We start from the raw sequence: 114138 nt of genomic DNA, 5'->3' as shown, positions 1-114138 counted from the left end.
TTCGCGCCGGTGCGGGACCTGGGCCTGGTGGCGATCTGGGACGACGGCGACGGCAGCCACAGCGAGCCGCACGCGCCGCAGCCGCACGCCCGTGACGTCCTGCTGCTGCGCGCCGCGCACGACCGGTGCGGCTTCCTGCTGGGCTCGCTGAGCTGCACGGTCGAGGCGGCGCAGCTGGTCGAGTCCGGGTGGGCGGCGCCGCTGGTCGCCGGGCGGGAGCAGGTACGGGCCGCGGCGCCGCGGGTGCGCACGGTCGGGGACGAGCAGCTCGCCCGCGACGAGGCCGCGCGGGCGGCGCGGCTGCCGTCGCTGGCCTGGGAGGCGGTCCGGGACGGGCTGCGTACGGGGCCGGTCCTGGTGCAGGTGCCGCGGCGCGGGTACGTGCCCCGGCTGGCCTGTGAGCGGTGCCGGACGCCCGCGCGCTGCCGGCACTGCGCGGGGCCGCTGGAGGCGCCCGAGCAGCAGGAGCTGCGGTGCGGGTGGTGCGGGCGCGGTGCCCCGGACTGGCACTGCGTGGAGTGCGGGTCGGTGCGGCTGCGGGCCCAGGTGGTGGGCGCGCGGCGCACGGCGGAGGAGTTGGGGCGGGTGTTCCCCTCGGTGCCGGTACGGACCTCGGGGCGGGACCACGTTCTGGACACCGTCCCGGGGCGACCGGCGCTCGTGGTCTCCACCCCGGGCGCGGAGCCGGTCGCCGAGGGCGGCTACGCGGCGGCGCTGCTCCTCGACGGCTGGGCGATGCTGAACCGGCCCGATCTGCGGGCCGGGGAGGAGGCGCTGCGGCGCTGGATCGACGCGGCCTCGCTGGTGCGGGGGCAGGGGGAGGGCGGCACGGTCGTCGTCGTCGCCGAGCCCACGCTGCGGCCGGTGCAGGCGCTGGTGCGGTGGGATCCCGTGGGGCACGCGCAGCGGGAGCTCGCGGAGCGGGCGGAGCTGGGGTTTCCGCCGGTGTCGCGGATGGCGGCGGTGGCGGGGCCGGTGGACGCGGTCCTGGGCTTCCTGGCGTCCGCGCCGCTGCCCCCGGACGCGGAGATCCTGGGCCCGGTCCCGCTGCCGGTCGTCCGCCCGGGCGGCCCGACGCGGCCCGGGGACCCGCCGGCGGGCGAGTCCTGGGAGCGCGCCCTGGTCCGCGTACCGCCGGGTTCCGGTGCGGCGCTGGCCGCCGCCCTGAAGCAGGCCCAGGCGTCCCGCTCCACGCGGGGGCCGGTGCCGCCGATCCGCGTACGGGTCGACCCGCCGGACATCGGCTGAAGGTTTGCCCCTCCGCATCCCGCTCCCGCAGAGAGCCGCCCCTCCCCTGACCCGGGAGGGGCGGCTTCTCCGGCTGCGTCAGCCGTTGCGGGGGCCCGGGAAGGCCGGGGGGCGGGGGTCGTCGCGGAGGGGCTGCGGGGGCATGGTGCGGGCCGCGGGGACGGCCGGGGCGGGTGCCTGAAGGGTGCGGGTGGCCGTCTCGTCGGGGGCGGTCTGCTGGGGGGAGCGGCGGGCGCCGTAGCGGCGGTGGACCGCCTGCTTCGTCACCCCGAGCGCCGAGCCCACCGCGTCCCACGAGAAGCCCAGCGAACGATCGAAGTCCACCGCCGCGGTCACCAGGGTCTCGACGCTGTCGCGGAGTTCCTGCGCGAGGCGGACGGTCGGTGCGGGGGCGCGTCCGTACACGACGAAGCCCGTCGACGGACCGGAGCGACGCGGGCGGTACACATTGCCCAACTGGGCCGTGAGCGTGCGCAGTGCGTCCACCTGCCGCCGGACCCGCTCGATGTCCCGCACCAGCAGGTGCAGACTTGCCCGGGCTTGGGCGTCGTGGGTTGCGTGGTCGGCCATGTGAAAGCCTCTCGAACCGGCGTGTGAAGGGGAGCGGGCCGCAGCGTTGCGACGGCGGCCCGAATCGGGTCAATCTCTCTTGACCAACGCGCCACCCGGGCTTGGGTCACGCTGCAGGGGCGTACACGCATATGCACAAGCCGCGCACACCGCGGCACGCCCCCTCGCGTCGCCGCCTAGACTGGTGCGCTGCCCTCCCCCAAGCTCTCGGCCGCGCTCGAGCAGGGAGGTACCCCATCGCCCCGAGACGAGGTCAAACCGAGTGAAGCTGGTCTTCGCAGGCACCCCCGAGGTCGCCGTCCCCGCCCTGGACGCCCTGCTCGCCTCCGGCCGGCACGAGGTGGCCGCCGTCGTCACCCGCCCCGACGCCCCCGCGGGCCGCGGCCGGCGGCTCGTCGCCAGCCCCGTGGCCCAGCGCGCCGAGGAGGCCGGCATCGAGGTGCTGAAGCCGGAGCGCCCCCGTGACGAGGCGTTCCTGGAGCGGCTGCGCGAGATCGCGCCCGACTGCTGCCCGGTCGTCGCCTACGGCGCCCTGCTGCCCCGCGTCGCCCTCGACATCCCCGCCCACGGGTGGGTCAACCTGCACTTCTCGCTGCTGCCCGCATGGCGCGGCGCCGCGCCCGTGCAGCACTCCCTGATGGCGGGGGACCAGGTGACCGGCGCGTCGACCTTCCTGATCGAGGAGGGCCTCGACTCGGGCCCGGTGTACGGCGTGATCACCGAGGACGTCCGGCCCACCGACACCAGCGGCGACCTGCTCACCCGCCTCGCCTTCGCCGGTGCCGGCCTGCTCGCCGCCACCATGGACGGCATCGAGGACGGCACCCTGAAGGCCGTTCCCCAGCCGCCCGAGGGCATCACCCTCGCCCCGAAGATCCAGGTCGAGGACGCCCACGTCGACTGGACCGCCCCCGCCCTGCGCGTCGACCGCGTGGTCCGCGGCTGCACCCCGGCCCCCGGCGCCTGGACCGTCTTCCGCGGCGAGCGGCTCAAGCTGATCCAGGCCGCGCTCGTACAGGACCGCACCGACCTCGCCCCCGGCGAGCTCTCCGCCGGCAAGAACAACGTGTACGTCGGCACCGGCTCCCACGCCGTCGAGCTGCTCTGGGTCCAGCCGCAGGGCAAGAAGCCCATGCGCGCCGCCGACTGGGCCCGCGGCGTCCGCATCGCGCCCGGCGAGACCGTCGGCGCCTGACGGCTGAGGGGCGGCCGTGGGCGGCCGGGCCGTCGCGCCGACGTAGGCTGAGGGGGAAACCCCTCTTCCTTTCCTACGCGGAGCACCTTTGAGCGAGCAGGCCCGTCGCCGTCCCCACAAGCCCTACCGCCGGCCCAAGAAGGACCCGGTCCGGATCCTCGCCTTCGACGCGCTGAGGGCGGTGGACGAGCGCGACGCCTACGCCAACCTCGTCCTGCCGCCGCTGCTGAAGAAGGCCCGGGAGAAGGAGGGCCCGGAACAGTTCGACGCGCGCGACGCCGCGCTCGCCACCGAGCTGGTGTACGGCACGCTGCGCCGCCAGGGCACGTACGACGCGATCATCTCGGCCTGCATCGACCGGCCGCTGCGCGAGGTCGACCCGCCGGTCCTCGACGTGCTCGCGCTCGGCGCGCACCAGCTGCTCGGCACCCGGATCCCCTCGCACGCCGCCGTGTCCGCCAGCGTCGAGCTCGCGCGTGTGGTGCTCGGCGACGGGCGGGCCAAGTTCGTCAACGCCGTGCTGCGCCGCATCGCCCAGCACGACCTGGCCGGCTGGATCGAGCAGGTCGCCCCGCCGTACGACGAGGACGCCGAGGACCACCTCGCCGTCGTCCACTCGCACCCCCGCTGGGTCGTCTCGGCGCTCTGGGACGCGCTCGGCGGCGGCCGCGCCGGCATCGAGGACCTGCTGGAGGCCGACAACGAGCGGCCCGAGGTCACCCTCGTCGCCCGCCCGGGCCGTTCCACCACCGCCGAGCTCGCCGACGCCGCCGAGACCCTGCCGGGCCGCTGGTCCCCGTACGCGGTCCGGCTCACCGAGGGCGGCGAGCCCGGCGCCCTCGCGGCCGTCGCGGACGGCCGGGCCGGCGTCCAGGACGAGGGCAGCCAGCTCGTCGCGATCGCGCTCGCCGACGCGCCCCTCGACGGCCCCGACGAGCGCTGGCTCGACGGCTGCGCCGGGCCCGGCGGCAAGGCCGCCCTGCTCGGCGCGCTGGCCGCGCAGCGCGGCGCGGCACTGCTCGCCTCCGAGAAGCAGCCGCACCGTGCCCGGCTCGTCGAGCGGGCCCTGGCCGGCAACCCGGGCCCGTACCAGGTCATCGCCGCCGACGGCACGCGCCCGCCGTGGCAGCCCGGCTCCTTCGACCGGGTCCTGATGGACGTCCCCTGCTCCGGCCTGGGCGCCCTGCGCCGCCGCCCGGAGGCCCGCTGGCGGCGCCGCCCCGAGGACCTGGACGGCTTCGCGACGCTGCAGCGCGGCCTGCTGACCGAGGCGCTGAAGGCCGTACGGGTCGGCGGCGTCGTCGGGTACGCGACCTGCTCCCCGCATCTCGCCGAGACCCGGGTCGTCGTGGACGACGTCCTGAAGCGGACCGGCGGGGCCGAGCTGATCGACGCCCGCCCGCTGATGCCCGGAGTGCCCGCGCTCGGCGACGGCCCGGACGTCCAGCTCTGGCCGCACCTGCACGGCACCGACGCGATGTACCTGGCGCTGATCCGCCGTACGGCCTGAGCGGAAATCACTTTCCGCCCGGCATTTGTTTCGTCGGGATTGGGGTGGTCTAGACCGGTCCGGGCCACCCCGGTTTCGTCCCGAACCCCGTTCGAAACCGCTTCGCGGCAAAGAACCGTCCAAGAGCATGGCAGGCTTGGCTCATGGCGCAGATCAACCCCAGCATTCTGTCCGCGGACTTCGCGCGTCTCGCCGAGGAGGCGAAGGCGGTCGACGGCGCCGACTGGCTGCACGTCGACGTGATGGACAACCACTTCGTGCCCAACCTCACCCTGGGCGTGCCCGTGGTCGAGTCGCTGAGCCGGGCGACGCAGACCCCCCTCGACTGCCACCTCATGATCGAGGACCCGGACCGCTGGGCCCCGCAGTACGTGGAGGCCGGCGCGGGTTCGGTCACCTTCCACGTGGAGGCCGCGGCCGCGCCCGTACGCCTCGCGCGGGAGATCCGGGCCAAGGGCGCGCGGGCGTCCATGGCGCTGAAGCCGGCCACGCCCATCGAGCCCTACGAGGACCTGCTCCCCGAGCTCGACATGCTGCTGATCATGACCGTGGAGCCCGGCTTCGGCGGCCAGGCGTTCCTCGACATCATGCTGCCGAAGATCCGCCGCACCCGTGAGCTGATCTCCAAGCACGGCCTGGAGTTGTGGCTGCAGGTCGACGGCGGCGTCGCGGAGTCGACGATCGAGCGCTGCGCCGAGGCCGGTGCGGACGTCTTCGTCGCCGGCTCGGCGGTCTACGGGGCGCAGGATCCGGCCGAGGCGGTCCGGGCCCTGCGGGCCAAGGCGGAGTCCGCGACGGCCTCCGTCGCGTGGGCGTGTGGCCACTGAGCCTCGGGCAGATGAACGGGGCCCGACGGGCGACCGACAGGTCTGATCGGGGCCCGCGGGATCTGACAGGATGGACGGACAGTCCACAGTGTGAACAGCGGCGGCGGCTGTCAGGGCAGCGGCCGGCCGACAGTTTGTGAACAGCGGTACGTGAACAGCAGTGAGGAGATCGCGGTGGCGGGTATGTCGGCGGGACGATCAGCCCTGCGGATGGGACCCGCGGAGCTGGTGCAGGCGGCTGCCATGGCGCGCCGCTTCTACCTGGAGGGCAAGTCCAAGATCCAGATCGCGGAGGAGTTCGGCGTCAGCCGCTTCAAGGTCGCCCGCGTACTGGAGACGGCGCTGGAGCGGGATCTCGTACGCATCGAGATCCGCGTCCCCGCCGAACTGGACGCCGAACGCTCCGACGCGCTCCGCGCCCGGTACGGGCTGCGGCACGCGGTCGTCGTCGAGTCTCCGGCGGAGGGCGTGGACGAGTCGCCCGACCCGGAGAACCTCGGCGAGGTCGCGGCCGATCTGCTCGGCGAGCTCGTGAACGAGGGCGACGTCCTGGGCCTGGCCTGGGGTCGCTCGACCATCCACATGGCGGCGGCGCTCGACCGCCTGCCGCCCTGCACCGTCGTGCAGCTCACGGGCGTGTACGACGCCGGGACCGCCGAGCGCGGCTCCGTCGAGGCGGTCCGCCGCGCCGCGCAGGTCTCCGGCGGCGAGGCGCACCCGATCTACGCGCCGATGCTGCTGCCGGACCCCGCCACGGCGGCAGCGCTGCGCAACCAGACCGGGATCGCACGGGCCTTCGAGTACTTCGACAAGGTCACCGTCGCCTGCGTCTCCATCGGCTCCTGGGAGCCGGGCATCTCCACCGTCCACGACATGCTCACGGACGAGGAGCGGGCCCACTACGCCTCTCTGGGCGTCGCGGCCGAGATGTCCGCGCACCTCTTCGACGCCGAGGGCCGCCGCGTCGGCCGCGACCTGGGCGAGCGCTGCATCACCGTCGAGGCGGACCGGCTGCGCCGGATCCCCGAGGTCGTGGCGATCGCCGGCGGCCAGCGCAAGGCGGCGGCGATCGGCGCGGTGCTCCGCTCGGGCCTGGTGACCAGCCTGGTCACCGACCGCTCGGCGGCCGACTACCTGCTGTCCGAGTTCGTGCCCGGCCCGCGCCCGGCGCTCGACCGCGCGGACCCGGACGGCTCCTGACGTCCGGGGCCCGTCCGGGTCTGTTCGGGGTCCGTTCGAGCCTGTCGCGCCCCTTGCCGTCACTCCGTCCGTAGGCGACCCTTGGAGGATCCGACAAGCCGTTCCGGCGAGTCCTGGACGTTGCACCCGCACCGGTCTCATGGGCCTGCGTGGGACAATGAACTACGTGCTTTTTCCCCTGGCTGAAATGCCTAGGGGCCGATCCGATCGACTGGGATGTTCAGCACGTGCGTTTCCTCAATGACGTCAAGCCGCCGTACGACCTGACGTACGACGATGTGTTCATGGTGCCGAGCCGTTCGGCCGTGGGTTCCCGCCAGGCCGTCGACCTCTCGTCGCCCGACGGCAGCGGGACGACGATCCCGCTGGTCGTGGCCAACATGACCGCCATCGCCGGCCGCCGCATGGCCGAGACGGTCGCCCGGCGCGGCGGACTCGTCGTGATCCCCCAGGACATCCCGATCGAGGTCGTCACCGAGGTCATCTCCTGGGTCAAGGGCCGCGACCTGGTCCTGGACACCCCCATCGTCCTCGAGCCGCACCAGACCGTCGCCGACGCGCTCGCGCTGCTGCCCAAGCGGGCCCACGAGGCCGGCGTCGTCGTGGACGCAGACCGCCGCCCCGTCGGCGTCGTCACCGACGCGGACCTGTCCGGCGTGGACCGCTTCACCCAGCTGTCCGAGGTCATGTCCAAGGACCTGCTGCTCCTCGACGCCACCATCGAGCCGCGCGAGGCCTTCAACGTCCTCGACGGCGCCAACCGCCGCTACGCCCCGGCCGTGGACGCCGACGGCCGCCTGGCCGGCATCCTCACCCGCAAGGGCGCGCTGCGCGCCACCCTGTACACCCCGGCCACCGACGCGGACGGCAGGCTGCGCATCGCCGCCGCCGTCGGCATCAACGGCGACGTCGAGGGCAAGGCCAAGCAGCTGCTCGACGCCGGTGTGGACACGCTCGTCATCGACACCGCGCACGGCCACCAGGAGTCGATGGTCAGCGCCATCCGGACCGTCCGGGCGCTCGACCCGCACGTCCCGATCGTCGCCGGCAACATCGTCGCCGCCGAGGGCGTCAGGGACCTCGTCGAGGCGGGCGCGGACATCATCAAGGTCGGCGTCGGCCCCGGCGCCATGTGCACCACCCGCATGATGACCGGCGTCGGCCGGCCGCAGTTCTCCGCCGTCATGGAGTGCGCCGCCGAGGCGCGGAAGTACGGCAAGCACGTCTGGGCCGACGGTGGCGTCCGGCACCCGCGCGACGTCGCCATGGCGCTCGCCGCCGGCGCGTCCAACGTGATGATCGGCTCCTGGTTCGCCGGGACGTACGAGTCCCCGGGCGACCTGCAGCACGACGCCCAGGGCCGCGCGTACAAGGAGTCCTTCGGCATGGCCTCCGCCCGCGCCGTGAAGAACCGCACCAGCGACGAGTCCTCCTACGACCGGGCCCGCAAGGCGCTGTTCGAGGAGGGCATCTCCACCTCGCGCATGTTCCTCGACCCGCAGCGTCCGGGCGTCGAGGACCTGATCGACTCGATCATCGCGGGCGTCCGCTCCTCCTGCACCTACGCGGGCGCGAACAACCTCGCCGAGTTCGAGGACAAGGCCGTCGTCGGCATCCAGTCCGCCGCCGGCTACGCCGAGGGCAAGCCGCTGCACGCCAGCTGGAGCTAGTCCGCGCCGAGGCGCGTTCCGCGGGCCCCCGGGAGATCCCTCCCGGGGGCCCGCGGCGTTCCCGCGAACCCCGAGTCCCGCAGCGCCCCGGCCACCGCCCGCGCGATGCGGGCGTGCCCGCGGTCGTTCGGGTGGAGGCCGTCGGCGAGGTCCTGAGCGCCCAGGACGTCGCGGCCGGGCAACAGGGCCAGCCGGTCGTCCCCGGCCGCCACACGGTCGCGTACGGCCTCCTCCATGGCCGTCCGCAGCTCCGCCAGGGTCGCGCCCAGCGCGTTGCGGGTCGCCTCTGCCTCCGGGCGCAGCACGGGCGAGAGGAGCAGCAGCGGCGTACGGGGCCGGCCGGCCCGTACGACGGCCAGGAAGGCTCGCGTGGTCTCGTACAGCAGCGGGGCGGAGTGCGGGGTCCGGCCCCAGCAGTTGGTGCCGAAGGCCAGCGTCAGCAGCTCCGCGGGCAGAGCCGCCAGCTGCTCGGCGGTCGGCAGCTCGCCGCGCGCCGCCCCCGCGTACCCCAGGTTCACCGCGTCCAGGCCCAGCGCCCGCCCCGCGACCGCCGGCCAGGAGTGCGCCGGGCGGGTGGACAACCAGCCCTCCGTGATCGAGTCGCCGTGCACCACCCAGCGCGGCCGGGCCGGCGCCGGTGCGACCGCGCCGCCGACCGCCCGCAGCCGCAGCAGCCGCGGCGCCGCCCACTCCGGCGGATGGACCGTGAACGGGCCTGGGCGGGGCGGGAGTTCGAGGACGACCACGGCGTTCTTCGCCGGCCGGGCGAAGGTCTCGCCGACCAGTCGCCCGCCCTCCCACAGCGCGAAGCAGTGCGCCAGCTCCTTGAGTGCGTCCGCCCGCCCGGGGACCCGCGCCCGGTAGTGCACGGCCACCGCCCGGGTGCCCGGCGCGGCCGTGAACTCCAGCCGTACGCCGATCGGCAGCGCCGCCCGCTGCGCCGCGTCCCACGGCAGCCGGTCCAGGTCCGCCGGGTCCGCGCGCAGCGCCCGGCCCCGCTCGTCGAACCACGCCGTGCCCCGCAGAAAGGGCCCCGCGTCCTGCCAGGTGCCGTCCTTACCGTCCCGCTCCATGGCGGTGCAGAGTGCGTCATCGCCCATGAGAAGTCCATGCCCGTGAAGACGGGTCTGCGACCCCTCGGGCGGAGGGCGCCGAAACGCCCCGATGTGTCGATTCGTGCACCGGGGCGCAATGTTTCCCCGTCTGCCTCGCAAGTGCGCAATGATCATCTGTGGCTGCGCAACAACCCTGCATTACAAGTGCAAGCTCTGAGCGTTTAGGCTCATGCCTCGTACCAGGAGTGGCGTCGACCGCCTGCTCGGCGGTTCCCCCTCCCGTGGGCTGCGTTCGCGCGCCCGCCCACCGCCGCCGGTCGTCGCGCCTCCCGACAGGCAGCGATAAGGAGCCTCCCGCAGTGCTGGACCACGGCGCAGCCCCCACGGTCGACGAATCGACCGCCAGAAAGACCTCCGGGCTCTCCGCCCTGACCCGGCGCAAGCCGGTAGAACGCCTGGTCGCCGAGGGTGGCCAGGGTGAGGGCGGCTCGCTCCGCCGCTCGCTCTCCATGTGGCAGCTCACGATGATCAGCATCGGCGCCACGCTCGGCACCGGCATCTTCGTCGTCCTCGGCGACGCGGTCCCCAAGGCCGGCCCCGCGGTCACCCTGGCCTTCGTCATCGCCGGCCTCACCGCGCTCTTCTCGGCCCTGTCGTACGCGGAGCTGGCCGGCACCATCCCGGTGGCCGGCTCCTCCTACTCGTATGCGTACGCAACCATGGGCGAACTCGTCGCCTGGGTCTGCGGCTGGTGCCTGGTCCTCGAGTACGGCGTCTCCGTGGCCGCGGTGGCGGTCGGCTGGGGCGAGTACCTCAACGAGCTGCTCGACGGCACGATCGGCGTCACCATCCCGGCGCTGCTCTCCTCGGCGCCCGGCGAGGGCGGCATCATCAACCTGCCCGGTCTGATCGTCGTGCTCCTCGCGATGGTCTTCCTGCTCGGCGGCGCCCGCGAGTCCGCGCTGGTCAACACCATCATGGTGTTCGTGAAGATCGCCGCCCTGGTGCTGTTCTGCGCCATCGGCTTCATGGGCTTCAAGTCCGGCAACTACGCCGACTTCATGCCGCTCGGCATGGCGGGCGTCAGCGCCGCCGGCGCCAGCCTCTTCTTCTCGTACATCGGTTTCGACGCCGCCTCCACCGCCGGTGAGGAGGCGAAGAACCCGAAGCGCGACCTGCCGCGCGCGATCATGCTCTCGCTGCTGATCGTCACCGTGCTCTACGTGGCCGTCGCGGCCGTCGCCGTCGGCGCCTGGAACTGGAAGAAGTTCGAGGGCTCCGAGGCCTCCCTCGCCGCGATCATGAACGACGTCAGCGGCCAGACCTTCTGGGGCACCCTGCTCGCCCTCGGCGCCGTGATCTCCATCGCCAGCGTCGTGCTGACCGTGCTCTACGGCCAGACCCGCGTGCTGTTCGCCATGTCCCGCGACGGCCTCGTCCCCAAGGTCTTCGCTAAGGTCAACCCCAAGACCGGCACCCCGCGCGTGAACACGGTCATCGTCTCGCTGTTCTGCGGCGCGCTCGCCTCCGTCATCCCGCTGGGCAAGCTCGTCGACGCCACCAGCATCGGCACCCTGTTCGCCTTCGGCCTGGTCAACATCGCGGTGATCGTGCTCCGCTACACCCGCCCCGACATGGAGCGCACCTTCAAGGTGCCGCTCGGCTGGCTGTTCCCGGTGCTGGGCTTCCTGTTCTGCGCGTACAACATGTTCAGCCTGGACACCGTCACCTGGGTGGTCTTCGGTTGCTGGATGGCCGCCGGACTCGTGTTCTACTTCCTGTACGGCATGCGCCGCTCCCGACTGGCCACCGAGGCCGTGGCCACCGACGCAGAGAAGTGATCCACCCGTAGTGCGACTCAACGACCTCGACGAACGCATCGTCCACGCCCTCGCGGAGGACGCCCGCCGCTCGTACGCCGACATCGGCTCGCTCGTCGGCCTGTCCGCCCCCGCCGTGAAGCGGCGCGTGGACCGGCTTCGGGCCGAGGGCGCCATCACCGGCTTCACCGTCCGGGTGGACCCGGCGGCGCTGGGCTGGGAGACCGAGGGCTTCGTCGAGATCTACTGTCGCCACAACACCTCGCCGGAGGACATCCGGCGAGGGCTGGAGCGGTACCCCGAGGTGGTGTCCGCGTCGACCGTCACCGGCGACGCGGACGCCGTCGTCCAGGTCTTCGCCTCGGACATGCGGCACTTCGAGCGGGTCCTGGAGCGGATCGCGGGCGAGCCGTTCGTGGAGCGCACCAAGTCCGTCCTGGTGCTCTCGCCGCTGCTGCGGCGCTTCTCCTCGGGCTCGCCCGCGTAGCCGCCCCCTCGCACGTCAGGGACCGCCCACCCCCGTGGGGCGGTCCCTGCGCTCATTCGGTCGGGAACACCGGCTGCCAGGGCAGCACCCGGAAGTCGCCCGTCCCGGCCTTCACCTTCTCGAAGGGGGCGGAGCTCACGCACTTCGGCAGCTTCGCCTCGGTGTCCCGGCCGACCCAGCTGTAGCCGAGCCGGTCGTGCTTCCCGAGGTCGTGGATGGTGACCCCGACGCGCTTGCCGCGGAAGACGTCCAGGTCCGTCTCCGTGACCACGCCCGTCACCATGGCGACCTTGCCGCCGGTGAGCAGGCAGTCCACCTTCGCCACCGCGTAGCCGCCCCCGCCGTCCTTGTAGTGGCTGAAGCGGAAGGTGCCTGTCGCGGCCTCCGGATCCATGTTGTCCTTCGCCGCCAGATGCGCGTCGAAGCTGAACGTGATGTCGTCACCGGCCGGCCGGAACACCTTCGCGGTGCCGGTCAGCGCCGCCGCCTCCCGTGCCACCACCGGCCGTCCGTCCTTGCCCGGCCCGGCGAGGTCCGGCACGGCGACGGCGGAGCCGCCCGCCCCCACGGTCAGCAGCACCGCGACGGCCACGGCGGCGAGCTTCGTACGGCGGTTCATCTCTCGGTCCTTTCGGCAGGTCAACCGGACGACCACCACTCTTCCGCGCCCCTCGCAGCCGGGCGTCGGGCCGCAGGAGGGTTCCCGCCTCCGCCGCGCGGCGGGGGAGCCCTCCGCCCCAGGGCGGAGGAGGCGCGCAACGAATCGCCGCAGACCCCCGGAACCGCGCAACGGTTCCGCCGTCGGTCCGCAACGCTCCCGCCTTGTCCCGGCCGGAGCCCGAACCGTACCGTTTTGACGTCTCCCCGCCACCCGCTCGTCACCCCGCCGAGGACCGCCCATGCACGCGCTGCGCACCGCTCTGCTGCAGAGCTCCGGCGTGCCCGGCGACGTCCCCGCGAACCTCGCGCTCCTCGACGAGGCCGCCGGCCGCGCCGCCGCCGCGGGCGCCGGGCTGCTGATCACCCCCGAGCTCTTCCTCACCGGCTATGCCGTCGGCGACGACCTCGCCCGGCTCGCGGAGCCCGCCGACGGCCCGGCCTCCCGGGCGGTCGCCGGGCTCGCCGCCCGGCACGGCCTGGCGATCGTGCACGGCTACCCCGAGCGGGCCGGCGAGCGCCTGTACAACGCCGTCCGGCTCTCCGGCCCCGAAGGCGCCGCGCTCGCGGACTACCGCAAGACCCACCTCTACGGCGCCTACGAGCGGCAGTGGTTCACGCCCGGCGAGGAGCCCGTCGTCCAGGCGGAGCTGGACGGTCTCACCGTCGGCCTCATGGTCTGCTACGACGTCGAGTTCCCGGAGAACGTCCGGGCGCACGCGCTCGCCGGGACCGACCTCCTGGCGGTGCCGACCGCGCAGACGGTCCCGTACGCGCTCATCGCCGAGTCCGTGATCCCGGTGCGGGCCTTCGAGAACCAGCTGTACGTGGCCTACGTGAACCGGACCGGCCACGAGGGCCCGTTCGACTTCGCCGGACTCTCCTGCCTGGCCGGCCCCGACGGCACGGCCCGCGCCCGGGCCGGCTGCGGCGAGGAGCTGCTGCTCGGTGACGTCGATCCCGAGCGGCTGGCCGCCTCCCGGGCCGCCAACCCGTATCTGCGCGACCGCCGCCCCGGCCTCTACACCGCGCTCACCACCTGAGCGCCCCCAGCCTTCCCAGCCTCCTCCCTCTCTCCGCTCGTCCCGCAAGGAGTCCGACCCCATGACGTCCACGGTGCCCACCGCCGTCCAGCACACCGACGCTCAGCCGCCGATCACCATGTTCGGTCCGGACTTCCCCTACGCGTACGACGACTTCCTGGCCCACCCGGCCGGTCTGGGCCAGATACCGGCGACCGAGCACGGCACCGAGGTCGCGGTCATCGGCGGCGGCCTGTCCGGCATCGTCGCCGCGTACGAGCTGATGAAGATGGGCCTCAGGCCCGTCGTCTACGAGGCCGACCAGATCGGCGGCCGGCTGCGCACCGTCGGCTTCGAGGGACCGGAGACCGAGGGTCTGACCGCGGAGATGGGCGCGATGCGCTTCCCGCCGTCCTCCACCGCCCTGCAGCACTACATCGACCTGGTCGGCCTGACGACCACGCCCTTCCCGAACCCGCTGGCCGAGGCCACCCCCTCGACCGTCGTCGACCTCAAGGGCGAGTCGCACTACGCCGAGACCGTCGACGACCTGCCGCAGGTCTACCGCGACGTCGCCGCGGCCTGGAACAAGTGCCTCGACGAGGGCGCCGACTTCTCCGACATGAACCGCGCCATGCGCGAGCGCGACGTCCCGCGGATCCGCGAGATCTGGGCGAAGCTCGTCGAGAAGCTCGACAACCAGACGTTCTACGGCTTCCTCTGCGACTCCGAGGCGTTCAAGTCCTTCCGGCACCGCGAGATCTTCGGCCAGGTCGGCTTCGGCACCGGCGGCTGGGACACCGACTTCCCGAACTCCATCCTGGAGATCCTGCGCGTCGTCTACACCGAGGCCGACGACCACCACCGCGGCATCGTCGGCGGCTCGCAGCAGCTGCCGCTGCGCCTGTGGGAGCGCGAGCCGCAGAAGATCGTCCACTGGGCGCCGGGCACCTCGCTGCAGTCCCTGCACGAGGGCGCGCCGCGTCCGGCCGTGACCCGGCTGAACCGCGCCGCCGGCAACCGGATCACCGTCACCGACGCCTCCGGCGACATCCGCACGTACCAGGCGGCGATCTTCACCGCCCAGTCCTGGATGCTGCTCTCCAAGATCGCCTGCGACGACTCGCTCTTCCCGATCGACCACTGGACCGCGATCGAGCGCACCCACTACATGGAGTCCTCGAAGCTGTTCGTGCCGGTGGACCGTCCGTTCTGGCTGGACAAAGAGGAGGAGACGGGCCGGGACGTCATGTCGATGACGCTGACGGACCGGATGACCCGCGGCACCTACCTCCTGGACGACGGCCCGGACAAGCCGGCCGTGATCTGCCTGTCGTACACCTGGTGCGACGACAGCCTGAAGTGGCTGCCGCTGTCCGCGAACGAGCGGATGGAGGTCATGCTGAAGTCGCTCGGCGAGATCTACCCGAAGGTCGACATCAGGAAGCACATCATCGGCAACCCGGTGACCGTGTCCTGGGAGAACGAGCCCTACTTCATGGGCGCGTTCAAGGCCAACCTGCCGGGCCACTACCGCTACCAGCGCCGTCTGTTCACGCACTTCATGCAGGACCGGCTGCCCGAGGACAAGCGGGGCATCTTCCTGGCCGGCGACGACATCTCGTGGACGGCGGGCTGGGCCGAGGGCGCGATCCAGACCGCGCTGAACGCCGTGTGGGGCGTGATGCACCACTTCGGCGGCGAGACCGACGCCACCAACCCGGGCCCGGGCGACGTGTACGACGAGATCGCCCCGGTGGAGCTCCCGGAGGACTGAGCCGTCAGGGGCGGGACAGCGGGGTGAGCAGCATCCGCCCCACCAGCCCCACCGACCGGTCGAGGCGTTCGGTGAACTCCTCGGCCAGGTCGGGCAGTCCGCGCAGCTGCCACAGCGAGCGCGCGGTGAGCCAGGCCCCGTCGCGGGCCCGCTCCAGGCTCCAGCAGCCCAGCAGATGCGTCAGCGGGTCCGCGATCTCCAGGAGGTCCGGGCCCGGCATCAGTTCCTCCCGGATCCGTTCCTCCAGGAGCACGAGGACATCGCCGACCTGGTCGAACTCGTCCTCCAGTTCGCGCGGCGCGCAGTCGAGCGCCCGGCAGGCGTCCACCACCGCGAGGGCCAGGTCGTGGCCGATGTGGGCGTTGATCCCGGCCAGCGCGAACTGCAGCGGCCGTACCCCGGGATGGCGCCGGTAGTGGAACAGGGGCCGCCAGCACGCCGGTACGGGCCGGCCGGCCGCGTACGCGTCGACCACCGTCAGATAGCGCTCGGCGAACCGTACGTCGAGGGTCGCGGCGGCCCGACGGTCGGCGAACGCGCCCTGCGCGACGGCCCGGCCGATCTCCTCGGTGACCGTCAGATAGACCCGGTTGAACACCGCGACCCCGTCGGCCGGATGCCAGCCCGACCTCACGCCCCGCATCCGGTCCACCACGGGGTCGACCGATGTCGTGCACTGCCCGATCCACGCCATGGCGGCAGGGTCCCAGCCGCCGGGGCCGGGAGGGAACTCCCCGGCCCCGGGCTCACCGGAACGGGCGAACCGCTCAGGGTCCGGCGGGACCCTGCTCGTCGTAGGAGCTGGTGCCGGCGTCGAGCAGCGGCTCCTCCTCCTTCATGTGGGCCGGGGCGAAGGCCCGCAGCACGTGGTAGCCGGTGATGACGACCAGCGTGCCCAGGGCGATCCCGCCGAGCTCGAAGGTGTCGGTGAAGGTCAGCTTCACTCCGCCGACGCCGATGACGATCCCCGCCGCGGCCGGCACCAGGTTCAGCGGATTGCGCAGGTCCACCCCGGCGTTGATCCAGATCTGTGCGCCGAGCAGGCCGATCATGCCGTACAGGATCACGGTGATGCCGCCGAGCACCCCGCCCGGGATCGCGGCGACGACCGCGCCGAACTTGGGGCAGAGGCCGAAGAGCAGCGCGAAGGCGGCCGCGGCCCAGTAGGCGGCGGTGGAGTACACGCGGGTGGCGGCCATGACGCCGATGTTCTCGGAGTACGTGGTGTTCGGCGGGCCGCCCACGGCGGTGGACAGCATCGACGCGGCGCCGTCGGCCGCGATGGCGGTGCCGAGCCTGTCGTCCAGCCTGTCGCCGGTCATCTCGCCGACCGCCTTGACGTGCCCGGCGTTCTCGGCGATCAGCGCGATCACGACGGGCAGCGCGACCAGGATCGCGGACCACTCGAAGCTCGGGCCGTGCAGGGTCGGCAGACCGACCCAGTCGGCCTTGCCGACGCCGGACAGGTCGAGCCGCCAGTGGTCGGTGACCTGGCCGCCCGGGCCCATCGAGTGGATCTTGCCGAAGACCAGGTCGAAGACCCAGGAGATCGCGTAGCCGAAGACCAGGCCCAGGAAGATCGCGATCCGCGACCAGAAGCCGCGCAGACAGACCACGGCCAGACCGGTGAACAGCATCACCAGCAGGGCGGTCCACTGGTCCTGCGGCCAGTACGTCGCGGCCGTCACCGGGGCCAGGTTGAAGCCGATCAGCATGACCACGGCGCCGGTGACGATCGGCGGCATCGCGGCGTGGATGATCCGCGCGCCGAACTTCCGTACCGCCAGACCCGCGAGGAACAGCACCGCGCCGACCACGAACACGGCGCCGGTGACCGTGGCGCTGGTGCCCCCGGAGGCGCGGATCGCCGCGGCGACGCCGACGAACGACAGCGAGCAGCCGAGGTACGAGGGGACCGTGCCGCGGGTGGCGAGCAGGAAGATCACCGTCGCGAACCCGGACATCATGATGGCCAGGTTCGGGTCGAGCCCCATGAGCACCGGGGCCACGAAGGACGCGCCGAACATGGCGACCACGTGCTGGGCCCCGAGGCCGACCGTGCGCGGCCACGTGAGCCGTTCGTCCGGCCGGACGACGGCGCCGGGAGCGGGTGTTCTCCCGTCGCCGTGCAGGCTCCAGCGCACGCCGAGGTTCATGTGGTCGCTCCCGTTCTCCGGTTCCGTCGGCCGGTTCGCCGCGCGAGACCTCAGCCGAAAAAGATCAGCCACATGGTAAGACGCCGCCGGTCAGCGGGGTTCCGGCACCACCTCGGCCGCGGTCTTCGGCGTCTGGGTACGGCCGGCCGACCTCAGCACCCCGGCGCCCGCGACCAGTCCCAGGGTGAGCAGGGTGACGAGGCCGAAGGAGACGGTCAGGGAGGTCGCGTCGGCGATGCCGCCGATCGCCGAGGGGGCGATCAGGCCCGAGGTGTACGTGATCGTCGCGACGCCGGCGATGGCCTGGCTCGGGTTGGGGCCGCTGCGGCCCGCCGCCGCGAAGGCCAGCGGGACGACCACCGCGACGCCCAGCCCGATCAGTGCGAAACCGGCCATCGCGAGTGCCGCGTGCGGGGCGAGGACCACCAGGACCCCGCCGAGCGTGGCCGCCGCGCCGCCGACCCGGACCGTACGCACCGGCCCGAAACGGTCCACCACCCGGTCGCCGACCAGCCGGGCCACCGTCATCGTCAGCGCGAAGGCGGTGGTGCAGGCGGCCGCGACCCCCGCCGAGGAGCCGAGCTCGTCCTTCAGGTAGACCGCCGACCAGTCCAGGCTGGCGCCCTCCGCGAACACCCCGCAGAAGCCGATCGCCCCGATGACCAGCGCCGATCGCGGGGGCAGCGCGAAGCGCGGCGGGGGTTCCTCGTCGGGGGTGCTGCGCAGGTCGAGCACGCCCTGGCAGAACGCCAGGCCGAGCGCGGTGAGCACGACGGCGGCGAGCAGGTGGTGTGTCCGGGCGTCGACGCCGAGGTGGGCGGCGACGGTGCCCGCGGCCGAGCCGATCAGCGCGCCCCCGCTCCACATGCCGTGCAGGCTCGACATGATCGACTTGCCGAGCCGGTTCTCGGTCTCGACGCCGAGCGCGTTCATCGCCACGTCGGACATGCCCGCGGTGGCGCCGAACACGAAGAGCGCCGCGCACAGCCCGTACACGTGGGGCGCGAGCGACGGCAGGATCAGCGCCGCCGTCCACAGCACCATCAGACCGCGCAGCGCGGTGCGCGCGCCGAAGCGGTGACTGATCGCGCCGGCGAGCGGCATCGCCAGGGACGCCCCGAGGGCCGGGAAGGCGAGTGCGAGGCCGAGCTGTCCGGCGGAGACGCCGGCGTGCTCCTGGATCCACGGGATGCGGGTGGCGAAGCTGCCGGTCACCGCGCCGTGCACACAGAAGACAGCGGCGACGGCGAAGCGGGCGCGCCGCAGCCGCTCGGTGCCGAAGACGGTCCCGCCCGTGGTCCCGCCCGTGGTCTCGCCCGTCATGGATCCCTCCCTGATGCCGGGTTGATGCCGGCGTTCCGGTGATGGCGCGTAAACTATCAGGAACCCTGCCTGATAAATAGAGTGGCGGGCGGAACCGGCGTCCGAAGGTCTGAGAGGATCCCCGCATGGCCGCATCCCCGAGCACAGCCCGGGCCATCAACGACCGGCTCGCCCTGCGCCTGCTCCAGGACGAGGGCCCGTTGACGGCGACGCAACTGAAGACGCTGACCGGACTGTCCCGGCCCACCGTGGCCGACCTCGTCGAGCGGCTCCAGGACTCCGGACTCGTCCGGATCGTCGGCGAGGCCGGCGCGGAGCGCCGCGGCCCCAACGCCAAGCTGTACGGGATCGTCGCCGACCGGGCCCACCTCGCCGCGCTCGACGTCCGCACCGACTCCGTCTCCGTCGTCGTGGCCGACCTGCTGGGCGCCACGCTTTCCGAGGCCTCCGTGCCCATCGGCGACGGCAGCGCCGCCGAACCGCCCCCCGGGCCCGCCGTCGAGCAGGCCGTCGCGCTCCTGGAGCGCACCACCCGGCAGGCCGGCGTCGCCCGGCTGCACAGCGTCGGCATCGGCGCGCCCGGACTCATCGACCCGGCGACGGGCGAGCTCAACGACTCCTCCGGGCTGCCCGCCTGGCACCGGCGCCTGGTGCCCGCCCTGCAGAGCCGGGTCCCGGCCACCGTCCTGATCGAGAACGAGACCAATCTGGCCGCCGTCGCCGAGCAGCGCGTCGGAGCCGCCCGGGACCGCGACACCTTCGTCCTGATCTGGCTCGGCCAGGGCGTCGGCGCCGCCGTCGTCCTGGCCGGCCGGCTGATCCGCGGGGCCTCCGGGGGCGCGGGCGAACTGGGCTTCCTGCCGGTGCCGGGCACCGCCGGGCTGCCCTCGGCCACCGACTGCGGAGGCGGCTTCCACGCGCTGGCCGGCGCGGCGGCGGTCGACGCGCTGGCGCTGCGGCACGGCCTCGACCCGCGTACGGCCCTGACCTCGGGCGACGAGCGCTTCCTCGACGAACTCGCCGAGCGGCTGGCCCTCGGAGCGGCCGCGGTCGCCTCGGTGCTCGACCCCGGCTGCGTGGTCCTCGGCGGAGAGAACGGCCACGCCGGCGGCGCCGCGCTCGCGGCCCGCGTCGAGGACCGCCTGGCCCGGCTCTCCCCGCTGCGCACCGAGGTCCGGGCCACCGCCCTCGGCGGCGGAGCCGTGCTCCGCGGCGCGCTCCTGGCCGCCCGCGACGCCGCCCAGGACGACCTGTTCGGGCCGGGCGCGCCATAGCCGAGCCGTATCGTGCGCGAACTACCCGCCGAACCGCCCCGTCAAGAACTCCTCGAACGTCACCCGCCCCACCGGGAACTCCGGCGCCAGCTGCGCGCCGTGCCGGAAGCCCCGGTACAGGCGGCCCGGCAGCGGCGTCTCGACGATGCGGCGCTGCTTGCGGGCCGCGGCCAGATAGGCGCGGGCCATCTCCGCGAGGGCGAGGATCTCCGGGCCGCCCATGTCCTCCGCCCGCCCCACCGGGGGACCGGTCGCCAGCTCCGCGAGCCGCGCCGCGGCCTCCGTCGCCTCCAGCGGCTGGAAAGCGAGACCCTTCGGCAGCACCATCACCGGCGGCCGCGCCAGGCCCTCCAGCAGCTTGAAGAGCAGTTCGTGGAACTGGGTGGCCCGCAGCACGGTCCAGCCGAGCCCGGACCGCTCGATCAGCCGCTCCACGACGTACTTGGCCTTCAGATGGGCGTACGGCATCCGGTCCACGCCGACGATCGAGATGTACACGAGATGCGGCACACCGGCCCGGCGCGCGGCGTCGATCAGGTTCGTGGCCGCCTTCGCGTCGCCGCGCAGGATGTTGGTGCAGTGGACGACCGCGTCCGCGCCGTCGACCGCCCGGTCCACGAGCCGCCCGCTCTCGCGCAGGTCCACGGCGTACGGCGGGGAGTGCCGGCTCAGTACGCGCACCTCGTGTCCGTCCCCGCGCAGTGCGTCACAGACGGGCCGGCCGAGCATGCCGGTGCCGCCGGTCACCAGGATCGTGCTCATGTCTCCAGCGTGAACGCCCTCGCCGCGACCCGCACATGCGGGCCGCGGCGAGGGCCGGAGTGGGTCCCGGCGGCGGCAAGGGCCGGGTTGATCCGCCGCCGGGAGCCTTCGGGGGAGCGGGGTCAGCAGGCGCCGAGGTCCTGCCAGACACCCCAGTCGCCGGTGGTGCCGGGCTCCTCGTTCTGCGTCCACCACTTGGCCTTCCAGGTGTGGCCCCTGTGGGAGACCTGGTTGCCCGCGTTGTAGACCTGGCCGGCCACGTACGCCGGGGCGGTGCAGGAGCCGCCCGGGTCGGTCGGCGTCGGGGTCGGGTCCGTCGGCGTGGGCGTCGGGTCCGTCGGCGTCGGGGTGGGCGTCGAGCCCCCCGGCTCGACGACCGTGGTCCCGCGCGTCAGGTCACCGGCCAGCGCGTACGTGGTCCCGCCGATGGCGACCGTCCAGTTCGACGGGGTGGACACCGGCAGGTAGTAGTTGAACGCCAGGTCCACCGACGCGCCCGGGGCGAGCGACTGCCAGGCCGGAAGCTTCAGCGACACACGGTGGAAGTTGCCCTTCAGCCCGCCCACGTTGTTCCCGGTGTGGTCACTGCTGATCACCTTGGTGCCGAAGCCCGACTGGTCGGAGGCGTTGCCCGGAGCCGCGGTGGCGTAGTCGAACTGGAACTCCGTGCCGCCCGGCAGCGCGGTCCTGGTGTTGTTGGTGATCTTCAGCTTCGGGGTGATCGGGTAGTTGGAGTCGCCGAGCTTGAACTCGCCGAACTCCGCCTTGACGTCGACCGCCTGCGTCGGCAGCGCCTTGTCGGACTTCTTCGCGCCGTACGGCGTCGCCGACTTGAACTTGTCGTACATCAGCGAGGTGAGCGTGGAGCCCATCTCGTACTGGCCCTTGGCCGCGTTCCAGGCGTAGTCGCCGGCCATCTCCCAGACCATGGTACCGCCGATGCCGCGGTCCACCACGTAGTCCGCCTTGGCGGCCACCGACTGCTCGTCCTCGGTGGACAGGAACACCTTCTTCTCGGCGTTCCACAGCCACGGCGCGACCAGGGTCGAGTCGTACTTGCGGGCGTAGGTGCCGGTCAGCGTGGTGTTCGCGGGGAAGCCGTACTGCGTGACGTAGTCGCCGACGATTCCCTTCTCGAGGTTCTTGGCGTGCCACATCGGGTTGGAACCGGCGGGCGACTCCTGCCCGTTGGTGTCCTTGTCGTGCCACAGGTTGTCGATGCCGACCGCGCCGTCGCCGCACTTGGTCAGACCGGCGCCGGCCGGACAGGTGGTCGCGGCGGCCTTGCCCCACAGACCGTCGGTGCCGCCCTGCACGTTCTTGTGGCCGCGGGTGTAGTACGGCAGGCCGATGTTGATCCGGCCGGCCGGCATGGAGCCGCGGAAGTAGTGGTACGCCCAGTCGGTGTTGAGGTAGCCGAGGCCGCCGTACTGGGCGGAGCCGTACACGCCCGCGGCGGCCAGCTCGGCGTCCTTGCCGTCGTCGAAGAGCGAGGCGTTGGGGCCGACGTACTCGTTCCAGGCGCCGTGCAGGTCGTAGGACATGATGTTGACGTAGTCCAGATACTTCTGCATCTGGAAGGTCTCCATGCCGCGCAGCAGATAGCCGGAGGAGGGCGCGGCGACGGTCAGCAGGTAGTGCTTGCCGTCGGCGGCGCCGGCCCGGTCCAGCTTCTCGCGGAGCGACTTCATGAGGGCGTCGTAGCCCTTGACCAGGCCCGCGCGGCGGGCGTTGGCGAGCTGCCAGTCGAGCGGGTTGCCCGCGTCCTTCATCGTCGTCGGGTACTCGTAGTCGATGTCGACGCCGTTGAACCCGTACTTCTTGATGAAGGCGACGGCCGAGTCCGCGAAGGTGTCGATGCCGGCCTGGTTGACCGAGCCGTCCGCGTTGGTGGCCATCGAGTAGAAGCCGCCCGAGTTCACCCGGGCGCCGCTGTCGTCGAAGTAGCCGCCGGTCTCCGCCCAGCCGCCGACCGAGATCAGCGACTTCACGTCCGGGTGCTGCTTCTTGTACTTGGTCAGCAGGTTGAAGTGGCCCTTGTAGGGCAGCGCCGGGTCCATCTCGGCACCGGCCACGCCCGGCCAGGTCATCCCGGTGGCGGCGTTGTTCGGGCCGTCCGTGCCGACCGACAGCTTGTTGTCGGAACCGATGTGGCCGAAGGCGTAGTTGATGTGGGTGATCTTGTCCCACGGAATGTTGTTCGCGAGGTAGGCGGGCTCGCCGTTCTTGCCGGTGCGCCAGCCGGTGAAGTAGCCGATGACGCGGCGCTGGTGGTCGGCGCCCATCTTCTCGCGGCCCTCGGTGTCGTAGACCGAGCAGTAGGGCACGTCGACGCCCGGCGTCTTGTACAGCCCGTCGGGGCGACAGCTCTCGTTGTCGGCGGCGTACGAGACTCCGCCCGAGAGCGAGCTGAACAGCAGCCCGGCGGCGGCCACGCCGGACGCGGCAAGCAGCGCTCTCCGCTTGGTGGGGGACGGCACGATCGGTTCCTCCTAGGGAGGTTCAAACACACAACGAACAAGGGGGTGGTGCGTGTTGGGCCCGTGGCGTGCGCACGCCGGCGGGCCGTACCTCGGAGGTGACACGGAGATTAAGAGGACTAGACCAGTCGGTCAATAGGTCTGGACCAAAGTCGCCAGAACTCGTTCCGTGTGTTCATGCGCGAACCCTCTGTGAGCCACCCCACAGAACTCGGCCGCATGGCCGCCGTCCGTCCGTGGCACACTGGCCCTGTATCAGCAGCAGCGCACTCCGGGGTCGGTGTAATTCCGAACCGGCGGTATAGTCCGCGACCCGTCCGCAGCCAGCGGCCGGTTGACCAGGTGAAATTCCTGGACCGACGGTGAAAGTCCGGATGGGAGGCAGTGCGCGGCGGGCGATCGTCCTCGAAGGGCGTGCCGGCCGTACCCGCTGATCGCCGCCACCGGCGCACCCGGTGTCCGCGGCGGTCCGGCGTATCCGGCCTCGGCACCCCTGCGTGAGACGCCGTTCCCGCTCTCTGTCGTCATCGACAGGCCCCGGAGTCCGTGCCCGAAGAGGCAGGAGGACCCGGTGGCAGACCAGGCCGACATCACCGCCATGCGGCGCGCCGTCGCGCTCGCCGCCCGCGGACTCGGCGCCACCAGCCCGAACCCCGTCGTCGGCTGCGTCGTCCACGACGCCTCCGGCCACCAGGTCGGCGAGGGCTGGCACCGGCAGGCCGGCGGCCCGCACGCCGAGGTCCACGCCCTGCGCGAGGCCGGCGTCCTCGCCCGCGGCGGCACCGCCTACGTCACCCTCGAACCCTGCAACCACACCGGCCGCACCGGCCCCTGCGCCCAGGCCCTGATCGAGGCCGGGATCGCCCGCGTCGTGTACGCCGTCGGCGACCCGAACCCGCAGGCCACCGGAGGCGCCGACACCCTGCGCGCGGCCGGCGTCCAGGTCGAGCAGGGCCTGCTCGCCGACGAGGCCGAGACCGTCAACATCGCCTGGCTGACCTCCGTGCGCCGCGGCCGCCCCTTCGTCCGCTGGAAGTACGCCGCCACCCTCGACGGCCGCATCGCCGCCGCTGACGGCACCTCCCGCTGGATCAGCTCCGCCGAGTCCCGCGCCGACGTCCACCGGCTGCGCGCCGAGGCCGACGCCGTCGTCGTCGGCTCCGGCACGGCTCGCGCCGACGACCCGCACCTGGCCGTGCGGGGCATCGACGAGGCCGTCCAGCCGCTGCGGGTCGTCGTCGACACCGAGGCCACCGCGGTCAAGCCCGGCGCCCGCGTCCTGGACGACGCCGCGCCCACCCTGATCGCCGTCGCCGAGGACGTCGCGACCGACCTGCCCCAGGCCGTACGCCTGCCCCGCGCCGAGCGCGGCCTGTCCGTACCCGCCCTCCTGGACGCCCTGCACGAGCGCGGCGTCCGCTCCGTCCTCCTCGAAGGCGGCCCCACCCTCGCGGGCGCCTTCCTCGCCGCGGGCGCCGTCGACCAGGTCGTCGGCTACCTCGCCCCGGTCCTCCTCGGTGCGGGCCCCGCGGCCCTCCAGGACGCCGGAATCAGCACCATCGCCGACGCGTTCCGGCTCGACGTGACCGAGACCGTCCGCATCGGCCCCGATCTCCGCATCACCGCCACCATCAAGGAGCGCTGACCGTGTTCACCGGAATCGTCGAAGAACTGGGTGAGGTCACCGCCGTCGAGAAGCTGGACGACGCGTCCCGCTTCCGGCTGCGCGGCCCCCTCGTCACCGAGGACGCCAAGCACGGCGACTCCATCGCCGTGAACGGCGTCTGTCTCACGGTCGTGGAGTGCGGCGACGGCGAGTTCACCGCCGACGTCATGGCCGAGACCCTCAAGCGCTCCTCGCTCGGCGCCCTGGAGCCCGGCTCCCGGGTCAACCTGGAGCGCCCGATGGCCGTCGGCGACCGGCTCGGCGGACACATCGTCCAGGGCCACGTCGACGGCACCGGAACGATCCTCGACCGCACCCCCTCCGAGCACTGGGAGCTCGTCCGGATCGCGCTGCCGGCCCACCTGTCCCGGTACGTCGTGGAGAAGGGCTCCATCACCGTCGACGGCGTCAGCCTCACCGTCGTGGAGGCCGCCGAGGACTGGTTCAGCATCAGCCTCATCCCCACCACGCTCGCGCTGACCACGCTCGGCATCAAGCAGAGCGGCGACCCCGTGAACCTCGAGGTCGACGTCATCGCCAAGTACGTCGAGCGGCTGCTCGGCCCGAACGCCGGGGAGAACCTCCAGTGAGCTGGCTCAACGCCGAGGCGTTCACCGTCTTCGGGCAGCACATCATGTGGTCCGACATGCTGGGCAACACCATCGGACTGATCGCCCTCGCCCTCGGCTGGCGGCGCTCCGTCCTCACCTGGCCCGCCCAGCTGCTGTCCGGCCTGATCCTCGTCGCCGCGTACGCCTCCGCCCAGTTGGCCGGCGGCGTCGGCAAGCAGATCCTGGTCATCGGCGTCGCCGCCTGGGGCTGGCACCAGTGGACCCGCGGCCGGCAGCAGGCCCAGGACGGCTCCATCGCCGTCCGCTTCGCCACCTGGAAGGAGCGCGGACTGCTCCTCGGCGCCGCGGTCCTCGGCACCCTCGCGGTCGGCGGGCTGTTCACCCTGTACCCGTCGCTGTCCTGGAGCCCCTGGGCCGACGCGTACATCTTCGTCGGCACGCTGGTCGCCATGGTCGCCCAGGCCCGCGGCCTGGTCGAGTTCTGGTTCGCCTGGCTGCTCGTCGACCTGGTCGGCGTCCCGCTCGCCTTCAGCAGCGGTCTCGCCTTCTCCGGCCTGGTCTACGTCATCTACTTCGCCCTCGTCATCTGGGGCATGCGCGACTGGTGGCTCCGGACGCGCACCGCTCCCACCGCTCTGGAAGGAGCCCCCGCATGAGCGCGCTTCCGGTCTGGAACACCACCGACCTCGCCCTCGACCCCGTCGAGCAGGCCATCCGCGACATCGCGGCGGGCCGCCCCGTCGTCGTGGTCGACGACGAGGACCGCGAGAACGAGGGAGACCTCGTCGTCGCCGCCGAGAAGGCCACCCCCGAGATCGTCGCCTTCATGATGAGCGAGTGCCGCGGACTGATCTGCGCGCCCATGGAGGCCGACGAGCTGGACCGCCTGCAGCTGCCGCAGATGGTCGAGCACAACACCGAGTCCATGCGGACCGCGTTCACCGTCTCCGTCGACGCGAGCAGCGCGCACGGCGTCAGCACCGGCATCTCCGCCGCCGACCGCGCCGTCACTCTGCAGATGCTGGCCAGCGGAACGTACGAGGCGGGCGACTTCGTCCGCCCCGGCCACATCTTCCCGCTGCGCGCCAAGGAGGGCGGTGTCCTCGCCCGCAACGGCCACACCGAGGCCGCGGTCGACCTCGCCCGGCTCGCCGGACTGCGCCCCGCCGGCGCGATCGTGGAGATCGCCGGCGAGGACGGCGTGATGCTGCGGCTGCCCGAACTGGTGCCCTTCGCCCGCAAGCACGGCCTGACGATCATCTCCATCGAGGACCTGATCGCCTACCGCCGCTCCGCCGAGCCGACCGTCCGCCGCGAGGCCGAGGTCGCGCTGCCCACCGCGCACGGCGACTTCACCGCGTACGGCTACCGCTCCACCGTCGACGGCGTCGAGCACATCGCCCTCGTCCACGGCGAGCTCGGCGACGGCGAGGACATCCTGGTCCGGGTCCACTCCGAGTGCCTGACCGGCGACATCTTCCACTCGCTGCGCTGCGACTGCGGCCCCCAGCTGCAGGCATCCATGGAGCGGATCACCGAGGCCGGCCGCGGCGTCGTGGTCTACCTGCGCGGCCACGAGGGCCGGGGCATCGGGCTGCTGTCCAAGCTCCGCGCGTACGAGCTCCAGGAGCGCGGCCGCGACACCCTCGACGCCAACCTCGAGCTCGGCCTGCCCGCCGACGCCCGCGACTACGCGGCCGGCGCGCAGATCCTCGCCGATCTCGGCGTCCGCAGCCTGCGGCTGATGACCAACAACCCCGAGAAGACCGCCGCCCTCAGCCGGTACGGACTCCAGGTCAGCGGCCGCGAGCCGATGCCGGTCCAGGCGGGCGAGCACAACCTGCGCTACCTCACCACCAAGCGGGACCGGATGGGGCACGACCTGCCCTGGCTGGACGGCGCCACCGCCACCACCTGCGGAAACCAGTAACCACGTCCGAACGCACCACTGAACGCACCACCGGCAAGGAGAAACATGAGCGGCAAGGGCGCACCCGTCCTCAGCGTGAAGAACTGCGGCGACCTCCGGGTCGCGGTCATCGCTGCCCAGTGGCACGAGAAGATCATGGACGGTCTCGTCGACGGCGCCCTGCGCGCCCTGTCCGAGCTCGGCATCGACGAGCCGACGCTGCTGCGCGTCCCGGGCAGCTTCGAACTCCCCGTGGTGGCGAAGGTGCTCGCCGGCCGCGGCTACGATGCCGTCGTCGCGCTCGGCGTCGTCATCCGCGGTGGAACCCCGCACTTCGAGTACGTGTGCCAGGGCGTCACCAACGGCCTCACCCAGGTCGCCATCGACACCGGCGTACCCATCGGCTTCGGCGTCCTGACCGTGGACAACGAGGAGCAGGCCCTGGACCGGGCCGGCCTGGAGGGATCCTCCGAGGACAAGGGCCACGAGGCGGTCACCGCCGCCGTCGCCACCGCGACCACACTGCGCACCGTGAGCGAACCCTGGCGCTGAGCAGGGGATCGGCACCCCGTACTCTTAGGACATCATGGCGAACGAAACCCGCAAAAGCTTCGAAGACCTCTTCGCCGAGCTGAAGCTCAAGGCCGAGACCGGCGACCCCGCCACCTCCCGCACCGCGGAACTGGTGGAGAAGGGCGTCCATGCCATCGGCAAGAAGGTCGTCGAGGAGGCCGCCGAGGTCTGGATGGCCGCCGAGTACGAGGGCAAGGACGCCGCCGCCGAGGAGATCTCGCAGCTGCTGTACCACGTCCAGGTGATGATGGTCGCCCGTGGGATCTCCCTCGACGACGTCTACGCCCACCTCTGAGCACGTCCTCCAGAGAAACCCCCGAAGCACACCCCCACCCGAGGCAAAGGAAGCCCGTCCCATGCTGCGCATCGCCGTCCCCAACAAGGGTTCTCTCTCCGGACCTGCGATGGAGATGCTCCATGAGGCGGGCTACCGGCAGCGCAAGGAGTCCAAGGAACTCGTCACGGTCGACCCCGACAACGAGGTCGAGTTCTTCTACCTGCGCCCCAAGGACATCGCGATCTACGTGGCGTCCGGCCGCCTCGACATCGGCATCACCGGCCGCGACCTGCTGCTCGACTCCGGCGCCAACGCCGAGGAGATCCTGCCGCTGAACTTCGGCCGGTCCACCTTCCGCTACGCCACCAAGCCCGGCACCGCCGAGGGCCCGCAGGACTTCGGCGGGATGACGATCGCCACCTCGTACGAGGGCATCGTCGCCAAGCACCTCGCCGACCAGGGCATCGACGCCTCCGTCGTCCACCTCGACGGCGCCGTCGAGACCGCGATCCAGCTCGGCGTCGCCGAGATCATCGCGGACGTCGTCGAGACCGGCACCTCGCTGCGCAACGCCGGCCTGACCGTCATCGGCGAGCCGATCCTGAAGTCCGAGGCGATTGTGATCCGGCGCACCGGCGCGACCGCCGACGACCCGAAGGTGGGGCAGTTCCTGCGCCGCCTCCAGGGCGTCCTCGTCGCCCGCAGCTACGTGATGATGGACTACGACTGCCGCGCCGAGCACCTGGAGAAGGCGGTCGCGCTCACCCCCGGCCTCGAGTCGCCGACGGTCTCGCCGCTGCACAACGAGGGCTGGGTCGCCGTCCGCGCCATGGTCCCCGCCCGGGACGCGCAGCGGATCATGGACGACCTGTACGAGCTGGGCGCCCGCGCCATCCTCACCACGGCCATCCACGCCTGCCGCCTCTGACGCCCGACCGGCGACCCCGAAGGAACCTCCCGCGCATGTCCGACCCGCTCGTCCCCGCCCTGCCGGTCACCTTCCGGCCGCAGCGCACCCGGATCGTCCTGCTCACCCTGGGGACGGTGATGTTCGTCGTCATCTGCACCGTCGCCCTGCTGCTGGAGCGGCTCAGCCCCGCGGAGCGGATCAGCTTCTTCTTCACCGCGGCACTGTTCCTCGGGATCCTGACCCTGCTCAGCCGTCCCAAGGTCGTCGCCGACGACGAGGGCGTCACGGTCGTCAACCTGACCCGGACCCGCCGGCTGGCCTGGGCGGAGATCCTCCGGGTCAACCTGCGCCCGGGCGACGCCTGGGTGTTCCTCGACCTGAGCGACGGCACCAGCCTGCCCGCCCTCGGCATCCAGCCGGGGATCGCCAAGGAGCAGGCTATCCGCGACGCCCGCGCCCTGCGGGCCCTCGCGGACGCCCGGGGCACCGGCCCCGACGCGGACTGACCGCGCGGCGACCCCGTCCGGCCGAGGGTGAAACCGGGTCCCCCATACGGGGCCGACCCCCTGCCCCGGGACGGCCGGGCGTGACTAATCTGGAGGCGGTGGCACCGACGCGGTGCCACCGCCTCGCGTGTGCGGGCCGCCCCGCCGGCCCCGCGGGGCCTCCCTGCGAACCGAGGAGTGACTCCCTCCGGCAATGGACGGATCGTCCGGTAGTACCTGCGCCGCCCCCTCCCACGAGGCGGCGGCATGATCATCCCCCTCCTGCTGCTGCTCGCGGCCTTCGTTCTGATCCTCGCCAACGGCTTCTTCGTGGCCGCCGAGTTCGGCCTCGTCACCGTGGAACGGCCCGAGGCCGAGCAGGCCGCCGCCACCGGCGACCAGCGCGCGCGGACCGTCGTCAAGGCCCTCGGCGAGCTGTCGTTCCAGCTCTCCGGCACCCAGCTCGGCATCACCATCACCTCGCTCGTCGTCGGCATGCTCGCCCAGCCCGCGCTCGCCGCGCTCCTCTCCGGACCGCTGACCGCGCTCGGACTGCCCGACGGCATGGTCGGCGGCATCGCCGTGGTGACCGGCATGCTCCTGGCCTCCGCCCTGCAGATGGTCGTCGGCGAACTGGTCCCCAAGAACTGGGCGGTCTCCCGGCCGCTCCAGGTGGCCCGCTTCGTCGCCGGACCGCAGTACCTGTTCGCCTCGGCGTTCCGGCCGGTGATCTCCCTGCTCAACGCCGTCGCCAACCGGCTCGTCCGGCTGTTCGGCGTCGAACCGGCCGAGGAGCTCGCCTCCGCCCGCACCCCCGGCGAACTCGTCGCCCTCGCCCGGCACTCGGCGCGCGCCGGCGCCCTCGAACAGGACACCGCCGACCTGTTCGTCCGCACCCTGTCGCTCGCCGAACTCACCGCCCAGCACGTCATGACGCCGCGGGTGAAGGTCAGCTCGCTGCAGTCCGACGCCACCGCGGCCGACGTGCTCAACCTGACCCGGGCCACCGGCCTCTCACGCTTCCCGGTCTACCGGGACCGCATCGACGAGATCACCGGCATGGTCCACCTCAAGGACGCGCTCTCCGTCCCCGCCGAGGAACGGCTGCGCACCCCGGTCGGCGGGATCGCCGTGCCGCCGCTGCTCGTCCCCGAGACGCTGCCCGTGCAGGTGCTGCTCGAACGGCTCCGCCGCGAGCAGCCCATCGCGGTCGTCGTCGACGAGTACGGCGGCACCGCGGGCGTCGTCACCCTGGAGGACATCGTCGAGGAGCTCGTCGGCGAGGTCCGCGACGAGCACGACACCGCCGCCGACGAACGCCCCGAACTCACCGCCGTCGCCGCCGAGGACGGCCAGCCCGCCTGGGAGGCCGACGGAAGCTGCCGGGTGCACACCCTGCACCGGATAGGTCTCGAAGTGCCCGACGGGCCGTACGAGACCGTCGCCGGTCTCGTCGCCGACCTCCTCGGACGCATCCCCGCCGCCGGGGACCGCGCCGAACTCCCGGGCTGGCGGCTCTCGGTGCGCCAGGTCGACCGGTACCGCGCCGAACGGGTCCGACTGGTCCGGACCGCGAGGGTCCCGGAGGCCGCCCGGTGAGCGCCCTCCAACTCCTGTTCGCGCTGCTCCTGGTGGTCGCGAACGGCTTCTTCGTCGGCGCGGAGTTCGCGCTGGTCTCGGTGCGGCGCAGCCAGATCGAGACGGTTCCCGGTCACCGGGCCCGCCAGGTCCTGTACGGCCTGGAGAACCTGCCGCAGATGATGGCGGCGGCCCAGTTCGGCATCACCGTCTGCTCGCTCACCCTGGGCGCGGTCGCCGAGCCGACCGTGGCCCGGCTCCTGGAGCCGGTCTTCCACGCGGTCCATGTCCCCGAGGGCCTGATCCACCCGCTGGGCTATGTGATCGCCCTGGCGCTCGTGGTCTTCCTCCACCTCGTCGTCGGCGAGATGCTGCCGAAGAACCTCGCGATGGCGGACCCGGAGCGCACCGCGCTCCTGCTCAGCCCCGCCCTGGTCGCCTTCGCCCGGCTCTGCCGGCCGATCACCACGGCCTTCGGCGCGTGCGCCGGTGCGGTGCTGCGGCTGTTCGGGGTGGAGCCCAAGGACGAGGTCGAGGCGGTGTTCACCAGCACCCAGCTCGGCCGGCTCGTCGAGGACGCCGGCCAGGCGGGGCTCCTCGCCCCGGCGGAGCAGGAGCGCCTGGAGGACGCCCTGGAGCTGGGCAGCCGCCCGGTGACGGACGTCCTGATCCGGACGTCGGAGCTGGTGACGGTGACCCCGTCCGCGACGCCCGGGGAGATCGAGGAACTGACCGTCCGCACCGGCTACTCCCGCTTCCCGGTAGGGGGCGGGCGCGGCGGCCGCTTCATGGGCTTCGTCCACGTGAAGGACGTGCTCGACCTGGAGGACCGCGAGCGGGCGGTGCCGCAGCACGTCTGGCGCCCGATGCCCGTCCTGGGCTCCGAGCTGCCGCTCGACGACGTCCTGACGGTCATGCGCCGCGCGGCCACTCATCTCGCGCAGGTCGCCGACCCCTCCGGGCGCGTGCTCGGCCTGGTCGCCCTGGAGGACGTCCTGGAACTCCTGGTGGGCGAGGTCCGCGACCCCGCGCACCGCGTGGACGAGGTCCCCGGCCCCGCCCACCGCACCGCCGTCGGCTAGGCCGCCGGGTCCTGGGGGTCGCGGGCCGTGGGCCCGCGACCCGACAGGACCTCGCCGTACGCCTGCATCAGGTCCGGCAGGCGCAGCGTGGCCAGGTCCTCGCGGGTCGGCGTGCCGGCGTAGCCGGAGAGCCTGAGGTCGCGGTAGGCGCAGGACTTCTCGTACAGGGTGCGCAGGAATCGGCCGTTGCCCAGCTCGTCGATCCAGCCCTGGTCGACGACGTGCCCGCTGATCGAGCGCAGCTCGTCCCGGGCCTCCTCGTCCCAGCCGTCCCCGTTCGCCGCGGCCAGCACCTCGCCGATCGCGGTGAGTTCCAGCGGCCGGTACGAGGGGAAGTCCACCCGGGTGGTGAACCGCGACGAGAGCCCGGGGTTGGCGGCGAGCAGCCGGTCCATGCCCTCCGGGTAGCCGGCGAGGATCACCACGAGGTGGTCCCGGTTGTCCTCGGCGCGCTTCAGCAGCACCTGCAGCGCCTCGTCGCCGTACGCGTCGCCCTTGCTGTAGCCGGAGTTGGAGAGCGCGTACGCCTCGTCGACGAAGAGCACCCCGCCGACCGCCGAGTCGATCAGCTCGTTCGCCTTCACGGCGGTCTGCCCGAGGTACTCACCGACCAGGTCGGCCCGCTGGGCCTCCACGAGATGGTCGCCGCCGAGGAGCCCCAGGGCGTAGAAGACCCGGCCGAGGATCCGGGCGACCGTGGTCTTCCCGGTCCCGGACGGGCCGGAGAAGACGAAGTGCCGCTTCGGGGGCTGCACCGGAAGCCCCTGCGCGGCCCGCAGCCGGGCCATCTCCAGCTGCGCCGACAACGCCCTGACCTGCCGCTTCACCGGCTCCAGGCCGACCATCCCGGCCAGCTCCGCGAGCGCCTCGGCCAGCAGCGCCGGGTCGGTCGCGCCGACCGGGAACCGCGGCGCCGGCGGCCGGCCGGGCACGGCGGCCTTCTCGCGCACGCCGTCCGGCGGCGGAGCGGGCGGCGGGGCGCCCGGCGGCGGCTGCAGCGGCTCGCCGCCGAGCCGCGGCGGGTCCCCGAGCGGGCCCTCGGTCTCGACCCGGTCCGCCTCCACGCTGTCCTGACCGAGGCCGCCGAGCGCCACCGCCGCGTACCCGGCGGGGTCCTCGGTGCCGTCGAAGCCGTCGTACTCGGCGATCGCCGCGAGCCGGGCCGAGGTGTCCATGAACGTCGGGTCGACCCGGTGCACCGCCCGGTACAGGGGGAGCGCGGCGGCGCTGCGCCCGGTGCCCTCGTGCGCCCGGGCGAGCCAGTACCGCAGCTCCTTGCGCTGCGGCTGCTCGCTGCGGCAGCGCATCAGCGCGGTGGACAGCAGCGGTTCGGCCTGCGCGTACATCTCCAGGCGGACCCGGGCCATGCCGCCGAAGAGTCCGGCCTCGATGCCGAGCAGCGGATCGTCGACGAGCGGTTCGGTGTGCCGGACCAGCTGGTCCCAGTCCTTGACGAGATAGGCGCGGCAGGCGTGCAGGAAGCGGACCTGGGGATCGGTGTCCACCGGCGGCAGGCCGGCCAGCGCCCGGTCCAGCTCGGGCACGTGCCGGCCGTCCAGCCAGTGCGAGGCGTGGGCGAGGAGCAGGTCACGGGGGGATTCGAGCACCGGCTGGACCCACCAGCCCAGCCAGTACCAGGAGTTCAGGGTGCGCCGGTGCCGGGCCCGCTGCTCGCCGAAGCGGTCGCGGTTGCGGTACATCCGCAATAACGCGGTGGTGGTGTCGACGCGCAGCGCGTGGAGCCCGAGCCAGCCGTCGGCCATGCCCGGATCGACCCGTACGGCGGTCCGGAACTCCTCCTCCGCCTGCGGGTACGCGCCCATGGTGTACGCGTCGACGCCGCGCAGCCAGGCGAGCTCGGCCGGGGCGTGGACGCCGCGGGCGCCACTGTCCATCGCGTCCCCCACTACCCAACCGCCTTCTCGTGGACGGGATTTGACCGCACCTGGGGCATCGTACCTGCGCAGCGGGGGGACGAGTGAGGCGTCGGGCATGATCCGCGGCGAACCGCCGGTGGTGACCCTGGGTAGGCGGACGGGGTCGCGCGGTGCGGAGGAAGGTGGCGAACGAGGGCAGAACGAAGCCCCCGATCACGGGGGAACAACCGGGGGCTTCGCGTCTGCGGCGGCTCCGAAAAGCCGCACATTGAGAACGTAAGACCTGTACGCCCCGTCGGTCAAGCCGAGTTGGGACAGTCCGGCAGGTCGGTGTCCGACTGCTCAGTACGGAGGTCGAGCGCGGTCACGATCCGTGAGGATCAGGTCTTCGGCGGCCGCCTCAGCAGGCCCCGGAAGCCACTCGTACCCCACCTGTCGCTCCCGTACCAGCGTGTCCGCGAACGGACGCGAGGGGTCCGTCGCGAAGTGGCGTGTCTCCGCCACCGTCCAGCCGTCCCAGAAGGCGGACTGCTCCGGTCCGTCCCGGTGCCGGCCCCGCACCCAGGACGCCTCCGGCTCCCGCTCCATCCACAACAGCCGCGCCAGATACGGCCGCAGTGCGCGACGCCCCGCGCCGACCCCCTCCACGAGGACGACCCGTGCGGCGGGCAGGGGGCGGGGCGCGCCGAAGACCCGCGCGTTCCAGTCGTAGGCCCGGTAGGACGCGTCCTCGCCGCGCGAGAACGGGCCGATGACCTGCTCGAGCAGCCGAGGGGTCCATGCGAACAACTCCTCATGGCTGGCAAGGTCGTCGAGATGCAGCACCGGCGCGTCCCCGAGCGCGGCGGCGAGACGGGCGGCGAAGGTGGACTTCCCCGAGCCGGCGTGCCCGTCCACGGCGACGAGCCGCACGGGCCCGCAGGAGGGCGGCAGGGCGCGCAGCGCGGCGGCGCGTTCGAGGAGGTCCATGACCCCAGCGTATCGAGGTCCGCCCGCACCGATGCAGGTCAGCCGGGTACGAACGCCAATGGTAGAGACCAATATTGCTCACGCCACACGCCCCGAAGCGCTGGCCCGGCCCGTGGTGCAGGCGCGATAGTGACGGTGCGCGGCGCGCGGCGAGGCCATGCCGCGCACCGCGCACAGCGCCTGCCGAACACCACGACCACGCCCCTGCCCGCCGCCGACCACGCCTGCCGAAGACCACGGACCTGCCCACCGCCGACCACGCCTGCCGAGCACCACGGACCTTGCTGGCGGGCGCCGCCGACCTCGCCCTCCGTGCCCGCCGACCAGCACGCCGTGCACCAGCACCGACTTGCCCGCCGCTCACCGCCGGACCTGCCCGCCGCTCACCGCCGGACCTGCCCGGTGCCCACTGCCGGACCTGCCCCGTGCCCACCGCCGACCGACCGTGCTTACCGCCGGGCCGACCCGCCCCGCACCACCCACCCCGCCCGCCTCCCACGTCCCCATCCGCCTCAGACCCCCGCCCCGCACCACACCGGTGCACTGCCGGGCGCGGGCCGCAGTCCACGCGCCGTCCGGCTCGCCCGCGAGCCCGCCCCAGGGCGCACACCACCCGTCCCGACCACGCATTCGACCGGGGGTCTCATGACCAGCTCCACTCCGCGCAGGACCGTGCTGACCGCCGCGCTCGCCGCCGCCGCGGGTGCGGCCGCCGTCACGCCGGCCACCGCCACCTCGCGCCCGCCGGCGGCCGCACCCGGACGGCACGCGCCCGAGCCCGGGCTCGTCGACAACGGCGCCTGGACCACGTACACCGACTGGCGCTCCGGCGAGGCCGCCGGCGTCCGGCCCGTCGCCGGCCTGCGCCCCGCCCTGGTGATCGACGCCCCCGCCGGGCGCACCGAGTACGCCGACCCGCACAGCGGGAAGACCGCGACCTGGGAGTACGCCACCTGGACCTCCCCGGCGCACGCCTCGACCGTCCCCGCCACCGAGGTCATCGCCTCCTGGAACGCCGCCACTCCGGCCGGTACCTGGCTGCAGATCGAGGCGACCGCCGCGTACTCCGACGGCTCCTGGACGCCCTGGTACGTCCTCGGCCGCTGGGCCTCCGGCGACGGCGACATCCGGCGCACCTCGGTCGACGACCAGACCGACGGCCGCAGCACCGTCTGGACCGACACCCTCGCCGTCGACGACGCGGCGAGCGGGCTGCGCCTGCTCGCGTACCGGCTGCGCGTCACGCTGTACCGGAAGCCGGGTACGGCCCTCACACCCCGCGTCTGGCGGCTCGGCGCGATGGCCTCGGACATCCCGGACCGCTTCACCGTCCCGGCCTCGACGCCCGGCGTCGCCCGCGAGCTGGCGGTGCCGCGCTACTCGCAGAACATCCACACCGGCCAGTACCCGGAGTACGACAACGGCGGCGAGGCCTGGTGCAGCCCGACCTCCTCCCAGATGATCGTCGAGTACTGGGAGCGCCGACCGACAGCCGAGGACCTGGCCTGGGTGAACCCGGACTACGCCGACCCGCAGGTCTGCCACGCGGCTCGGAACACCTACGACCACCAGTACTCCGGCTGCGGCAACTGGCCCTTCAACGCCGCGTACTGCGCCACGTACGACGAGATGGCCGCGGTGGTCACCCGGCTGCGCACGCTCACCGACGTGGAGACCCTGATCGCCGCCGGCATCCCGGTGATCACCTCGCAGTCGTTCCTCAAGGAGGAGCTGACGGGGGCGGGCTACGGCACCTCCGGCCACCTCATGACGGTGATCGGCTTCACCGCCGACGGCGACGTGATCGCCAACGACCCGGCCTCGCCCAGCAACGAGGCGGTCCGCCGGGTCTACGCCCGGCGCGAGTGGGAGAACATCTGGCTGCGTACGAAGAGGTACAACGCGAGCGGCAAGATCGTGTCCGGTAGCGGTGGTGTCTGCTACCTCTACTTCCCGGCCCGCCCGACGCCCGCCCAGTGCAAGGCCCTGGAGGCCGTCGGCATCCGGGCCTGACCGACCGGAGTCCCCGCGCATCGGCCGCCGATGCAGGACGGAACGAAAGTGATATCCGAGAACAAGAAGCCCGTCGTCCTCTGGGCGCGCGGGATCCTGGCCGCCGCGCTGTTCGTCGTCGCGTTGTTCATGCTGGCCCTGAGCCTTCCGGCGGTGGGCGTCGAGAACACGCCGACCGGCGACCGTGACACCGCGGCGGGCGCCTTCTTCTGCCTGGTGCTGTCGACGCTGTTCGGCATCGGGGCGGGGGCGGTGGCGTTCCGCTGGACGACCGTACGCGTGCTGGTCGCCCTCCAGATGGTGCTCGTGGTGATCATCTGGACCCAGGTGCCCAGCCCGTTCTGAGCGCCCGGGCCGGGGAGCCGCCCGTGACCGGTGGATCTGCCCGACGGCCGGAGCCGTCGGGCGGATCCGTGCATGGCCCGTCCCGCCGAACGGGCATACTCCTCCCGCCACAGCCGCCGGTCGCCGCGCTCCGCGACCCGGACGAGGTCGCCGAGCGCGAGATCGTGCCGCGCGCCGCGGAGGAGGAGGCCGCCGGGCGAGCTGTGCGGGCGATCGTGGCCCGTGACGTGCGTCCGTTCGTGGGCAATTCCCGGGGCGCTGCCGGGCACGCCGGATTTCCGGTTGCCGCCGCTCCATGATGCACGCGTCGGTCCGTGCGTCGAGGGAGCAGGTGATGACGGCTCTGCCGGGCAGCAAGGTGACGGCGGCGATCGCGTTCGTGAGGATGCCGAAGGCCGAGAGCGCGCAGTGCCGCGGGCGGCCGGGGGAGGAGCCGGCGCTGTCCTACTTCCGCTGCATGGCATCCGCCTTCGGCTCCGTGCGCCGGTGGAATCCGGAGGTCGATCTGGTGCTGGTGACCGCGGAACCGCTGCCCGAGCCGTACGCGGGGCAGCTGGCGCGGATCGGGGTGGAGACGGTACTCGCGCCCTTCGCCCACCGGCCTCCGGAGGGGCTCGGCGACGGCTGGGCCAGCTCGCTGTACCACCTGGACGCCATGGAGGCGCTGCGGGGGCGGGGCGGCACGCAGGTGTTCATCGAGCCGGATCTGCTCTGCGTGCGGCCGCTCGACGACCTGCTGGCCGCGGTCGGGGACCGGGTGGGCGCCCACTTCGAACCGTCCCTGATGCGCCCGGAGTCGAGGCGGTGGACCCCGTACTGGGAGATGTGCGAGGTCATGCACCCCGAACTCGGTGAGCCGACTGGTCGTCACGAGGTGTTCACCGGCTCCTGCTTCGTGATCCCCGAGCACCACGTTCGCGTCCTGCTGGACCGGCTCGAGCGTGCCTGGCGGCTCACCCTGGACCGCCACCGGCAGGGACTCCCCGGGTTCTCCACGGACGAGCACTTCATGAACTACGCGCTGCGCGGGGTGCCCGTCGTGGAGATCAGCGGGCACACGCGGTGCGTCTCCACGGTGCCGTGGCTGCGGTGCCCCGAGCGTCTGGAGGTCCTCCCGGAACTCACCCTGTGGAACCTGGCCTTCGAGAAGGACCGCGGATTCCAGTGGCTGTACCCGTACGCGTCCGACCCGGCGTCGTGGTTCTGGACGGCGCCCGCCGAGGAGTTCCGTGCGCGGGCCGCGGCGCTCATGTCCGTCGGGCCCCGGGGCCCCGGGGCCGCCCTCGTCGGCGCCGCCGCGCGCGTCCTGCGCGACATCCTGGACGAACGGCTCCGGCGTCGGCTCCGGTCGGGCTACGGAAGGCTTCTGCAGCTCAGGGCGATGGCCGACGCTCGGTGAGCGCCCCGGGTGCGTCCCCCGGGCGGCGTGGACGCCACCTGTCCGGGGGACCGTGGCGGCGGGGCGGATCAACCCGTTCCACCTATTCTGATCAGGTCATTCAGGTCATATGCCGTCGAAATGGTGCACTCTAGCCCGGTGAGGGGTACACGTTGGATCTCCGTGGATACCTGAAAGTACTCGCCAGACGCTGGCCGACCGTCCTGGTCTGCCTGCTGCTCGGCATCGGGGTGGGTGAGACCGCCACCGCGCTGACCACGCCGGTCTACGAGGCCCGCACGCAACTCTTCGTCGCCACCCGGACCGGCGTGGACACCAGCGACCTGACGCAGGGGCAGGCATTCTCGCAGGCCCGAGTCCAGTCGTACGCGGCGATCGTCCCCACCCGACCGGTGACGCAGCACGTGGTGCGCGAACTCGGGCTCGACGTCGCGCCGGAGGAACTCGCCTCCCAGATCACCGCCGAGGCGCCGCTCAACACCGTGCTCATCAACATCACGGTGCGCGACACGGTTCCCGCGCGCGCGGCACGCATCGCCGACGCCGTCGCGGGGCGCTTCATCACCGTGGTCGAGCGGCTGGAGACGCCGAAGCCCGCCGCAGCGCCGGCGACCGCCGCCGAGGCCACTCGTCCTGTCGCCTCTCCCGTGTCGCTCGGTGTCACCCAGCAGGCGGTCGTGCCCACCGCCCCCGTCTCGCCGAACCGGCTGCTCGACCTCCTCGCCGGCGTGCTCGGCGGGCTGCTGCTCGGCGCCGGCGTCGTCGCACTGCGCGAGGCGCTCGACACCACCATCAAGACCAGTGATGCGCTGGGGGAGTTCACCTCGCTCCCGGTCCTCGGCACCATCCCCTACGACAGGAGCTCGGTCCGGCAGCGGATCGCGATGGACGCCGCCAGCACCTCCCAGCGCGCCGAGGCCTTCCGCAAGCTGCGCGCCAACCTGCAGTTCGCACAGGTGGACGACCGGTCGCGGATCATCGCGGTGACCAGCCCGGTGCCAGGCGAGGGCAAGACCACCACCTCCATCAACCTCGCGCTCTCCCTGGCCGACGCGGGCATGCGGACCTGCCTGGTCGACGCCGACCTGCGCCGCCCGTCCGTGGCCGGAAGCTTCGGACTGGTCCAGGATGCCGGACTGACGACCGTGCTCATCGGCCAGGCCCGCGTCGAGGACGTGATCCAGGAGGCCGGCGGCCGGCTCGCGGTCCTCACCAGCGGCGCCGTGCCGCCCAACCCGACCGAGCTGCTCTCCTGTGGCCGGATGGCCGAGGTGCTGCGCGAACTCGCCGCCGAATACGACGTGGTCATCGTGGACAGCGCTCCCCTGCTGCCGGTCGCCGACACCCTCGGCCTGGCGCCGCTCGCCGACGGCGTGCTGCTGGTCGTCCGCGCCTCCAAGACCGGCCGCGAGCAGATCCGCAACGCCGCCGAGTCGCTGAGCAGGACCGGCACGCGCATCCTCGGCACCGTCTTCAGCATGGCCTCCGCCTACAAGAGCGAGGGGTACGGCTACGGGTACGGCCCGGCGGAAGTGCCCGTCCCCCGGCTTGCGGCGACGCACGAAGAGCCCGCCAAGGCGGCGGCCCCGCCCGCCGCGGCGCCCGGCGGGGCCGTCGACGTCCTGCCCCGTTCCTCCGTCGGCGAGAAGTGAGGCGGGCCGCCCGGTGACCACCTTCGAAGTGCTGTTCGTCTGCACCGGCAACCTGCACCGCTCGCCGGTCGCGGAACGTCTGCTGGCCGCCGAGCTGCCGGAGCCGGACTTCCGGGTCCGCAGCGCCGGCACCGCCGGCCGGCCGGTGCCGCTGGATCCCGTGACCAGCGAGATCCTCGGGGAACTCGGCGGGGACGCACGGGGGTTCACCGCCCGGCGCCTCGACGCCGGCCAGATCGAGCGGGCCGACCTGGTGCTCGGCCTCGAACGGTGCCACCGGGAGGCCGCGGTGCGGCTCTCCCCGCTGGCGCTGCGCCGGTGCTTCACCCTGCGCGAGTTCATCCGCCTCAACGGCGGGACCGTCGCGGACACCCCGTGCGAGGCCGTCCGGCTGGCCGCGTCCCGACGTGGCGCGACGGTGCCCGTACCGGGCGAGTCGGACGGCATCGACGACCCGCGCGGCGGCTCGCCCTCCGTACTCAGGGCGCGGGCCCTGGAGGTCCGCGACGCGGTCGTGGCGCTGGCCGGGGTCCTGCGCCCCTGAACGCTCCCGTCGACGCCGACGTGGCCGCCGCACCCCCGTGGGTGCGGCGGCCACGTCGGCGACGGCGAACGGTCCTAGCTCCCGCAGGGCTCCGTCGGGCGCACCGTCGCCCGCATGGGCGTCACCAGCGCCTGGCGCAGAAGCGTCGGGGGGTGGTCGGCCCGCGGCTCGCGCAGGTGCAGCACCAGTGTGCGGCTGGACTGCCGGGGCAGCTCCAGGTCGAGCGTGTACACCGGATGGCCGCGTTCGGCGCCGGGGATCAGGGCGACCTTCCGGCCGTCGAGGGTGGCCCCCGTCAGGGTCGCGCCGATGCCCGCGTAGTACGACACCAGCAGCCGGTTGTCGCCGGCGCGGGTGGGATAGGGCGGGTGGTCGACCCGCTGGGTGACGTAGTGCGGGAGACCGGAGACCGGGGCGCGGTTGGCGAGCGTCACGGTCACGGTCACCGCCCGGCCGGTGTCCGTGCAGGCGCCGGGCGACCAGACCAGGCTCCGGTCCAGGTAGTAGTCCAGCTTGGTGCCGGCCGCGTTGTTCACCACCAGGCCCGCGAAGGGGCCGGGCGTGTCGGGGAGCGCTCCGGCGAGCCCGGCCGTCTCCAGCAGCCGCTGCTCCGCGGGGTGGGCGCTCCACAGCTGCATGCGGCCCTCCCGCTGCACGTCCTGGACGGCACTGAGCAGCGCGGGGAGCAGGCTGGGGTCGTCGAACGCGGTCATCATCCGTGCCGCGGCGGCGCGGGCGGCCTCGACGAAGAACGCCTTGCGTTGGGCAACGTCGGTGAACGTCGCGTAGCTGGCCCGCTCGGTGAGGTCCACGGTGTTGTCGGCGGTGAGTTCGGTGCCATCGGGCATGCGGGCCGGGCCGGTGGCGCGAAGCAGGAGGCCCAGGGTGCCCGGGTCGATGGCGATCGCGCCGTCCAGGCCCTGGCCGGTGTGCGTGCGCCACGCCTCGGTCCAGATGCGGCCCGCGTACGGGAAGTGGGGGCTCATGTTGGAGTTCGCCCAGACGGCGGCGGGCCCGTTGTTCCCGTACTGGGCCTCGAACTCATCGCCGAGGTCCACGTCGGCGCCGACGCCCTCCAGCTCCGTGTTGTTGCCGAAGCGCTCGAAGGTGAGCCGGCCGCGGTCGGCCCGCACCACGGCGAAGGCTCCGGGGAGACCGCCGGTGCCGCGCGCCTCGGCGGTGTTCTGGAAGGAGAGGAAGTAGCGCCGCGGCCCCTGGGTCCCGAGCATCGACGGCACCCATCGGGCCGCGACGGCCGCGTCGCGGGTGCGCGGGACGAGGCGGTCGAGCTGGTCCGCCAGCTGCGCGCGGCCGCGGTCGGCCGCCGGGAGCCAGGTGGAGCGGTCCAGACGCCGGACGGCGCTCCGCACCTCGTCCGCGGCGCGCGCCGCCCGGTCGAACGCGGGCGCCTGGCCCCCCAGCTCCGTGAGCGCGCGAGGGACGCCGCCTGTGTGCGCTCCCGCCGTGAGGCGGGGGACGGCGCGCAGCAGCGGCGGCAGCACGTCTCCGGCGAGCCGGTCCGAGGCCTGTGCGATTCCGCGCACGGTCTCGAGGGGCCCGCCGACGAGGGGCAACGCGGCGGCGGTGTACCAGGCGGGTCCGGTGGTCAGATCGTGGGCGCGGGCGGCGTGCGCGGCAGCCGAGCGCAGCAGTCGCTCCTGGTCGGACTCCGCCGGGGCCCCGGCGGAGGCTGCGGCCGGCCCGGACGCCGCGGCCGCCGTCACCGCCGTGCGCAGGGCGTTCAGGTCGTCCTGCGCGGCGCGGAGCTCGCTGTGGGCGAGCCAGCCCGTGACGCCGATCCAGGCAGCCGCCACCGGTGGCAGGGCCGCGGCGACCGGCAGCGCCTTTCTGAGCAGCGGGCCGCGGCCGCTCGGGAGCAACCGACGGGCGTCCCGGAACAGCCCGGGACGCCCGCGGAAGGTCATGCGCAGTCTGGGAAGTGTCATGAGCTGCGTCGGCGACGTGCGACCAGCACAGTTCCGGCGCCTGCCGCGACGAGAGCGGCTGCGACACCGCCCATGACCAGCTTCGTCTCGTCGCCACCCGTGTCCGCGAGGTGTGGCTTGTCGGGGTGATGCGGCTTGTCGGGGTGATGCGGCTTGTCCGGGTGGTCGGGGTGATGCGGGTGGTCGGGGTGATGCGGGTGGGGCGGCTTCGGCGGGTACGGGTGGTCGTCCGGCTTCGGCTTGGGCGGGTAGGGGTGACCGGTCGGTTTCCCGTGCGGCGGGTACGGGTCATCGGCGTGAGCGACCCCGGCGCCGGCCAGCGGTGATACGACGAGCGCAGCGACCGTGGCGGCTGAGGCCAGAACAGTTCGCCAACGCGGCGATACCGTCATCGATTCCACTCTCCTTGATTTCGAGCAGGGCCTGGCGGCAGCGCGGGCGGTGTTCAGCGCCCAGAACAGCCAGATACAGGGATATGTAGGAAATCCTGGCCGTGAATATCGCGGTGCCGTGCAGAAGCCACCGAATGGTGTAGCGCGGACTCCGTGCGCTCCGGGCGGGCCTCGGCGGCGATCGGCCGATAAGTCGGCCGGGGCCGGGGTGACCCGTACGGCGGCACCCTTCCGGGCGCGAAGCGCAGCTCAGGCGGCTGCGGCACCGGGTCCGCCTGCGCCGGGGGCGTACGGAATCCTCACCCGCAAGGGGTAGCCGCCCTGTCGCCACGGTCTGCTCCAAGTGCCGCGAGGGTCCCGCCGGACGGTGCGGAGGGAGTGCCCCGGCCGCCCCGTTCCGGGCCGCTGCGCCAGCCGGGTGGGCTCGGCGTCTCCTACCCGTCCAACGCGCGAATCGGCATATTTCGCTGCGTAACGGTGTCTCTTGTCTTTCGCAGGAGAACCCCGAGGAGCAAGCAATGGGTGACATCGATGTGGTGGTGACAGGGGCCGGAGGATTCATCGGCGGCCATCTGACGAGGGCTCTGCTCGGCGAGGGCCGCAGCGTGCGGGCCGTCGACATCAAGCCGCTCCAGGACTGGTACCAGGTCCACGACCGCGCCGAGAACGTGGTGGGCGACGTCTCGCGGCGCGACACCTGCGCCGAGGTCCTGGATGGCGGCGCCGACGAGGTCTACCACCTCGCCGCCGACATGGGCGGCATGGGCTTCATCGAGAACAACAAGGCCGCGTGCATGCTCTCCGTGCTGTCCAGCACCCACATGCTGCTCGCCGCCCGGGACGCCGGCGCGCGCCGCTACTTCTACGCGTCGTCCGCGTGCGTGTACGCCGCCTACAAGCAGACCGACGCAGACGTCCTCCCGCTGCGGGAGGAGGACGCGTACCCCGCCATGCCCGAGGACGGCTACGGCTGGGAGAAGCTGTTCAGCGAGCACATGGGACGCCACTTCCGCGAGGACTACGGGCTCGCCACCCGCGCCGGCCGGTACCACAACGTCTACGGCCCGCACGGCACGTGGACGGGCGGCCGCGAGAAGGCCCCCGCCGCCGCCTGCCGCAAGGTCGCCCTCGCCGTGCTCACCGGCGGCGACGAGGTGGAGATCTGGGGCGACGGCGAGCAGACCCGCAGCTTCACCTTCATCGACGACTGCGTCGAGGGCACGCTGCGCCTCACCCGCAGCGACGTCACCGACCCGCTCAACATCGGCTCGGACCAGCTGGTCTCCGTCAACCAGCTGTACGCGATCGTCGAGGAGATCGCGGGCGTCCGGCTGCGGCACCGCCACGTCCCGGGCCCGCTCGGGGTACGCGGCCGCAACAGCGACAACACCCGGATCCGCAAGGAACTGGGCTGGGCGCCGGAGACCTCGCTCATGGACGGACTCGAAGCCACCTACCGCTGGGTGTACGACCAGGCGAAGGCGCAGCTCGACGGTCGGCCGGTGACATGCTGACCGCCGGACACCAGCGCGTGGACGTCCTCGGGGTCGGCGTCAGCGCCGTCGACCCGCACCTGGCCGTCGAGGAGATCGCGCGCTGGATCGAGAACGGTGAGCGGTCCTACGTCTGCGTCACCGGGGTCCACGGCGTCATGGAGTGCCAGCGCGACCGCACGCTCCGCCGCGTCCACAACGCGTCCGGCCTCACCGTCCCCGACGGCATGCCGATGGTGTGGGCCGGCCACCGGGCCGGGGCGACCTGGATGCGCCGCGTGTACGGGCCCGATCTGATGCTGGCCGTCCTCCAACGCGCCGCCGGGGAAGGCTGGTCGTCGTTCCTGTACGGCGGTGCCGAGGGGGTGCCGGAGCTCCTCGGCGAACGGCTGGTGAGCCGTATCCCGGGCCTGACGATCGCTGGTGCGTACTCGCCGCCGTACCGGCCCCTGACCGCGCGCGAATCGGACGAGATCGTCGACGCCATCAACGACTCCGGCGCCGATCTGGTCTGGGTCGGGCTGTCCACGCCCAAGCAGGAGCGGTGGATGGCCGAACACCGCGACCGGCTCAAGGCCCCGGCCCTGATCGGCGTCGGAGCCGCCTTCGACTTCCACGCCGGCCTCAAGCCGCAGGCCCCCGGCTGGCTGCAGCAGCGCGGACTGGAGTGGGCCTACCGCCTGGCGAAGGAACCGCGCCGCCTGTGGCGTCGCTACCTCCGCAACAACCCCGCGTACCTGGCGAAGATCGCCGTGCGGCCGCCGCGGCTGACGACGACGGAAGGCAGGCGCCCGTGAAGACCCTCCGCGTACTGCACTCCCTCAACGAACTGCGGCCGTCGGGCGCCGAAGTCATGCTGCGCAGTGCGGCCGCCCAGTGGAAGGAGCACGGCGTCGAAGCGGACGTCCTTGCCGTGGCCCCTGACATCGGTCCCTTCGCCACCGACCTGCGCGCGGCCGGCTACCACGTGGCCCATGAGGAGAACGCCCCGTGGTGGCTGGTGCCGTTCCGGTTCCGGCGACGCGTCAGGGCCGGCCGGTACGACGTTGTCCATCTGCACGACGAGACCCTGAACTTCTGGCTCGCCCTGGCGGCGTACAGCGCTGGGGCCAGGGTCGTCAGCACGGTGCACAACGTCTTCCCGCTCGGCGGCAAGGCGCGTGCCAAGCGCGTCGTGCAACGCGCGATCCTCCGGGTCATGGGCACGGTCCACGTGGCCGTCAGCGAGGACGTGGCGAACAACGAACGCCGCCGTTTCCGCAACCCGGCCCGGGTCGTCGACAACTGGTACGACCCGGCCTTCGCTCCGCCGACGCCCGAGGAGCGCGCCCGAGCCCGGGCCGCCCTGGGCCTGGGCGAGCACGACGTCGTGGCTGTCAGCGTCGGCAACTGCTCCACCGTCAAGCGCCACGACGCGGTCCTCGCGGCCATGGCGCACCGCGCCTGCCCGCCGGAGCTCGTCTACCTCCACCTGGGGCAGGAGGACGAGGCGCGCGAGGAACACCGGCTGGCCGTGCGGCTCGGGCTCGCGGACCGGGTGCGGTTCCTGGGGGCGCGGCATCCGCTGGAGGCGCTGCACGCGGCCGATGTGTACGCCATGCCCTCCACGCACGAGGGCATGAGCATCGCCGCCGTCGAGGCGCTCGCCACTGGGCTTCCGGCGGTCTTCGCCGACGCCCCGGGCCTGCGCTGCCTGGCGGAGGCGAGCCCGGCGGCTGTGCTCACGGACGTCGCGCCGGCGGCCCTGGCACGCGCCCTGGCCCGGGCCGCCGCGCGGCCGGCCGCCGAACGGGGGCAGCAGGCCGCAGCGCCGGTACAGCGGCGGTTCGGGATGGCACGTGGGGTGGCCGAGCACGTCGAGATCTACCGGCGGCTGCTGAAACCGGGGAGGAACAGCGAGGCACACCGGACCACGTGACGTCCGGTGTGCCGGGGGGGGGTCCTACACGGCGGCCGCGCGCCGCAGCTCCGGGAGCCCCTCCACCTGCCGCGCGACGGCGGGGGCGGCCAGGACGACGCAACCGCGCCGTGCGCCGGTCTCGGCGCTGGACGGGCAGTTCGGCCAGAACACCTCGTAGGGATCGACCACCCCCTGCCCCAGGTACTCCATGGACAGCGCCTGGCCCCCGTAGACGTCGAAGGTGTACCCGCTGTCGTCGGGGACCTTGAAGTCGTCGATGACGATCACCGAGTCCGTCCAGGTGCCGGTGACGAGTGAGACTTCTTCGCGGAGGGGCAGATCCGACTCCCAGTGGGCGTCCAGGTAGAACAGGACCCGCGACTTGGGGAAGCTGTCGGAACTCCGCAGTCGAAGGAGCGCCGCTCGCGAGTCGCCGGTGTGCACCACCACCTCCGGGATCCTCCGGAAGCGCTGGCTGCTTCAGCGCGCGAAACCCGGGTTCTTCTCCACCGTGTGCACCGGCCGGCCGGACACGTTCCACAGAAACTGGGTGGAGTCCCCGTAGTACGTGCCGGATTCGAAGACCGCCTGCGGTTCGAACTCGCGGATCAGACTGCGGAACAGGCGCTGACGGAACTGCTGCCCGTTGAGCGGCGGACGGCTCGGGTGGAGCCAGGACGTCGCGGGACGAATGACTTGTCGGAGAACCGTCATTGCAGAGGCCGGCACCTGCGTCATGTGATCACCCTTCGGAGTCCGAACGCGCGGCACGACGCTATCCATCCGCCCGCCCTTCACCGGCCCCGTGTGCAGTGGTTCCATCGAGTCCCACCCGTTCGGCGCAAGCCGGCGGCAGCGCGCGGTCAGGCGCCGAACCAGCGCAGATAGGCCGCGGCCGTCTCCTTGACGTCGAAGGCCGCCATGGCATGTTCACGACCCGCACGGGCCAGGCGGGTGCGCAGCGCGCGGTCGCCGCCGAGGCGCACCATCGCGGAGGCCAGGGACGCGGGCGAACCGACATCCGCGAGCATTCCGGCCCGTCCCTCGTCGAGCACCCAGGGCACGCCGCCGCTGCGCGCACCGGCGACGATCGGCACCCCCATGGCCATGGCCTCGATCAGGGTCAGCGGGCACGCCTCGACGCGCGAGGGGTGGACCAGCACGTCCGCCTCCCCCGCGATCCGGTTCAGCAGCGCGTCGTGGGCGGCGGGGCCGGCGAAGTCGACGCCGTCGGTGAGCGAGCGCTGCGCCGCCCATTCGGCGGCCGGCCCTCCGGGACCGAACCCCTGGCCGAGCAGCAGCAGCCGCGCACCGGGCAGCACGGCCCGCACGGCCGGGAAGGCGCGCAGCACGGCCTCGCCGTTCTTCAGCGGTCCCCAGCCGTTGAGGACAGTGGCGAAGACGGGTGCTGCGGCGCAGTCCCGTACGACGGCACCTGGGAAGTCCTGGACCGGGATTCCGTTGGGGATGACCCGCACCGGGCGGCGTACACCCAGGCAGCGACGCAGATGCCGGGCCGTGTACGGGCTGACGGCGCTGAGCGCGGTCGCCCGGTGCACCGCAGGCACCGCCATGGCGTTGTACAGCCAGCGGAAGGCGGTGCGCATCTCCCAGGCGCAGCGCAGCGGCGCGTCGTGGGCGGTGACGTAGGCGGGCCGCCCGCTGGCCAGCGCGGCCAGCGCGAACTCGTACGTCCAGTGGGCGTTCACCACGTCGGGACGGTGCTCTCGCATGGCAGACGCCAGTTGCTCCCGCTCGACACGGAAGTAGTCCCGCAGGTAGTCGCGGGCGCGCCGCCGCCTCGGCACGACGACGGCCCTGAGCGGCCCGTCCGCCTTGGCCCACGGCTGCCGGAGTTCGGTGTGGTGGGCGTAGACGGTGACCCGGTGCCCTTGCTCCAGCCACCCGTGCACGAGCTGCCCGATGAACGTCGGGCCGTCCGTGGGCGGCGGCTCGCAGCCGAAGGAGTCGCGCAGGAAGGCAGCCGGGATCGGCCCTGCGAAGCCGATGTGCATGACAGCTCCTCGGGGGAGGGGACTTACGGGGAGACGAGACCGCGCTGCACGGCCGTCGCGTACAGCGGCATCCGGCGGCGTGCCGCGAGGCAGACGAGGGCGACCGGGAGCATGCCGAGCAGGGAGCAGCCGGTCGCGGCCAGGGGCGTCCCGCCCAGGGAGGCCCCGGCCGAACCGCTCGCCCACAGCGCCGCACCGACGGCCGTGTGCACGAGGTAGGGCCGGGCCAGCGCCGCAGGCGGCACCACCCCGTCCCGGTACCAGCGCCGAAGCTGCAGGAGATGGCCGAGGCCGGTCCCGACGGCGACGGCGGAGGCGAGCAGCGTGAGATCGCGCGCCACTGCCGCGGCTGCGGCGGTGACGACCGTGGCGATGCTGACCGCGACCTGGATCCGCAGCAGGGCGCCCATCGCCTTGCGCACCTCGTCCACGGCGTAGCAGACGTTGTAGAGCAGCGTGAACGCGGCGCCGAGGGCGAGGACCGGCACCAGGGTGCAGGCCGTCTCCCAGCCGGGACCCAGCAGCAGCCGCAGGGCCGACGGCCCGGCTCCGGCGATCGCCCCGAAGAAGACGAACGCCAGCGCCGAGGCGGCGCTCAGCACATCGCGGACGGCGGGGCCGAGCGGCAGCCCGTTGCCGTTCCTGCGGGCGAGCGCCGGAGTCACGGCGCGGTGGAAGTTCTGGAACAGCATGTCGCCCGGCAGGGCGGTCGTCAGGGTGGCCCGGGAGAACTGCCCCGCGGCCGTGGCGCCGAGGCCGCGGGTCACCGCCCACAGCGGTGCGCTGAGCGTGAGCGACTGGATCAGGCTGTACCCGGCGAACGCGCCGGACAGGCCCAGCATGGAGCGGACCGGCACCGGCGGTCCGTCCTCCGCCGCGGCCCGATGGAGCCGCGGGCCGCTCACCACGAGCGTGTACGCGGCGCCCAGAGCCGGGGCGACAGCCAGGCCGTAGGGCGTCCATCCCAGGGCGAGCAGGGCCGAGGCCGTGGCCATCCCCCCGGCCTGGCAGACCAGTTCGGTCAGTGCGGTGAACCGTCCCTGGCCGAGCCGTCGCAGTGCCGTGACCGCCACGGCGGCCGCCGGCTGGACGAGCGCCTGAAGGGCGGCCAGCCGGAGCAGCGGACCGGCATCCGGCAGATCCCACACGGCGACGCAGAGCGGAGTGACGGCCTGTACCACCGCACAGCACACCGCGCCGGTCGCCGCCGACACCTTCCACGCCGTGCGCACCATGCGCTGTGTCAGCCGTTCGGCGCGCAACAGGTACGTGCCGAGTCCGGGGCAGGCGAATGGCGCGAGGAGCGTCATGAGGGTGGTGGCGACGGCGTAGGCGCCGTAGGCGCCGGGGGACACCATGCGGGCCGTGTAGGCGGTGTAGCAGAGTTGGAGGATCGCGCCGATGATCGCGCCGGACGAGTTCCAGGCCAGCACGACGAGGACGCCGCGTGATCCTGACCCGCCCGGATTCGTCGCGGTCATCGCGCGCGATCAGGAGGGGACTTCGCGGAGCGGGGCGGGCCCGGCCGGCAGTCTCAGTTCGGCGTCGACCATGATGCGCGCCAGTTCAGGGGCGTACACGCTGGGCTGCCAGCCCAGTTCGCGCCGGGCCTTCGTGGCGTCGCCGATCAGATCGGGGACCTCGGAGGGGCGCAGGTAGCGCTCGTCGAAGCGGACGTGTTTCTCCCAGTCGAGGCCGGCGTGCTCGAAGCAGAAGCCGAGGAAGTCGCGGACGCTGTGGCTGGTGCCGGTGGCGACGACGTAGTCGTCCGGCTGGTCGCACTGGAGCATCCGCCACATGGCGTCGACGTATTCCAGGGCGTAGCCCCAGTCGCGACGGGCCTCGAGGTTGCCGAGGTAGAGGAACTCCTGCTCGCCGCGGGCGATCCGCGCGGCGGCGCGGGCGATCTTGCGGGTCACGAAGGTCTCGCCGCGGCGCGGCGACTCGTGGTTGAAAAGGATGCCGTTGACGGCGAACATCCCGTACGCCTCACGGTAGTTGCGCGTGGCCCAGTAGGCGTAGACCTTCGCGGCCGCGTAGGGGGAACGCGGGTGGAAGGGAGTGTTCTCCGCCTGGGGCGGCGGGGTCATGCCGAACATCTCGGAGCTGGACGCCTGGTAGAACCGGCAGGGCAGTCCGGTCATCCGGATCGCCTCAAGCAGTCGCACGGTGCCGAGCCCCGTGGTGGAACCGGTGAACTCCGGTTCGTCGAAGGAGACCCTGACGTGCGACTGGGCGGCGAGGTGGTAGACCTCGTCCGGCTGGAGCCGCTCCAGCAGGGTGGTGATGCGGCTGCCGTCGGCGAGGTCGCCGTAGTGGAGGAGGAGCCGGGCGTCGGGGTCGTGCGGATCCTGGTAGAGGTGGTCGATCCGCTGCGTGTTGAACGCGGACGAGCGACGGATCAGTCCGTGGACGGTGTACCCCTTGGCCAGCAGCAGCTCCGCGAGATACGAGCCGTCCTGGCCGGTGATACCCGTGATCAACGCCTTCTTGGCAGACATGTGCGCACCCTAGTGGGAGATAGTGGACATACGGGGCTTATTCGACGGTTGTGGGCGGTGTCGCCGCCACGGGGGTGACGGCCCCCGGTCGGGCCTCCCGTGTCTTCGGCACGGGCAGCGACGGCCCGCCCGGGATCCGGGAGGAGTACCGGACCAGCAGCCCCAGCAGCAGGCCGTCGGGCATCGTCGGTTCGTAGGTGATCCAGTAGGCCGTCTCTCCGGCGACGAGCAGCCACAGCAGCAGTCCGGTCGACGACGTCCGGCCGCAGCCGCGGAGCGAGGCGAGGACGGTCACCGACAGCAGGGCCAGCCCGAGGAGCCCGACCCTGAGCAGCATGAGCACATAGAAGCTGTGCGGGTGGACCTCCGTGACGACGTCGCCCATGAGTCGCTCGTACCCGCTGCCGAAGGGGAGACCGAGCAGCCAGTCGCCCACACCCTCCAGGCGGTCCACGAGCTGGAGCCAGCCGGTGACCCGCCACTCCCAGGTGCTCGCGTTCGAAGCCGATTCGGCGAGGTCCGCGCCCAGCCCGCCCGCCGGCTGACCGGCCATGGTGATCACGGCGGCCGTCCCGGCGACGGCGATGGCGCCCCCGGCGATCGCCTTGCGCAGCCCCCCTCCCGGCCGCAGCAGCAGCCAGCCGCCGGCCATCGCGACGACGGCCGCCCACACGGAACGGTGCTGCAGCAGCAGTACGGAGAGCAGGAGCGGGCCCGCGACGAGCAGGACGCGCAGCCGTGTCGCCCGCACCACGAGCAGCATCACCGCCGCCTGGGCGACGATGAACGCCGCCACGGCCGGGATGCCGCGCCCGCCGACGACCTGACCGTCGATCACCACCGCGGAGGAGCTGGAGCCGACGCCGTACTGCGACCACCACACCACTGCGACCAGCACGTACCCGACGGCGGCCGCGGTCCAGATCCGTACGACGACACCGGTCAGATCCCGGCGGGGGTTCGCGGTGACGACGTACAGCGCCGGGCCGAGCACGTACACGAACGACGTCCGCGCGTCGTTCGCGGCGGCCTGCAGCCCGTGCTCGGCCATGCCCACGAGCAGGGATCCGAGGGCGATCGCGCAGAGCAGCCACAGTGCCCGGCGCTGCAGGCTCGGCCGGGCGCGGGGATGCACCACGAGCTGGACCGGGACGGCCAGGGTCGCGGCGGCTGCCAGTACGTCCGGCACCGTGAGGTTCAGGCCGCCCACGGGGAGCGGGGGAGGCCCGGCGTCTCCCAGGACGAGGGAGAACTGGCCCGCCATGAGCAGGCCGATGCCGATCCCCGGTCTGCGCACGAGCGTGGTGACCAGCAGGGCGAAGACCGCCAGCCCGCCGCAGGCGAGCAGGGCGGTCGCGGGGTTCTGGGCGATGGACACGATCACCGGCTTCGCATCGCGCGCAGGAAGGTCTTGACGTACGGCGAGCACATCAGCACCGGCGCCCACGGCCACAGATGCCGGGCGCAGTAGACCCACCAGGCGCGGCACGGCAGTTCGCGCCGCGAGGTGATCCGGCGCAGCGCCTCGCGGGCGCCGATGCCGGGTTCCTTGGATCCGCTCAACGGCGGGTTCGTGTCGCAGGCTCCGACGTGGCGCGGTGCGACGAACGGTCCCATGCCGGCGCGCCGGGCCCGGAACCCGTGGTCGTAGTCGCCCATGTTGTGCCAGAAGCGCCGGTCGATGTCACCCACGTGGTCCCGTACCTGGCGGGGCACGAGCACCACGTTGCCGTGGTGGGTGTCGCAGCGCTCGGGTCGGCCGGTCGGCTCGATCATCACCAGGTCGTGCCGGTACGGGTGCCACCACGGCCGGCCGCAGTGTCGCAGGCCCGAGTACGTGGTGCGCCTGCCGTCCGTGGAGTGGACGGGGCCGACCACCACCGCCATCCCCCCGACCGCGTCGGCGGTGTCGAGCAGCAGGGAGAGCGCGTCGTCCGCGAGCCGCACGTCGTCGTTGAGCCACAAGTGGTGGGTGAAGGGCGGCAGTCCGGACCGCAGGCTCCGGCCGGCGGCGATGCGCATGCCTTCGCCCCAGAAGACGTTCGGGCCCGCGCCCACCACGTCGACGTCCGGGAACCGCTCGGCGACCAGCTGCGGGGTGCCGTCGGTGCTCGCCGCGTCCACCAGATGCACCCGCACGGCCGTACCGGGAGGCAGACCGCGCTGGCGTTCCAGCGACTCCAGCGCGGCAAGGGTCTTCTCACGGCGATTGTGACTGGCCATCAGCACGGCAATGCACGGCGCGTCCATACGGTCTCCCTGGCGCAAGCAGTCTCGGCAGAGACGTGATCTCTGTTCTCGTGCAGAGTGGGAATCTCTGGGACAGATTTGCCCAAATCAGGTATACGTGACCAATGTGTGGATTCTCGGCTGCCGACAGCCGTCCGTCGAGCATGTCGTCGCCCCGCGTGTCCTGGCATCGGCCGCCTCGTCCGGCCGTGCGGAAGGAGAGGGAATGACAGCGAGTTCTTCATCGCGCAAGGTCACCGTGGCCATGGCCTTCGCACGGATGCCGTCGGCCCAGAGCCCGTACGGTCGTGGCCGGCTGGGTGAACCGACGGCGTACATGTACTACCGGTGCATGGCCTCCGCCTACGGCTCGCTCCGCCGCTGGAATCCCGGCGCCGATCTGGCGCTCGTGACCACGGACCCGCTGCCGGAGCCGTTCCACGGGGAACTGTCGCGCATCGGCGTCGAGGTCCTGCTGACCCCCTTCGCCCACCGGCCTCCGGAGGGCTACGCCAAGGTGTGGGGCGCTTCGCTCTACCACCTCGACGCGATGGAAGCGCTGCGCGGCCGTGCCGGAGTGCAGGTGTTCACCGAGCCCGACGTCCTGTGCGTGCGTCCGCTCGACGACCTGATCACGCGCGTGGGCGACGCGGTGGGCGTACAGGCCGAGCGGCTTGAGGACGTGGCCAAGCCGGGGTCGAGAAAGCTGGACGGGTACCGGGAACTGAGCGCGTCGATGCACCTCGAGCTCGGCGAACCGGCCACCGGTCACGAGATGTTCAACGGCTCCGTGTACGTGATTCCCGAACGCTGGATGTCGCCCCTGCTCGAGCGCATCGACAAGGCGTGGCAGCTGTCCATGGCCCGGTACGACCGAGGCGGACAGGGCTTCTTCCAGGACGAGCACTTCATGAACTACGCGGTGCGCGGCACGCCCGTGGCGGAGATGAGCAGCCACGTGCGCGTCGTCCCCACCGCGCCCTACCGCCGCTACCTCACCGACCGGGACACGATCCTGGGCCTGACGCTGTGGAACCTCCCGTACGAGAAGGACCTTGGGTTCCAGCGCATGTACCGCGATGCCGTCGACCGGCGGTCCTGGTTCTGGACGTCCTCACCGGAGGAGTTCCGCAGGAAGGCCGGGGCGATGCTGTCGGCCACGCGGCGGACGCCCCAGCGCGCACTGCTCAACTTCTGCGGCGATGTCGTCGAGAAGGTGACCACGGAGCGCATGCAGATGCGCCTGAGGCCCCTGTACAGCCGCATGGTGCAGCTCACCGCCGTACTGCGCGCGCACTGAGCGTACGGAACGCGCTCGCACGACCGTCCGGAGGGAGAAGGTCCCGGCTCCGGCCGCATCCACGCCGAGTTCGCCGAGCGGTCCGTCCTCGACGAGGCGCTTCAGGGGACCGGGAGCCGGGCGCACCGCGCGTGGTCGACTGAGGCAGGGGACACCGCGCTGCGAACTCCCGCCCGTGGACGACCTGGTACGTGGAGCAACGCGCGGCCGACGCCGTACGGCACTGACTCCCGACGGGTGCCGCCCTCAGTGGGCGCCTCGTGCGGTCAGCACCGCGGGAGCCGTCCGGGCGAGGATCGCGAGGTCCATGCGGACCGAACGGTGGTGCACGTAGTAGAGGTCGAGCCGGACCATCTCCTCCCAGGGGAGCTCCGAACGACCGCTCACCTGCCACAGACCGGTCAGGCCGGGCGGCACGGAGAGCCGGGCGCGGGCCGGGCCGCCGTAGCCGGAGTCGAGCAGCGGCAGGGGCCGCGGGCCGACGAGCGACATCTCCCCACGCAGCACGTTGACCAGCTGCGGCAGTTCGTCCAGGGACAGCCGCCGCAGCACCCTGCCCAACGGCGTGACCCGGGGGTCGTCACGGATCTTGAAGAGATGGCCGTTCGTCTCGTTGCACGCGGCCATCGTGCCGCGCTGGCTGTCCGCTCCGTCGCGCATGGTGCGGAACTTGAGCATCTCGAAGGGGCGACCGTCCAGCCCCGCCCGCACCTGGCGGAAGATCACGCCGCCCGGCGATGTGGCGGCGACGGCGAAGGAGATGGCGAGGAACAGGGGAGACGCCAGGACGAGCAGTGCCGCACCGACTGCCAGATCGATGACACGTTTGATCCGCATGAACGCCGTATCCATTCGTGTGAGACCGCTGGCAGCCGTCGTGAGGAGCCACTTCAGGTCAGGACCTATCACGATCGGCGAGGCCGTCCCCGGCAGGCACACGAGCCCCACAGCCGGAGTCCACCTTGCGGCGTACCGGCGCGTTCGTGGGCTCGGTGGCACCGGTTTCACAGCTGCGGGACCATGGATCCGGGGCTCCAAGCACTCGACGCTGGGGAGCGGGAAGCACCTTCATCTGTCCGGTGTGATCCGCACCTGGCCGGGCGCGGGCGTACGGTCCGGCACACCCGGGTTCGCCGCCCGCTGCCGCGTGAGGCCCCCGCGGCTGCTGCACTGCCTTCCTTCCCGGCCCGCCCGTCAATCGCCCGGCGCAGGGCTCTGGAGGCCGCCGCATCGGGGCCGGACCGTCGGCCTGAGCGTCCCGCCGAACGGGCATACTCCTCCCGCCACAGCCGCCGGTCGCCCCGCTCCGCGACCCGGACGGGCAGCATCGGCCCTGTGAGTCACGCCCTACAGGGAGGAGTGCGCCGTCATGTCCGACCGTGCCCCGCAGCCGGTGGCCCGCAGGCTGCCCAGTGACGAGGCCCGGGACCTGCTGGTCCTGGTCAGGGAGCTCGCCGAGCGCGAGATCGCGCCACGCGCCGCGGAGGAGGAGGCCGCCGGGCGTTTCCCGCGCGAGCTGTTCACGCTGTTGTCCGGTACGGGGCTGCTGGCGCTGCCGTACGACTCCGCGTACGGCGGCGGTGACCAGCCGTACGAGGTCTATCTGCAGATGCTGGAGGAACTGGCCGCGGCCCGGCTCACCGTCGGGCTCGGTGTCAGCGTGCACACGCTGTCCTGCCACGCGCTGGCCCACTTCGGGACGGAGGAGCAGCGGGCCGCGCACCTGCCCGCGATGCTCGGGGGCGGGCTGCTCGGCGCGTACTGCCTGTCCGAGCCGTCGTCCGGCTCGGACGCCGCCGCGCTGCGGACCCGCGCGGAGCGGGACGGCGGGGACTGGGTGCTCGACGGCACCAAGGCGTGGATCACGCACGGGGGAGTCGCCGACTTCTACACGGTGCTGGCCCGCACCGGAGGCCCCGGTCCCAGGGGGATCACCGCCTTTCTCGTACCCGGCGACGCCCCGGGGCTGTCCGCCGCCGCCCCCGAGCGGAAGATGGGCATGAAGGGCTCGCCCACCGCCCAGGTGCACCTCGACGGGGTGCGCGTGCCGGACGCGCGCCGCATCGGCGAGGAGGGGCAGGGCTTCACCATCGCGCTCGCCGCGCTGGACTCCGGCCGGCTCGGCATCGCCGCCTGCGCGATCGGGGTGGCGCAGGCCGCGCTCGACGAGGCCGTGGCGTACGCGCGGGAGCGCCGCCAGTTCGGCCGGCCGATCGCCGACTTCCAGGGGCTGCGCTTCCTGCTCGCGGACATGGCGACCCGCATCGCGGCGGGCCGGGCGCTGTACCTGGAGGCGGCCCGGCTGCGCGACGCCGGACTGCCGTTCGCCCGGGAGGCGGCGATGGCCAAGCTGTCCTGCTCGGACACGGCGATGCAGGTGACGACCGACGCGGTGCAGGTGCTCGGCGGTTACGGGTACACCGCCGACTTCCCGGTGGAGCGGCTGATGCGCGAGGCGAAGGTGCTGCAGATCGTGGAGGGCACCAACCAGATCCAGCGGATGGTCATCGCTCGTCACGTTGTGGGACCAGAGTCCCGCTGACCCCGCTGGCCCGGACGGTGCGGTCGGACCAGACCGGAGCCGCGGCGAGCCGGCTCCACTCCGGGTCGCGGCGGCCCGGCAGGGTCCGGCCGTGGCTCGCCCACTGGCGGATCATCGCCTGGTAGATGGGCGGGTCGGCAGGGGGCGGAGTCGGCTGCGGAACCGATTCTTCCGCGCCGGCGTCCACCCGGGTCCACCGTCCGTACCCGCTCGGGGCGGTGTAGGTCGAGGTCATGCCACGTTCAACGTTCATCACCCTGGAGGGGTCACCGTCGCCCCTATTCGAGCGAAGGTTCGCCCCTTACCCGGGGGCCGGAACGGCGAGCCGGGCGCGCACGGCTCTGGTCGGCCGAGGAGTTTCTGACGTACCGTCAATTTCCCTTCGCCGACCAGAGGACGACCCGGAGGTCACACGTGTCAGAGGACCGGCCCGTCGCGCTCGACGAGTACCCCGTGCATCAGGCCCCGCTGTCGATGAAGCACCACGTCAGCGGCGACCGGAACGCCTACGACCGGTGCATCTTCCATGTCTTCGACCACGCCGGCCGTGCGCTGCTCATCGCCGGCCTCGGCGTCTACCCCAACACCGGCGTCATCGACGCCTACGCCACCCTGCGCACAGGCGACCGGCTGCACGCGGTGCGCGCCTCCGACGCCCTCGGCGACGACCGCATGAACCTGGCCGTCGGGCCGGTACGCATCACCGTCGACATACCCCTCCAGCGGCTCTCGCTGCACTGCGACCCCGATCCCGACGACCCCGACGGCCTCTCCTTCGACCTCGACTGGACCGGTGACTTCCCGGCCGTCTGGGAGCCCCACCACGTCCAGCGCCGCGGCGGCCGGCTCATGCTGGAGGGCCGCCGGTTCGTCCAGGCCGGGCACTGCGCCGGCGTCATCCGGGCCGGCGGCGAGGAGTTCACGGTCACCCCGGGGGAGTGGACCGGGACCCGGGACCGCAGCTGGGGCGTCCGCCCCCTGCCCGGCGAGGAACCCGGCCGCGCCGACGAGTTCCGCCCCGAGGGCTTCCACTGGCTCTGGATCCCGGTGCGCTTCGACGACCGCTTCGTCATGGTCGTCGTGCAGGAGGACGCCGACGGGTACCGCACCCTCAACGACGCCCTCCTCGTACGGAACGGGCACCGCGACGCCCAACTCGGCTGGCCCCGCACCGACATCGCCTACCGCCCCGGCAGCCGCCACCCCGAACGCGCCGTCGTCCACCTCACCGACCCCGCCGGCAAGCCCCTGGAACTCGGCGTCGAGATCCTGGCCTCCTCCCCGCTCGCCGTCGGCGCCGGCTACCCGCCCGCCGCCGACTGGCAGCACGGCAGCTGGCAGGGCCGCGACTGGACCGACCGCCGGGTGTACGACCTGTCCGACCCGGCCGCCCACCCCCTGGCCGCGTACGGCGTCACCGACCACTCCGCCCGCTTCACCCTCGACGGCCGCACCGGATACGGGATCTTCGAGCACGGTTCCTTCGGCCGTCACGACCCCAGCGGCTTCGCCGACCACACGGCCGTCGCCGAATGAGGAGGGACCAGCCCATGGCCACCGCCCCCCGCCCCCGCACCACCACCCGCGATCCCGAGGAGCTCGGGCGGCGGCTCACCGCCTGGCTCGAGCCGCGACTGCCCGGCGTCCGGATCGCCGACCTGTCCGTCCCCGGCTCCAACGGCATGTCCAGCGAGACCCTGCTGTTCACCGTCGACCACCCCGACGCCCCGGCCCGCGGCTGCGCCCTGCGGCTGGCAGCCGACCCCGCCGCGTACACGATCTTCCCCGTGTACGACATGGAACGGCAGCACCGGGTGATGCGGCTGGTCGGCGAGCACACCGACCTGCCGGTGCCCCGGGTGCTCTGGCTGGAGACCGACCCCGGACCGCTCGGTGCGCCGTTCTTCGTCATGGAACGGGCCGACGGCCGCGTCCCGCCGGACGTCATGCCCTACACGTACGAGGGGAACTGGCTGCACGCCGCCACCGACGCCGAACGCGCCCGCCTGGAGGACGCCTCCGTCGGCGTCCTCGCCCGGCTGCACGACCAGTTCCCCGCGGAGCAGGCCGCGTTCCTGCTGCCGGACGGCACCGGCAGCCCGCTGCGCCGGCACGTCGACGCCCAACGCGCCTACTACGCCTGGGTGGTGAAGGGGCTCGCGCCCTCGCCGCTGATCGAGTCCGCCTTCGCCCGGCTGGAGGACCACTGGCCCGCCGACGAAGGACCCGCCGTGCTCAACTGGGGCGACGCCCGTATCGGGAACATCGTCTACGACGGCTTCGAACCGGCCGCCGTCCTCGATTGGGAGATGGCCGGATACGCACCGCGCGAGGTCGACCTGGGCTGGACCGTCTACCTGCACCGGTTCTTCCAGGACCTGACGGTGAGCTTCGGCCAGCCCGGACTGCCGGACTTCCTGCGCCGCGACGCCGTCGAGCGGCGGTACGCCGAACTGACCGGCCACACGCCGCGCGACATGGAGTTCCACACCCTCTACGCGGCCCTGCGGCACGCGATCGTGATGCTCAGGGTCGCGTACCGGCAGGCGCACTTCGGAGAGGTCGAGGTGCCGGAGAATCCGGACGGGCTGATCCTGCACCACGCCACGCTGGCGGCGATGGTGCGCGGGGACTACTGGTAGGAAGGGGCGGCCGGCAGGGAGTGCGGCGCCGTCGTCAGGCGGCGCGGCGCATCTGCGGCACCTTCAGCGGACGCGAGCCCGGACCGCCGACGTGCGAGAAGGGCTGCGTCCGCCAGTCGAGTCCCTGCGGAAGCGTCAGCAGAAGGCCCATGTCCTGCTCCTGGACCTCGAGGGTCTCGTCCGCGGGCCGGGCGTCCGCCGCCGCGCGACCGGTGCCCGAGCACACGGTCAGCGTGAACGGGTGCCACGGCGTCGGGCAGAGCGCGTGCTCGGGGAGCACGTCCTCGTCCGCGAGCAGCGCGATCGGCTGGGCGCAGTCCGGGCAGACGACCCGGTACATCTCGAAGGTGTCGTAGGCGTCGAGGACGTCGTCCTCGGAGGTCACGACGGAATCAACGGGCTCCTGCATGGAGAATCTCCCCCTCGGGTGGGCCGGCCACGTACGTATGGCCTCGACCACAGCAAGCAATTCCCAGCGGACCCGCCGTATAACCGCGAGGTCACGATCCACTCCACGGCAAGCCTGTGGCGTTCGTCACATGCCCGCCGCAGGTGCCGCGCGGACGCCGCCCACATGCCGCGCACCCGCCCAATCGCGCCACATCGGGACGCCACCCGGCTGTGCCGATCCGGAGCCGGGGCAATAGGTTGACCGCATGGAGGAGCTGGATCGTCAGATCGTCGAATTGCTCGTCAAGGACGGGCGCATGAGCTACACCGACCTGGGCAAGGCCACCGGCCTGTCCACCTCGGCGGTGCATCAGCGCGTCCGGCGGCTCGAGCAGCGCGGGGTGATCCGCGGCTATGCCGCGGTCGTCGACCCCGAGGCCGTGGGCCTGCCCCTCACCGCGTTCATCTCGGTGAAACCCTTCGACCCCAGCGCCCCCGACGACACCCCGGACCGGCTCGCCGACATCCCGGAGATCGAGGCCTGCCACAGCGTCGCCGGCGAGGAGAACTACATCCTCAAGGTGCGCGTCGCCACGCCGCTGGAGCTGGAGCACCTGCTCAGCCGGATCCGCTCCCAGGCCGGCGTCTCCAGCCGCACCACCGTCGTGCTCTCGACGCCGTACGAGGCCAGACCGCCGCGCATCTAGGCCGTCCCTTCCGGATCATGCCGGGCTCGCGGCGTCTGGCACGCGCGCTCGCCGCGTTGTCGTCAGTCGCCGATGCTCCGCATGGACTCCCTCCTCCGCCTTGCGAGCGCACGCACCAGACGCCGCTCCCTGACCCGGCCTGATCCGGAAGGGACGGCCTAGGCTGGTCGCATGACCGACAGCCTGACCCAGCGTCTGCCCGAGGACGCGCACCGCACCGTCCTGCTCCGCCGGGGTGAAGTCCACAGCCCCGCCGATCCCTTCGCCACCGCCATGGTGGTGGAGCGCGGGCACGTCGCCTGGGTGGGCTCGGAGGGTGCGGCCGACGCGTTCGCGGACGGCGCCGACGAGGTGATCGACCTCGACGGCGCCCTGGTCACCCCGGCGTTCGTCGACGCCCATGTGCACACGACGGCCACCGGCCTCGCCCTGACCGGGCTCGACCTGTCCGGCGCGCGGTCCCTCACCGACGCCCTCGAGCGCATCCGCGCGTACGCCGCCGCCCGGCCCGGCGACCGGATCCTCGTCGGCCACGGCTGGGATGTGTCCCGCTGGCCCGAGCGGCGCGCCCCGCGCCGCGACGAGCTCGACGAGACGACCGGCGGCCGTCCCCTCTACCTGACCCGGATCGACGTGCACTCGGCCGTGGTCACCACCGCGCTGCTCGGCCTCGTCCCCGGCGTCCGCGACCTCGACGGCTTCCGCGACGGCGAGCCGCTGACCGGCGACGCACACCACGCCGTACGCGCCGCCGCGTACGGGGCGATCTCGCCCGCCCAGCGCACCGAGGCCCAGCGCGCCGCGCTGGCCCGCGCCGCCTCCCTCGGCATCGGCACCGTCCACGAGTGCGGCGGCCCGCAGATCTCCTCCGAGGACGACTTCACCGGACTGCTCGCCCTCGACGGGCCCGCCCCGCGGATCGTCGGCTACTGGGCCGACCTCGACGTCGAGCGGGCCCGCGCGCTCGGCGCCCGCGGCGCGGCCGGCGACCTGTTCGTCGACGGCTCGCTCGGCTCCCACACCGCCTGTCTGCACGAGCCGTACGCCGACGCCGCGCACACCGGCGCGGAGCGCCTCGACGCGGCCGCCGTGGCCGCCCACGTCGTGGCCTGCACCGAGGCCGGTCTGCAGGCCGGCTTCCACGCCATCGGCGACGCCGCGGTGACCTCGGTCGTCGAGGGCGTCCGCGCCGCCGCCGACAAGCTCGGGCTCGCCCGCATCCGCGCCGCCCGGCACCGCGTCGAGCACGCGGAGATGCTGACGCCGGAGACGATCGCCGGCTTCGCCGAACTCGGGCTCACCGCCTCCGTCCAGCCCGCGTTCGACGCGCTCTGGGGCGGCGACGCGGGCATGTACGCGGAGCGGCTCGGTACCGAGCGGGCCCGGACCCTCAACCCGTACGCGGCGCTGCTGCGGGCCGGTGTCCCGCTGGCGCTCGGCTCGGACAGTCCGGTGACCCCGCTCGACCCCTGGGGCACCGTGCGGGCCGCCGCCTTCCACCGCACCCCCGAGCACCGGGTCTCCGTCCGGGCCGCGTTCACCGCCCACACCCGGGGCGGCTGGCGGGCGGCCGGCGTGGACGACGCGGGCGCGCTGGTCCCGGGCGCCCCGGCCGACTACGCGGTCTGGCGCACCGGCGAACTGATCGTGCAGGCGCCGGACGACCGGGTGGCCCGCTGGTCCACCGACCCGCGGTCCGGAACGCCCGGTCTGCCCGATCTGACCCCCGGCGGCGAACTCCCCGTCTGCCTGCGGACGGTGGTCGGCGGGCGCACGGTATTCGCGCGTCCGAACGAGTGACATCGGGACATTTCGCACCTCGCTCACAGAGTCGAAGGCTCCGCCGCGACCTGCGGATCTTCGTCCCCGACCTGCGGTTTCCGTCCGTCGGCCCAGGTCAAACGAGTGTTGACAGGAAGCCGCCACCGGCCGGTAGGTTCGGCGGGTCCACCACGGGACGTCCGGCCGGTTCACACTTCCACGCAGTCGCCGAACGCCGCTGGGTCATGGGGACGCCCGCACCGGGACAGGCGCGGACGCAACCCCGGAGCCAGGTTCAGCGTCCGTGCCTCGGGGGCGAGGGAAGGTTTTTCCGGCGGAGGGTGCGATCCGGGTGGGGCCCGGGCGTTCAGTAGACAACGGCCTTCGGCCGACCCGCAGCCAGCGGGTCCCAGGTCGGCCCGAAGGACGCCGGGCCCCTATCCGCTCCGCACCCGGGGCGTCCCGTGCCGAACGGCCGCCGACGCCCCCGCGGGCACCGGCCGTGGACGCCGTACGCGCCCGCGACGCCGACCCTCGCACAGACCTCGCTATGGTGGGCACTCGCGTACGGACGTCAAAGGGGCAGCAGTGAACGACGGTGGGCAGCGACGGTACGGCCCGCTCGGCCGGGTCTTGGTGATCATCCCGACCTACAACGAGGCCGAGAACATCAAGCCCATCGTCGCCCGGGTGCGGGAATCCGTCCCCGAGGCGCACATCCTGGTCGCCGACGACAACAGCCCCGACGGCACCGGCAAGTTCGCCGACGAGCTCTCCGCCGACGACGACCACGTCCACGTCCTGCACCGCAAGGGCAAGGAGGGCCTCGGCGCCGCGTACCTCGCCGGCTTCCGCTGGGGCATCGAGCACGACTTCGGCGTCCTCGTGGAGATGGACGCCGACGGCTCCCACCAGCCCGAGGAACTGCCCCGCCTGCTCACCGCCCTCAAGGGCGCCGACCTCGTGCTCGGCTCCCGCTGGGTGCCCGGCGGCCGGATCGTCAACTGGCCCAAGTCCCGCGAGGTCATCTCCCGCGGCGGCAGCCTGTACTCCCGCGTCCTGCTCGATCTGCCGCTGCGTGACGTCACCGGCGGCTACCGGGCCTTCCGGCGCGAGACCCTGGAGGGCCTCGGCCTGGACGAGGTCGTCTCGGCCGGGTACTGCTTCCAGGTCGACCTGGCCCGCCGCGCCGTCGCCGCCGGCTACCACGTCGTCGAGGTCCCGATCACCTTCGTCGAGCGCGAGATCGGCGACTCCAAGATGAGCAAGGACATCCTCGTCGAGGCGGTCTGGCGGGTCGCCGGCTGGGGCATCGGCGACCGCGCCCGCAAGGTCGGCAAGCTGCTCGGCCGCGGTCCCGGGAACTGACTCCTCGCCGGAATCCGTCCCCGGTTCTCCGGGGCCCCTTCCCTGATCCCTCCTTTACGACGTTCCTGCGAGCGGCCAGGCACACTGGGGGACATGACGACCGGCGCCCCGCCTCCCCTCGCCCCGAAGCGCTCCCGCCTGCGCACCTTCCTCCCGCTCGCCCTCGCCGTCTGGCTGGTCCTGGAGATCTGGCTGCTGACGGTCGTGGCGCGCGCGACCGGCGGACTGACCGTGTTCCTGATCCTGGTCGGCGGTGCCGTGCTGGGCGCCGCCGTCATCAAGAAGGCCGGCCGGCGGGCGTTCGCCAACCTCTCCGGCGCCTTCAAGGAAGCCCAGGCGGCCGCGCAGAGCGGCCGCTTCCCGGAGACCCCGCGCCGCGACGGCGCGGCGGACCGCAACGGCTTCCTGATGCTGGGCGGTCTGCTCCTGATGATCCCCGGCCTGATCTCCGACGCGGTCGGACTGCTGCTGCTCGTGCCGCAGATCCGCTCGGCCCTCGGCAAGTACACGGAGAAGGCCGTGGAGCGTCGGATGAGCGCGGCCGTGACGCCCGGCAGCCTCCAGGACGCCTTCCAGCAGGCCCGTATTCACCGGCCGGACGGCAAGGTCGTGCAGGGTGAGGTCATCCGCGACGATGCGCCCCGCGGGCCCCGCAGCCCCCAGGAGCCCCGGCCGCCGCTGACGCCCTGACCTTCTGACGCAACGCGCCCGCCTGCGGGCGGGCGCGTTCGTGACACGCGAACGCCGCGGGGCCCGGTACACCCTGAATGTGTACCGGGCCCCGCGGCGTGTTGCTCGAGCCGTGCTCCCCCAGACTCCGTCCGGGGGACCCCCACTCCGCTAGGCCGACTTGCGGCTGTCGCGCGGATGCACGGCGATGTTCATGGCGCCGGAGCGAAGGACGGCCAGCCTCTCGGCCAGCACCTCCTCGAGCTCCTCACGGGTACGCCGCTCCATGAGCATGTCCCAGTGCGTACGCGCCGGCTTGCCCTTCTTCTCCTCGGGGCCGTCCCCGTCCACCAGGAGCGCCTGGCTTCCGCAGACCTTGCACTCCCACTCCGGCGGAATCTCCGCCTCGACCGAGAACGGCATCTCGAAACGATGCCCCTTCTCGCATGCGTACTCCACCGCCTGGCGCGGGGCCAGATCGATGCCGCGGTCGGTCTCGTAGCTGGTCACCACGAGGCGCGTGCCGCGAAGAGCTCGCTCACTCATGAATCGTGCCTCCCGGGCTTGTCGCCCACAGGACAGGTGTCGCTGTCGTCGTCATCCGGTCAACGTCCGGTCGGCGGTAAAGATTCCCGTTGCGGGTCATGCGTCGCCCGTCGTGCCGCCCCTTGTTGTACCCACCAGTGCCCGGTTTGTCACATCTGGCAGCAGATGTCACCCAGCGCCTTCACGAAGTTGGCGCGCAGTAACGGTCCGTCTGGCAGGCCAAAGGTGTACACTACCGGACTTTCGTTCCGACGTCTAAATCCGCTCCGGAACGGGGTTGCCCGCGGCCTCCACCGCACGTCGTACGGGTACCCGCGCCAGCAGGACGAAACCGAGCGCGAAGAAGATCACCAGGGAGATGATGGCATCCCGGTAGCTGCCGGTCAGCTGGTACGCGAGACCGAACACCAGCGGCCCCAGCCAGCTCAGACCCCGGTCGCTCATCTCGTAGGCCGCGAAGTACTCGGCCTCCTTGCCGCGCGGCACGAGGTGCGAGAACAGCGAGCGGGACAGCGCCTGGCTGCCGCCGAGCACCAGACCGATCGCCCCCGCCAGGCAGAAGAACGCCACCGGCGCCCCGGCCGGCAGGAAGTAGCCCGCCGCCAGGATCAGCGTCCACACCGCCAGCGAGGCCAGGATCGTGCGCTTCGCACCGTAGACACGGGCCAGCCGGCCCATCCCCAGCGCGCCCGCCACCGCCAGCACCTGCACCAGCAGCACCGCCGCGATCAGCGTCGTCTGCTCCAGGCCCAGCTCCTCCGAGCCGTACACCGACGCCTGCGAGATCACCGTCTGCACGCCGTCGTTGTAGATCAGGTACGCCACCAGGAAGGACAGCGTCAGCGGATGCCGCCGCATGTCCTTCAGCGTCGCGACCAGCTGCTTCCAGCCGCTGCCGACCGCGCCCTCCCGCACCGCGGGCCCGGTCCGCCGGTCCCGCAGCCGCCGCAGGGGCACCAGCGTGAACGCGCCCCACCACAGACCGGCCGACGCCAGACACAGCCGCACCGCCGTGCCCTCGCTCAGCCCGAACGCGTCGTGCTGGGAGTACAGGACCAGATTGAGCACCAGGACCAGCGCGCCCGAGGTGTAGCCGAATGCCCAGCCGCGCGAGGACACCGCGTCCCGCTCCTCGGGTCCGGCGATCTGCGGCAGATACGCGTTGTAGACCACCATCGACACGGACAGCGAGGCGTTCGCCACGATCAGCAGGAACGCGCCGAGCAGATAGCGGTCGCCCTCCAGGAAGAACATGCCCGTCGTGGCCGCCGCGCCCAGGTACGCCGCGGCGGCGAGGATCGGCTTCTTCCGACCGGTGCGGTCCGCCGCCGCGCCGACCAGCGGCATCACCAGCACCGCCACGACGATCGACGCCGACACCGCGTACGCGAACAGCGAGCCCGCCCGCACCGGTATCCCCAGCGGGTGCACGAAGCCCTCGGCGTCCGCCGCGGCCTTGGCCACCGCGGTCAGGTACGGGCCGAGGAACACGGTCACCACGCTCGTCGAGTACACCGAGCAGGCGAAGTCGTAGAAGTACCAGCCGCGCTGTTCGCGCTTGCGTTCGGCCGGATCGGCGGTCAGGCCCTCCGGCTCCCCGGCGGTGTCAGTGTTCACGTGCGCGTCCCCCTCGTGCTCTTTCGTGCGGTCCCGCGTGGGCGGACGCGCCTCAGCTCCACACGCCCCGAGCGGTCAGGACGTCGCGCAGCGTCTCCAGATGATCGGTCATGATGCCATCGACACCCAGGTCGAGGAGAGAGTTCATCCGCTCGGAATCATTGATCGTCCACACATGCACCTGCAGCCCGCGGGCGTGGGCCTCGCGGACGAAGCGCCGGTCGACCACCTTGATCCCGCCCTGGCTCTCCGGCACCTGCGCCGCCACCGCGCCCGCGCGCAGCGCCGCCGGGATGCCGAGCGAGCGCAGCCGCAGCCCGATGACGCCGCGTACCCCGTACGAGGTGGCGAGCCTCGGTCCGGCCAGGCGCTGCGCCCGGGCGATCCGGCCCTCGTCGAAGGAGCCCACGCAGACCCGGTCCCAGGCGCCGGTCCGGCGGATCAGGTCGACCAGCGGCTGCAGCGCGGACTCGGCCTTCAGGTCGACGTTCCAGCGGGCCTCGGGGAACTCGTCGAGCAGGTCCTCGAACAGTGGCAGCGGCTCCTTGCCGGCCACCCGGGCCTCGCGCACCGCGCTCCACGGCAGATCGCGGATCCGGCCGGCGGTGTCGGTCACCCGGTCCAGGGTGCTGTCGTGGAAGGCCACGAGCACCCCGTCCGAGGTGGTGTGCACATCCGTCTCGAAGTAGCGGAAGCCCGTCGAGGCGGCGCGCCGGAAGGCGGCAGCGGTGTTCTCCAGGCCGTCGGCCGTGCCGCCGCGGTGGGCGAACGGGATCGGGGCCGGGTGGTCCAGGTAGGGGTGGCGTACGCGAGTCACCGCCGCAGTATGACCTGCTCAGGTGACCCGGAGGCGACCACGCTGCTGCTCGCGTCCTGCTCGGGGACGGCGAAGAAGCGCAGGAAGAGCTGCGCGAGCGGGCCGATGCTCAGCGCGTAGAGCACCGTGCCGACGCCGAGGGAGCCGCCGAGCAGGAAGCCGGTGACCACCACGGCCACCTCGATCGCGGTGCGGACCAGGCGGATCGAGCGGCCGGTGAGCCGGTGCAGGCCGGTCATCAGGCCGTCGCGCGGGCCCGGGCCGAAGCGGGCGGCGATGTACAGGCCGGTGGCCAGGCCGTTCAGCACGATGCCGGCGACCATCAGGGCGATCCGCGCGGGCAGGCCGTGGGCGTCCGGCACCAGGGCGAGGGTGGCGTCCATCGCGAGGCCGATCACGAAGACGTTCGAGACCGTGCCGAGGCCGGGCCGCTGCCGGATCGGTATCCACAGCAGCAGCACGATCGCGCCGACGATGATCGACACGACGCCGATGGTCAGACCGGTCCGCTCCGCGAGACCCTGGTGGAGCACGCCCCAGGGCTCCAGGCCGAGCCCGCCGCGCACCAGGAGCGCCGAGCTCACCCCGTACAGCGCCAGTCCCGCGTACAGCTGGGTGAGGCGGCGGGGCAGGTGCCGGCCGCGGAGTCCGGAGGCGATGGACATGGACACGGATATGCCCCCCTGTCTGGTGGATGTGGACTGCCACATGACACTGTGTGGCAGGGGATGAGATGCCACCCATGGCCAATTCGAGGAAGGTGGACTGAATTCCATGGCTGAGTGGACTTCGGCGGTGGGTGCGGCGCAGCTTGCGCGGCAGCTCCAGGCGCAGCAGCCGCGGCCCGCGGGCCCCGGCGCCCGCAAGCCGCCCGCCTACCGCGCACTGGCCGACGGCATCCGGCTGCTCGTCCTGGAGGGCCGGGTTCCGGTCGCGGCCCGGCTGCCCGCCGAGCGGGAGCTGGCGCTCGCGCTGACCGTGAGCCGGACGACGGTCGCGGCCGCGTACGAGGCGCTGCGCGCCGAGGGGTTCCTGGAGTCCCGGCGCGGCGCCGGGAGCTGGACCGCCGTGCCGGCCGGCAACCCGCTGCCCGCGCGGGGCCTCGAACCGCTGCCGCCGGAGTCGCTGGGGTCGATGATCGACCTCGGCTGCGCGGCGCTGCCCGCGCCCGAGCCCTGGCTCACCCGCAGCGTGCAGGGCGCGCTGGAGGAGCTGGCGCCGTACGCGCACACCCACGGCGACTACCCGGCCGGGCTGCCGGTGCTCCGGCAGATGATCGCCGACCGCTACACCGAGCGCGGCATCCCGACGATGCCCGAGCAGATCATGGTCACGACCGGGGCGATGGGCGCGATCGACGCGATCTGCCATCTGTTCGCCGGCCGCGGCGAGCGGATCGCCGTCGAGTCGCCTTCCTACGCGAACATCCTCCAGCTGATGCGCGAGGCCGGCGCCCGCCTCGTGCCGGTCGCCATGGCCGAGGGCCTCGACGGCTGGGACCTGGGCCGCTGGCGGCAGGTGCTGCGGGACGCGGCGCCGCGTCTGGCGTACGTGGTCGCCGACTTCCACAACCCGACGGGCGCGCTCGCCTCGGAGGACCAGCGTCGGCAGCTCGTCGACGCGGCGCGGTCGGCCGGGACGGTCCTCGTCGTCGACGAGACGATGACCGAGCTGTACCTGGACGACGAGCTGGAGATGCCGCGGCCGGTCTGCGCCTTCGACCCGGCGGGCGCGACCGTGCTCACGGTCGGCTCGGCGAGCAAGGCGTTCTGGGCCGGGATGCGGATCGGATGGGTGCGGGCCGCGCCCGACGTGATCCGCTCGCTGGTCGCGGCGCGCGCGTACGCGGACCTCGGGACCCCGGTCCTGGAGCAGCTGGGCGTCCACTGGCTGATGCGCACCGGCGGCTGGGACGAGGCGGTATCGATCCGGCGCGCCCAGGCCCGGGAGAACCGCGACGCGCTGGTGGCGGCGGTGCGCAAGGAGCTGCCGGACTGGGAGTTCCACGTCCCGCGGGGCGGTCTGACCCTGTGGGTCCGCACCGGCGGGCTCTCCGGCTCCCGCCTCGCCGAGGTCGGCGAACGTGTCGGCGTCCGCGTGCCCTCGGGGCCCCGCTTCGGTGTCGACGGCGCCTTCGAAGGCTACGTCCGCCTCCCCTTCACGGTCGGCGGCGCGGTGGCGGAGGAGGCGGCCGCCCGCCTCTCCGCCGCCGCCCGCCTGGTCGCCTCCGGCGCGGCGACGGGCGCGGAGCCGCCGCGCACGTTCGTGGCGTGAGGGCGCGGCGCGGGTCCGGTGCGGTGCTCGGCCTCGCGCCTGCGCGCAGGACGCGTCTGCCCCCGCCCGGAGGGCGCCTCGTTCAGCCGCAAGCCCCCGCGTCGTCGGCGCGGGGGCTTGCTTAGGGGCGGAGCTCCGGGCTCGTCGGAGTTTCGGGAGGGGGCGGGGTGGGGGAATCGCCTCGTCAACCCTCCGCGCGGACGATGGCGTGCTCCGCCGTCGACTCCGACTCCGACTCCTGGGGCGGGACGGGGTCCGGGGCCAGGGCGCTGGTGCGTGGGGGGAGGAGGGCGGTGACGGCCCGGCGGTGGGGATCCGGGGCGGCGTCGTCGTACGGGTCCGGGGTCGCGGGGGTCTGGAGGCGGAGGACCGGGCCGGTGCCCAGGCGGGCGTAGCCGCGGCCGGGGGGTACGTCCGGGGTGGGCGTCGTGGGGGGCGCCGCGCCGAGGGCGGACTCGACGAGGTCCGGGGCCGCGGGGCCCAGGACCACCCGGGCGCGGGTGTGCGCCCGTACCGCCTCGCCGATCGCGTCCAGGCCGTCGAACTGCTCCGCCACCACCACGGTGACCTGCGCCGCCCGCCCGTGCCGCAGCGGTACCTGCAACAGGGTCTGGGGGTCGGGGCGGTCGTCGGCCGCAGCGAGGTACGACAGGACGCTCGGCCGGTCCAGCAGGATCCACAGCGGCCGCTTCGTGTCCTCCGGCGCCGGCTGGCCCGCCTGCCGCGCCCGGTTCGCCGCGACCAGCCGCCGCTCCGTCTCGTGCGCCGCCCACTCCAGGCTCGCCAGCGCCCCGGACAGCCCGCACTCGACCGCCAGCACCCCGGCCCGCCCGGTCAGGCACGCGTACTCGCCCGCACCCGCCCCCTCGACGATCAGCACGTCGCCGTGCGGTAGCGCCTGCAGCGCGATCGACCGCAGCAGCGAACTCGCGCCGCTGCCCGGCCGCCCCACGACCAGCAGATGCGGCTCCTGGGAGCGCGGCCCGGTGCGCCACACCACGGCCGGCGCGTCCTCCTCGCCGTCCCCCGCGACCACCGGCACCGTCCGCTGCACCGCGTCCTCGTCGGTGAACCCGAGGACCGTCTCCCCGGGAGCCGTGACGAACCGCTGCGCCGCGATCGTGGTCGGCAGCGCCGCGAGCACGGTCATGTCGAGCTGGTTGCCCTCCTCGTCCCAGACGAAGCGGTACTCCCGCCCGCGCCCCGACTTGGCGTGCAGCACGTGCTCGATCCGGGCCCGCGAGGCCGGCTCGCCGTCCGTGAAGTACGCGGGGTACTTGATGCGCAGCCGCGTCAGCCGCCCGTTCTCGTCGAACGCGTGGTCCGCGAACACGTCGCTCCACGCACCCGCGTGCGCGTACAGCGGAGCCGGGTCGTCCGGCACGGAGAAGTACGGCACCAGCGCCTCGTACAGGCCCTGCAGCCGCGCCAGTTCCGCGTCGTCGGGCCCCGTCTTCACGACGGGGCGTTCCCGCCCCTTCCATGCGGCCGCGCCCATCACCGTGACCAGGGCCAGGAGCGGCCCGTACGGGATGAGCGCGACGACCAGGACGCAGGCCGCGACCATGAACAGCGTGGGACCGCGCTGTTCCTTGGGGGTCGCGGCCCACTTGGCACGCCCGGTCGCGGCCAGCCTCCGCAGACCACGGGAGATCGTGATCAGCGGGTGGAGCACGTCGGTGGCACTGTCGGCGGCCGTGCGCGCGATCTCTCGACTGCGAGCGATCCGGTCGCTGCCGCTGGTCAGAATGCGGGGGAGTGGTCGCCGGGCCACGTCGTACTCCTGGAGTTGTGGAAGGGGCTGTGGGGCGTCGGCGTCAGAACTTGATGCCGCCCAGGAGGCTGGCCAGGCTCTGGCTGCCCGCCGTGATGCTCGGCGCGATCGCCGTGCCGGCGAGGAAGAAGCCGAAGAGGGCGCTGACGAGCGCGTGGGACGCCTTCATCCCGTCCTTCTTGAAGAACAGGAAGCAGATGATTCCGAGCAGCACCACGCCTGAGATGGACAGGATCATTGGGGGTTCTCCTGGTTGAGGGGACAGTCACCATGAGTCCTTCCAGGTTCACAGGAAGTATCTATGCGATAAAAGGTGCAAAAGAGTGAAAATCTGGCGTTTTCACTTGACCGGCGGACGCGCATCCGCTCCCCGGGTGGCGAAAGCCCCGGGCTGCGGTAGAGGACCGGACCCGCGTCCCGCCCGCGGGTGATCTTTGCCGTGGACGTCCCGCCTCATGTGCCGTGACGGGCAGTACCCTGTCGATTCACTCGTACGGCCCCAGTGAAAGGTGCACCCCCATGAGCAGCGCCCCGGAGACCCCCGCGACGCCCGAGCCCGTCGACCCCGAGGTCGTCGAGCTGGCGGCCAAGGTCTTCGACCTCGCGCGTCACGGCGACACCGACACCCTCGCCGCGTACGTCGACGCCGGCGTCCCGGTGGAGCTGACGAACGACCGGGGCGACTCCCTGCTCATGCTGGCCGCCTACCACGGGCACGCCGCCGCCGTCACGGCCCTGCTCGCCCGCGGCGCCGACGCCGACCGGGCCAACGACCGCGGGCAGACGCCGCTCGCCGGCGCGGTCTTCAAGGGCGCCGACGACGTCGTCCGCGCCCTGCTGGCCGGCGGCGCGAATCCGGAGGCCGGGACTCCGTCCGCGGTGGACACGGCGCGGATGTTCGCCAAGACGGAGCTCCTGACACTCTTCGAATCCCGGTGAACGGGTACTGAACAGCAGGTGAGAGCGGTCCCGTAAATGTGGTCGCGGTCAGGAAACCGCTGGGTCATCATGACGACGAGCCCACAGGGGGCCACCGAAGAGAGGCAGAGGAAGATGGTCATCATCAAGCGACGGACGACGAGCGGCCCGACATGTTGCTGCGCGGCGTAGGCGAACCCCACCGTCCGGTTTTCCCCGGTTGCGTCGACAGCTTGATGTGAGGCCTTCCATGTTCGATCCCGTCATAGCGCCGAGCGGCACACTGCTCGGTCTGCTGCAGAGGGGCCGCGGCGACGGCACCCTGCACGCCCTGGCAGCGCCACGCGCCGATGCGCTGGCCGCCCTCAACCACTGCGTGCTCCACGACCCCCGCCAGGACTGGCGCGTCGAGAACCGCTCCCTCTACTACGCACGCCTGTACCTCGACCTGCACGGCGGCCTCGACGAGATCGAGGCGCACCTGTTCGGGGCCGAGGACGTGTTCGACACCGAGGACTCCCGGACCGGGCTCGCGCTCTCCGTCCTGGGACACCTCGCCGCCTACGGCCGCCGGGACGCCCTCCTCCTGCTCCGGCGCTACGCGGCGACCGGTGCGAACTGGGCCTGGGCGCTCGACGAGCTCGCCCTGCGCGACGACGACGCCGGCCTGCGTACGCTCGCCGAACCCGTCCTCGACCGCTTCCCGGCCGACGCGGAGGGCGACGCCGCCCTCGCCGCGGCCGTCCGCGACGCCTTCGAGCCCCGCCCCTGGCGGCTCTGGGCCGAGGATCCGCGCGAGCGCGTCGGCGCCCGGGTGCGGGCCGCCGGCGAACGCGGCTCGTTCGACCGCTGGCAGCGGCAGCTGCGGCCCACCGGGCCGCGACCCGGCTGGAGCGTCCAGGCCGTCCTCGACTGGGCCCAGCAGGGCCTGGAACGGGGCACGGAACTGCACGGACCCGCCGCCCGCTGCCTCAAGGCCGTCGCCGGACCCGAGGACCGGCCCGCCGTCGTCGAGGCCGCCCGCAGCGGACCCGACGGGGCGCGCTGCGCCGCCCTGCACTACCTCGCCGAAGCGCGTGACCCGGCTGTGCTCGACCTGATCGAGACCGCGTCGACCGACCCCTCCCGGATCGTCGCGGACACTGCCGTCAGCGCCTTCGAGCGGATGTGCGGCGAAGCCGCCGTCGACCGCGCCCGCGGCTGGGTGCAGCGACCCGACGCGCTCGGCGCCTCCGCCGCCGCCGTGCTCGCCGACCGGGGCACGCCCCAGGACGCCAAGCTCGTGCTCGGCGCGCTGCGGCGCACCGTCCGCTCCGAGGGCCCCGACGCGGCCGCGCTGTACGCCCTCGTCGACGGCGCCGGCCGGCTCGGCATCGGCTGCGCCGCGCCCGTCCTGCGCCACGTCTACCGCGAGACCTCCTCGTCCGAGCTGCGCGGCCGCACCGCACGCGCGCTCGCCGCGACCGACCCCATGTACGCGACCGGCTTCGCCGTCGAGTGCCTCTGGGACTGCGAGGAGACGACCCGCGAGCTGGCCGCCCAGCACGCCGAGACCGGCGACGTCCGGGTGGCCGAGCGATTGCGCAGGCTCGCCGCCGACCCGGCCGAGGAGGCCGAGGTCCAGACGGCGGTACGCAACCGCATCGGCCCCGACCTCCAGGTCTAGGACCGCGCCCGCGCACCGGGGCGGCGTGGCCCCCGCCGGAGGAACTCCGGCGGAGCGGCCCCGCCCCGGCGCGGGTCCGCGCGCCCCGGCCCGCGCTCCTGTCCGCGCCCCCGGCGGACGCCCCCACGCGCCCCCGGGGGAAACGCTCATGGGACGTTCGGCGGGGAGAAAGATCCACGTTGGCGGGGGAACCCCGGGCGCGACGACAACACGGGTATGCGTGTCGTCATCGTCACCGAATCCTTTCCCCCCGACGTCAACGGTGTGGCGCACTGCGCCCTGCAGACCGCCCGGCACCTCGTCCGGCGCGGCCATGACCCGCTCGTCATAGCCCCGGCCGCGCCCCACGGCGCCGCCGCCGAAGCCGCGGACACCGCCGCGCCCTGCCCGGTGGTCCGCGTCCCCTCCCTCCCGCTTCCCGGATACCCGCAGGTCAGAGTGGCACTGCCGAGCCGCCGGGTGGCCGCCGCGATCGCCGCGCACCGCGCGGACGTCGTCCACCTCGCCAGCCCGTTCGTGCTCGGCGTCCGCGGCATGACCGCCGCGGCGCGGCTCGGCATCCCCGCCGTCGCCGTCTACCAGACCGACCTCGCCGGGTACGCCCGCACCTACGTCGGCGCGGGCGAGGGCACCGCCTGGCGACGGCTGCGCACCGTCCACGCCGCCGCCGACCGGACCCTCGCGCCGTCCTCCGCGGCGGTGCGGGACCTCGAGGAGCACGGCGTGCCGCGGGTACGGCTCTGGCAGCGCGGCGTCGACACCGTGCGCTTCCGCCCCGGACGGCGCGACGAGGCGCTGCGCCGCGAACTCGCGCCCGCGGGCGAGGTGCTGGTCGGGTACGTGGGCCGGCTCGCGCCCGAGAAGCGGGTGGAGCTGCTGGCCGGGGCGTGCCGGCTGCCCGGGGTACGGGTCGTCGTGGTCGGCGACGGGCCGAGCGAACCCGGGCTGCGGGCGGCGCTGCCCGGGGCGGTGTTCCTGGGCCGGCGGACCGGCGACGAGCTGGCCCGGATCTTCGCCTCGCTCGACGTGTTCGCCCACACGGGCCCGTACGAGACGTTCTGCCAGACCGTGCAGGAGGCCATGGCGAGCGGTGTCCCCGTGGTCGCCCCCGCGGCCGGCGGCCCGCTCGACCTCGTCGACCACCGCACCACCGGCTTCCTGGTCCCCCCGAACGACGCCGTCGCGATGAGCACGGCCGTGGCGACCCTGGCGGCCTCCCCGGAGCTGCGCGCCGTCTACGGCCGCGCGGCCCGGGCCGCCGTGGAACTGCGCACCTGGGAGGCGATCGGCGACCAACTCCTCGACCACTACGCGGACGTCCTCCAGGCCCGGCGCACGGAGGTGGCGGCGTGAGCGGGGCGACACCGCGCGTGCGGGCGGCCGGGTCGCTCGCAGCGGAGCAGGGCGCGGCGGAATCGACGGTGTCCGACGTGACGCCCGCCCCGACGGCGGGCCCGCGGGCCGCCGGGCCGGAGCAGCGCGGGGCGGCGCCCGCCGCCCCCGGACCGGTCGCCCCGTCCGTCACCGTGACCGACCGGCCGGGCGGCGTGGGCCCCGGCGTCCGGATTCCCGGGCCGGCCGTGCCGGAGTCGTCCGCGACCGCCTCCGCATCCGGGCAGCCGGGCGGTACGGTTTCCGGCGGCCTGCGGATCGTACGCGTCGCCAACTTCGTCACGCCCACCTCCGGCGGGCTGCGGACCGCGCTCGACCGGCTCGGGCGCGGCTACCTCGCCGCCGGGCACGAACCGGTCCTGATCGTGCCGGGGGAGGAGGCCGACGACCGGGTCACCGAGCAGGGGCGGGTCATCACGCTCCCCGGCACCGTCCTGCCCGGCACCGGCGGCTACCGCGTGCTCGCCGACCGCGGCCGCGTCCGGCAGCTCCTTGAGGAGCTCGCACCGGACCGCCTCGAGGTCAACGACCGCACCACGCTGCGCTGGACGGGCGAGTGGGCGCGCCGCGCCCGCGTCCCGTCCGTGATGGTCTCCCACGAGACCGCCGACGGCGTTCTGCGCACCTGGGGCGTGCCGACGGCCGCCGCCGCCCACGTCGCCGACCGGCTCAACCGGCGCAGCGCCTGGGCGTACTCGCGGATCGTCTGCACGACGGAGTGGGCCGAGCGGGAGTTCGCCCGCATCGGCGCCCGCAACGTCGTCCGCGCGCCGCTCGGCGTGGACCTCGAGCGCTGCCGGCCCGAGCGGTACAGCGCGGCGCTCCGTGCCCGGTACACCGAGGGCGAGCGGGTCCTGCTGCTGCTCTGCTCACGGCTGTCGGTCGAGAAGCGGCCCGGTACGGCGATCGACGCGCTCGCGGAGCTGCGGGCCGCCGGAGTGAGCGCCGCGCTGGTGGTGGCGGGTGAGGGCCCGCTGCGGGACGGGCTCGAACGGCGGGCCCGCGGGCTGCCGGTGCGGTTCCTCGGGCACGTCGCCGACCGCGAGGCGCTGGCCGACCTGCAGGCGTCCGCGGACGTGTGCCTCGCCCCCGGCCCCGCCGAGACGTTCGGACTGTCCGCGCTGGAGGCCCTGGCGTGCGGCACGCCGGTCGTGGCGAGCACGTCGTCGGCACTCCCGGAGGTCCTGGGCCCGGCGGGCGCGTCCGCGGCGGACGACCCGGCGGCGTTCGCCACCGCCGTTCGCGCCCTGCTGGCCGAGCCGGAGCCGGTACGCCGGGCCCGCGCCCGGGCCCGCGCCGAACTCTTCTCCTGGCAGCGCGCCACCACCGCCTTCCTCCGTGCCCACGACGCCCTCACCCCCGAGGCAGCCCCGAGATGACCCCGAACACGGCCCCTTCTCCGCCCCGACAGCCCACCTGCTCCGCCACCGAGGCGTCTCCGCCGCCGTCCACGGGCCCGCACCCCACCATCACCCCGGCACCCCGGCCGGCCGATGCAGCCCCGCTCCTCGCGGCTGCGGAGGCCGCTGCATCCGGGGCTCGTACGGGCCGCACCGGCGCCCCCTCGGGTGGTACGGCCCCCGTCCCTTCCGCCCCCGTCCCTTCCGCCCCCGTCTCCGCCGCCCCCGTCTCCGCCGTCCCCGAGCCCTCCGTCCCCGAGCCCTCCGCCCCCGTCTCCGCCGTCCCCGTCTCCGCCGTCCCCGAGCCCTCCGCCCCCGTACCGGCCGTCCCCGAGCCCTCCGCCCCCGTCCCCTGGGCCCTTGTTCCCACCGCCTCCGTCCCCCTGCCCGCCGCCCGCCGGACCGGCGCCCCCCACCGCCCCGCGGCCGCCGCCGAACCCGCCGCCGCCCCTGCCCGCCGCCCCGCCGGGCCCTCGCGGCCGCTGGCGCGGCCGGCCAGCCCGGAGCCGCCGCGCGGGCCCGGACCGGAGGACGACGAGACGGCCGGCCGGCCGCCGTACGGGCCGGCCGACACGCTCAGGTTCGCCGTACTCGGGGACTCCCTCAGCGAAGGGGTCGGCGACCGGGTCGACGGACGGTGGCGGGGCTGGGGCGCGCTGCTCGCCGAGCGGCTCGGGGACGCCGAGCACCCCGTCGCGTTCCGGAACTTCGCCGTCAGCGGGGCCCTCAGCCAGGACGTCGCCGACGACCAGACCCCCCGCGCCGCGGCCTTCCGCCCCCACGTCGCCTCCGTCGTCGTCGGCGTCAACGACACCCTGCGCCGCACCTTCGACATCGCCCGCCTCGCCCGCAACCTCGACCGCGCCTGCGGCGAGCTCGCCGCCGCCGGGGCCGTCCTGCTCACCGCCTGCCTGCCCGACCCCGGCCGGATGCTCGCCCTGCCCGCCCCGCTCGCCCGCCCGCTGGCCCGCCGCCAGCAGGCCGTCAACACCGTCGTCCACGCCCTCGCCGCCCGCCATCGCACCCTCCACCTCCACCTCGCCGACCCCGTCTGGACCAGCGACCGCACCCTGTGGAGCGCCGACCGGCTGCACCCCGGCGAGCGCGGCCACCGCGCCATCGCCGCCCGGTTCCACACCCTCCTCGCCGCCGAGGGCCTCGCCCACGGCGCACCGCCCGCCCGCGACCCCCAGCAGCCGCCGCCCACCACCGCCGACGTGCTGCTCTGGCTCGCCACCTCCGGCACCGGCTGGGTCCTCCGCCGCTGCAACGACCTGCTGCCCCAGCTCCTGCTCCTCGCGGGCGGCGAACTCCGCCACTGGGCCCAGGGCACCGGCGCCCGCCTCGACCGCCACGCCGAGAACGCCCTGTCGGCCGCCCTCGCGGCCGTGTCCCTCGACGTCCCCCGCGCCAGAATGGGGGAATGACCGGACGCTGGGAGTTCTGGATCGACCGCGGCGGCACCTTCACCGACGTCGTGGGCCGCCGCCCCGACGGCCGCCTCGTCACCCGCAAACTGCTCTCGCACGACCCCGCACGCGGGCAGGACGCCGCCGTCGCCGGCATCCGGCTCCTCCTCGGGATCGGCCCGGACGAACCCGTACCCGCCGACCACATCGACGTCGTCAAGATGGGTACGACGGTCGCCACCAACGCCCTGCTCGAGCGGCGCGGCGAGCCGACCGTCCTCCTGATCACCGAGGGCTTCCGCGACGCCCTCCGCATCGCCTACCAGAACCGGCCCCGCCTGTTCGACCGTCACATCGTGCTCCCCGAGGCGGTGTACGAGCGGGTCGTCGAGGTCCCCGAACGCGTCGACGCCCACGGCCGCCCCGTCCGCCCCCTCGACGAGGACGCCGTCGCCGACGCCCTGCGCACCGCCCACGCCGACGGCTACCGCAGCGCCGCCGTCGTCCTCCTCCACGGCTACCGGCACCCCGCGCACGAGACCCGCATCGCCGCCCTCGCCCGCGCCGCCGGCTTCCCGCAGGTCAGCTGCTCCCACGAGGTCAGCCCGCTGATCAAGCTGGTGCCCCGTGGCGACACCACCGTCGTCGACGCCTACCTCTCGCCGATCCTGCGCCGCTACGTCGACGAGGTCGCCCGTGAACTCCACGGCATCCGGCTGATGTTCATGCAGTCCAACGGCGGACTGCGCGAGGCCGCCCACTTCCGCGGCAAGGACGCCGTCCTGTCCGGCCCGGCCGGCGGTGTCGTCGGCATGGCCCGTACGTCCCACCAGGCGGGCCACGACCGCGTCATCGGCTTCGACATGGGCGGCACGTCCACCGACGTGTCCCACTACGCGGGCGAGTTCGAACGCGAACTCGGCACCCAGGTCGCCGGCGTCCGCATGCGCGCGCCCATGATGAGCATCCACACCGTCGCCGCCGGCGGCGGCTCGATCCTCCACTACGACGGCCGCCGCTACCGCGTCGGACCCGACTCCGCCGGCGCCGTCCCCGGCCCCGCCTGCTACCGCCGCGGCGGCCCGCTCACCGTCACCGACGCCAACGTCATGCTCGGCCGCATCCAACCCGCCCATTTTCCGGCCGTGTTCGGGCCGAACGGCGACCAGCCGCTCGACGCCGACGTCGTAAGGGAGAAGTTCACCGCCCTCGCGGAGGAAGTCGGCGGGGGCCGCAGCCCCGAAGAAGTCGCCGCCGGTTTCCTGGAGATCGCCGTCCTCAACATGGCCAACGCCGTGAAGAAGATCTCCGTCCAGCGCGGCCACGACGTCACCCGCTACGCCCTCACCAGCTTCGGCGGCGCCGGCGGCCAGCACGCCTGCGCCGTCGCCGACGCCCTCGGCATCGACACCGTCCTCGTCCCGCCGCTCGCCGGCGTCCTCTCCGCGTACGGCATCGGCCTCGCCGACGCCACCGCCCTGCGCGAGCAGTCCGTCGAGGCGGCACTCGACGACGCCGCCACCCTCGCCCGCGTCGACGACCTCTGCGCCGAACTCGCCGACCGCACCCACGCCGAACTCCGCGCCGACGGCCTTCCCGACACCGCGATCAGCACCCGGGCCCGCGTCCTGCTGCGCTACGCGGGCACCGACGCGAGCCTGCCCGTGCCGCTGGGCGCGGCCGACGCGATGGCCGAGGAGTTCACCGCCCTGCACCGCGCCCGGTACGCGTTCACCATGGACAAGCCGCTGGTCGTCGAGGCGGTCCAGGTCGAGGCGACCGGCACGGCGGGCCCGCACGAGCCCGTCGCCGTCGACCGGCCGGAGCGCCGCGGCCCCCTCACCCCGTACGCGACCGTCACGACGCACACCGACGGCAAGCCCCGCGACACCCCGCTGCACCGCCGCGAGGACCTGCGCCCTGGCGACACCGTCCCCGGCCCGGCGATCGTCGCCGAGGCCGACGCCACCACCGTCGTCGACCCCGGCTGGCAGGCCACGACGACGGAACGGGGCCACCTGCGGCTCACCCGCGCGACACCGCGCCCGTCGCGGGTGGCGGTCGGCACGGACGTGGACCCGGTCATGCTGGAGGTCTTCAACAACCTCTTCATGGCGATCGCCGAGCAGATGGGCGTGCGCCTGGAGAACACCGCCCACTCCGTCAACATCAAGGAGCGCCTTGACTTCTCCTGCGCCCTCTTCGACGCCGACGGCAACCTCATCGCCAACGCGCCCCACATCCCCGTCCACCTGGGCTCGATGGGCGAGTCCATCAAGGAGGTGCTGCACCGCCGCGCGGGCGAGATGAGGCCGGGCGACGTGTACGCGGTCAACGACCCGTACCACGGCGGCACGCACCTGCCGGACGTCACCGTCGTCACCCCCGTCTTCGGCCCGGACGGCGGTGACCTGCGTTTCCTCGTCGCCTCCCGAGGTCACCACGCCGAGATCGGCGGCATCACCCCCGGCTCGATGCCGGCGTTCAGCCGCACGGTGCACGAGGAGGGCGTCCTCTTCGACAACTGGCTGCTCGTGAGGGACGGCAGACTGCGCGAGGCGGAGACCCGCGAGCTGCTGACGGGAGCCGCGTACCCCTCCCGCGACCCCGACACCAACCTCGCCGACCTGCGCGCGCAGATCGCCGCGAACGAGAAGGGCATCGAGGAACTGGGCAAGATGGTCGACCAGTTCGGCCTCGACGTGGTCCAGGCGTACATGCGACACGTCCGCGACAACGCGGCGGAGTCGGTGCGGCGGATCGTCGCGGGGCTGCGGGACGGCTCGTACCGGTACGAGACGGACGGCGGCGCGATGATCGAGGTGGCAGTCAGGGTGGACCGCGAACGCCGTTCCGCCGTCCTCGACTTCACCGGGACGTCGGAGGAGCAGCCGGGCAACTTCAACGCCCCGAAGTCGGTGGTCATGGCGGCGGTCCTGTACGTCTTCCGCACGCTGGTGGACGACGACATCCCACTGAACAGCGGCTGCCTGGAACCCCTGGAGGTCCGGGTCCCGGACGGCTCGATGCTCGCGCCCGCGTACCCCGCGGCCACGGTCGCCGGGAACGTCGAGACCTCGCAGGCGGTGACCGGCGCGCTGTACGCGGCGCTCGGCGTCCAGGCCGAGGGCTCGGGCACCATGAACAACCTGACCTTCGGCAACGACCGCGTCCAGTACTACGAGACGGTGGCGAGCGGCTCGGGCGCGGGCGACGGCTTCCACGGCGCGGACGCCGTCCAGACCCACATGACCAACTCCCGCCTCACCGATCCCGAGATCCTGGAGTGGCGCTACCCCGTCCGCGTCGACGCCTTCGAGGTACGGCGCGGCAGCGGCGGCCGCGGCCACTGGCACGGCGGCGCGGGAGTGACCCGCCGCCTCCGCTTCCTGGAACCGATGACGGTCACCCTCCTGACGGGCCACCGCCGGGTCCCCCCGTACGGCATGCGGGGCGGCGCCCCCGGAGCCGTGGGCGAGAACGAGATCGAGAGAGCCGACGGCTCGGTGGAGCGGCTGGGCGGGGTGGCGACGGTCGACGTGGGCGAGAACGACGTCCTGATCGTCCGCACGCCGGGGGGAGGCGGGTACGGGACGCGGGCGGGCGGCGGGTGCACGGCGGTGACGGAGTAACCGTTGTGGGCAATCGTTCCGCAGGGCGAGGGGGTCCCCGGACGGAGTCCGGGGGAGGGCGGGCACCACCCCGCGGGACACTTCGCGCACGGGGCAGGCCCACCCCCAGAGCCTCACCCGTACGGAACGAACCGCACCGCCGTCCCCGGCCGAGCCTGCGCCGCAGCAGCCACGTCGTCCTCCCGGACCACCGCGATCACCGGATACCCACCCGTCGTCGGGTGATCGGCCAGGAACACCACCGGCCGCCCGTCCGGCGGCACCTGGACCGCGCCCCACACCATCCCCTCACTCGGCAGTTCGCCGGGAACCGCCCGCTCCAGCGCCGGCCCCTCCGTCCGCAACCCGATCCGATTGCTCGCCGCCGACACGCGATACGTCGCCGAGGCGAAGGCCCGTACCGCCTCGCGGCTGAACCACCCGTCCCGCGGCCCGAGCCGCGCCCGCAGCACGAGCACGTCCGGCGGCCCCGGCCACGGGGGAGCGTCGACCGCCCCCCGTACGACCGCGCCGCCCGCCCCCAGCGGTATCACCGCCCCCTCCGACAGCGGCGCCGGACCGAGCCCGGACAGCAGGTCGGCGGACCGGCTCCCCAGCACCGGCTCCACCGCCACCCCGCCCCCGAACCCCAGGTACGACCGCACCCCCCGCACCGTCGCGCCCACGTCCAGTACCGCCCCCGCCGGCACCCGCACCGCCGTGCCCCACGCCGCCGGCCGGCCGTCCACGGTGACCGGGCACGGCGCACCGCCGACCGCCACCGTCACGTCGCAGCGCGGCCGCACCGCGCACCCGGTGACCGTGGTCTCGAGGACGGCCGCCCCGTCCGGGTTGCCGACCAGCCGGTTGACCAGCCGCGCCGCCCCGGGGTCGAGAGCCCCCGATCGCGGCACGCCCAGATGCGCGTGCCCCGGCCGCCCCTGGTCCTGCACGGTCGTCAGCGCCCCGGCCCGCACGACGGCGAACGCGCGGTCCGTCATCGGACGGCCTCCGTGAACCGCACCGGAGTCCCGGGCGCCAGCAGCGCCGCCGGCTCCCGCGCCGGGTCCCACAGCACCGCGTCCGTGGTGCCGATGAGCTGCCAGCCGCCCGGTGAGGACCGCGGGTACACCCCGGTGTACGGCCCCGCCAGCGCGACCGAGCCCGCGGGCACGGCGGTGCGCGGTGTGGCGCGCCGCGGTACGTCGTACCGCGCGCCGAGCCCCGTCAGGTACCCGAACCCCGGCGCGAACCCGCAGAAGGCCACGGTGAACTCGGCCGCGGAATGGATCCGGACGGCCGCCTCCGCCGACACCCCCCACAGCGCGGCGACCTCCGCCAGGTCCGGCCCGTCGTAACGGACCGGCACGACCACCGGTTCGGCCGCCCGCTCGGGCAGCGCGGGCACGTCCCAGGTGGGCAGTTCCGCGGCCAGCCGGCGCGGCTCGGCCAGACCGTCGAGCAGCACGGTCCGCGCCGCGGGCACCAGCTCCCGTACGGCGGGCAGCACCCCCGCCGCCCGGCGCCGCAGCAACTCCGCATGCAGCGCCCGTACTTGTGCCCCGTCCTCCAGCTCGACCAGCAGCCCGTGGTCGCCGACCGGATACGTCCTCACGCGAACGCCTTCACGTGGACCCCGGAGGCCTCGAGCCGGGTACGGACCTGCCGGGCGAGAGCCACCGCGCCGGGGGTGTCGCCGTGCAGACACAGCGACCGCGCCCGTACCGGCACGGACCTCCCGCAGTGCGAGGTGACCACGCCGAACCGGGCCATGGACACCGACCGTTCGACGACCTGCGCCACGTCGGCGACGACGGCACCCTCCTGCCCCCGTGGCACGAGGGTGCCGTCCGCCGTGTACGCCCGGTCCCCGAACGCCTCGGTGACCACGGGCAGTCCGGCCTTCTCCGCGACCGCGTGCAGTACGGAGCCGGGCAGTCCGAGCAGCGGCAGCCGCTCGCCGCTCAGCAGCACGCCGTCCACGACCGCGGTCGCCTGTTCCTCGTCGCGCACCACGCGGTTGTAGAGCGCGCCGTGCGGCTTCACGTACGAGACCCGGGTTCCGGCCGCCCGGGCGAACACCTGCAGCGCGCCGATCTGGTACGCGACCTCGGCCGCCAGCTCCTCGGCCGGGACGTCCATGGCCCGCCGGCCGAAGCCGGCCAGGTCGCGGTACGAGACCTGGGCGCCGATCCGCACCCCGCGCTCGGCGGCCTGCGCGCAGACCCGGCGCATGGTGACCGCGTCCCCGGCGTGGAAGCCGCAGGCCACGTTGGCGCTGGTGACGACGGACAGCAGCTGTTCGTCCTCGGTGAGCCGCCAGCGGCCGAAACCCTCGCCGAGGTCGGCGTTGAGGTCGATCGAGGCCCAGGTCATGGTGATGTGTCTCCTGTAGTACGGGTAGTACGGGTAGTGCGGGTGGTACGGGCGGTACGGGTGGCTCAGGCAGTGCGGGTGGTACCCGTGGGAGCAGGCTTACGGATCAGACGAGTTCACGCCCCCGCGTCTCCGGCAGCCCCAGCAGCGCGACGACCGCGATGCCGTACCCGACCGCGCCGAAGACCAGCGCCCCGCCCACGCCCCAGCTGTCGGCGAGGAAGCCGACCAGGGTGGGGAACAGCGCGCCGACCGCGCGGCCGGTGTTGTACGTGAGGCCCTGCCCGGTGCCGCGCAGCGCCGTCGGGTACAGCTCGGCGAGGAAGGAGCCGAAGCCGCTGAAGATCGCGGACATGCAGAAGCCGAGCGGGAACCCGAGGACGAGCAGCAGACCGTTCGCGCCTTCGGGGATGTTCGTGTAGGCCAGGATGCAGAACGCGGACAGGACCGCGAACAGCGCGATGTTCTTCTTCCGGCCGAGCCGGTCGGTGAGCACACCGCCGGTGAGGTAGCCGAGGAACGCGCCGGAGATCAGCAGCGTGAGGTAGCCGCCGGTGCCGACGACCGTGAGCCCGCGCTCGGTCTTGAGGTAGGTCGGGACCCAGGTGGCGAGCGTGTAGTAGCCGCCCTGCACGCCGGTGGAGAGCAGCGTCGCGAAGAGGGTCACGCGCAGCAGACCGGGCTTGAACACGCCCGCGAACGAGCCGCGTTCGGGCGCCGCCGTGCGCGCCGCCGTGGCCTCCGGCGCGTCCTCGACGTTCCGCCGGACCCAGACGACGAGCAGCGCGGGCAGCGCGCCGGTCCAGAACAGGATCCGCCAGGCGCTGTCCGGCTCCGCGAACTGGAAGACCAGCGTGTACACGATCACGGCGAGCGCCCAGCCCGCCGCCCAGGCACTCTGGACGCCGCCGAGCGTACGGCCCCGGTGCCGGGCCGAGGCGTACTCGGCGACCAGGATCGCGCCGACCGCCCACTCGCCGCCGAAGCCGAGGCCCTGCAGGGCGCGGAAGACCAGCAGGGTCTCGTAGTTCGGCGCGAAGCCGCACGCCACGGTGAACAGCGCGTACGTGCCGACGGTGATCATCAGCGCCCGGACGCGGCCGATGCGGTCGGCGAGGATGCCGGCGAGCACGCCGCCGACGGCCGAGACGACGAGGGTGACGGTGGTCAGCAGGCCGGTCTGGCCCTTGTCGAGGCCGAAGTACGCGGCGATGGCGACCATGCCGAGCGGCAGCGTGAAGAAGTCGTAGGAGTCCAGGGCGTATCCGCCGAACGCGCCGCCGAAGGCGCGGCGGCCGCGCGGGCCGAGGGCGCGCAGCCAGCCGAACGGGCCGGATGCGTCGGGGAGTTCGCCGTGGGCGGTGGCGGTGGCTTTGGTCGTCCGGGTCGAGCTCATGTGCACCTCGCAGAGGGGGAGGAGCGTGCCTGAGGGAACGTGCCGAGGGACCGTGCGGTGTCCGTCACCGTAGAGGATTGTTCAACGATCCGACAAGAGGTGTGTTGTCCGGTCCTCGATTCTGCGATTGACTCGACGCCGCAACGGAGGCGGAGCGATCGGGTGGAAGGGCGGGCGCCGTGGGCGGAAGCGAAGGACGGGCCGACGAGCTGGCCGGCGACCGGGCGCTGCTCGGGCGCACGAGCACGGCGGAGCGGGTCGCGGACATCCTGCGCACCCGGATCGCCGAGGGCTTCTTCCCGCCCGGCGCGCGGCTCTCCGAGGAGAGCATCGGCGGCGCGCTCGGGGTGTCCCGGAACACCCTGCGCGAGGCGTTCCGGCTGCTCACCCACGAGCGGCTGCTGGTCCACGAGCTGAACCGGGGCGTGTTCGTCCGGGTCCTGGCCGTGGCGGACGTCGCGGACATCTACCGCACCCGCCGGCTCGTCGAATGCGCGGTGGTGCGCGGGCTCGGGCGGCCGCCGTACGCGCTCGACGCACTCGCCGCGGCGGTCGCCGAGGGCGAGCAGGCCGCCCGTGCCGACGACTGGACCGGCGTCTCCACCGCCAACATCCACTTCCACACCGCACTCGTCGCTCTGGCCGGCAGCGCCCGCACCGACGAGCTGATGCGCGGCGTCCTCGCCGAACTCCGGCTCGCGTTCCACGTCGTGGCCGATCCCCGCGTGCTGCACGAGCCTTATCTCGTACGAAACCGGGAGATTCTGGACGCGCTGGGGGAGGGGGAGCGGGCGGCGGCGGAACGGCTCCTCGCCCGCTACCTGGACGACTCCCGGGACCGCATGGTCGAGGCCTACGCCCGCTCGGTGGACGGGGACGGGCCCGGGCCGGGGCCCGCGGAGGCGTGAGACCGGTCACGTCCCCGGCCTCGCAGGGCCGTTGGCGTGAGGGAGACGCGACCGGTCGTATCTGCGCCGTTTCGACCGTTGTCACTGCGAGGACCTAATCTGTGCACCGTGACATCGCCTGCCTCGACGGACCTCGTTCCGCCCCAGTTCAGCGCGGGGCCGCGACCCGCGCAGGGACCGGCCGCCGACGAAGGACTGGCGCGGCGGCTGCGCGCGCTCGCGTGCACCGCGCCGCTGCACGACCTGGACGCGCGCAAGGCGAACCTGGCCGGTGAGTACTCGGTGTACGCGATGGCGGAGGTCGCGCTCGCCGCGATCGACCTCGTCACGCTCAACATGGACTTCGACACGGGCGCCGACCACGAGCAGATCGTCGCCCGGCTGCTGCCGCGCGTCGCCGCGCAGGCCCCGCAGCGGCCCGCCGCCGAGCACGAGCGGGTGGCCCGCTGGGTCCTCGAGAACCTGATCAACGTCGGCAGCGTCGACCGCGGCTTCCGCGCCGTGTACGGCACGTTCGGGGCGGACGGGGTGTACGTCCGGCGGGACTACGACTTCAAGCTCATCGAGGAGGTCCCCGGCTATGGCGGCGGGGTGTACCTCCGCACGACCGACGAGGCCGTCAACGTCCTCGTCGGCGCGCTCGACACGGACGTCACCAGCGCGCAGATCGCCGCCGAGGTCAAGCTGGAGGTCCTGATCAGCCGGGGCCGCCTCGCGGACGCGCAGCTCGCGGCGGAGCAGGCGCGGTACCGCACGGTCCAGTACGCGGAGTCGCTGCGCCGGACGCTGGAGGCGACCCGGCGGAACGTGCGCGCGGTGGACTGGCTGAACGCGGTGCCGGACATGATCGCGGAGGCGCTCGACCACGTGGCGGACCGGTACCGCCACGAGAACGCGATCCTCACGAACATCCGCAAGGCGCGGGACGAGGCGGAGGCCGCGTCCGATGCGAAGACGGCGGAGCACAAGCGGCGCGCCGCCGAGCTCGTCGACATAGTCAAGGACTGCATCCGCCGGCACACCCAGCTGCAGTCCCGGCTCCTGGAGGCCGGGCCGCTGTTCCGCGCCGAACAGGACCGGCAGGCGTTCGCGACGCCGACGGCGTACGCGGGCATCGACCTGTACGGCCAGCTGGTCGCGCCGCTGCTGCCGCTCCCCGTCGAGCAGGCGACGCGCGTCACCGACGCGTTCTTCGCCCGTGGCACGGGGCTGCGCACGCCCGTGTCGGTACGGGTGGGGGACCTCGTCGACCTGCTGCTGACCCCGCCGGTGGAGCGGGAGCACCTGGGCGCGGAGATGCCCGAGCCGGACCTGATCGCCACGCCCGACGACAGCCGCTTCAGCGAGGAGCAGCTGGCGAGCGCGATGGAACTGCTCGACCTGGAGCACGACGCCCCGCGCCGGCTCTCCGGCCTGCTCGCCGACGCCCGCCGCCGCGACCCCGACCTGCCGTACCTGGTCGCCCTCCTCGCCGTCCACGCGGCGAGCCCCCCGGTCGGCACGGCGTACCGCCAGGGCGAGGAGCGCCTCCTCTTCGCCGTCGACGACGGCACCCGCCTCGACGACCCCGAATTCGGCGGCGCCGACCTCATCGTCGGCACCGCCCTCCTCGACGCCGCGGGCATGGCCGCGGACCGTACGGAGTCCGCATGACCCACGTGATCCCGCAGGCCGCGGACACCGACGCCTCGACGCCCCGCCCGGCCGCCGAGCCGCACACCGTGCCGCCGGTCCGCCCGGCCGCGGCCGCGGAGGCGACGGCACCGCCGCAGCCCGACGACGACGCGCCCGCAACGGAGGACGCCGACGGCCGGCCCACCGGGGACCCGGCAGCGCCGGCTTCCGCCGAGGGCGGCGCTGCCGTGGCGCCTGCGGACGGGGAGTTCACCGGGGACCCGGCAGTGCCGGCTTCCGCAGAGAGCGGCGCGGTCGTGGTCCTTGCCGGCGGCGAGCCCGCCGGCGAGACGGCAGCTTCGGCTTCCGGCGAGAGCGGCGCAGCCGTGGTGGCTCCCGACAGCGAGCCCGCCGGCGACGCGTCAGCCCCGCTGCCTCTCGGTGGCGAGGCCGGCGCCGTGACCGCCGCCGACGGTGAGTCCGCCGCAGCCGCGCCTGTGTCCCTCGGCAGCGACGCCGCCACGGCCCCCGCCGCGCCGCGTGCCCGCATCGTGCGGGTGGACGTCGGGGCGCCTGTCGTGCCGGTGGCGCGGCCCTACGTGCGGGGGGTGCGGCTCGTGGAGGTCGCGGCCGCCGACGTGCCGCCGCCCGATCTGCCCGCCGTGCAGCCCGTCGAGCTGCCGCTCAAGCCCGTACGTCCGCCCGTACCCGTCGAGGAGTCCCAGCCGTGAGCGACCACCACGCCGAGCACGCCGCCGCGTGGAGCGAGCCCGAGGCCACGGCCGTCGCGCCCACGACGGGCGGCGGCGTCACGCCCGCCGACGCCGCCGACGCGGCGCGGCTCGTCTCCTTCGGGCTGCAGCCCAAGCTGCTGCCCGCCCGCGACGCCGAGTACGCCGAACTGCTCCGCCGCTACCGCGAGGACCCCGCCTTCGCGCGCCTCGCCGACGCCGTCGCCACCGGCCTCGGCCTCGTCGTCCTCGAGGTCTCGCCGCGTGCCGGCATGGCCGTCACCGCCGGAGAGGACTCCGTCTTCGCCGTCCGCATGGGCGACTACGCCCGCCGCGCCAACACCGACTCCGCCGACCGGTTCCTGCACGGCCTCGCCCACCTCGCCGTCGCCGCGATGGCGTTCCCCCGCCCCGAGGACCTCGCCGACGACGCGTACATCGGCCGCCTCACCGTCAACGGCGTCGACGCCTTCGTACGGCAGGCGTGCCGCCGCCTCGAGGAGCGTGCCGAGGAGCAGGGAGAGCTCACCGACCCCGCCTCCGACGCCCCCGGCCTCGAGGCCGCCTGGCGGATCTACGCCCGCCGCAGTGCGACCGGCGCGACCAAGGACGCCCGCCGCCTCGCCGGCTCCACCACCGGCATCGTCGGCAAGGCCGTCGCCTTCCTCACCGACTCCGGCTTCCTGCAGCGCACCGGCGACGACGCGGGCGGCGCGTACCGCACCACCGCCCGCTACCAGCTCCAGGTCCGCGACATGGCCGGCACCGCCGCCATGGCCGAGCTGCTCGACCTCGGCGTCGTCCCGGTCACCGACGGATCCGCCACGCTCCTCCCGGCGCCGGACGGCGACGACCTGGAGCTGGTCGCCGACGCCGGTCTCCCCTTCCACGCGTAACCACCGAACCAGCCGACGAGAGTTCGCCATGTACGAGTTGTCCCGGGTCCGCCTCTACTCCATCGGTCCGGCCGGTGCGCGCTACGCCGACACCGTCCTGGACCTGCGCGGAGTCGGCGAGCCGGTGCCCCACCCCGCCCCCACCCAGGCGGAGTTCTTCGAGGAGGAGCCGGTCGGCCCGCCGCGCCGCCCCGCGCCCGCGGGCGTGCTCTTCCTGGAGAACGGCGGCGGCAAGTCCGTCCTGCTCAAGCTGATCTTCTCCGTCATGCTGCCCGGCCACCGCAACACCCTCGGCGGCGCCAGCTCCGGCGTGCTCCGCAAGTTCCTGCTCGCCGACGACTGCGGCCACGTCGCCCTGGAGTGGCAGCACACCCTCACCGGCGAGCTGATCGTCGTCGGCAAGGTCAGCGAATGGCGCGGCCGCCAGGTCTCCAACGACCCGCGGAAGTTCGCCGAGGCCTGGTACTCCTTCCGTCCCGGCCCCGGCCTCAGCCTCGACAACCTCCCGGTCGCCGAGGCCACCGCCGTGCGTCCGGCGGCCGAGGGCGCCTCCGGCGCGCAGGGCCGCCGCCGCACCATGAAGGGCTTCCGTGACGCGCTCACGGAGGCGGGCAAGGCGTACCCGCACCTGGAGGTGTCCTGGGAGGAGATCCACGACCGCTGGAACGAGCACCTCGGCGACCTCGGCCTCGACCCCGAACTCTTCCGCTACCAGCGGGAGATGAACGCCGACGAGGGTGAGGCCGCCGGCCTCTTCGCGGTCAAGAAGGACTCCGACTTCACCGACCTCCTCCTCCGGGCCGTCACCGACACCCGTGACACCGACGGCCTCGCCGACCTCGTCTCCGGCTTCGGCAACAAACTCGGCCGCCGCGCCGAGCTCACCGCCGAACGCGACTTCACCGCCGGCTCCGTCGACCTCCTCGGCCGCATCGTCGAGGCCGCCGACACCCGCGCCCGCGCGCGCGACATCCACGCGGGCGCGGAACGCCGCACCCGCACCCTGGCCCGCCGGCTCTCCGCCCGCGCCGCCGAGGAACGCGCCCGCGCCGCCGACCTCGCCCAGCAGGTCACCGCCGCCGCGCACGCCGTCTCCGAGGCGGAGACGGCGCGCGGCCGCAGCTCGCTCATCGCGGCCGAACTCGCCTACCGGCACGCCTCGTTGGCGCTGGCCGCCGCGGAGAAGAGCGCCGCGTCTCAGCGCCGTGAGCTGATCGACGCCCGCACCCTGCACTCCGCCTGGCAGGCCGCCGAGGCCGTCCTGCGGCACCGCGCCGCCGCCGACCGCTCGGCCCGCGTCGCCGCCGCGATCCAGGAGGCCGAGCGGGACGCCGCCCCGGCGCTCGCCGCCCGCGCCAAGGCCGCCGCCGATCTCGTACGCGCGCTGCACGCCAAGGCGGAGGAGGGCGAGCGGCACGCGGCCGAGGAGGAGGAGCGCTCCGCCGCGCTCCAGGAGGCCGGCGAGACAGCGCACCGCGACGCCACCGCCGCGGCGACCGAGGCCCAGCGCGCCCGCAGCGAGGCGCAGCACCTGCGGCAGCGGCTCGCCGAGGTCGAGCAGGAGACGGCGGAGGCGGTACGGGCCGGGTGGCTCGACGACACCGCCCCGGACGCCGACCCGGCCCGCGCCGCGCTCGCCGCGAGCGACGCGGAGAAGACCACGGTCGCCGCCTGGGACGCGGCGCGTGAGGCCGCCCGCACGGCCGCGGACCGCGCCCGCGAGACCGCCGCCGCGGAGACCCGCGCCGAACTGACCGCCGCCCGCGCGGAGGACGCGGCGTCCGCCGCCGAGTCCGCGTACGAGGCGGAACGCCGCGCCGCCGAGTCGATCGCCGCCGACGACCGCCTCGCCGAACTCCTCAGCCTCCCGCCGGCGACCCCGGCGCTGCCGGGCCCGCGCGGGGGAGTGGACGACGCCGCAGTGGGGCCCGGTGGCGAGGAGACGGACACGCCCCGCGCGACCGCCGACGGCTCCGACAGCGGCGCAGCCGGTACGGGGGCCGGGACCCCCGCCGCGGGCGTCGCCGCGCAGGCCGGTCCCGCCGACGGCGGCGAGGCGGGCTCCGCCCAGGCGGCTGCCGACGGCACCCCGGACCGTACGGGGGCTGCCACCGCCGCCGCGGGCGACGCCCGCACCGGTGTGGTCACGGCCGTGCCCGGCGGCTCCCGCGACGCCGCGGCCCCCGCCCCGCACGCCACCCGCACCGCCCCCGCCCGCTCCCTCGACGGCCCCCTCACCGTCGAGGAGTTCGACCGGTACGCGGACGAACTCCGCACCCTGCTCGACCAGTCGATCTCCTCCGCCGAGCGGAGCCTGTTCGACCTGCGTACCGCCGCCGCCGACGACGCCCGCATCCTCGGGGCGCTCGGTGACGGCGGGCTGCTGCCGCCGGGGCCGGACGTGCTTGCGACCGTCGAGTTCCTCGGCGAGCACGGCATCCCCGCGCTGCCCGGCTGGCGCTATCTCGCACAGGCCGTCGACCCCGTCGACCACTCCCGCGTGCTGGCCGCCCGCCCCGAACTGGTCGACGGCGTCGTCGTCACCGACCCCGTCTCGTACGCCCGCGCCCGCGAGGTGCTGGCGGGCGCCGCGCTGCTGCCGCGCTCGACCGTGGCCGTCGGCACCGCCGCCGCGCTGCTCGCGCCGGTCCCGGCCGCGGACACGGAGGACGACGTCTTCCTCGTGCCGCCGAACCCGGCCATGCACGACGAGCACGCCGCCGACGAGGAGCGCCAGGCCCTGCGCGAGCGGGCCGCCCGCCGCGACGACGAGATCCGCACGCTCGCCGCCCGCCTCGCCGGCGACCGCGCGCTGGCCGCCCGGATCGGCTCCTGGCGCGCCGACTGCCCGCCCGGCATGCTCGCCGAGCTCCGCGCCGCCGCCGCGGCCGCCCGCACGGCGGTCGAGGACGCGGTCGCCGCCCTGGCGGAGGCCCGTACCGTCCGGGCCGAGGCCGAGGAGGCCGCCGCCGACGCCGCGCGCGTGCGCGACGAGCGGCAGGAGGCCGCCCAGCGGGCCCGCCGCGCCGCCGACGCCCTCGCCGGCCTCGCGTTCCGGCTGCGCGAACGCTCCGCCTGGCAGGTCCGTGCCCGCGAACTCGCCGACGACACCGCCGAGTCCGAGGCCCGCGCGCAGACCTGCCTGGAGCGGGCACGCGCCGCGGACGAGGACCGCCGCGCCGCCCAGCGCGCCGCCGACGACGCCCACCGCACCGCCCGCGCCCTGCGCGCCGAGCGTGCGGAGATCGCCGGGGCGCCCGAGACCCTCCCGGAGGCCGACCCCGACGCCCCCCGCGTCGCGCTGCCGACCCTCCGCGAGGCGTACCGCGCCGCCTCGCAGGTGTACGAGAAGGTCGGCGTCGGCGCCGACCTGCGTGCCGAGCAGGCCCGCGCCGAGAGCGACGAGTCCGCCGCCCTCGCCGAACTGGACCGTCTCACCAACAAGGTCCGCACCCGCGCCGAGCAGCTCCTGGAGTCCACCGACGGCGCCGACGGCCCGTCCCGCCAGGCCGCCGCCGCCCGCGCCGAGTCCCTCGTCCAGATGCTGGAGTCCCGCGCCTCCGAGGCCAGCGAGAAGCTGGGCCGGCTCCGCGGCGAGGCCGAGCGCCTCGCCCCGGAGGACGGCGAGGCCCACACCGAGCTCCCCGAGGACCGCGTCCCCGCCGACGCCGAGCAGGCCCAGACCCTGCTCCGCGGCGCGACGACCGAACTCGCCGCCCGTACCGACGCCCTGGAGACCGCGCGCACCGCGCACACCCACCTGCTCCAGTCCCACCGCGCCGCCGAGGACGCGGCCGGAGGCTTCGACGAGACCGCGGCGCTCCTGCGCGACCTGCTGCGCGAGCACGCCGACGACGACACCGAGCAGCCGGAGCCGTACCCCGGCCGGCTGGAGGAGGCCCGTACGGCCGCGGCCGAGGCCCGCCGCTCGCTGCGCGGCTGCGCCGCCGACCTGTCGGGCGCCGAGGCGTCCGTCCGCGAGGCGAGCGACATCCTCGTCCGGCACGCCAACTCCACCCGGTACGAGCAGGTCCGCACCCCGGCCCGGCAGCAGATCCGCGAACTGCCCGCCGCCGCACTGCCCGAGCACGCCGCCAAGTGGGCCGAGGCGTTCGCGCCCCGGCTCCGCGTCCTCACCGACGAACTGGCGCAGCTGGAACGCAACCGCGACTCGATCGTGGACCGGCTCCGCGGGCTCGTGGAGTCCGCGCTGACCACGCTCCGTTCCGCGCAGCGGCTCTCCCGGCTGCCGGAGGGGCTCGGCGAATGGTCGGGGCAGGAGTTCCTGCGCATAAGGTTCGAGGAGCCCGACCAGGCCACGCTCGCCGAGCGGCTCGGCGAGGTCGTCGACGAGGCCACCCGCGCGGCCGTCAAGAAGAACTCCGACCTGCGCCGGGACGGCATGTCCCTGCTGCTGCGGGGTGTCCAGGCGGCCCTCGAACCGCGTGGCGTCGCCGTGGAGATCCTCAAGCCGGACGCGGTGCTGCGCGCCGAGCGGGTGCCGGTCGGGCAGATGGGCGACGTCTTCTCCGGCGGCCAGCTGCTCACCGCCGCGATCGCGCTGTACTGCACGATGGCCGCGCTGCGCTCCAACGACCGGGGCCGCGACAAGCACCGGCACGCGGGCACGCTGTTCCTCGACAACCCGATCGGCCGCGCCAACGCCACGTATCTGCTGGAGCTCCAGCGGGCCGTGTCGGACGCGCTCGGCGTCCAGCTCCTCTACACCACCGGCCTGTTCGACACCACGGCGCTCGCCGAGTTCCCGCTGGTCATCCGGCTGCGGAACGACGCGGACCTGCGGGCGGGCCTGAAGTACATCAGCGTGGAGGAGCATCTGCGCCCGGGCCTGCCGCAGCCGAGCGCGGAGGGCGAGGCGATCCACGGCGAGATCACGGCGACCCGGATGTTCCGCCGCACCCCGGACCAGCCACCGTCCCGGCCGGAGCCCGAGCAGGCGGACGCGTAACGCTCCGGCGTTACGCGGCCTCCGCCAGCGGCGCCCCGACGGGCTCCGGACCGACCGTCTCCGCCCCGACGGCCTCCGCCCCGGAAGGATCACCGCCCTGCCGCTTCGCCGCCCGCCGGGCCCGGCGCCGCTCGCGGCGCAGTCGGCGGGCGGTGCTGCTGGGTACGGACACCACGCCGTTCCGCTGGTTCCAGACCTGCCGCGTCACCCACACGTCCAGGACCATCCACGTGGCGGCGACCGTGCTGGCGACCGAGGTGAGCACCGTGGGGAACGCCAGCCACGACTCCGTCAGCGTGAAGAAGAACGCGACCATCGCCTGGATGAGCGTGACGGCGGTGAGCAGCACCGCCCGCACGGCGGCCGTGCGCACCGGATCGGGCATCCGGCGCACGCCCCTCTCGTCGTCCACCCACAGCTGCTGCGGCGCCCGCGCCTCGTGCTCCATCGTGCCTGTCACTCCCCACCACCGAACGACTTCTGGGTGGCTGCCCGTTCTGCGTCGTTCCACACCGTTTCGCGACGACAGAAGCCTCCCTGTACGGAAGACGAGTGAAGAGAGGGAAAGGTTTCCTCGAAATCCCGGGCCCGTCTCACCGGAACGCACAGTTCCAGCCAACTGCCGGGGAGCGGGAAATGACGGCACACCAGGTGGCCTGCGCCACACTGGCGAATCCCAACTCCCTGAATACCGGGACATCTCATGATCAACGGTCACTCGGTAGGCTGAAAATCGTCCGGAAGCACCTTCGAGTTGGCTGTGATGCAGTAGTAGGCTCGCGCCGCCGTTTGTTCAAACCGAAGTTGAAACCGAAGGTTGACGCCGCGTGTTGACGCCGGGCGTCACGACGACGAGGTGAGCACCCCCGCGGCGGCGAGGGGCGAGCTGGGGGAGGCCATGCGCTTTCGCGGGAAGTCCATCCGCCGGAAGATCGTGGCGTTGCTGCTCGTACCCCTCATCTCCCTCACCGCACTCTGGGGTTACGCCACCTTCCTGACCACCCGGGAGGCCGACCATCTGATCGGCGTCGGCTACGTCGTCGAGAAGGTCGGCTACCCCGTCGAGGACATCGTCCGGGTGATCCAGGTGGAGCGCCGGCAGTCCCTCCTCTATCTGGCCGATCCACGCGCCTCCGACTCCCTCGCCGCCCTGCGCCGCCAGCGCTCGGCCACCGACGACACGATCGCCGAACTCCGCGCCAACGCCCAGGACCCCGAGGTCCGCGACGAACTGCAGCCCGGCTCCGTACAACGCCTCGACCTGCTGCTCGACGCGCTCGACGGGATCGACTCGCTGCGCAGCTCCGTCGAGCGCCGCAGCATCGACCGGATCCAGGCACTCACGTTCTTCGACCGGTTCGTCGACCCCTGCTACGGCTTCCTGATGACCCTGCACGGCCTGGAGAGCGTGGAGCTCGACAAGCAGGGCCGCGCCCTCGTCGGCGTGGCACGCGCCCGCGAGATGCTCGCCCGCGAGGACGCCCTCGTCGTCTCCGCCCTCATCGCCCGCCGGGTCACCAGCGGCGAACTCCGCGCCATCTCCGACCTGGTGGCCCACCGCACGTTCTTCTACGAGGCCAACCTGGAGGTCCTGCCCGCCGACGAGCGCCGCCGCTTCGAGGAGTACTGGAGCAGCCCCGCCACCGGCCAGCTCCGCAAGGCCGAGGACGCGCTCATCGCCGCCGGCCCCACCAAGAACCCGCGCGGCGTCGACGCCGCCGGCTGGGAGGAGCTGAGCACCCGGGTCCTCGACGACCTCGCGCGGGAGAACACCGAGGCCGGCGACCGCTACCAGGACCGGGTACGCCCCGCCGTCCGCGACGTCCTGTTCGAGGCGGGCGTCGCCGGCATCCTCGGCTTCCTCGCCCTGCTCGCCTCCGTCGTCGTCTCCGTCCGCATCGGCCGCGCACTCGTCCGCGACCTGAGGACGCTCCGCAAGGAGGCGCACGAGGTCTCCGGCGTCCGGCTGCCCAGCGTGATGCGCCGCCTCGCCGCCGGCGAACAGGTCGACGTCGAGACCGAGGTGCCGCGCCTGGAGTACGACAAGGACGAGGTCGGCCAGGTTGGCCACGCGCTCAACACCCTCCAGCGCGCCGCCGTCGAGGCCGCCGTCAAGCAGTCCGAGATGCGCCGCGGCGTCGCCGAGGTATTCGTCAACCTCGCCCGCCGCAACCAGGTCCTGCTGCACCGCCAGCTCACCCTGCTCGACACCATGGAACGGCGCACCGAGGACTCCGAGGAACTCGCCGACCTGTTCCGGCTCGACCACCTCACCACCCGCATGCGCCGGCACGCCGAGGGCCTCGTCATCCTCTCCGGCGCGGCCCCGTCCCGGCAGTGGCGCAAGCCCGTCCAGCTCATGGACGTCGTCCGCGCCGCCGTCGCCGAGGTCGAGGACTACGAGCGGATCGAGGTGCGCCGGCTGCCCCGGATCGGCGTCGGCGGCCCCGCCGTCGCCGACCTCACCCACCTGATCGCCGAACTCCTCGAGAACGCCACCGTGTTCTCGCCCCCGCACACGGCCGTGCAGGTCCTCGGCGAGCGCGTCGCCAACGGCTTCACCCTGGAGATCCACGACCGCGGCCTCGGCATGAACGCCGACGCCCTGCTCGACGCGAACCTCCGGCTCGCCGAGACCCCCGAGTTCGAGCTCTCCGACACCGACCGCCTCGGGCTGTTCGTGGTCAGCCGGCTCGCCCAGCGCCAGAACGTGCGGGTCTCGCTGCAGATCTCCCCGTACGGCGGCACCACCGCGGTCGTGTTCATCCCGGCCGCGCTGCTCACCGACGCCCCCGAGACCGAGGGCTCCGGCTTCCGCCTGGACCGCAAGAGCCCCGCCGAGCCCGCGCCGCGCCCTGCCCTCACGCAGGTCCCCTCCCGCGGTACCGCGCCCGCGCGCCGCGGCGCGCCCGCGGTCCTCGACGGACCGGTCGAACTGGAGGCCCCGGTCTCCGGCATCGACGCGCTCCTGGAGTCCGCCGGCGACCTGGAGGACACCGAGAGCGAGCGCGGCGGCATCTTCCGGGCCCGTGAACTGCGCCGCCGCGGCTCCGACGAGCAGCACCAGCAGGCGTACGACCAGGGCGCCGCCCGCGGCGCGGCCGACCGGGACCCGGGCCGCGACGACGGGCCCGTACCGCTGCCCCGCCGCCGCCCGCCCACGCTGGTCAGCGACCACGGCCGGCGCGTCGACGAACCGGGCCGCGCCCACCCGGCCCCCGCCAAGGACACCGCGCCCGGGACGAACGGCGTCCCGGCCCGCGACACCGGCCGCGACCGCCCGACGCTGCCCACCCTGATCCCCGGCCGCAAGCCCGACCCCGCGTCGGCCCCCGGCCCCGCGGCTCCGCCCGCGCCCACGCTCGTCCCCGTACCGCCGGAGGGCCCCGCGCCGTTCGGCGGACTGCCCCGCCGCGTCCGCCAGGCCAGCCTCGCCCCGCAACTGCGGGACGCCTCGGCCGGCGGCGGCGCGGAGCCCCGGACCACCGGCCCGACCGAGCCGGACGCCGAGCGCGACGCCGAGGAAGTGCGCCGCCGCATGTCCTCGATGCAGCGCGGCTGGCAGCGCGGACGACAGCAGAACGCCCAGAACCAGACGGGCGAGACAGCACCAGGAACGACACCCGAGGGGGACGGTCGATGACCGCACCGAACGCCGCAGTGCCCAACACCTCCGGAAACGGGGAGCTCAACTGGCTCCTCGACGAGCTGGTCCAGCGGGTCGGGTCGATCAGGAAGGCCCTGGTGCTCTCCGGCGACGGCCTCCCCACCGGCGCCTCGAAGGACCTCACCCGCGAGGACGGCGAGCACCTCGCCGCCGTCGCCTCCGGCTTCCACAGCCTCGCCAAGGGCGTCGGCCGCCACTTCGAGGCCGGCCAGGTCCGCCAGACCGTCGTCGAACTGGACGACGCCTTCCTCTTCGTCACCGCCGCCGGCGACGGCAGCTGCCTCGCCGTGCTCGCGGACGCCGACTCCGACGTCGGCCAGGTCGCCTACGAGATGACGCTGATGGTGAAGCGGGTCGGCGCCCACCTCGCCACGGCGCCCCGGTCCGGGCTGCACGCCGGAGGGTGATGGATGGCATGAGTACTGCAGGCCGCCGGGAGCGGACGCCGCAGAACCCCCACCACTGGTACGACGACGACGCCGGGCCGGTGGTCCGGCCGTACGCGATGACCCGCGGCCGGACCACGGCGGCCACCCGGCACCGGCTCGACCTGATCGCGGTGGTGGTGCCCGAGCCCGCCGCCGACGACCCCGGGCGCGACCAGACGCTCTCGCCGGAACACGTCGAGATCGTCGAGCGCTGCAGCGAACTCCCGCAGTCCATCGCCGAGCTCGCCGCCGGACTCGACCTCCCCGTCGGGGTGGTCCGGGTCCTGGTCGGCGACCTCGTCGACGAGCAACTCGTCCACGTGACCCGCCCCGTTCCGCCGGCCGAGCTGCCGGACGTGAGCATCCTTCGCGAGGTGATCAATGGCCTTCGGGCGCTCTAGCCGCAAGCCGGCCCCGGTCGAGCCGGTGACCCTGAAGATCCTGGTCGCCGGCGGCTTCGGTGTCGGCAAGACCACGCTCGTGGGCGCGGTCAGCGAGATCAGGCCGCTGCGCACCGAGGAGACCCTCAGCGAGGCCGGCCGGCCGGTCGACGACCTGGACGGCGTGGAGACCAAGTCCACGACCACCGTCGCCATGGACTTCGGCCGGATCACCCTGCGCGAGGACCTCGTCCTGTACCTGTTCGGCACGCCCGGCCAGGACCGCTTCTGGTTCCTCTGGGACGAGCTGGCGCAGGGCGCGCTCGGCGCGGTGGTCCTCGCGGACACCCGCCGCCTGGAGGACAGCTTCGCGGCGATCGACTACTTCGAGCGGCGCGGCATCCCCTTCACGGTGGCCGTCAACTGCTTCGAGGGCGCGTCGCGCTACCCCGCGGACACGGTGCGCGGGGCGCTGGACCTCGACCCGGAGGTGGAGCTCGTGATGTGCGACGCCCGCGACCGGGAGTCGGTCAAGAACGTGCTGGTGACGGTCGTCCAGCACGCCCTCGTCCTGGCCGACCGCGAACGGGAGCCGGTCGGCACCTGACACGGGGAGCACGGCCGCACCCCCACCGACAGGGGTACGGCCGTGCGTTCACGAGGGGCCTAGGCCCCGTCCTCCCAGCCGAGGCTGCGCTCGACCGCCTTGCGCCACTGGGCGTACTCGCGTTCGCGCACCTCCCCGGCCATCGTCGGCACCCACTCCACGTCCGCACGCCAGTGCGTCTTCAGCTCGTCGAGCCCCGACCACACCCCGGTCGCCAGCCCCGCCGCGTACGCCGCGCCGAGACAGGTGGTCTCCGGGACCCGCGGCCGGATCACGGGCACGCCGAGCACATCCGCCTGGTGCTGCATCAACAGCCCGTTCGCGGTCATCCCGCCGTCGACCTTCAGCGTCGTGATCGGCACCCCGCTGTCCTGGTACATCGCGTCCACGACCTCACGGGTCTGCCAGCTCGTCGCCTCCAGGACCGCGCGCGCCAGGTGCGCCTTGGTGACGTAGCGGGTCAGGCCGGTGACCACGCCGCGCGCGTCCGCCCGCCAGTACGGGGCGTACAGCCCGGAGAACGCCGGCACGATGTACGCGCCCCCGTTGTCGTCCACGCTCGCCGCCAGCGGCTCGATCTCCGACGCGTCGGCGATGATCCCGAGCTGGTCGCGGAACCACTGCACCAGCGCACCGGTGATCGCGATGGACCCCTCCAGGCAGTACACCGGCCTGGCCTCACCGATCCGGTACCCGACCGTCGTGATCAGCCCGCTCTTCGACGGCACCGGCCGGTTCCCGGTGTTGAGCAGCAGGAAGCTGCCCGTGCCGTACGTGTTCTTCGCCGTGCCCGGGTCATAACAGGCCTGCCCGAAGACTGCCGCCTGCTGGTCGCCGAGTGCCGAGGCGACCGGCACCCCGGCGAGCTGCCCGACAGCCGTGCCGTACACCTCGGCGGACGACCGGATCTCCGGCAGCATGGCCGCCGGGATGCGCATCGCGTCCAGGATCTCCTCGTCCCACTCCAGGCGTTCGAGGTTCATCAGCATGGTGCGCGAGGCGTTGGTGACGTCCGTGACGTGCACACCGCCGTCCACACCTCCGGTGAGATTCCAGATCAGCCAGGTGTCGACGGTGCCGAACGCGATCTCGCCACGCTCGGCCCGCTCGCGCAGCCCCGGCACGTTGTCCAGCAGCCAGGCGGCCTTGGGCCCGGAGAAGTAGCTCGCAAGAGGCAGCCCGGTCGCCCCGCGGAAACGATCCTGCCCCTCGGCCCCACCCAGCTCGACGCACAGCGAGGCAGTCCGGGTGTCCTGCCAGACGATCGCATGGTGCACAGGCCGTCCCGTGGCCCGGTCCCACAGGACGGTGGTCTCGCGCTGGTTGGTGATCCCGAGGGCGCTGAGCTGGTCGGCGCGCAGCCCGGCGCGTTCCAGGGCACCGGCGACGACGCCCTGCACCCGCTCCCAGATCTCCGTCGCGTCGTGCTCCACCCAGCCGGGCCGGGGGAAGATCTGCTCGTGCTCGCGCTGGTCGACGGCGACGACCGAACCGTTCTGGTCGAAGACGATGCAGCGGCTCGACGTGGTGCCCTGGTCGATCGCGGCGACGTACGTCATGACGCTCTCCTCGGTGGTTTCAGAAGACCAGGTTGAAGACGACCCCGGCGAGCACGCCGCCGATCAGCGGTCCGGCGACCGGGATCCACGCGTAACCCCAGTCCGAGGTCCCCTTGTTCGGGATCGGCAGCACCGCGTGGGCGATCCGCGGCCCGAGGTCGCGGGCCGGGTTGATCGCGTACCCGGTGGGCCCGCCGAGCGACAGACCGATACCGACGACCAGGAACGACACCAGCAGCACGGAGATGCCGGACCCGTAGATCCCGGCGTCGAGCCCCGGGATCTGACCGATGCCGATGCCGTTGTTCCGGCCGAAGGCGAGGATCGGCAGCACGAGCGCGACGGTCGCGATGACCTCCGTCGTCAGGTTGGCCACGGGATTGCGGATCTCGGGCGCTGTGGAGAAGATCCCCAGAGTAGGCGTCGCGTGCTGGGCGTCCGCGTTCGCCGCGAACTGGGCGTAGTACGTCAGCCAGGCCAGCACCGCGCCGACGAAGGCGCCGACCATCTGCCCGGACACGTACACCGGGACCTTGTCCCATGCGCCGGTGTCGACGGCGACGCCGACCGTGACGGCCGGATTGAGGTGTCCGCCGGACAGCGGCGCGGCCGTGTACGCGCCGGCCAGCACCGCGAAGCCCCAGCCGAAGGCGATGACCACCCAGCCGGCGGCTCTCGCCTTGGAGAAGCGGAGGGTGACGGCGGCGCAGACGCCGGCGCCGAACAGAATGAGGATCGCTGTTCCTATGGTCTCGCCGAGGAAGATGTCTCCGTTGCTCATGGCGGCTCCAGAGGGGAACGGTTCCATGACGGGGAAGCGAGACGGCAGTCTTCAGCGGTCCTGAGAGACCGTCAAGGGATGTGACAACAGCCCCAGTTCAGACGGTCCGCAGTGGACACCAGGGACCGGAAGGTCAACCGGCCGGAGTCACCGCACCGCCACCACTGCCGACCCGTGCCCGAACAGCCCCTGGTTCGCGGTCATCCCCACGCGCGCCCCCGCCACCTGCCGCTCACCGGCCGCACCCCGCAGCTGCCAGGTCAGCTCGCAGACCTGGGCGATCGCCTGCGCCGGAACCGCCTCCCCGAACGACGCGAGCCCGCCGCTCACGTTGACCGGAATCCGCCCGCCGAGAGCCGTCGCCCCTTCCCGTACGAGCTTCGCCCCCTCACCCGCCCCGCACAGCCCGAGGTCCTCGTACCACTCCAGCTCCAGCGCCGTGGACAGGTCGTACACCTCGGCCAGCGACAGGTCCTCGGGCCCGATCCCCGCCTCCTCGTACGCGGCCTTCGCGATCGAAGCGCGGAAGCTGTGCGCCCCTGGGGCGACGGCGACGGCCGAGTCCGTGGCGATGTCGGGCAGATCGAGCACGGTCTTCGGGTACACGGGCGTGACGGTCGACACCGCACGGATCCGCACCGGGTCCGGCCGCCCGTGCCGCCGGGCGAACTCCATGCTGGACAGCACCAGCGCCGCGCCGCCGTCGGACGTCGCGCAGATGTCGAGCAGCCGCAGCGGATCGGCGACCACCGCGGAGGCCGCCACCTCCTCGGCGGTCACCGGCTTGCGGTACCGCGCCCGCGGATTGAGCGCGCCGGCCGCCGCGTTCTTCACCTTGACCTGCGCGAAGTCCTCGACCGTGTCACCGTGCAGGGCCATCCGGCGCCGGGCGTACAGCGCGAAGTACGCGGGATTCGTCGCCCCCAGGATCCGGAACCGCAACCAGTCCGGATCGTCCGGCCGGTCCCCGCCCGCCGGGGCGAAGAAGCCCTTGGGCGCGGCGTCCGCCCCCACCACGAGGACCACGTCCGCGAGCCCCGCCAGGATCTGTGCCCGCGCCGCGCCGATCGCCTGCGCACCGGAGGCACAGGCCGCGTACACGCTGGTGACCCGCGCCCCCTGCCAGCCGAGAGCCTGGGCGAACGTGGCACCCGCGACGTACCCCGGGTACCCGCCCCGTACGGTGTCCGCCCCGACGATCGCGCCGACGTCCCGCCACTCCAGCCCCGCGTCGGCCAGCGCCTCGCCCGCGGCGACCCTCCCGTACGAGACGAAACTCCGCCCCCACTTCCCCCAGGGATGCATGCCCGCACCGAGGACGGCGACATCGGTCATCGCCCCTCCTCCCCACCGACGGGCCGCCAGTGCCAGGTGGTCCAGACGCACGAGTCGTCCTCATTGAGCACCCCGGGCACCAGCTCGACCTCGGCCCCGACCGGCAGATCCGCCACCGTCGCCCCCGGCACGGCCTGGCCGAGCACGACGAGGGCCTCCGCGGCGAGCTCGACGGCAACCAGGGTGTACGGCTCCCACGGCACGTCCGGATCCGACACGTAAGGCGCAGGCGGCCGGTACCGCCCATCCGTACACGACCACACCCGCCCCCTCCGCGACAGCGGCACCTCCACGAGCGTGCCGCCGGAACAGCCGGGATTCCTGCACCAGTCGTCCTCCCGAGGAAAGAAGACCGAGGAACAAGCCGAGCAACGCGTCCCGAGAAGCCGAAACGGGACCTCGCCGTCCCCGGTGAACCACCCGCTCACCACCGGTCTCCGCACAGCTGCCACGACGCCCCACCCCTCCACATCTGACGAACCGTCAGGAGTCTTGCACGAATCCGAAAACCTGAGAACCACGGAGACGAGATCGGCGTCGTAGAGGACGTACGACACGACGGCCGTCCGGAACCCACGGGGGTGGTCCCGGACGGCCGTCGTCCTCCCTGCATGTCAGTGCCCGGCCACGGACCGCCGCGCCACCGGAAAGTCGAAGAAGGTGCTCGGGAACGGCTCCGGCTTGAAGGTGAAGTGCCACCACTCCTCGGGCAGATTGACGAACCCCTGCGCGCCCAGCGTGGACTTCAGCAACTGCCGGTTGGCCCGCTGCTCGCCCTGGATCCGCGGATCATCGGTGTGCGACAACGTGTCGAAACAGTCATACCCCGTCCCCATGTCCACTGAATTGTCCGGAAACCGCTCGTCCCGGGGTGCATAACAAGGCGCGAGCACCTCACCGGGCACATACGGGCGGGTAGGGGCAGCCGGCAGCCGAACGACCGTCAGATCGACGGTCGACCCCCGACTGTGCCCGGACTTCTCGGCGATGTACCCGTCCGCGAACAGCCTCGACTTGTCGACATGCGGATAGAACTCGGCCTTCATCCGCTCGTCCGCCAGGTCCTTGGCCCAGCGCACGAAGTGGTCGACGGCCCGCTGCGGCCGGTAGCAGTCGTACACCTTCAGCGAGTACCCCTGCGCCCGCAGCACGGTCTGCGCACGCCCCAGCGCCTCGGCGGCAGGCCGAGTGAGGATGCACAGCGGCTGCCGGTAGCCGTCGACAGGCTCGCCGACGAAATTGTGAGCGGTGGTGTAGCGCATCTCCTGGATGATGGTCCGGTCGACCGAGCTCAACGCCACGAACTCCTGCGGCGCCTTGGGCTCCGGCTTCGCCTGTGCCGAGGGAACGGCGGCGGTGGCGAGCAGAGTGGCGGCGGCGAACACACCGAGGGCACGGAAAGCGGAAGCAAGTCCTGTCATGTGCACCCGTCTATCAGTCAGCAGCCCCACGGGAAAAGACCATTGACTACGGTCGGCTCGTGACTGACAAGACGAACTCCCACTGCTCGTACTGCGGTTCCGCCTACCCCGCCGACGCGAGCTGGCCCCGCACCTGCGACGCCTGCGGCGGAACGACGTACCGCAACCCGCTCCCGGTGGCGGTGACCCTGCTCCCCGCGCGGCACTCCGCCGGCACGGGCCTCGTCGTGATCACCCGCACCATCGAACCGGCCCGCGGCCGCGTCGCCCTGCCGGGCGGCTTCATCGACCACGGGGAGGACTGGCGGGACGCGATCGTCCGCGAGCTCCACGAGGAGACAGGCATCGAGGCGCCCGCCACCGACGTCCGCCTGGCAGACGCCCTGAGCTCCACGGACCACCTCCTCCTCTTCGGCCTCCTCCCGACCCGCGAGGCAGTGACCCTCCCGCCCCCGACCCCCACCGACGAGACGACGGGCTGGCACCTCCTCACCGAGCCGACGGACCTCGGCTTCCCCCTCCACACGACGGCGGCCCGCCGCTGGTTCGCGGGCGCGTACGCCTGAGACGGACGGGAGTGGGGGACGTTCCGGGGCGCGTGTTCGGGACGTAAAGCGTGATGCGTGGCGCAGGAGAAACGCTCAGAACCGAGGCGACCCGAACGCGCCGTAAATCATGCAGTCCCGAACGCGCGCCCCGGAACGTCCCCCACGCACCACCCACCTCACCGGCCGACCCACCCCCTGACCCGCACCGGAAGGTCAAGCACCCCCTCCACCCCCGCCTCGGTCACCCGCTCCACCACCACACAGCCGTCCACCAGACGAGTGGAGTACCGCTCGATCGACGCCCCCTCCCACCCGTCCCCCCGATCCCGCACGACGAGCCCCCCACCGGTACGCCCCGCCGCCGGCGCCCAGACCTCCAGCGCCAGCCCCCCGTCCTCCCCCCGGACCGGCAGCACCGAGCCCGCCCGCGCCAGAACCGGAATCCGGGACACCGGCGCATCGAGCAGCACCTGCCCCGGCCCCTCGTACACCCGCTCCGTAGCCGTGTCGTACCACCGCCCCCGCGGCAACCGCACCGCCCGCCGATCCGCACCACCCGTCAGCACCGGCGCCACCAGCAGCGCATCGCCCAGCAGAAACGCGTCCTCGCAGTCCCGCAGGGCCCGGTCCTCCGGCGCACCCCACCACATCGGCCGCACATACGGCGCACCGGTCAGCCGCGCCAGCTGCGCCAGCGTCACGAAGTACGGCCGCAGCCGCTCCCGCTCGACGACCGCCGCCCGCGCGTGCTCCAGAACCTCCGCCCCGAACTCCCACGGCTCCCGCCGCCCCGCGTCGATCGCCGCATGCGTCCGGAACAGCGGCAGCCACGCCCCCAGCTGGAACCACCGCAGGAACAGCTCCGGCGAGGGCGCCCCGTCGAACCCGCCGACGTCCGGTCCCGAGTACGGCACCCCGCACAGCCCGAGCCCCAGCACCAGCGACAACGAGGCCCGCAAACCCGGCCACCCGGTCGAGACGTCACCCGACCACGTCCCGCCGTACCGCTGCATCCCGGCCCATCCCGACCGTGTGAACAGGAACGGCCGCTCGTCGGGACGCAGCCGCCGCAGCCCCTCGTACCCGGCCCGCGCCATGGCGAGCCCGTACACGTTGTGCGCCTCGCGATGGTCCCCGCCCCTCCCCTCGAGCGCGTGCCGCGCAGACCGCGGCAGGGTCATGTCACCGAAGGGGGCGAAGGAGACCGGCTCGTTCATGTCGTGCCAGAACCCGGCGAACCCCTGCGCGAGCCGCTCCTCGTACAGCTCGCCCCACCACTTCCGCACCCCCGCGTCCGTGAAGTCCGGGTACGCGCACTCGCCCGGCCACACCACCCCCCGGACCTCCCGCCCTCGCGCGTCCCGCACGAACGCGTCCGCCGCGACCCCGGAGTCGTACACCGCGTTTCCCGGCTCCGCCTTCACGGCCGGGTCGACGATCGACACCAGCCGTACGCCCTGCTCCCGCAGCTCCGCCGCGAGCCCCGGCAGATCGGGGAACCGTTCCCGGTCCACGGTGAACACCCGGTGCTGGTCGTAGTGGTCGATGTCCAGATGAACCGCCGACAGCGGCAGCCCCCGCTCCCGGTACCCGGCCACCACCCGCCGCACCTCCCGCGCACTGCCGAACCCCCAGCGCGCGTGCTGCGGACCCAGCGCCCAGGCCGGCGGCAGCGCCGGCGCACCGGTCAGCGCCGCCCAGCCGTGCAGCACCCGCGCCGGCGTGCCCACGACCACCCAGCAGCGCAGCGGCCCGCCGCCCATCCGGACCTCGCTGCTCCCGGGCCGGTCATGACCGGAACCGGCCCCCTCCTCGCCCTCGGCAAGAGTGACCCGCCCTTCCCACGCGTTGTCGTGAAAGGCGAGATGCGTCCCCGCGTCCGAGACCACGAACTGCACCGGCATCGTGATGTACAGCGGGTCGTCCCCGGTCGAGAAACCGCCCTTGGGGTCCGTGTTCCACAGCTCGTACGTGCCGTCCCGCAGCCGCGGCCCCGACGCCCGCCCGCCCAGACCGAAGAACCGCGCGTCCGCCGGCACCTCGCTCCGCTGCACCCAGCGCGCCGGCCCACCCGCCACCGGCTCCCACCACCGCGGCGGCAGGTCCCGGCGCAGTAAAACGCCTCCCGGAGTGCGGATCTCCACCGCCCCGTGCCGGGACACCGCCACCGTCACGCGCTCCGACACCACGCGCCAGCCGCCGTCCTTGTCCGGTTCGAGGCGGGCCCGCGCGTCCGGCTCGGGCGGCTCGCCGGCCAGCGCGTACGAGGGCAGCGGCCCGGCGCCGTCCCAGCCCCAGAACACGGTGCCGCCCACCGAGACACTGATCCGCAGCTCGGACCGGGCGAACCGGACGATCCCGCCGCCCGGCAGAGGCTCCGCCTCGCCGACCGGCCCCGGCACCCGGGCCCGCTCCGCCCCCCGGGCCGGCAGCCCCCACGCGTCCGTCCGACGCCGCCGCAACGCCGACACAAACCCCTGCAGGCCCCGTACGGCGCCCGACACCTTCCCCGCACCCACGACCCGCACCGACTCCACCACCGACTGCCCCAACCGATGCCCACGCCCACCGTTCATGAAGGTCACCCTGCCATCCGGCAGAGCGCGGGAGAGGTTCGTTCAACTGCCGTTCACCCGTGGTGGGAGCACATATTCAGCTGCTCGACCATGGGTGGGGAGCCCTGGTGCGAAAGACGATCACATGGCATCGTCCCTGTCAGTCGTGTCACGCGCACACCCCAGCCCGTGCGCGCACCACGCAGACCCGCGTAGCAGCCAGGGAGCCGTACCCATGACGTCATCGCAGCAAGCGCAGCCGCCGCACTCCTCGCCGGCCGAGCCGCTGTGGCAGCCGGACCAGGACCGCATCGACTCGGCCGCGGTCACCCGCTTCCAGGCCTGGGCCGCCGAGCGCTTCGGCGCCCCCGCCGAGGGCGGCTACCCGGCCCTGCACGCGTGGTCCGTCGCCGAGCTGGAGACGTTCTGGCAGGCCGTGGCGGAGTGGTTCGACATCCGCTTCAGCGCCCCGTACGAGCGCGTCCTCGGCGACCGCTCGATGCCGGGGGCCGAGTGGTTCCCCGGCGCCACCCTCAACTACGCCGAGCACGCCCTGCGCACCGCCGAGGACCGCCCCCACGACACGGCGCTCCTCCATGTGGACGAGACACACGAGCCCGTCCCCGTGACCTGGGCCGAACTCCGCCGCCAGGTCGGCTCCCTCGCCGCCGAACTGCGCGCCCTCGGAGTCCGCCCCGGCGACCGCGTCAGCGCCTACGTGCCCAACGTCCCGCAGGCCACCGTCGCCCTCCTCGCCACCGCCGCCGTCGGCGCGGTGTGGACCTCCTGCGCCCCGGACTTCGGCGCGCGCAGCGTCCTCGACCGCTTCCAGCAGGTCGAGCCGGTCGTCCTGTTCGCCGTGGACGGCTACCGCTACGGCGGCAAGGAGCACGACCGCCGCGAGACCGTCGCCGAACTCCGCGCCGAGCTGCCCACGCTCCGGGCCGTCGTCCACATCCCGCTCCTCGGCACGGAGGCGCCGGAGGGCGCGCTGGAGTGGACGGACCTGGTGGCGGCCGACACGGAGCCGGTGTTCGAGCCGGTCCCGTTCGACCACCCGCTCTGGATCCTGTACTCCTCCGGCACGACCGGCCTGCCGAAGGCGATCGTGCAGTCCCAGGGCGGCATCCTGCTCGAGCACTACAAGCAGCTGGGCCTGCACTGCGACCTGGGCCCGGAGGACGTGTTCTTCTGGTACACCTCCACCGGCTGGATGATGTGGAACTTCCTCGTCTCCGGCCTCCTCACCGGCACGACGGTCGTCCTCTACGACGGCAGCCCCGGCTACCCCGACATCGCCGCGCAGTGGCGGATCGCCGAGCGCACCGGCGCGACGCTGTACGGCACCTCGGCGGCGTACGTGATGGCCTGCGCGAAGGCCGAGGCGCATCCCGGCCGGGACTTCGACCTGTCGCGCGTGAAGTGCGTGGCGACCACGGGCTCCCCGCTGCCGCCCGACGGCTTCCGCTGGCTGCACGACGAGGTCCGCGAGGACCTGTGGATCGCCTCCGTCAGCGGCGGCACGGACGTCTGCTCCTGCTTCGCGGGCGCGGTGCCCACGCTCCCGGTCCACATCGGCGAGCTCCAGGCGGCCTGCCTGGGCACGGACCTGCAGTCCTGGGACCCGGCCGGCAAGCCGCTGACCGGCGAGGTCGGCGAGCTGGTCGTCACCAACCCGATGCCGTCCATGCCGATCCGCTTCTGGAACGACCCCGACGGCGCCCGCTACCGGGACAGCTACTTCGACATGTACCCCGGTGTCTGGCGGCACGGCGACTGGATCACGATCACCGACCACGGCTCGGTCGTCATCCACGGCCGCTCCGACTCGACCCTGAACCGCCAGGGCGTCCGGATGGGCAGCGCCGACATCTACGAGGCGGTGGAACGCCTCCCGGAGATCCGCGAGTCCCTGGTCATCGGCCTGGAGGAACCGAACGGCGGCTACTGGATGCCGCTCTTCGTCCACCTCGCGGACGGTGCGACGCTGGACGAGCAGCTGATCGCCCGCATCAAGCAGACCCTCCGCACCGAACTCTCCCCGCGCCACGTCCCCGACGACATCATCCAGGTCGAGGCGATCCCGCACACTCTGACGGGCAAGCGCCTGGAGGTCCCGGTCAAGCGACTCCTGCAGGGCACCGCCCTGGAGAAGGCCGTCAACCCGGGCTCGGTCGACAACCCGTCCCTGCTCACCTTCTACACGCAGCTGAAGCGCGACGGGAGCTGAGCGCAGGCCTCCCTCGAACGGTCACTGTCAGTGCTCACGATTACGGTGAGTGAGCACTGATCGATCCGTGGCAGGGGGAGAAATGCGCAAGGGAACCGCGAAGAACGCAAAGAACACCAACACCACCGGGACAACCAAGGGCACCGAGGGCAACAAGGGCACCGCGCCCACTCGCAACGCCCACAGGCGCAGGGCGGCCAGGACCCGGCCGCCCTCGGCCCCGTCCCTCCGCCGCACCCTGCGGCGCGAAGTGGTCCGCACCCTCGGCGTCCTCGTCGACGCCGAGGACTTCGCGACCATGACCGACCGCTACCCGAGCTTCCCCTTCGACGACCACCCCACGTACCTCCACGAGGTGGAGCGCCTGCTCAAGGCCCTCGCCTCCCAGGGCGGCCACACGACCGTCGCCCTCTTCGACCCGGCGGACTACGAGGACTACTGCGCCGACACCGGCGCCGACCCCGACACTCCGGCCTCGCGCAGCCGCTACACCGCCGAACTCACCGCCACCGGCACCCACGTGGCCTACACCGGCCAGCCCCTGGGCGAACTGCTCCCGATCCTCGTCGACACCGCGGTCCGGCACGCCACCCACCAGTACGCCATGCTGCTCCTGGCCGACGCCGGGGCCTGCGCCGAGTGCGGCCAGGACATCGGCCGCGCCGCGCACACCCGGGCCGTCCACCTCCTGCGCCGGCTCCTCGACGCCGCCGGACCCGGAGTCCACCACCTCGTCTGCAGCATCCCGGCCCAGGAGGAGACGCTCCTCGCCGTGCTCCACACCGAGACGGGCCCCGCGCAGCCACCCCCGCTCGAACCCACGGGCCCGTGGACCGAGTTCCTCATGGTCCTCGCCGCCGGCATCGCCCTGCACGGCCCCGGAGGACTCGTCCTGCGCACCTCCCGCCCCGGCGCCCGCGACCGCCTGCACGGCTGGCGACTCGACGGGGGCAACCTGATCCCGCTCACCGAGGCAGAGGTCTTCAACGCCTACTGCACCGACGCCGACACCGGCGAACCCCTCGCCCCCGAACCCCACGTCGACTACCGCGCCGGCTTCGACATCACCCCCGACACCCCCTGGCCCGACCACCACTGACATGCGCGGGAGAAGACGACCGAGGGGCTCCCCGCCCACCGGGCGGGAAGCCCCTCGACACCGGGCCGCCGTACGACGACGGCCCGCCGGCTCACTCGCCGGACAGCACCGCCTGCGCCGCGCGCCGCGCCTCGTCGGCGGAGTCCGCCGCACGCGCCGCGGCCGCAGCCCGCTCGCACTGCGCCAGCGTGTACTTCGCCAGCGTCGCCCGCACATACGGGATCGACGCCGCACCCATCGACAAGGAGGTGACGCCCAGACCCGTCAGCACACACGCCAGCAGCGGATCCGCCGCGGCCTCACCGCAGACGCCACAGCTCTTGCCCTCGGCCCTCGCCGCCTCCGCGGACAGCGCCACGAGGTCGAGCAGGGCCGGCTGCCACGGGTCCTGCAGCCGCGACACCGCACCGACCTGCCGGTCGGCGGCGAAGGTGTACTGCGCGAGGTCGTTCGTGCCCAGCGACAGGAACTCGACCTCCTGCAGGATCGAACGCGCCCGCAGCGCGGCCGACGGGATCTCCACCATCGCACCGAACTTCGCCTGCAGCCCGGCCGCCCGGCAGGCGTCCGCGAACGCCTTCGCGTCCTGGCGGTCCGCCACCATCGGCGCCATGACCTCCAGGTACACCGGCAGCCCCTCGGCCGCCTTCGCCAGCGCGGTCAGCTGTGTCCGCAGCACCTCCGGGTGGTCCAGCAGCGTCCGCAGACCCCGCACGCCCAGCGCCGGGTTCGGCTCGTCCGCCGGAGTCAGGAAGTCCAGCGGCTTGTCCGCGCCCGCGTCGAGCACCCGCACGACCACCCGGCCCTCGGGGAACGCCTCCAGGACCTGCCGGTACGCCTCGTACTGCTTGTCCTCGGACGGCGCCTTCCGGCTGTCGTCCAGGAAGAGGAACTCGGTACGGAACAGGCCCACGCCCTCCGCACCCGCCTCGACCGCGGCCGGCACGTCCGCCGGACCGCCCACGTTCGCGAGCAGCGGCACCTTGTGCCCGTCCGACGTCGCACCCGGACCGCTCGACGCGGCCAGCGCGGCCTTGCGCTCCGCGGCCGCCTGCTCCAGCTCGGCCCGCTTCTCGGCGCTCGGCTCGACGAAGATGTCGCCCGTGCTGCCGTCCACCGCGATGACGATGCCCTCGGCCAGCTCGCCCGCACCCGGGAGCGCGACCACGGCCGGCACGCCGAGCGCCCGCGCGAGAATCGCGCTGTGACTGGTCGGCCCGCCCTCCTCGGTCACGAACCCGAGCACCAGCGTCGGGTCGAGCAGCGCCGTGTCGGCCGGAGCGAGGTCCCGCGCGATCAGCACGTACGGCTCGTCGCTGTCCGGCACACCCGGCATCGGCACGCCGAGGAGGCGCGCCACGATCCGGTTCCGCACATCGTCCAGGTCGGCCACCCGGCCGGCCATGTACTCGCCCGCACCCGCGAGCAGCTCGCGGTAGTGCGAGAAGGCGTCGTAGATACCGCGTTCCGCCGTGCTGCCCACGGCGACCCGGCGGTCGACATCCGCCATGAGCTCGGGGTCCTGGGCGATCATCGCCTGGGCCTCCAGCACATGCTGCGCCTCCCCGCCGGCCAGATTGCCGCGCGCCACCAGATCCGCGGCCACAGCGTCCACGGCCTGGCGGGCGCGCCCCTGCTCGCGCGGAGCCTCGTCCGCGGCAATCTGCTTGGCCGGCGGCTCGAGCACCGCCGTACCCATGTGCCGGACCTGGCCGATCGCCACCCCATGGCTGACGCCGACGCCTCGCAGCGTTGTCTCCATCTCACCCGTCTCCGATAGAGCGGCGGCACCGGGCCGCCGCGATGAATGTCGTACGCGCTCGCCCCAGGGGCGAGCCTGGCGTCACTTCCAGGAGAAGAGCGCGTCGCCGGACTTCACGTCGCCGTCCTCGACGACGCCGGAGAGAGAGTCGACCGTGGCCTCCAGAGCCACGACGGGGCTGATGGGGGACTTGCCCGCGGCCTCCACCTCGGCCGGGTTCCACCGGATCAGCGCCTGTCCGCGCTGCACGGTGTCCCCCTTGTTCACGAGGAGCTCGAAGCCCTGACCGTTCAGCTGGACGGTGTCGATCCCGAGGTGGGTGAGCACCCCGTGGCCCTGGTCGTCGACGACGACGAAGGCATGCGGGTGGAGCGAGACGACGATCCCGTCCACGGGGGCCACGGCCTCCGAGGGCTCGCGCACGGGATCGATGGCGGTACCGGGCCCGACCATCGCACCGGAGAAGACGGGGTCGGGCACTGCGGCGAGACCGATGGCGCGGCCGGCAAGTGGCGACGTCACGGATGTCATGGGAAGCCTCCCAGGGGCGGAGATGGTGTGGCGCCGTCACTGCCTGTCCCGGACGGCGTACTGAGCAGAAGCGTATGTCATGGGAAGTCCCGGTTCCCCATGAGGTGTACCGATTGGTACGGGTTCATGGACCTACGAACTTCCCGAAACGGTTTGCCTCCACTGGCGGTGGGATGTACTGT

The 114138-nt window shown here is 73.3% G+C and carries 97 protein-coding genes and 1 riboswitch (1 of these 98 running past the window's edge); of the genes, 56 read left to right on the top strand and 41 right to left on the bottom strand.

The features are described 5' to 3' along the window. Window positions 1-1248: the 3' portion of a primosomal protein N' gene (locus tag ABZO31_RS04830; protein WP_406859704.1), read on the top strand. 915 nt of this gene lie to the left of the window's left edge; only the last 1248 of its 2163 coding nucleotides appear in the window; the start codon falls outside the window, past its left edge; its stop codon occupies window positions 1246-1248. 78 nt (window positions 1249-1326) lie between these two features. Here the strand turns inward: ABZO31_RS04830 and ABZO31_RS04825 are convergent, their stop codons facing one another. Next, window positions 1327-1818, bottom strand: coding sequence for a hypothetical protein (locus tag ABZO31_RS04825; RefSeq protein ID WP_406859703.1), 492 nt, complete (start codon window positions 1816-1818; stop codon window positions 1327-1329). A 262-nt stretch (window positions 1819-2080) separates the two neighbouring features. On the opposite strand from ABZO31_RS04825, the gene fmt reads away from it, so the two are divergent. From fmt to ABZO31_RS04800, 5 genes are all read left to right on the top strand, one after another. After that, window positions 2081-3013, top strand: a complete 933-nt coding sequence (gene fmt / locus ABZO31_RS04820) for a methionyl-tRNA formyltransferase (RefSeq protein WP_406859702.1) — start codon at window positions 2081-2083, stop codon at window positions 3011-3013. Window positions 3014-3101: 88 nt separating this feature from the next. Further along, window positions 3102-4523 carry an RsmB/NOP family class I SAM-dependent RNA methyltransferase gene (locus ABZO31_RS04815; RefSeq protein ID WP_406859701.1) on the top strand — a complete coding sequence of 474 codons (1422 nt, stop codon included), beginning with the start codon at window positions 3102-3104 and terminating at the stop codon, window positions 4521-4523. A 143-nt stretch (window positions 4524-4666) separates the two neighbouring features. Next, window positions 4667-5350, top strand: a complete 684-nt coding sequence (gene rpe, locus ABZO31_RS04810) for a ribulose-phosphate 3-epimerase (protein ID WP_406859700.1) — start codon at window positions 4667-4669, stop codon at window positions 5348-5350. 150 nt (window positions 5351-5500) lie between these two features. Beyond that, a complete protein-coding gene (locus tag ABZO31_RS04805; protein ID WP_406859699.1) occupies window positions 5501-6550 on the top strand; it encodes a sugar-binding transcriptional regulator in 1050 nt (349 codons plus the stop codon). Between the two features lie 227 nt (window positions 6551-6777). Continuing rightward, window positions 6778-8220, top strand: coding sequence for a GuaB1 family IMP dehydrogenase-related protein (locus ABZO31_RS04800; RefSeq protein WP_406859698.1), 1443 nt, complete (start codon window positions 6778-6780; stop codon window positions 8218-8220). Here the strand turns inward: ABZO31_RS04800 and ABZO31_RS04795 are convergent. Next, window positions 8217-8831 carry a GDSL-type esterase/lipase family protein gene (locus tag ABZO31_RS04795; RefSeq protein ID WP_406859696.1) on the bottom strand — a complete coding sequence of 205 codons (615 nt, stop codon included), beginning with the start codon at window positions 8829-8831 and terminating at the stop codon, window positions 8217-8219. The two genes, ABZO31_RS04800 and ABZO31_RS04795, sit on opposite strands and share 4 nt — an antisense overlap. A gap of 803 nt (window positions 8832-9634) precedes the next feature. Here ABZO31_RS04795 and ABZO31_RS04790 point away from each other — a divergent pair. Further along, window positions 9635-11116: an amino acid permease gene (locus tag ABZO31_RS04790; protein ID WP_406859694.1), complete on the top strand. Its 1482-nt coding sequence runs from the start codon at window positions 9635-9637 to the stop codon at window positions 11114-11116. A gap of 10 nt (window positions 11117-11126) precedes the next feature. After that, window positions 11127-11582 carry an Lrp/AsnC family transcriptional regulator gene (locus ABZO31_RS04785; RefSeq protein WP_030691274.1) on the top strand — a complete coding sequence of 152 codons (456 nt, stop codon included), beginning with the start codon at window positions 11127-11129 and terminating at the stop codon, window positions 11580-11582. 52 nt (window positions 11583-11634) lie between these two features. Here ABZO31_RS04785 and ABZO31_RS04780 read toward each other — a convergent pair whose 3' ends face one another. Then, entirely contained in the window at window positions 11635-12201 is a 567-nt protein-coding gene (locus ABZO31_RS04780) for a Repetin (RefSeq protein WP_406859693.1), read from the bottom strand. A gap of 280 nt (window positions 12202-12481) precedes the next feature. Between ABZO31_RS04780 and ABZO31_RS04775 the strand changes: the two genes are divergently transcribed. Further along, complete coding sequence (locus ABZO31_RS04775) at window positions 12482-13282, top strand: carbon-nitrogen hydrolase family protein (RefSeq protein ID WP_406859692.1); 801 nt, start codon at window positions 12482-12484, stop codon at window positions 13280-13282. A 61-nt stretch (window positions 13283-13343) separates the two neighbouring features. Then, the gene (locus ABZO31_RS04770) at window positions 13344-15038 is read left to right on the top strand and encodes a flavin monoamine oxidase family protein (protein ID WP_406859691.1); all 1695 of its coding nucleotides are present in this window, start codon (window positions 13344-13346) and stop codon (window positions 15036-15038) included. A gap of 4 nt (window positions 15039-15042) precedes the next feature. On the opposite strand, the gene ABZO31_RS04765 is transcribed toward ABZO31_RS04770, so the two are convergent. The 3 genes from ABZO31_RS04765 to ABZO31_RS04755 all read right to left on the bottom strand — a co-directional run bounded on the left by ABZO31_RS04765 (window position 15043) and on the right by ABZO31_RS04755 (window position 18517). Beyond that, window positions 15043-15732: a DUF5995 family protein gene (locus tag ABZO31_RS04765; RefSeq protein WP_406859690.1), complete on the bottom strand. Its 690-nt coding sequence runs from the start codon at window positions 15730-15732 to the stop codon at window positions 15043-15045. A gap of 73 nt (window positions 15733-15805) precedes the next feature. Beyond that, the gene (locus tag ABZO31_RS04760) at window positions 15806-17194 is read right to left on the bottom strand and encodes a uracil-xanthine permease family protein (RefSeq protein ID WP_406859689.1); all 1389 of its coding nucleotides are present in this window, start codon (window positions 17192-17194) and stop codon (window positions 15806-15808) included. Window positions 17195-17284: 90 nt separating this feature from the next. Continuing rightward, entirely contained in the window at window positions 17285-18517 is a 1233-nt protein-coding gene (locus ABZO31_RS04755; protein WP_406859687.1) for an MFS transporter, read from the bottom strand. Between the two features lie 125 nt (window positions 18518-18642). Here ABZO31_RS04755 and ABZO31_RS04750 point away from each other — a divergent pair, with 125 nt between their 5' ends. Then, window positions 18643-19791 carry an ROK family transcriptional regulator gene (locus tag ABZO31_RS04750; RefSeq protein WP_406859686.1) on the top strand — a complete coding sequence of 383 codons (1149 nt, stop codon included), beginning with the start codon at window positions 18643-18645 and terminating at the stop codon, window positions 19789-19791. Between the two features lie 21 nt (window positions 19792-19812). Here ABZO31_RS04750 and ABZO31_RS04745 read toward each other — a convergent pair whose 3' ends face one another. Both ABZO31_RS04745 and ABZO31_RS04740 read right to left on the bottom strand, forming a co-directional pair. Further along, entirely contained in the window at window positions 19813-20553 is a 741-nt protein-coding gene (locus ABZO31_RS04745; protein WP_406859685.1) for an SDR family oxidoreductase, read from the bottom strand. A gap of 122 nt (window positions 20554-20675) precedes the next feature. Then, window positions 20676-23033 carry a chitinase C-terminal domain-containing protein gene (locus ABZO31_RS04740; protein WP_406859683.1) on the bottom strand — a complete coding sequence of 786 codons (2358 nt, stop codon included), beginning with the start codon at window positions 23031-23033 and terminating at the stop codon, window positions 20676-20678. A 262-nt stretch (window positions 23034-23295) separates the two neighbouring features. Next, window positions 23296-23425, top strand: a riboswitch (FMN riboswitch). Window positions 23426-23604: 179 nt separating this feature from the next. Between ABZO31_RS04740 and ribD the strand changes: the two genes are divergently transcribed. The 10 genes from ribD (at window position 23605) to ABZO31_RS04690 (ending at window position 32085) form a co-directional block, all read left to right on the top strand. Then, complete coding sequence (gene ribD, locus ABZO31_RS04735) at window positions 23605-24678, top strand: bifunctional diaminohydroxyphosphoribosylaminopyrimidine deaminase/5-amino-6-(5-phosphoribosylamino)uracil reductase RibD (protein ID WP_406859682.1); 1074 nt, start codon at window positions 23605-23607, stop codon at window positions 24676-24678. 2 nt (window positions 24679-24680) lie between these two features. Beyond that, window positions 24681-25289, top strand: a complete 609-nt coding sequence (locus ABZO31_RS04730; RefSeq protein ID WP_406859681.1) for a riboflavin synthase — start codon at window positions 24681-24683, stop codon at window positions 25287-25289. 44 nt (window positions 25290-25333) lie between these two features. After that, the gene (locus ABZO31_RS04725) at window positions 25334-25927 is read left to right on the top strand and encodes a nicotinamide mononucleotide transporter family protein (protein ID WP_406865255.1); all 594 of its coding nucleotides are present in this window, start codon (window positions 25334-25336) and stop codon (window positions 25925-25927) included. Next, window positions 25924-27201 carry a bifunctional 3,4-dihydroxy-2-butanone-4-phosphate synthase/GTP cyclohydrolase II gene (locus ABZO31_RS04720; protein WP_406859679.1) on the top strand — a complete coding sequence of 426 codons (1278 nt, stop codon included), beginning with the start codon at window positions 25924-25926 and terminating at the stop codon, window positions 27199-27201. Before ABZO31_RS04725 ends, ABZO31_RS04720 begins: the two co-directional genes overlap by 4 nt. 45 nt (window positions 27202-27246) lie before the next feature. After that, window positions 27247-27732, top strand: a complete 486-nt coding sequence (ribH, locus tag ABZO31_RS04715; protein WP_406859678.1) for a 6,7-dimethyl-8-ribityllumazine synthase — start codon at window positions 27247-27249, stop codon at window positions 27730-27732. A gap of 34 nt (window positions 27733-27766) precedes the next feature. Continuing rightward, window positions 27767-28048 (top strand): phosphoribosyl-ATP diphosphatase, encoded by a 282-nt coding sequence (locus ABZO31_RS04710; protein WP_406859677.1) that lies wholly within the window; start codon window positions 27767-27769, stop codon window positions 28046-28048. 61 nt (window positions 28049-28109) lie between these two features. Further along, a complete protein-coding gene (hisG, locus tag ABZO31_RS04705; protein ID WP_406859676.1) occupies window positions 28110-28958 on the top strand; it encodes an ATP phosphoribosyltransferase in 849 nt (282 codons plus the stop codon). A 35-nt stretch (window positions 28959-28993) separates the two neighbouring features. Continuing rightward, window positions 28994-29446 (top strand): PH domain-containing protein, encoded by a 453-nt coding sequence (locus ABZO31_RS04700; protein WP_406859674.1) that lies wholly within the window; start codon window positions 28994-28996, stop codon window positions 29444-29446. A gap of 246 nt (window positions 29447-29692) precedes the next feature. Then, window positions 29693-31024, top strand: coding sequence for a hemolysin family protein (locus ABZO31_RS04695; RefSeq protein ID WP_406859673.1), 1332 nt, complete (start codon window positions 29693-29695; stop codon window positions 31022-31024). Continuing rightward, complete coding sequence (locus ABZO31_RS04690; RefSeq protein ID WP_406859672.1) at window positions 31021-32085, top strand: hemolysin family protein; 1065 nt, start codon at window positions 31021-31023, stop codon at window positions 32083-32085. The genes ABZO31_RS04695 and ABZO31_RS04690 overlap by 4 nt, the downstream gene beginning before the upstream one ends. Here the strand turns inward: ABZO31_RS04690 and ABZO31_RS04685 are convergent. Together ABZO31_RS04685 and ABZO31_RS04680 are read right to left on the bottom strand one after the other, a co-directional pair. Continuing rightward, the gene (locus tag ABZO31_RS04685) at window positions 32082-33980 is read right to left on the bottom strand and encodes an AAA family ATPase (protein WP_406859671.1); all 1899 of its coding nucleotides are present in this window, start codon (window positions 33978-33980) and stop codon (window positions 32082-32084) included. The genes ABZO31_RS04690 and ABZO31_RS04685 overlap by 4 nt on opposite strands. A 324-nt stretch (window positions 33981-34304) precedes the next feature. Continuing rightward, window positions 34305-34931: a uridine kinase family protein gene (locus ABZO31_RS04680; protein ID WP_406859670.1), complete on the bottom strand. Its 627-nt coding sequence runs from the start codon at window positions 34929-34931 to the stop codon at window positions 34305-34307. Between the two features lie 645 nt (window positions 34932-35576). On the opposite strand from ABZO31_RS04680, the gene ABZO31_RS04675 reads away from it, so the two are divergent. From ABZO31_RS04675 to ABZO31_RS04655, 5 genes are all read left to right on the top strand, one after another. Then, window positions 35577-36944: a peptidase C39 family protein gene (locus ABZO31_RS04675; protein ID WP_406859669.1), complete on the top strand. Its 1368-nt coding sequence runs from the start codon at window positions 35577-35579 to the stop codon at window positions 36942-36944. 48 nt (window positions 36945-36992) lie between these two features. Beyond that, the gene (locus ABZO31_RS04670) at window positions 36993-37289 is read left to right on the top strand and encodes a hypothetical protein (protein ID WP_406859668.1); all 297 of its coding nucleotides are present in this window, start codon (window positions 36993-36995) and stop codon (window positions 37287-37289) included. 334 nt (window positions 37290-37623) lie between these two features. After that, window positions 37624-38688, top strand: a complete 1065-nt coding sequence (locus tag ABZO31_RS04665) for a hypothetical protein (protein ID WP_406859667.1) — start codon at window positions 37624-37626, stop codon at window positions 38686-38688. Between the two features lie 152 nt (window positions 38689-38840). After that, window positions 38841-40340, top strand: coding sequence for a polysaccharide biosynthesis tyrosine autokinase (locus ABZO31_RS04660; RefSeq protein WP_406859666.1), 1500 nt, complete (start codon window positions 38841-38843; stop codon window positions 40338-40340). A 13-nt stretch (window positions 40341-40353) separates the two neighbouring features. After that, window positions 40354-40884: a low molecular weight phosphatase family protein gene (locus ABZO31_RS04655; RefSeq protein WP_406859664.1), complete on the top strand. Its 531-nt coding sequence runs from the start codon at window positions 40354-40356 to the stop codon at window positions 40882-40884. A 74-nt stretch (window positions 40885-40958) separates the two neighbouring features. Here the strand turns inward: ABZO31_RS04655 and ABZO31_RS04650 are convergent, their stop codons facing one another. Both ABZO31_RS04650 and ABZO31_RS04645 read right to left on the bottom strand, forming a co-directional pair. Continuing rightward, on the bottom strand, window positions 40959-42809 hold the full coding sequence (locus tag ABZO31_RS04650) for a DUF4012 domain-containing protein (RefSeq protein ID WP_406859663.1): 1851 nt from the start codon (window positions 42807-42809) through the stop codon (window positions 40959-40961). A gap of 17 nt (window positions 42810-42826) precedes the next feature. Continuing rightward, window positions 42827-43222, bottom strand: a complete 396-nt coding sequence (locus ABZO31_RS04645; protein ID WP_406859662.1) for an LAETG motif-containing sortase-dependent surface protein — start codon at window positions 43220-43222, stop codon at window positions 42827-42829. 518 nt (window positions 43223-43740) lie between these two features. On the opposite strand from ABZO31_RS04645, the gene ABZO31_RS04640 reads away from it, so the two are divergent. From ABZO31_RS04640 to ABZO31_RS04630, 3 genes are read left to right on the top strand one after another with little or no spacing between them, the layout of a single operon-like run. Further along, window positions 43741-44736 (top strand): NAD-dependent epimerase/dehydratase family protein, encoded by a 996-nt coding sequence (locus tag ABZO31_RS04640; protein WP_406859661.1) that lies wholly within the window; start codon window positions 43741-43743, stop codon window positions 44734-44736. Beyond that, the gene (locus tag ABZO31_RS04635; protein ID WP_406859659.1) at window positions 44730-45512 is read left to right on the top strand and encodes a WecB/TagA/CpsF family glycosyltransferase; all 783 of its coding nucleotides are present in this window, start codon (window positions 44730-44732) and stop codon (window positions 45510-45512) included. The genes ABZO31_RS04640 and ABZO31_RS04635 overlap by 7 nt, the downstream gene beginning before the upstream one ends. Beyond that, complete coding sequence (locus ABZO31_RS04630) at window positions 45509-46633, top strand: glycosyltransferase (RefSeq protein ID WP_406859658.1); 1125 nt, start codon at window positions 45509-45511, stop codon at window positions 46631-46633. The genes ABZO31_RS04635 and ABZO31_RS04630 overlap by 4 nt, the downstream gene beginning before the upstream one ends. 24 nt (window positions 46634-46657) lie before the next feature. Here the strand turns inward: ABZO31_RS04630 and ABZO31_RS04625 are convergent, their stop codons facing one another. From ABZO31_RS04625 to ABZO31_RS04595, 7 genes are all read right to left on the bottom strand, one after another. Continuing rightward, complete coding sequence (locus tag ABZO31_RS04625) at window positions 46658-47065, bottom strand: hypothetical protein (protein ID WP_406859657.1); 408 nt, start codon at window positions 47063-47065, stop codon at window positions 46658-46660. A 30-nt stretch (window positions 47066-47095) separates the two neighbouring features. Next, entirely contained in the window at window positions 47096-47353 is a 258-nt protein-coding gene (locus tag ABZO31_RS04620; RefSeq protein ID WP_406859656.1) for a hypothetical protein, read from the bottom strand. A 125-nt stretch (window positions 47354-47478) separates the two neighbouring features. Continuing rightward, window positions 47479-48630, bottom strand: a complete 1152-nt coding sequence (locus ABZO31_RS04615) for a glycosyltransferase family 4 protein (RefSeq protein ID WP_406859654.1) — start codon at window positions 48628-48630, stop codon at window positions 47479-47481. Between the two features lie 23 nt (window positions 48631-48653). Continuing rightward, a complete protein-coding gene (locus ABZO31_RS04610) occupies window positions 48654-50111 on the bottom strand; it encodes an oligosaccharide flippase family protein (RefSeq protein WP_406859653.1) in 1458 nt (485 codons plus the stop codon). Window positions 50112-50120: 9 nt separating this feature from the next. Further along, the gene (gene gmd / locus ABZO31_RS04605; RefSeq protein ID WP_406859652.1) at window positions 50121-51131 is read right to left on the bottom strand and encodes a GDP-mannose 4,6-dehydratase; all 1011 of its coding nucleotides are present in this window, start codon (window positions 51129-51131) and stop codon (window positions 50121-50123) included. A gap of 37 nt (window positions 51132-51168) precedes the next feature. After that, window positions 51169-52509, bottom strand: coding sequence for a hypothetical protein (locus ABZO31_RS04600; protein WP_406859651.1), 1341 nt, complete (start codon window positions 52507-52509; stop codon window positions 51169-51171). Between the two features lie 2 nt (window positions 52510-52511). Then, window positions 52512-53354, bottom strand: coding sequence for a glycosyltransferase family 2 protein (locus ABZO31_RS04595; protein ID WP_406859650.1), 843 nt, complete (start codon window positions 53352-53354; stop codon window positions 52512-52514). 232 nt (window positions 53355-53586) lie between these two features. Here ABZO31_RS04595 and ABZO31_RS04590 point away from each other — a divergent pair, with 232 nt between their 5' ends. Further along, window positions 53587-54660, top strand: coding sequence for a hypothetical protein (locus ABZO31_RS04590; protein ID WP_406859649.1), 1074 nt, complete (start codon window positions 53587-53589; stop codon window positions 54658-54660). Window positions 54661-54906: 246 nt separating this feature from the next. Here the strand turns inward: ABZO31_RS04590 and ABZO31_RS04585 are convergent, their stop codons facing one another. Then, window positions 54907-55497 carry a sugar transferase gene (locus ABZO31_RS04585; RefSeq protein WP_406859648.1) on the bottom strand — a complete coding sequence of 197 codons (591 nt, stop codon included), beginning with the start codon at window positions 55495-55497 and terminating at the stop codon, window positions 54907-54909. A 532-nt stretch (window positions 55498-56029) separates the two neighbouring features. On the opposite strand from ABZO31_RS04585, the gene ABZO31_RS04580 reads away from it, so the two are divergent. Then, a complete protein-coding gene (locus ABZO31_RS04580; protein ID WP_406859647.1) occupies window positions 56030-57202 on the top strand; it encodes an acyl-CoA dehydrogenase family protein in 1173 nt (390 codons plus the stop codon). Here ABZO31_RS04580 and ABZO31_RS04575 read toward each other — a convergent pair. Beyond that, entirely contained in the window at window positions 57165-57437 is a 273-nt protein-coding gene (locus ABZO31_RS04575; protein WP_406859646.1) for a hypothetical protein, read from the bottom strand. The genes ABZO31_RS04580 and ABZO31_RS04575 overlap by 38 nt on opposite strands. A gap of 179 nt (window positions 57438-57616) precedes the next feature. On the opposite strand from ABZO31_RS04575, the gene ABZO31_RS04570 reads away from it, so the two are divergent. Beyond that, window positions 57617-58738: a DUF7064 domain-containing protein gene (locus ABZO31_RS04570; RefSeq protein ID WP_406859645.1), complete on the top strand. Its 1122-nt coding sequence runs from the start codon at window positions 57617-57619 to the stop codon at window positions 58736-58738. A 14-nt stretch (window positions 58739-58752) separates the two neighbouring features. Then, complete coding sequence (locus ABZO31_RS04565; RefSeq protein ID WP_406859644.1) at window positions 58753-59844, top strand: phosphotransferase family protein; 1092 nt, start codon at window positions 58753-58755, stop codon at window positions 59842-59844. Window positions 59845-59878: 34 nt separating this feature from the next. Here ABZO31_RS04565 and ABZO31_RS04560 read toward each other — a convergent pair whose 3' ends face one another. Beyond that, a complete protein-coding gene (locus ABZO31_RS04560; RefSeq protein ID WP_406859643.1) occupies window positions 59879-60253 on the bottom strand; it encodes a hypothetical protein in 375 nt (124 codons plus the stop codon). Between the two features lie 247 nt (window positions 60254-60500). Here ABZO31_RS04560 and ABZO31_RS04555 point away from each other — a divergent pair, with 247 nt between their 5' ends. The 4 genes from ABZO31_RS04555 (at window position 60501) to fxsA (ending at window position 64760) form a co-directional block, all read left to right on the top strand. Further along, the gene (locus tag ABZO31_RS04555; protein WP_024760806.1) at window positions 60501-60941 is read left to right on the top strand and encodes an Lrp/AsnC family transcriptional regulator; all 441 of its coding nucleotides are present in this window, start codon (window positions 60501-60503) and stop codon (window positions 60939-60941) included. Window positions 60942-61112: 171 nt separating this feature from the next. Then, window positions 61113-62741: an amidohydrolase gene (locus ABZO31_RS04550; protein WP_406859642.1), complete on the top strand. Its 1629-nt coding sequence runs from the start codon at window positions 61113-61115 to the stop codon at window positions 62739-62741. A gap of 549 nt (window positions 62742-63290) precedes the next feature. Continuing rightward, a complete protein-coding gene (locus tag ABZO31_RS04545) occupies window positions 63291-64070 on the top strand; it encodes a polyprenol monophosphomannose synthase (RefSeq protein ID WP_406859641.1) in 780 nt (259 codons plus the stop codon). 93 nt (window positions 64071-64163) lie between these two features. Next, on the top strand, window positions 64164-64760 hold the full coding sequence (gene fxsA / locus ABZO31_RS04540; RefSeq protein WP_406859640.1) for an FxsA family membrane protein: 597 nt from the start codon (window positions 64164-64166) through the stop codon (window positions 64758-64760). Window positions 64761-64910: 150 nt separating this feature from the next. On the opposite strand, the gene ABZO31_RS04535 is transcribed toward fxsA, so the two are convergent. The 4 genes from ABZO31_RS04535 to ABZO31_RS04520 all read right to left on the bottom strand — a co-directional run bounded on the left by ABZO31_RS04535 (window position 64911) and on the right by ABZO31_RS04520 (window position 68384). After that, window positions 64911-65285, bottom strand: coding sequence for an RNA polymerase-binding protein RbpA (locus ABZO31_RS04535; protein WP_026278069.1), 375 nt, complete (start codon window positions 65283-65285; stop codon window positions 64911-64913). Between the two features lie 255 nt (window positions 65286-65540). Continuing rightward, window positions 65541-66902: an MFS transporter gene (locus ABZO31_RS04530; protein WP_406859639.1), complete on the bottom strand. Its 1362-nt coding sequence runs from the start codon at window positions 66900-66902 to the stop codon at window positions 65541-65543. A 52-nt stretch (window positions 66903-66954) separates the two neighbouring features. After that, on the bottom strand, window positions 66955-67719 hold the full coding sequence (locus tag ABZO31_RS04525; RefSeq protein ID WP_406859638.1) for a glycerophosphodiester phosphodiesterase: 765 nt from the start codon (window positions 67717-67719) through the stop codon (window positions 66955-66957). Continuing rightward, window positions 67716-68384: a YczE/YyaS/YitT family protein gene (locus tag ABZO31_RS04520; RefSeq protein WP_406865254.1), complete on the bottom strand. Its 669-nt coding sequence runs from the start codon at window positions 68382-68384 to the stop codon at window positions 67716-67718. The genes ABZO31_RS04525 and ABZO31_RS04520 overlap by 4 nt, the downstream gene beginning before the upstream one ends. A 109-nt stretch (window positions 68385-68493) precedes the next feature. Here ABZO31_RS04520 and ABZO31_RS04515 point away from each other — a divergent pair, with 109 nt between their 5' ends. After that, entirely contained in the window at window positions 68494-69993 is a 1500-nt protein-coding gene (locus ABZO31_RS04515; protein ID WP_406859637.1) for a PLP-dependent aminotransferase family protein, read from the top strand. Window positions 69994-70177: 184 nt separating this feature from the next. On the opposite strand, the gene ABZO31_RS04510 is transcribed toward ABZO31_RS04515, so the two are convergent. Both ABZO31_RS04510 and ABZO31_RS04505 read right to left on the bottom strand, forming a co-directional pair. Further along, window positions 70178-71767 carry a hypothetical protein gene (locus ABZO31_RS04510; protein ID WP_406859636.1) on the bottom strand — a complete coding sequence of 530 codons (1590 nt, stop codon included), beginning with the start codon at window positions 71765-71767 and terminating at the stop codon, window positions 70178-70180. 43 nt (window positions 71768-71810) lie between these two features. After that, window positions 71811-72005 (bottom strand): hypothetical protein, encoded by a 195-nt coding sequence (locus tag ABZO31_RS04505; protein WP_393649692.1) that lies wholly within the window; start codon window positions 72003-72005, stop codon window positions 71811-71813. Window positions 72006-72286: 281 nt separating this feature from the next. Here ABZO31_RS04505 and ABZO31_RS04500 point away from each other — a divergent pair, with 281 nt between their 5' ends. The 6 genes from ABZO31_RS04500 (at window position 72287) to ABZO31_RS04475 (ending at window position 82184) form a co-directional block, all read left to right on the top strand. Further along, window positions 72287-72706: an ankyrin repeat domain-containing protein gene (locus tag ABZO31_RS04500; protein WP_406859635.1), complete on the top strand. Its 420-nt coding sequence runs from the start codon at window positions 72287-72289 to the stop codon at window positions 72704-72706. Window positions 72707-72935: 229 nt separating this feature from the next. Continuing rightward, the gene (locus tag ABZO31_RS04495; protein WP_406859634.1) at window positions 72936-74351 is read left to right on the top strand and encodes a HEAT repeat domain-containing protein; all 1416 of its coding nucleotides are present in this window, start codon (window positions 72936-72938) and stop codon (window positions 74349-74351) included. Between the two features lie 216 nt (window positions 74352-74567). Next, window positions 74568-75704 carry a glycosyltransferase family 4 protein gene (locus ABZO31_RS04490; protein ID WP_406859633.1) on the top strand — a complete coding sequence of 379 codons (1137 nt, stop codon included), beginning with the start codon at window positions 74568-74570 and terminating at the stop codon, window positions 75702-75704. A gap of 227 nt (window positions 75705-75931) precedes the next feature. After that, window positions 75932-77122, top strand: coding sequence for a glycosyltransferase (locus tag ABZO31_RS04485; protein WP_406865253.1), 1191 nt, complete (start codon window positions 75932-75934; stop codon window positions 77120-77122). After that, window positions 77119-78570, top strand: coding sequence for a GDSL-type esterase/lipase family protein (locus ABZO31_RS04480; protein ID WP_406859632.1), 1452 nt, complete (start codon window positions 77119-77121; stop codon window positions 78568-78570). The genes ABZO31_RS04485 and ABZO31_RS04480 overlap by 4 nt, the downstream gene beginning before the upstream one ends. Then, a complete protein-coding gene (locus tag ABZO31_RS04475; protein WP_406859631.1) occupies window positions 78567-82184 on the top strand; it encodes a hydantoinase B/oxoprolinase family protein in 3618 nt (1205 codons plus the stop codon). Before ABZO31_RS04480 ends, ABZO31_RS04475 begins: the two co-directional genes overlap by 4 nt. A gap of 113 nt (window positions 82185-82297) precedes the next feature. Here the strand turns inward: ABZO31_RS04475 and ABZO31_RS04470 are convergent, their stop codons facing one another. From ABZO31_RS04470 to ABZO31_RS04455, 4 genes are all read right to left on the bottom strand, one after another. Next, window positions 82298-83164 carry a biotin-dependent carboxyltransferase family protein gene (locus ABZO31_RS04470; protein ID WP_406859630.1) on the bottom strand — a complete coding sequence of 289 codons (867 nt, stop codon included), beginning with the start codon at window positions 83162-83164 and terminating at the stop codon, window positions 82298-82300. Beyond that, entirely contained in the window at window positions 83161-83778 is a 618-nt protein-coding gene (locus ABZO31_RS04465) for a 5-oxoprolinase subunit B family protein (protein WP_406859629.1), read from the bottom strand. Before ABZO31_RS04465 ends, ABZO31_RS04470 begins: the two co-directional genes overlap by 4 nt. After that, entirely contained in the window at window positions 83775-84539 is a 765-nt protein-coding gene (locus ABZO31_RS04460) for a LamB/YcsF family protein (protein ID WP_406859628.1), read from the bottom strand. Before ABZO31_RS04460 ends, ABZO31_RS04465 begins: the two co-directional genes overlap by 4 nt. Before the next feature lie 106 nt (window positions 84540-84645). Beyond that, a complete protein-coding gene (locus ABZO31_RS04455; RefSeq protein ID WP_406859627.1) occupies window positions 84646-85935 on the bottom strand; it encodes an MFS transporter in 1290 nt (429 codons plus the stop codon). 179 nt (window positions 85936-86114) lie between these two features. Between ABZO31_RS04455 and ABZO31_RS04450 the strand changes: the two genes are divergently transcribed. From ABZO31_RS04450 to ABZO31_RS04430, 5 genes are all read left to right on the top strand, one after another. Then, window positions 86115-86843, top strand: coding sequence for a GntR family transcriptional regulator (locus ABZO31_RS04450; RefSeq protein ID WP_406859626.1), 729 nt, complete (start codon window positions 86115-86117; stop codon window positions 86841-86843). A 108-nt stretch (window positions 86844-86951) separates the two neighbouring features. Continuing rightward, on the top strand, window positions 86952-88496 hold the full coding sequence (locus ABZO31_RS04445; protein ID WP_406859625.1) for a hypothetical protein: 1545 nt from the start codon (window positions 86952-86954) through the stop codon (window positions 88494-88496). Next, on the top strand, window positions 88493-89188 hold the full coding sequence (locus ABZO31_RS04440; RefSeq protein ID WP_406859624.1) for a hypothetical protein: 696 nt from the start codon (window positions 88493-88495) through the stop codon (window positions 89186-89188). Before ABZO31_RS04445 ends, ABZO31_RS04440 begins: the two co-directional genes overlap by 4 nt. Further along, on the top strand, window positions 89185-90084 hold the full coding sequence (locus ABZO31_RS04435; protein WP_406859623.1) for a hypothetical protein: 900 nt from the start codon (window positions 89185-89187) through the stop codon (window positions 90082-90084). Before ABZO31_RS04440 ends, ABZO31_RS04435 begins: the two co-directional genes overlap by 4 nt. A gap of 28 nt (window positions 90085-90112) precedes the next feature. Continuing rightward, complete coding sequence (locus tag ABZO31_RS04430) at window positions 90113-95053, top strand: hypothetical protein (RefSeq protein ID WP_406859622.1); 4941 nt, start codon at window positions 90113-90115, stop codon at window positions 95051-95053. Between the two features lie 10 nt (window positions 95054-95063). Here ABZO31_RS04430 and ABZO31_RS04425 read toward each other — a convergent pair whose 3' ends face one another. After that, window positions 95064-95501: a hypothetical protein gene (locus tag ABZO31_RS04425; RefSeq protein ID WP_406859621.1), complete on the bottom strand. Its 438-nt coding sequence runs from the start codon at window positions 95499-95501 to the stop codon at window positions 95064-95066. Window positions 95502-95951: 450 nt separating this feature from the next. On the opposite strand from ABZO31_RS04425, the gene ABZO31_RS04420 reads away from it, so the two are divergent. Genes ABZO31_RS04420 through ABZO31_RS04405 form a run of 4 tightly spaced genes read left to right on the top strand, consistent with a single transcriptional unit; the run spans window position 95952 to window position 100135 of the window. Then, window positions 95952-98696, top strand: a complete 2745-nt coding sequence (locus ABZO31_RS04420; protein WP_406865252.1) for a nitrate- and nitrite sensing domain-containing protein — start codon at window positions 95952-95954, stop codon at window positions 98694-98696. Then, window positions 98693-99127: a roadblock/LC7 domain-containing protein gene (locus tag ABZO31_RS04415; protein WP_406859620.1), complete on the top strand. Its 435-nt coding sequence runs from the start codon at window positions 98693-98695 to the stop codon at window positions 99125-99127. Before ABZO31_RS04420 ends, ABZO31_RS04415 begins: the two co-directional genes overlap by 4 nt. After that, window positions 99127-99549, top strand: a complete 423-nt coding sequence (locus ABZO31_RS04410) for a DUF742 domain-containing protein (RefSeq protein WP_406859619.1) — start codon at window positions 99127-99129, stop codon at window positions 99547-99549. Before ABZO31_RS04415 ends, ABZO31_RS04410 begins: the two co-directional genes overlap by 1 nt. Then, window positions 99530-100135, top strand: a complete 606-nt coding sequence (locus ABZO31_RS04405; protein ID WP_406859618.1) for a GTP-binding protein — start codon at window positions 99530-99532, stop codon at window positions 100133-100135. The genes ABZO31_RS04410 and ABZO31_RS04405 overlap by 20 nt, the downstream gene beginning before the upstream one ends. Before the next feature lie 59 nt (window positions 100136-100194). On the opposite strand, the gene glpK is transcribed toward ABZO31_RS04405, so the two are convergent. The 5 genes from glpK to ABZO31_RS04380 all read right to left on the bottom strand — a co-directional run bounded on the left by glpK (window position 100195) and on the right by ABZO31_RS04380 (window position 105231). Next, the gene (gene glpK, locus ABZO31_RS04400) at window positions 100195-101694 is read right to left on the bottom strand and encodes a glycerol kinase GlpK (protein ID WP_406859617.1); all 1500 of its coding nucleotides are present in this window, start codon (window positions 101692-101694) and stop codon (window positions 100195-100197) included. Window positions 101695-101713: 19 nt separating this feature from the next. Then, complete coding sequence (locus ABZO31_RS04395; protein ID WP_406859616.1) at window positions 101714-102475, bottom strand: MIP/aquaporin family protein; 762 nt, start codon at window positions 102473-102475, stop codon at window positions 101714-101716. Between the two features lie 147 nt (window positions 102476-102622). Beyond that, a complete protein-coding gene (locus ABZO31_RS04390) occupies window positions 102623-103810 on the bottom strand; it encodes a lipid-transfer protein (protein WP_406859615.1) in 1188 nt (395 codons plus the stop codon). Next, entirely contained in the window at window positions 103807-104241 is a 435-nt protein-coding gene (locus tag ABZO31_RS04385; protein ID WP_406865251.1) for a Zn-ribbon domain-containing OB-fold protein, read from the bottom strand. Before ABZO31_RS04385 ends, ABZO31_RS04390 begins: the two co-directional genes overlap by 4 nt. Before the next feature lie 183 nt (window positions 104242-104424). Further along, complete coding sequence (locus tag ABZO31_RS04380) at window positions 104425-105231, bottom strand: M15 family metallopeptidase (RefSeq protein WP_406859614.1); 807 nt, start codon at window positions 105229-105231, stop codon at window positions 104425-104427. 59 nt (window positions 105232-105290) lie between these two features. Here ABZO31_RS04380 and ABZO31_RS04375 point away from each other — a divergent pair, with 59 nt between their 5' ends. Next, complete coding sequence (locus ABZO31_RS04375) at window positions 105291-105797, top strand: NUDIX domain-containing protein (protein ID WP_406859613.1); 507 nt, start codon at window positions 105291-105293, stop codon at window positions 105795-105797. Window positions 105798-105955: 158 nt separating this feature from the next. Here ABZO31_RS04375 and ABZO31_RS04370 read toward each other — a convergent pair whose 3' ends face one another. Then, on the bottom strand, window positions 105956-108355 hold the full coding sequence (locus tag ABZO31_RS04370; protein ID WP_406859612.1) for a TIM-barrel domain-containing protein: 2400 nt from the start codon (window positions 108353-108355) through the stop codon (window positions 105956-105958). Window positions 108356-108569: 214 nt separating this feature from the next. Here ABZO31_RS04370 and ABZO31_RS04365 point away from each other — a divergent pair, with 214 nt between their 5' ends. Beyond that, window positions 108570-110564, top strand: coding sequence for an acetoacetate--CoA ligase (locus ABZO31_RS04365; RefSeq protein ID WP_406859611.1), 1995 nt, complete (start codon window positions 108570-108572; stop codon window positions 110562-110564). Window positions 110565-110646: 82 nt separating this feature from the next. After that, entirely contained in the window at window positions 110647-111663 is a 1017-nt protein-coding gene (locus ABZO31_RS04360; protein WP_406859610.1) for a hypothetical protein, read from the top strand. A 91-nt stretch (window positions 111664-111754) separates the two neighbouring features. Here the strand turns inward: ABZO31_RS04360 and ptsP are convergent, their stop codons facing one another. Both ptsP and ABZO31_RS04350 read right to left on the bottom strand, forming a co-directional pair. Further along, window positions 111755-113425 (bottom strand): phosphoenolpyruvate--protein phosphotransferase, encoded by a 1671-nt coding sequence (gene ptsP, locus ABZO31_RS04355; protein WP_406859609.1) that lies wholly within the window; start codon window positions 113423-113425, stop codon window positions 111755-111757. An 81-nt stretch (window positions 113426-113506) separates the two neighbouring features. Next, on the bottom strand, window positions 113507-113956 hold the full coding sequence (locus ABZO31_RS04350) for a PTS sugar transporter subunit IIA (protein WP_406859607.1): 450 nt from the start codon (window positions 113954-113956) through the stop codon (window positions 113507-113509). Between the last annotated feature and the right edge of the window lie 182 nt (window positions 113957-114138).

Origin of the sequence: Streptomyces solicamelliae, assembly GCF_045348655.1 — a bacterium.
GTDB classification, from domain to species: Bacteria; Actinomycetota; Actinomycetes; order Streptomycetales; family Streptomycetaceae; genus Streptomyces; species Streptomyces solicamelliae.
This window is presented reverse-complemented; position numbering and strand designations above follow the sequence as displayed.

Bases quoted from the DNA above. Each gene is read 5' to 3' on its own strand.
- ABZO31_RS04825 (WP_406859703.1), bottom strand. From the start codon at position 1,818: ATGGCCGACCACGCAACCCACGACGCCCAAGCCCGGGCAAGTCTGCAC.
- rpe (WP_406859700.1), top strand. From the start codon at position 4,667: ATGGCGCAGATCAACCCCAGCATTCTGTCCGCGGACTTCGCGCGTCTC.
- ABZO31_RS04780 (WP_406859693.1), bottom strand. From the start codon at position 12,201: ATGAACCGCCGTACGAAGCTCGCCGCCGTGGCCGTCGCGGTGCTGCTG.
- ABZO31_RS04775 (WP_406859692.1), top strand. From the start codon at position 12,482: ATGCACGCGCTGCGCACCGCTCTGCTGCAGAGCTCCGGCGTGCCCGGC.
- ABZO31_RS04770 (WP_406859691.1), top strand. From the start codon at position 13,344: ATGACGTCCACGGTGCCCACCGCCGTCCAGCACACCGACGCTCAGCCG.
- ABZO31_RS04765 (WP_406859690.1), bottom strand. From the start codon at position 15,732: ATGGCGTGGATCGGGCAGTGCACGACATCGGTCGACCCCGTGGTGGAC.
- ABZO31_RS04760 (WP_406859689.1), bottom strand. From the start codon at position 17,194: ATGAACCTCGGCGTGCGCTGGAGCCTGCACGGCGACGGGAGAACACCC.
- ABZO31_RS04755 (WP_406859687.1), bottom strand. From the start codon at position 18,517: ATGACGGGCGAGACCACGGGCGGGACCACGGGCGGGACCGTCTTCGGC.
- ABZO31_RS04750 (WP_406859686.1), top strand. From the start codon at position 18,643: ATGGCCGCATCCCCGAGCACAGCCCGGGCCATCAACGACCGGCTCGCC.
- ABZO31_RS04745 (WP_406859685.1), bottom strand. From the start codon at position 20,553: ATGAGCACGATCCTGGTGACCGGCGGCACCGGCATGCTCGGCCGGCCC.
- ABZO31_RS04725 (WP_406865255.1), top strand. From the start codon at position 25,334: ATGTGGTCCGACATGCTGGGCAACACCATCGGACTGATCGCCCTCGCC.
- ABZO31_RS04720 (WP_406859679.1), top strand. From the start codon at position 25,924: ATGAGCGCGCTTCCGGTCTGGAACACCACCGACCTCGCCCTCGACCCC.
- ribH (WP_406859678.1), top strand. From the start codon at position 27,247: ATGAGCGGCAAGGGCGCACCCGTCCTCAGCGTGAAGAACTGCGGCGAC.
- ABZO31_RS04710 (WP_406859677.1), top strand. From the start codon at position 27,767: ATGGCGAACGAAACCCGCAAAAGCTTCGAAGACCTCTTCGCCGAGCTG.
- hisG (WP_406859676.1), top strand. From the start codon at position 28,110: ATGCTGCGCATCGCCGTCCCCAACAAGGGTTCTCTCTCCGGACCTGCG.
- ABZO31_RS04700 (WP_406859674.1), top strand. From the start codon at position 28,994: ATGTCCGACCCGCTCGTCCCCGCCCTGCCGGTCACCTTCCGGCCGCAG.
- ABZO31_RS04695 (WP_406859673.1), top strand. From the start codon at position 29,693: ATGATCATCCCCCTCCTGCTGCTGCTCGCGGCCTTCGTTCTGATCCTC.
- ABZO31_RS04685 (WP_406859671.1), bottom strand. From the start codon at position 33,980: ATGGACAGTGGCGCCCGCGGCGTCCACGCCCCGGCCGAGCTCGCCTGG.
- ABZO31_RS04680 (WP_406859670.1), bottom strand. From the start codon at position 34,931: ATGGACCTCCTCGAACGCGCCGCCGCGCTGCGCGCCCTGCCGCCCTCC.
- ABZO31_RS04675 (WP_406859669.1), top strand. From the start codon at position 35,577: ATGACCAGCTCCACTCCGCGCAGGACCGTGCTGACCGCCGCGCTCGCC.
- ABZO31_RS04665 (WP_406859667.1), top strand. From the start codon at position 37,624: ATGACGGCTCTGCCGGGCAGCAAGGTGACGGCGGCGATCGCGTTCGTG.
- ABZO31_RS04650 (WP_406859663.1), bottom strand. From the start codon at position 42,809: ATGACCTTCCGCGGGCGTCCCGGGCTGTTCCGGGACGCCCGTCGGTTG.
- ABZO31_RS04645 (WP_406859662.1), bottom strand. From the start codon at position 43,222: ATGACGGTATCGCCGCGTTGGCGAACTGTTCTGGCCTCAGCCGCCACG.
- ABZO31_RS04640 (WP_406859661.1), top strand. From the start codon at position 43,741: ATGGGTGACATCGATGTGGTGGTGACAGGGGCCGGAGGATTCATCGGC.
- ABZO31_RS04635 (WP_406859659.1), top strand. From the start codon at position 44,730: ATGCTGACCGCCGGACACCAGCGCGTGGACGTCCTCGGGGTCGGCGTC.
- ABZO31_RS04620 (WP_406859656.1), bottom strand. From the start codon at position 47,353: ATGACGCAGGTGCCGGCCTCTGCAATGACGGTTCTCCGACAAGTCATT.
- ABZO31_RS04615 (WP_406859654.1), bottom strand. From the start codon at position 48,630: ATGCACATCGGCTTCGCAGGGCCGATCCCGGCTGCCTTCCTGCGCGAC.
- ABZO31_RS04610 (WP_406859653.1), bottom strand. From the start codon at position 50,111: ATGACCGCGACGAATCCGGGCGGGTCAGGATCACGCGGCGTCCTCGTC.
- gmd (WP_406859652.1), bottom strand. From the start codon at position 51,131: ATGTCTGCCAAGAAGGCGTTGATCACGGGTATCACCGGCCAGGACGGC.
- ABZO31_RS04595 (WP_406859650.1), bottom strand. From the start codon at position 53,354: ATGGCCAGTCACAATCGCCGTGAGAAGACCCTTGCCGCGCTGGAGTCG.
- ABZO31_RS04590 (WP_406859649.1), top strand. From the start codon at position 53,587: ATGACAGCGAGTTCTTCATCGCGCAAGGTCACCGTGGCCATGGCCTTC.
- ABZO31_RS04585 (WP_406859648.1), bottom strand. From the start codon at position 55,497: ATGCGGATCAAACGTGTCATCGATCTGGCAGTCGGTGCGGCACTGCTC.
- ABZO31_RS04580 (WP_406859647.1), top strand. From the start codon at position 56,030: ATGTCCGACCGTGCCCCGCAGCCGGTGGCCCGCAGGCTGCCCAGTGAC.
- ABZO31_RS04575 (WP_406859646.1), bottom strand. From the start codon at position 57,437: ATGACCTCGACCTACACCGCCCCGAGCGGGTACGGACGGTGGACCCGG.
- ABZO31_RS04565 (WP_406859644.1), top strand. From the start codon at position 58,753: ATGGCCACCGCCCCCCGCCCCCGCACCACCACCCGCGATCCCGAGGAG.
- ABZO31_RS04560 (WP_406859643.1), bottom strand. From the start codon at position 60,253: ATGCAGGAGCCCGTTGATTCCGTCGTGACCTCCGAGGACGACGTCCTC.
- ABZO31_RS04555 (WP_024760806.1), top strand. From the start codon at position 60,501: ATGGAGGAGCTGGATCGTCAGATCGTCGAATTGCTCGTCAAGGACGGG.
- ABZO31_RS04550 (WP_406859642.1), top strand. From the start codon at position 61,113: ATGACCGACAGCCTGACCCAGCGTCTGCCCGAGGACGCGCACCGCACC.
- fxsA (WP_406859640.1), top strand. From the start codon at position 64,164: ATGACGACCGGCGCCCCGCCTCCCCTCGCCCCGAAGCGCTCCCGCCTG.
- ABZO31_RS04535 (WP_026278069.1), bottom strand. From the start codon at position 65,285: ATGAGTGAGCGAGCTCTTCGCGGCACGCGCCTCGTGGTGACCAGCTAC.
- ABZO31_RS04520 (WP_406865254.1), bottom strand. From the start codon at position 68,384: ATGTCCATCGCCTCCGGACTCCGCGGCCGGCACCTGCCCCGCCGCCTC.
- ABZO31_RS04515 (WP_406859637.1), top strand. From the start codon at position 68,494: ATGGCTGAGTGGACTTCGGCGGTGGGTGCGGCGCAGCTTGCGCGGCAG.
- ABZO31_RS04505 (WP_393649692.1), bottom strand. From the start codon at position 72,005: ATGATCCTGTCCATCTCAGGCGTGGTGCTGCTCGGAATCATCTGCTTC.
- ABZO31_RS04500 (WP_406859635.1), top strand. From the start codon at position 72,287: ATGAGCAGCGCCCCGGAGACCCCCGCGACGCCCGAGCCCGTCGACCCC.
- ABZO31_RS04495 (WP_406859634.1), top strand. From the start codon at position 72,936: ATGTTCGATCCCGTCATAGCGCCGAGCGGCACACTGCTCGGTCTGCTG.
- ABZO31_RS04490 (WP_406859633.1), top strand. From the start codon at position 74,568: ATGCGTGTCGTCATCGTCACCGAATCCTTTCCCCCCGACGTCAACGGT.
- ABZO31_RS04480 (WP_406859632.1), top strand. From the start codon at position 77,119: ATGACCCCGAACACGGCCCCTTCTCCGCCCCGACAGCCCACCTGCTCC.
- ABZO31_RS04475 (WP_406859631.1), top strand. From the start codon at position 78,567: ATGACCGGACGCTGGGAGTTCTGGATCGACCGCGGCGGCACCTTCACC.
- ABZO31_RS04470 (WP_406859630.1), bottom strand. From the start codon at position 83,164: ATGACGGACCGCGCGTTCGCCGTCGTGCGGGCCGGGGCGCTGACGACC.
- ABZO31_RS04460 (WP_406859628.1), bottom strand. From the start codon at position 84,539: ATGACCTGGGCCTCGATCGACCTCAACGCCGACCTCGGCGAGGGTTTC.
- ABZO31_RS04455 (WP_406859627.1), bottom strand. From the start codon at position 85,935: ATGAGCTCGACCCGGACGACCAAAGCCACCGCCACCGCCCACGGCGAA.
- ABZO31_RS04440 (WP_406859624.1), top strand. From the start codon at position 88,493: ATGACCCACGTGATCCCGCAGGCCGCGGACACCGACGCCTCGACGCCC.
- ABZO31_RS04430 (WP_406859622.1), top strand. From the start codon at position 90,113: ATGTACGAGTTGTCCCGGGTCCGCCTCTACTCCATCGGTCCGGCCGGT.
- ABZO31_RS04425 (WP_406859621.1), bottom strand. From the start codon at position 95,501: ATGGAGCACGAGGCGCGGGCGCCGCAGCAGCTGTGGGTGGACGACGAG.
- ABZO31_RS04420 (WP_406865252.1), top strand. From the start codon at position 95,952: ATGCGCTTTCGCGGGAAGTCCATCCGCCGGAAGATCGTGGCGTTGCTG.
- ABZO31_RS04415 (WP_406859620.1), top strand. From the start codon at position 98,693: ATGACCGCACCGAACGCCGCAGTGCCCAACACCTCCGGAAACGGGGAG.
- ABZO31_RS04410 (WP_406859619.1), top strand. From the start codon at position 99,127: ATGGATGGCATGAGTACTGCAGGCCGCCGGGAGCGGACGCCGCAGAAC.
- ABZO31_RS04405 (WP_406859618.1), top strand. From the start codon at position 99,530: ATGGCCTTCGGGCGCTCTAGCCGCAAGCCGGCCCCGGTCGAGCCGGTG.
- glpK (WP_406859617.1), bottom strand. From the start codon at position 101,694: ATGACGTACGTCGCCGCGATCGACCAGGGCACCACGTCGAGCCGCTGC.
- ABZO31_RS04395 (WP_406859616.1), bottom strand. From the start codon at position 102,475: ATGAGCAACGGAGACATCTTCCTCGGCGAGACCATAGGAACAGCGATC.
- ABZO31_RS04390 (WP_406859615.1), bottom strand. From the start codon at position 103,810: ATGACCGATGTCGCCGTCCTCGGTGCGGGCATGCATCCCTGGGGGAAG.
- ABZO31_RS04380 (WP_406859614.1), bottom strand. From the start codon at position 105,231: ATGACAGGACTTGCTTCCGCTTTCCGTGCCCTCGGTGTGTTCGCCGCC.
- ABZO31_RS04370 (WP_406859612.1), bottom strand. From the start codon at position 108,355: ATGAACGGTGGGCGTGGGCATCGGTTGGGGCAGTCGGTGGTGGAGTCG.
- ABZO31_RS04365 (WP_406859611.1), top strand. From the start codon at position 108,570: ATGACGTCATCGCAGCAAGCGCAGCCGCCGCACTCCTCGCCGGCCGAG.
- ABZO31_RS04360 (WP_406859610.1), top strand. From the start codon at position 110,647: ATGCGCAAGGGAACCGCGAAGAACGCAAAGAACACCAACACCACCGGG.
- ptsP (WP_406859609.1), bottom strand. From the start codon at position 113,425: ATGGAGACAACGCTGCGAGGCGTCGGCGTCAGCCATGGGGTGGCGATC.
- ABZO31_RS04350 (WP_406859607.1), bottom strand. From the start codon at position 113,956: ATGACATCCGTGACGTCGCCACTTGCCGGCCGCGCCATCGGTCTCGCC.